Origin of the sequence: Arthrobacter halodurans (genome assembly GCF_041877255.1) — a bacterium.
GTDB classification, from domain to species: Bacteria; Actinomycetota; Actinomycetes; order Actinomycetales; family Micrococcaceae; genus Arthrobacter_N; species Arthrobacter_N halodurans.
Genome location: NZ_JBHDLJ010000006.1, coordinates 1 through 112,962, shown reverse-complemented (window position 1 = coordinate 112,962; position 112,962 = coordinate 1). Strand labels below are relative to the sequence as shown.

The following is a 112,962-nucleotide window of genomic DNA, read 5'->3' as shown; positions in this document are numbered from 1 at the left end:
GGATGCCGGAGTCCGTGGACACGCCCGCGCCGCTGAGCAGGAGGACCGGTCCGTCCGCCAACATCGCCGCGATGCCCCGCCGCGCGGCGGAGGGATCCTGTGCGGGGGCGGTCTCCCCCACCACGCGCTCGATCGAGCGCAGGGCCGCGCGGTGGGCGTTGGCGATGGGAAGGTTCGTGAGGTCCACGCTAGGGCTCCTTATCAGTGGTGCACGGCGCGGAGTCCCGGTCCCCGGCACGGGGTCCGCGAGGGTCGGCGCGGGTACCGCGGGCTCCGTGTGACGGCACGCTGGTTCCGCCACGCCACCCGGAGCGGCGGCCGACCGGCCGCCGCCGGGCGCTCCTCTGCGGGCGTCCCTTGCGCGGCGCGCCGGAGGCGGGGGATGCGGCGGCACGCCCGATGGGGCCCATGGCGTCCACTGTGGGGGAGGAGACGATCAGCCGATACGGCGTTGGTCGTCCTCGTCGTCGTCGGAGTACTTGCTCCCGTACTCCGCGTAGTCCGCCTCGGGCGGTTCTTCGACGTGCTTCGTCGGAGCACCGGCGTAACCGCGGGTGCTTCCGAGCTCGCGTTGGAGGGCAGACAAGTCGGTGGCCGGGGAATAGTACTTGATATCCCTGGCCTGCCGAGTCGCTTTTGCCTTCTGACGGCCGCGCCCCATGGCGTGACCCCCTTTTTCGGTAGATCCGGAAGTGGTCCCCCTCAGGAGGGGGAGGTCCCGGAATAAGTGACTGAATCTTTCGTACCCCTAGGTTAACATGATTCGGCACCAATCGCCGTCTCGGCGCATGGGCGGACGGCGGGCCGGCGACGGCTAAAGTATGGTGCGGAAACAGCAGGAGAAACCGCCAGCACAGGGAGCCATCGTGGAAGACCGGGAACAGCCCGATTCCTCCCCCCGCCAGCCCGCCCGCCCCGCGCGGAGCCGGCACCGGCGCGGGTTCGGTCCCGCCGGACTCTGGATGGTGCTGGGCGGCGCGGTGATCGTGCTCCTGCTGGTCTACGGGGCCGGCAGGCTCTTCGACGCGGCGAGTCCCGGGGCGGACCCGGAGCCGTCGGCGTCCCGCGACCCGTCCCCGGGCATCGACGGCGTCATCGCGCGCGACGTGCCGGCCGGGCAGCTGCTCGTCGGTGACTGCCTCAACGACTTCGGCGGCCCTTTGGGCACCGCGACGGTCGTCACCTGCCGGACGCCCCACACATCCCAGCTGATCGGCCTCGAAGCGCTGCCCGAGGGCGGATACCCCGGCGACGACCGGGCGACGGAGCTCGCCGAGCAGGCCTGCAAGGCCATCACCCTGTCGCCGGCCGCGGCGTTGTCGGGAAGCTGGAACTACGAGTTCAGCCGCCCCTCGCGGGCGACGTGGGAGGCGGGCGACCGGGGCGTCGCCTGCTTCCTCACGCTGACCGAGGGCCGGTCCTCCGATTCGTTGCTGCCCGCCGAGGGCCCGGCCGCCTAGCCCTTGGAGACGGTCAGCCCCTCGCCGTCGGCCAGGCCGACGGCGACGGTGTCCCCGTCGGCGATCTCGCCCGACAGGAGGGCCCGCGCCAGCCGGTCGCCGATTTCCCGCTGGACGAGCCGCCGCAGGGGCCGCGCGCCGTAGGCGGGGTCGAACCCGGTGAGGGCCAGCCAGTCGCGGGCGGCGTCGGTGACCTCCAGGCTGAGCCGCCGTCCGGCCAGCCGCGCGCCCAGGTCGGCGATCTGCAGGTCCACGATGCGGGTGAGCTGCTCGAGCGAGAGCGGATCGAACAGGATGGTGTCGTCGAGCCGGTTCAGGAACTCCGGCTTGAACGAGGCGTGGACGATGTTCATCACGGCGGCCCGCTTCTCCTCCCCGCTGAGGCCCGGGTCCACGAGGAACTGCGAACCGAGGTTGGACGTCAGCACCAGGATCGCGTTGCGGAAGTCCACCGTGCGGCCCTGCCCGTCCGTCAGGCGCCCGTCGTCGAGGACCTGCAGCAGGATGTCGAAGACCTCCGGGTGCGCCTTCTCCACCTCGTCGAGCAGCACCACGGAGTAGGGGCGGCGGCGGACGGCCTCCGTGAGCTGGCCGCCCTCCTCGTAGCCGACGTAGCCCGGGGGCGCCCCGACCAGCCGGGCGACGGAGTGCTTCTCCGAGTACTCGGACATGTCGACGCGGACCATCGCGCGCTCGTCGTCGAACAGGAAGTCGGCGAGGGCCTTGGCCAGCTCGGTCTTGCCCACGCCCGTGGGGCCGAGGAAGAGGAAGGACCCGGTGGGCCGGTCGGGGTCGGAGATCCCGGCGCGGGCCCTGCGGACGGCGTCGGAGACCGAGGCGACGGCCTGCTCCTGCCCGATGAGGCGCTGCCCCAGGAAGGACTCCATCTCCAGCAGCTTCTGGCTTTCGCCCTGCAGCATGCGGCCGGCCGGGATGCCGGTCCATGCGGAGATGACCTCGGCGATGTCGTCGGCGGTGACCTCCTCCGAGACCATCGACTCCACCCGGTCCCCGCCTTGCTCGGCGGCCTGCGCGGCGTCGAGCTCGCGCTGCAGCTCCGGGATCTCCCCGTAGAGCAGCCGCGAGGCCCGCTCCAGGTCGCCCTCGCGCTGGAGCTTGTCCGCCGTGGAACGCAGCTCGTCGAGGCGGACCATCAGGTCGCCGACGCGGTTCAGTCCGGCCTTCTCGGCCTCCCACCGCGCGTTGAGCGCGTCCAGCCGCTCCTTCTTGTCGGCCTTGTCGGCGCGTAGCGCGGCCAGCCGTTCCACGGACGCGGGGTCGGTCTCGTCCTCCAGCGCGAGTTCCTCCATGGTCAGGCGGTCCACCTGCCGGCGCAGCCGGTCGACCTCCTCCGGCGCCGAGTCGATCTCCATGCGCAGCCGCGACGCGGCCTCGTCGACGAGGTCGATCGCCTTGTCCGGCAACTGCCGCCCGGAGATGTACCGGTTGGACAGCGTCGCGGCGGCCACCAGCGCGGAGTCGCCGATCGAGACCTTGTGGTGCGCCTCGTAGCGTTCCTTGAGCCCGCGCAGGATGCCGATGGTGTCGTCGACGGACGGCTCGCCGACGAAGACCTGCTGGAAGCGCCGCTCCAGCGCCGGGTCCTTTTCGATGTTCTCGCGGAACTCGTCCAGCGTGGTGGCGCCGATCAGCCGCAGTTCGCCGCGGGCGAGCATCGGCTTGAGCATGTTCCCGGCGTCCATGGCGCCCTCCGACGCGCCGGCGCCGACCACGGTGTGGATCTCGTCGATGAAGGTGACGATCTGTCCGTTGGAGTTCTTGATCTCCTCGAGCACGGCCTTGAGCCGCTCCTCGAACTCCCCGCGGTACTTGGCGCCCGCAATCATCGACGCGAGATCCAGGGCGATGAGCGACTTGCCCCGGAGGGACTCGGGCACGTCGCCGGCGACCATGCGCTGCGCGAGCCCCTCGACGACGGCCGTCTTGCCGACGCCCGGCTCGCCGATGAGCACGGGGTTGTTCTTGGTGCGCCGCGACAGCACCTGGACGACGCGGCGGATCTCGGCGTCGCGGCCGATGACCGGGTCCAGCTTGCCCGAGCGCGCGACCTCGGTGAGGTCCGTGCCGTACTTCTCCAGCGCCTGGAACGTGCTCTCCGGGTCCTGGCTGTCCACCTTGCGGTCACCGCGGATCCCGGGCAGCGCCGCGCGCAGGGCCTCCGGCGTCGCTCCGGCCGACCGGAGGAGTTCGCCGGCCCGGCCCGCGTCCGCTGCCAGCCCCAACAGCAGGAATTCCGTGGAGACGTAGCTGTCGCCCTGGTCGGCGCTGGACTGCTGGGCGGCCGTCACGACCTGCAGGATGCCGCGCGAGTACTGCGCCTGCGCCACGGAGGTGCCCGACGAGCTCGGCAGCGCCTTGATCGCGGCACTGGCCTGGATCGACACGGCGTCCGGGTCGACCCCGGCGGCCCGGAGCAGGGCCACGGCGACGGACTCGCGCTTGTCCAGCAGCGCCTTGAGCAGGTGCACCGGCTCGACCTGCGGGTTGCCCGCGGTCGACGCGTTCATTCCGGCGGCGGAGAGCGCCTCCTGGCTCTGGGTGGTGAATTTCGTGTCCACGGCGGATCCTTCCTCTGCATGGTGCGGCCACTCAAACTTGAGTCTACTCCACTCAACTTCACCACAGCGGCGAATATTCCGCGGGCGTCCGACGTCGGACGGCCGCACCGGGGGCGCCGCCGCGCCGCCGGCGCGGGCCGGACGCCGTCGGACCCGGTCCCAGCCCCGGCGCCGTGCCCTCGGGGCCGGCTCGGGTCGCGCCGCGCCCCGGGGTCAGCGCCAGGCGGGCTGCGCGGGCGGGCCGCCGAAAAGACCACCGGAAGAGGGCACGATCTCCTTGCCGAGCGGCACGAGGGAGACGGGAATGAGCTTGAGGTTGGCGATCCCCAGGGGGATGCCGACGATGCTCACGAACATGGGAATGGCCGTGATGACATGGCCGAGGGCGATCCACCAGCCGGCCACGATGATCCAGATGACGTTGCCGATCATCGAGAGGACGCCGGGCCGCCCGCCGCGGTCCACGATCGTGCGCCCGAAGGGCCACAGTGCGTAGTTGGCGATCCGGAAGGACGCGATGCCGAAGGGGATGGTCACGATGAGGAGGCAGCACACGATGCCGGCCAGGAAATAGCCGATGGCGAGCCAGATGCCCCCGAAGACCAGCCAGATCACGTTGAGCACCACTGCGAGGGGTCCGTTCATGGTCCCATTCTGTTGCACAAAGCCACTCAAGGCTAGAGCGCTTGGCCCCGCGCGGGCCGCACGACCGGCCGCCGCACGAGTGACAAAATGTGTGGTCAGCCCACAATCGCGGTAGCGCGACGCCCCGGCCGCGGACATAATGGGGGGATGCCTGCACCGCACCAGCCGTCCGCGGGGCGCGCAGCCCCGACCCGCCCCGCGTTCAGGGGATGGTCCGCGCTCTGCGTCGCCGCGCTCGCGGCGTCGTCGCTCGCGGCCTGCACCCCGCAGGCACCGGATCCCGCGCCCACGGCGCGGGTCTTGGCCGACGCCTTGCGCGACGGCGACCTCACCGGCGTCCCGCTCGCGGACGGCGACGCCGCCGCCGCGACGGCCCTCGAAGAGGCCTTCGGAGACCTGGGAGACGCCACGCGCACCGTGACGGTCGAGGAGGTCACCGTCGACGAGAACACCGACGGCTCCGACGGGGCCCCGACCGCGTCCGCGCGGCTTCGCACGGTCTGGGACCTCGACGGCCCCGATGCCTCCGCGGCCCCCGCCGCGGCGGCCGACCGTCGCGCATGGAGCTACACCACCGAGGCGAGGATGGAGTACGACGACGACGCGGAGGCCTGGGAGGTCCGCTACGAGCCCGCGGTGGCCGTTCCCGGCCTGCGCGACGGCGAGTCGCTCCGCCTGCGAACCGTTTCCGCGGCGCGCGGGGACATCCTCGGCGCCGGGGACCGCGTCCTCGTCACCGACCGCGCCGTCGTCCGCCTCGGCATCGACAAGTCCCTCATCGACGCGGCGCAGGCCGGTCCGAGCGCCCGGCGCCTCGCCGCCCTGGTCGGGATCGACGCCGCCGACTTCGCGACTCGCGTCGAGGCGGCCGGCGCGAAGGCCTTCGTGGAGGCGATCGTCCTGCGCGACGACGGGTCGCTGGAGGTCACTGCGGCGGAGGTGGCGGAAATCCCCGGCGCGCGCTCCCTCGGGGACCGGATCCCGTTGGCGCCGACGCGGACCTTCGCCCGAGCCGTCCTCGGATCCGTCGGCGAGGCCACCGCGGAGCTCGTCGAGGAGTCCGGCGGTCGCCTGTCCGCGGGAGACACCGCGGGATTGTCCGGGCTCCAGGCCGCGTACGACGAGCGTCTGGCCGGCACGCCCGGGCTGGCCGTGTGGACCGTGCCGGCGCCCGGGGGGACGACGGAGCCCGCGTCGGGGGCTGCCGCGTCGGGGGATGCCTCCGCCGAGGGGCCGGAGGACGCCGCCGAGCCCCGGCTGTTGTTCGAACGTCCCGCGGTGGACGGCGAGCCGCTGGAGACCACGCTCGACGCTCCGGTGCAGACGCTCGCCGAGCGGGTTGTTGCCGGAGCGGACTCGCCCAGCGCGATCGTGGCCCTGCGGCCCTCCGACGGCGCCGTGCTGGCGGCCGCCAACGGCCCGGCCACGAACTCGTTCAACACGGCGATGCTGGGGCAGTACGCGCCGGGCTCCACCTTCAAGGTCGTGACCGCCCTGGCGATGCTCCGCTCCGGCTACACGCCCGCTTCCGCCGTCGACTGCCCGCAGACCACCGTCGTCGACGGCCGGTCGTTCAAGAACTACACCGGGTACCCCGAGGCCGGCCTCGGCGCCATCACGCTGGCCGAGGCGATCGCGCAGTCGTGCAACACCGTGTTCATCCAGGCCAGCGACGACGTGCCGATGTCCGCCGTCGCCGAGGCCGCCGGCTCGCTCGGCCTCGCGGAGGAGCCCTCGGTCGGGGCCGCCGCGTTCCTCGGGTCGGTCCCGGCCGAGGCCACCGGCACGGAACACGCCGCCAACATGATCGGCCAGGGAGTGGTGCAGGCCTCGGTGTTGGGCATGGCGACCGTCGCCGCCTCCGTGTCCGCGGGCTCGACCGTCCGGCCGCGGCTCGTGGCGGACCCGGAGCCCCCCGCCGGCCCCGCCCCCGAGGTCCCGCTCACGGCGGGCGAGGCCGACCAGCTGCTTTCCATGATGGGCGGCACCGTGGACCACGGCACCGTCACGGACCTGCAGGACGTCCCGGGTCCCCCGGTCGCGGCCAAGACGGGAACGGCGGAGTACGGGGACGGCAGCGAGGACCTGCGGCACACCTGGGTCATCGCCGTGCAGGGCGACCTGGCCGTCGCCGCCTTCGTGGAGACGGGCTTCTCCGGCGCCGAGACCGGCGGCCCGCTGATCAAGGAGTTCCTGACCGGGGCGCAAGAGCTGGGGTCCGCGGGCGGCTAAAATTGAGCCAATGAGCACCCCCGAGGACCACAAGGCACCCACGAGCGGCCTCGCTGCCAACGACCTGAGCTACTACCGGACGGAACCAGTGTCCTTCGTGCGGCGCGGTTCGCGCCTGCACGGGAAGCGGCAGGACGCCTGGGAGCGCCAGTCCGGACGCTACCTCCTCGAGGTGCCGCGGCACCACGCGGACACGTCGGTGCGCGAGGACTTCGGGTTCGATCCGGAGCGGGCCTTCGGCCGCGACGCCCCGCTGACGGTGGAGATCGGGTCGGGGCTGGGCGAGGCCGTGGCCGACGCCGCCGAGCGTCACCCCGAGCGGAACTTCCTGGCGGTCGAGGTCTACCGCCCGGGGCTCGCCCAGCTGATGGTGCGCATCGAGCAGCGGGGCCTCACCAACGTCCGCGCCGTGCAGGCCAACGCGCCCGAGGTCCTGGACGTGATGCTGGCGCCCGGTTCGGTCGACGAGTTGTGGGTCTTCTTCCCGGACCCGTGGCACAAGGCCCGGCACCACAAGCGGCGCCTGGTGAAGGAGTCGTTCGCGGACAAGGCGGCACGGGTCCTGGCGGACGGAGGCACCTGGCGCCTCGCCACCGATTGGTCCGACTACGCCGAGCAGATGCGCGCGGTGCTCGGCGGCTCGGCGGCGTTCGCCAACCTGCATCCGGGCGAGCGGGGCGGCGCGGACGGCCCGCTCGCGCTGGTGCGCCGCGGCGGCCTCGAGGGGCAGGACCGGGAGCCGGGGTTCGAGGACGCGACGGGCGGTTGGGCCCCGCGCTTCGAGGGCCGGATCCTCACGAGCTTCGAGGGCAAGGCCCTGCGTGCCGGGCGGCTGGTCTTCGATCTGGCCTACGCCCGGGTCTAGGCCGACGCCCCGCCCGGCGGAAGCTCGGTGGACGCCTCCGGGCCAAGCGCCGCCGCGTAGGCGCCGAAAAGCCGTCCGGTGTCCTTGTCCGCGTCCTCCACGTAGCCACCGACCGACTCGCGCAGCTCCGCCAGGCAGGCGTGCCATCCCGCGCCGTCCCGCGCGCCGCGGCCCCGCCCGTCGAGCGAGGCCGCGAACACCAGCCGCGTCCCGGCGTCGTACTCCTCCAGCGTGATCCTCAGCGAGTCCCCCTCCCACGTGAAGGCCAGCTCGCGGCCCGGCTCGACATCCGTGACCTCCCCGCGCATCAGGTCGGCGTCGGGTTCGTCGGGAAAGGTGAAGGCGAGTTCACGGCCGGGCGTCCACTCCCCCACGATGGTCGCGGGGAACCACGACCGCAGGCCGTCTCGGGTCGTGACCGCGATCCAGGCGTCCCACCGGTTCACCGGAAGGTCGACCCGGTAGGTCAGCACCCAGCGGCTGCCCGCCGGAGTGAACGTCGCCATTTCCATCGCATCAGCGCTCATGGCGTCATTCTACGGCCGCGGACCCGGCCCGCCGAGACCCGTGAGCGGCACACGACCGGTGGTCACCAACGCGAGGTTGCGCAGCGACTGCGTGCCCGGATCCCGGTAGCCGTAGGACGGGGACCGGGATCCGGGCACGAACCGGGAGGTGTTGTGCCCCGTGACGGGCAGCAGGCCGAGCCCGGGCAGCCCGTCGACGCCGAACCGCCGTCCCTCGAGCAGGGCGCGCCCGCTGAGCAGGCGCCCGGCGCGCGCCAGATGGTCGTCGGCGGCGACGCCCTCGAAGAGGCTCCCGCCGGGCACGCCGAGCAGCGCGGGTTCCCGGGCCAGCCGCCGCGGCATCCCCGCGGACCCGGTCGTCGCGAGCGCGTCGATGCGGACGGCGCGGTGGGCGGAGGCCAGCGAGGACAGGGCGTGCGCGGCCAGCGTGGCCCCGTAGGAGTGCGCCTCGACGGCGGTGTGCGGTGCGTCCGGGCGGAGCCGCGCGAACGTGAGCAGGTCGTGCGTGAGGCGTTCGACGGCGGCGCGGGCGGAGGTGTTGAAGACGGCGCGCAGCAGGCCCGGGGCGGGATAGCCGAGCCAGGCCACGACGGCCGGGTCCTCGGCGCCGACGGCGCGCTGTTCCAGGAGGAGCTGGCCGGCCTCGCGGACCGTGCCCCACATCGCCGTCGCCGCGCGGATGCCCGAGCCGGAGATCTGCCAGGTGACGTGGGTGGCCGCGTCGAGGTCCCCGACGGCCACCGCAGCGAGCGGCTCGGGCCCGTCGAGGTCGAGGTAGAGCAGGTGCCGCGGCGGGATCGCGGGGTCCATGGACCCGGCGCGCAGCGCGTGCGCGACGCCGTCCAGCGCGGCCCGGCGGCGCTGCGGCAGGGCGGCGCGCCGGTCTTTGGCCGCGGCGAACCTGAGCTCGGCCCACCGGGTCAGCTCGGAGTAGCTCTCGGCGCGGCCCATGCGGCTACTGCTGGGGACGCCAGAGCACCACGGCCTGGCTCCGGCCGCGCGGGCGCTGGCCCCGGGACAGGGTGACGACCTCCCCGGCGACACCGGCCGCGAACACGCGCGCCATCGGGGACCCGCGCCGGCCGGCGCGGGTGGCGTCCAGCTCGCGGGACAGCTCCGAGACGCGGGACTGCAGCGCGGCGACCTGGTTCTCCAGCTCCAGGATCCGGCGGATGCCCTCCAGCGAGACGCCGTCCTTGGACAGCCGCTGCACCTCGCGCAGGAGGTCGACGTCGCGCTGGCTGTAGCGGCGCTGCTTGCCGCGCTGCCGGGACGGCGAGACCAGGCCGAGCCGGTCGTACTGGCGCAGGGTCTGGGGGTGCATCTCGGCCAGCTCGGCGGCGACGGAGATGACGAAGACGGGCGCGAGTCGGTCCTCCGCCATGTCCTCCTCCTCCCCGGCCCCGGTCCTGCGGGGCCGCTCGATGCCGTGTCCTGGTGGGTTCCGCGCGGACGCGGGAGCCGTGCCGCCCGGCCGGGCGGCGCCGGCCTAGAGGGCGGCCTTCGCCGCCAGGCCGCGGCGCGGGTCCGCGTCGGCCGTCGCCGCGGCGAACGCGCGCACGGCCTCCTCGGCCTTGCCCCCGAGGTTCTGCGGAACGACGACGTCCAGGGTCACCAGGAGGTCGCCCGTGGCCTTGGCGGTCTTGACGCCGCGGCCCTTGAGGCGCAGGGTCCGGCCGGAGGACGATCCCGCGGGCACCTTCATCTTGACGGTCTCCCCGGTCAGCGTCGGAACGTCGATCTGGCCACCCAGAGCCGCCTCGGCGAACGTCACGGGCACGTGGATCCGGACGTTGTTGTCCTCGCGCGCGAAGAACGGGTGCGGCCGGACCGCGACCTTGACCAGCAGGTCGCCGTTGCCGGCGGGACCGCGCTGGCCCTTGCCCCGCACGCGGACGGTCTGGCCGTCCTTGATCCCGGCCGGGATCCGAACGTCGATGACCTCGCCGCTGGGCTCGCGCAGGCCGATGCTGGTCCCGTTGATGGAGCCGCCGAAGGAGATCGTGGTGCTCGCCGTGCGGTCCGCCCCCTTCTGCGGCGCCTGCTGGTAGCCACCCTGTCCGAAGCCCCCGCCGAACAGGTCCGCGAACTCGGGCGGCACCTGTCCGCCGCCGAAGCCGCGGGCCGACCCGCGCTGCTGGCCGCCCCCGCCGAACAGGTTGCCGAAGATGTCGTCGAAGCCGGCCCCGCCCGGCGAGCCCGCCGGCCCGCCCGCCGTGAAGCGGGCGCCCGAGCCCATGGCCCGGATGGCGTCGTACTGCTGGCGCTCGTCGGGGTCGGACAGCACCGAGTTGGCCTCGGTGATGTCCTTGAACCGGAGCTCCGCCGCGGGGTCGCCCGCGTTCGTGTCCGGGTGGTAGGTGCGCGCCAGCTTGCGGTACGCCTTCTTGATGTCGGCCTCGCTGGCGTCCTTGGAGACGCCCAATATGGCGTAGAAGTCCTTATCGACCCAATCCTGACTTGCCATCAGGCGCCTCCTTCCGAATCCGTGGGTGTGTTTGGCCGGGGATCCCGCCGGGACCCGGCCGCCGGGTCGCTCCAGGGGAACACCGCCCGGCCCGCGGCGCCTGGGCGCCGGAGGCCGGCCACCGGTCCGTGGACCGGAGGAAGGTGTTCCCCTGGGGTGTGCACGGGACTACTCGCCCGTGGAGACGATGACCTGGGCCGCGCGGATGACCCGCTCGCCCTTGCGGTAGCCGGGGCGGAGGACCTGGCCGACGTGGTCGGCCGGGATCTCCGCGTTCGGCTGCTGCATCAGCGCCTCGTGCACGGTGGGGTCGAAGGCGACGCCCGCGTCCGCGATCCGCTCGAGCCCGAAGTTCTCGAGGATGCCCTCGAGCTTCTTCGCGATGGAGGCGAACGGGCCCTCGTTCAGGTCCCCGTGCTGCTTCGCCGCGTCGAGGTCGTCCAGCACGGGCAGCAGCCCGCCGAGCACGGACTGCACCGCCAGCTCGCGCACGGCCTCCCGGTCGCGCTCGACGCGCTTGCGGTAGTTCACGTACTCGGCCTGCAGGCGCAACAGGTCGTTGCGCAGCTCGGCCTCGAGGTTGGGGGCCTCGCCCGGGGCGTCGAGCTCCTCGGCGGGCAGCTCGTTGAGGATGCGCTCCGCCTGCGCGAGCGCGTCGCCGGAGTCGTGGGCCTCGTCGAGCGGCGTGATGCCGTCGTGCTCGTCCCCCTGCGGGGCGCCGGAGCCGTCGGCCCCCGCGTCCCGCCGGACCTCGCCGGTCTCGGGGTCGATCTTGCGCTTGTCGGTGAAGCGCACGGGCTCTTCGGCGCCGTGCTCCTCTTCGTTGCCGTGGTGCGGCATGGTGGCGACCGCCTTACTTCTTCTCGTCTTCGTCGACGACTTCGGCGTCGACGATGTCCTCGTCGGATTCCTGGGCGGAGCCCGCATCGGCCGGTTCGCCGGCGGGAGCCGAGGACTGGGACTGGGCGTAGATGGCCTCGCCCAGCTTCGTCTGGGACGCCTGGAGCTTCTCGTACGCGGCCTTGACCTCGTCGTCGTTGTCCTGGGTCTCCAGCGCCTTCTTCAGTGCGTCGACGTCGGCCTGGACCTCGGTCTTGACGTCCTCGGGCAGCTTGTCCTCGTTGTCCTTGATGAGCTTGTCCACCGAGTACGCGGTCTGCTCCGCGTGGTTGCGGGTCTCGGCGGCCTCGCGGCGCTTCTTGTCCTCGGCCGCGTGCTCCTCGGCGTCGCGCACCATGCGGTCGATGTCGTCCTTGGACAGCGAGGAGCCGCCCGTGATCGTCATCGACTGCTCGGTCCCGGTGCCCTTGTCCTTGGCGGACACGTGCACGATGCCGTTGGCGTCGATGTCGAAGGTGACCTCGACCTGCGGGATGCCGCGCGGGGCCGGCGCGATGCCGGTCAGCTCGAAGGTGCCCAGCGGCTTGTTGTCGCGGGTGAACTCGCGCTCGCCCTGGAAGACCTGGATGGACACGGACGGCTGGTTGTCGTCCGCCGTGGTGAAGGTCTCGCTGCGCTTGGTCGGGATGGCCGTGTTGCGCTCGATGAGCTTGGTCATGACCCCGCCCTTGGTCTCGATGCCCAGGGACAGCGGCGTGACGTCGATCAGCAGCACGTCCTTGCGCTCGCCCTTGAGGACGCCCGCCTGCAGCGCGGCGCCGACGGCGACGACCTCGTCCGGGTTGACGCCCTTGTTGGGCTCCTGCCCGGCGAGCTCCTTGACCAGGTCGACGACGGCCGGCATGCGCGTGGACCCACCGACAAGCACCACGTGGTTGATGTCGGAGACGGTGATGCCGGCCTCGGCGATGACGTCCTTGAACGGCTTGCGCGTGCGCTCCAGCAGGTCCTTGGTGAGGTCCTGGAACTTGGCCCGGGACAGGTGCTCGTCCAGGTGGACGGGCCCGTCGGCGGTGACCGAGAGGTACTGGAGGGAGATGTTGGTGCTGGTCGCCGAGGACAGCTCCTTCTTCGCCTGCTCCGCGGCCTCCTTGAGGCGCTGCAGCGCGATCTTGTCCTTGGACAGGTCGGCGCCCTTGGACTTGGCCTGGGCCAGCAGCCAGTCGACGACGCGCTGGTCCCAGTCGTCGCCGCCGAGGCGGTTGTCGCCCGCGGTGGAGCGGACCTGGATCGTGGAGAAGTCGTCCTCGTCCTTGCCCACCTCGAGGAGGGAGACGTCGAAGGTTCCGCCGCCGAGGTCGAAGACCAGGATGAGCTCGTCTTCCTTGCCCTTGTCCAGGCCGTAGGCCAGCGCCGCGGCGGTGGGCTCGTTGACGATGCGCAGGACCTTCAGGCCCGCGATCTCGCCGGCCTCCTTGGTGGCCTGGCGCTCGGCGTCGTTGAAGTACGCCGGGACGGTGATGACCGCGTCGGTGACCTTCTCGCCCAGGTAGGACTCGGCGTCGTGCTTGAGCTTCATCAGGGTGCGCGCGGAGATCTCCTGCGCGGTGTACTTCTTGTCGTCGATCTCCACGGACCAGTCCGTGCCCATGTGGCGCTTCACGGAGGCGATGGTGCGCTCGATGTTGTTGACGGCCTGGCGCTTCGCGATCTCGCCGACCAGGACCTCGCCCGACTTGGAGAACGCGACGACGGACGGCGTGGTGCGCGCGCCCTCGGCGTTGGCGATGACGGTGGGCTCGCCGCCCTCCAGAACGGAGACGACGGAGTTGGTGGTTCCGAGGTCGATGCCTACGGCACGGGACATGATGCTGCCTTCTTTCCTGGGGAAACCGGTGGGTTCGCGCTGCCCGGAGACCGGGTTGAGCGTTCTGCACTCAACCCTACGCCGACGGATTTCAATGTCAAATCAAACTTGAGCACAGCAGGCTCAAGTTCGGCCCGGGGCCGCCTCGGGCCGGGGGGGGCTGCGGCGGAATGGCGCGCCGGCGCCCGGCCTCCGCGCGGGCGGCGCCGCGCGTTCGCCCTCGGCGATACGCCGAGTCGGGGCGTTTCCGCGGCCGTGGCGGCGCTCCCGGACAGGCCCGCAGGGGGGGCGGAGACGGCCGCCGCGGTGCCGAGCACGACATTTTTTGTCAATCTATTCCTAATCGTGCAATGGATGCTTTACAGGAAGTGTTTCAGGGAGTAGCTTTCACTGCAGACGGCCACGACGCACCGGGGCCGCTCGCCTGAGAGAAAGGTCCCCCATGGGAAAGCACCACCTCGGTTTCGGCCTCGTCGCCGTCGCCGCACTCGTCTCCGCGCTCGCCGCGTCGGCTCCCGCCCAGGCGGCCACGTCGGCGCAGCCCGCGGTCGCCAGCCACACGGTCGCCGCGACCGAAACCCCGGACGGCTACTGGACGTCCGAGCGCATGCGCTCCGCCGTCCCCGGTGACGTCCTGGCCGACCGCGCCGTCTGGCGCGCGTCCTCGACCGCCGTCGGACACGTCGCCCGTGGACTGGAACAGCGCGTGGCCGGGATCGAGGCGAAGGCCTCCGCGCAGACCAAGGCGGCCAAGCCCAAGCCGAACGCGCTGAGCACCGCGGAGTCCGTGGTGCCGCACATCGGCAAGGTCTTCTTCACGCTGGGCGGGCAGAACTACGTGTGCTCCGGCAACTCGGTGGCCGCCGCGAACAAGAACACGGTCTCCACGGCGGGCCACTGCCTGAACGAGGGGCCGGGGGCCTTCGCCACGAACTTCACGTTCGTGCCCGCGTACGACAACGGGGCCGCCCCCTACGGGCAGTGGAACGCGCGGTCCCTCCACGCCCCGACGCAGTGGAGCAACGCCGGGGACATGACGTACGACACCGGCTTCGCCGTCGTCTCCCCGCGGAACGGGCAAAACCTCGCCGACGTCGTCGGCGCCTCGGGGCTGTCCTTCAACGCGGCGCGCGGCCAGACGTACAAGGCGTTCGGCTACCCGGCGGCGTCCCCGTTCACCGGACAGAAGCTGATCTCCTGCACCGGACCGGCCTCCAACGACCCGTACAACCCGCAGTTCGCCGCGCAGGGCATCCCCTGCGACATGACCGGCGGGTCCTCCGGCGGGCCGTGGTTCCTCGGCACGAGCTCCTCCGGCTACCAGAACACGGTCAACAGCTACGGCTACGGATCCCGGTCCACGGTCATGTACGGCCCGTACTGGGGCTCGGTCGTGCAGTCGACGTACCAGACGGCGGCCTCGAGCTAGGGCGCGGCGGGGACCTCCGACACGCGAAAAAGCGGGGTGCGGCACCACATTGGTGGTGCCGCACCCCGCTTGTCCGTGCGGCGGCGGGGTCCCGGCGGACCCGGACCCCGGAGCCGCTCGTGCTTCTGGTCGGGCTGGTCCTGCCGGTCGGCCTCGTCCATCTGATCGGGACAGTCCGGCTGGTTGGACTAGTCCTTTTGGTTGGACTGCGGCGCGGTCGCGCGGCGGCTGCCGCGAGACCGGCCCGAGCGCACGGCGCCGGCCGCCGCGGCGGCCGCGTTCTGGCCCAGCGCGTCGGCGATCGTGTTGCCCTGGCCACGGCTCGGACCCGCGCCGGCGGGACGGTGGGCAGCGATGCCCTGCGAGGACGAGGTGTGGCGCGGCCCGCTCGGGCGGCCGCCGGTCGCTCCGCCGGACTTCTGGCCGGAACGGCCTCCCGCGGCGGCGGACTTCGGGGCGCCCTGGCGGCGTGCGACATCGCGGTCGGCGCGCCCGCCCTCGGTGCGCGCGGCGTCGGAGCGGCCGGAGCCGCGCGCGGCGCCGGCGCGCGGAGCACGCTCGGCGGAACGGCCGGAGCCCTGGCCCGCGGACGGCTGGCGCCCGCGGCCGCGGCCGCGGCCCGCTCCCGCATCGCCCGACGACGCCGTGCGGCGCTGCGGGGCCGGGGCCTGCGGAGCGACGTAGGCAACCTCGGCGGCGCGGTCCCCGATGACCGCGGTGACCGCGGCGGAATCCGGGGACACGGATTCGAACGGCACCTTCAGGCCGGCGGCCTTGAGGAGCGATCGGACGTCGCCCTGCTGGTCCGGCGTCACGACGGTGACGACCGTGCCGTCGCTCCCGGCGCGGGCGGTGCGGCCCGAGCGGTGGAGGTAGGCCTTGTGCTCGGACGGCGGATCGATGTGGACCACGAGCTCGACGCCGTCCACGTGCACGCCGCGGGCCGCGACGTCGGTCGCGACCAGGACGCGTGCCTTGCCGGAGGAGAAGGCCTCCAGGTTGCGGTCGCGGGCGTTCTGCGAGAGGTTGCCGTGCAGGTCCACGGCGGGGACGCCGGACTTGGACAGCCAGACGGCCATCTTCTTGGCGTGGTGCTTGGTGCGCATGAACATGATGCGGCGCCCCTCGCCGGAGGCGAGCTCGCGGACCAGGTCCTTCTTCGCGTCGGCGTCGACCACGAACACGTGGTGCTCCATGGTGTTCACGGCGGCCTGCGGCGCGTCGACGGAGTGCGTGACCGGGTGGTCGAGGTAGCGCTGCACGAGCTTGTCGACCCCGTTGTCCAGCGTCGCCGAGAACAGCATGTGCTGGATGCCCCGCGGCGCGCGGTCGAGGATGCGCTTGACGACCGGCAGGAAGCCGAGGTCCGCCATGTGGTCGGCCTCGTCCAGGACGGAGATCTCCACCTGGGACAGGTCGACGCAGCGCTGGTTCAGCAGGTCCTCGAGCCGGCCGGGGCAGGCAATGAGGATGTCGACGCCGGCGTTGAGGTCCTTCTCCTGGCGGACCTGGGAGACCCCGCCGAAGACGACGGCGGTGCGCAGGTTCGCGGACTGGGCCAGGGGGATGACGACCTTGCTGATCTGCGTGGCGAGCTCGCGTGTCGGCGCCATGATGAGGGCGCGGGGGAAGCGGGCACGCCGGGGCTTCGGGTTGGCCACGAGCCGGGCGACGAGCGGGAGCGAGAACGCCAAGGTCTTGCCGGAGCCGGTCTGGCCGCGGCCGAGGACGTCCTTGCCGGCCAGGGTCGACGGCAGGGTGGCCTCTTGGATGGGGAAGGCCGATTCGATCCCCTGTGCGGAGAGGACGTTGGCCAGTTCGGCGGGCACGCCGAGGGACAGGAAGGAAGCGGTCATGGCTGCTTTCGGTCGTTGCTGCGCGCAACCGGGTCCGGCGCGCGTTGTCGCCGAAGAAAAGGAATGCCTGGGCCCGTGTTCACAGGCTCCGCCGGCGCACCCCGGGGGCGGCCGGCCTTCCGCCGCGGCGCTGCTGCACCGTGGTGCGGCGCGCGGCGGGAAAAGGATCAAATCTGTCGACGCATGGTTCCCCCGGGCGGGTTTCACTCCCGCCGCGGCGAAGCCACAGTTGACGAGTCTAGCAGTGACGGGGGCGGAGCCCGTCATCGCGGCCGTGGCGGGGGTCCGGACCGGCCGGTCCGGACCCCCGCCGCACGTCCCCGCGCCTAGGCGCGGACGGCTTCGCGCTCCCGCGCGTCCTCGCTCGGCCCGGGAGCGGGAGCGGACGGGGCGCCGGCGTCCTCGCGCCCCAGCCGGCTCGGCCACCAGATGCGGCGCCCGATGTCGTGGGCGAGCGCGGGAACCAGCAGGGTCCGGACGACCAGCGTGTCCAACAGCACGCCGAAGGCCACGATGAAGCCCAGTTGCACCAGGAACATGATCGGGATCACGCCCAGCGCGGCGAACGTGGCGGCCAGCACGACCCCGGCGGAGGTGATGACGCCGCCGGTGACGGCGAGGCCGCGCCGGATGCCGTCGCGCGTCCCGTGCTTGAGAGCCTCCTCGCGGACGCGTGTCATGAGGAAGATGTTGTAGTCCACCCCCAGGGCCACGAGGAAGACGAAGCCGAACAGCGGGACCGACGGGTCGGCCCCGGGGAAGCCGAACACGCCGTCGAAGACCCAGGCGGACACCCCCATGGCCGTCCCGTAGGACAGGAGCGTCGTCGCGATGAGCAGCACGGGCGCGAGGACCGAGCGCAGCAGCAGCATGAGGATCAGCAGGATCGCCGTCAGCACGAGCGGGATGATCTTCACCAGGTCCGCCTTCGCCGTGGTGTTGGTGTCCAGCGCGGTCGCCGAGACGCCGCCGACGAGCCCGTCCGGGGTGCCCGCGTGCACCACGTCGCGCAGGGCGAGGACGGTGTCCGCCGCGGCCGCGGAGTCGGCGGCGTCCTCAAGCGTGATGGAGATCAGGACGCGGCCCTCGATCTCCTGCGCCGGCCGGTCCGCGGGGGCCGCCCCGGCATCGGGTCCCGTGCCGACGCCGGGCGGGGGCCCCGCCTGCGCGTCGGTGCCGGCGGACTGGTCCGCGGCGGTGAGGGCGGGTCCGCCGTCCTCCGCCTGGAGGTACGCGGAGCCCACGCCTTCGACGCCCCGCACCGTCTCGAGGAGCGCCTCGCCGTCCTCCGCCGCGACAACGGCGTAGGCGGGGCTGCCTGACCCGGCGTCGAAGTGCTCCGCGAGCACGTCCTGCCCCGTGGCGGACTGCGTCTCGCCCAGCACCAGCTCGCTCTGTGGCACGCCGGAGGCCTGCAGTTGGGTGAGTCCGAGGCACCCTGCCGCCAGGAGCAGGGTGGTGGCGATCCACACCGGCCGGGGGCGGCGGCCGACAAAGGACGCCACGCGCGCCCAGAGACCGGACGGCTCCTCCGAGACCGGCACGGTCTTGGGGATGAACGGCCAGAAGGCGGCGCGGCCGAAGAGTCCCAGCAGGGCCGGCAGCAGGGTCAGCGCCGCGAGCACGGAGAAGACGATCCCCGAGGCGGCGATCGGGCCGAGCGCCTTGTTGGAGTTCAGGTCGGAGAACACCAGGCAGAGCAGGCCCACGGTCACGGTTCCGGCGGAGGCCAGGATGGGCTCCGCCGACTTCCTCATGGCGGTGGCCACGGCAGTGAAGCGGTGCTCACCGTGGCTGAGCGCCTCCCGGAAGCGCGCCACGTACAGCAGCGCGTAGTCGGTGGCGGCGCCGATGACCAGGATGGAGAGGATCCCCTGGCTTTGCCCGTCCAGGCTGATCCACCCCGCCTTGGCCATGTAGAAGACCGCCAGGATCGCCGCGCAGAGTGCCGCCACCGAGGTGAACAGCACGGTGATGGGCAGCAGCAGCGACCGGTACACGAGCAGCAGGATCACCAGGACCGCCGCGAGCGCCACCCCCAGCAGGATGCCGTCGATCCCGCTGAACGCCTCGACGAGGTCCGCCGTGAAGCCGGCCGGGCCCGTGACGTACGGCATGGCCCCGGCGGGCACGGAGCCGGCCAGCAGCGCGCGCATCTCGGCGACGGCGGCCTCGACGTCGGCGCCCGAGTCCAGCGGCACGATGAGCTGGACGGCGTTGCCGTCCTCCGAGGGGATCGGCCCGACGATGTCGCCGTTCACGGCCGCCACCGCGCCGAGCCCGTCGACGGCGGGGGCGAGCGACGCCGGATCCAGGGCGGACTCGGACTCGACCACGACGACGGCGGGGATCGTCGAGGAGTCGCGGAACCTGTCCTGCCACTCCAGGGCCCGGGTGGCCTCCGCCGACGCGGGGAGGAAGGAGGCCTGGTCGTTGGACTGCACCTCGTCCAGCTTCCCGAAGGTCGGCCCGCCCACCCCCGCGACACCGAGCCAGAGCAGCACGATCGCCACGGCGGCCAGCGCGCGGCCGATTGCGGCCTTCGTTCCGCGCCCCGGACCGCGGCCGGTCCCCCCGCCGCGGCCGCCGCGCGCCCGACGGCCGGAACCGTTTCGGGCCCGAGGGACACCGAGGGCGCCGGGACCGCCCCCGGCGCGGTGCTTGGCGGTCCGGTCCGCCGCGCCCGCCGCGGCTTCGGTCGGCCCTGCCGCCTCGGGCGCCGCCGCCGATTCGCTCGCGTGGGGTGCCGCGGATGTCTGCCGGCCGTCGACGGCCGATCGCTTCTCGTTCATGGTGCCCAGTCCTCCGGGTGCGGATGATCAACTTCCACGCTAGAATAGTTCCATCATGGAGAAAGATCAAACGATCACTAGACTGGGCGCATGCGCAACCCGGCCACGGCTCGACTAGTCAAGCTCCTGCAGGAGTTTGTCCAGTCCTCCGACCGCTACGTCGACGCCACGGGCGGGCGCAACAGGATGCACCGCACCGACATGAACGCGCTGTCGGTGGTGATGCGCTACGAGCTGGCCGGCTCGCCCCCGACCCCCAGCGAGCTCGGGCGCGAACTGAACCTGAGCTCCCCGGCCACCACCGCCCTGCTGGACCGGCTCGAGCGGTCGGGGCACGTCGTGCGCGAGCGAGTGGACACCGATCGGCGGCGGGTCCGCGTCCGGATGACCCCGAAGGCCTACGAGGACGGCGGCCGCATGTTCGGCCCGCTGGGTAAGGAACTCGCCGCCGTCATCGCCGGGTACTCGCCCGAGCAGGTCGAGATGCTCTCGGGCTTCATGGAAGACGCCGTCGCGGCCGTCAACCGCGCGGCGAAACATCACGACACCTGAGCCGCGCCAACGCGTCCCGGCGGGGCTACGCTCGACGCATGGATTCCGAGGCCTACTCCCACGGTCATCACCCGAGCGTCGTGCGGACGCACGCGCTGCGCACCGCGGAGGACTCCGCGCCGCACCTCATCCCCCACCTCCGGCCGGGGATGTCCGTCCTGGACGTGGGCTGCGGCCCGGGGACGATCACGTCCGGCCTGGCCTCGCTCGTCGACTCCGGGGACGGCGCCGGACGGGCGACCGGAATCGACCGGTCCGCGGACGTGATCGCCGAGGCACGGCGGCTGGCCGCGGCGAACGGGGTCCGCAACGTCGCCTTCGAGGCCGGGAACGTCTACGGCCTGCCGTTCGAGGACGCGTCCTTCGACGTGGCGCACGCGCACCAGGTCCTGCACCACCTCGCCGACCCGGTGGCCGCGCTGCGCGAGATGCGGCGCGTGGTCCGGCCCGGCGGCATCGTCTCGGTGCGCGAGGCGGACTACGCGGCGATGACCTGGCACCCGGCGGCCCCCGAGCTCGCCCAGTGGCTGCGCGTGTACGACGCGATCTCCCGCTCCAACGGCGCGGAGCCCAACGCGGGCCGGCACCTGCTGGAATGGGTGCTCGCCGCGGGATTCGACGCCGGCGACCTCAGCCCGTCCGCGTCCGCCTGGGTCTACGCCACCGCGCAGCGGCGGCACCAGTTCGGCGAGGGCTGGGCCGAGCGGGTCCGCGAGTCGTACTACGCCGACCAGGCCCGGGACCTCGGACTCGCCACCAGGGCGGACCTGGAGGCGATCGCCCAGGGATGGCGGCGGTGGGCCGCTGACCGCCGCTCCATGTTCCTGCTCCCCAGCATGGAGATCATCGCCGTCGTGCCCGCCGGCTGACCGCGCCGCGGTTCACCGCGCCCGCTGCCACCCCGCCGCCGGAGGATGCCGCGGCGACCGCGCGGCCTCGGTAGGCTGGCGCCATGACAGAGCAGACGCAGTCCCCCGACGCCCGGCCGGCGGCCGGTTCGCCCGCACCGGACGACGCCGACGTCGTCGTGATCGGCGGCGGCCACAACGGGCTCGTCGCCGCCACCCTGCTCGCGCGCGCGGGACACTCGGTCACCGTGCTGGAGCGCGCCGACCACGTCGGCGGGGCCACGGTCTCCGAGGAGGTCTTCCCCGGGGCGCGGATCTCGCGCGACTCCTACCTGGTCAGCCTGTTCCCCCAGGAGCTCCTCGACGAGCTCGGGCTGGAGCTGGAACTGGTCCCCCGCCGCTACTCCTCCTACACGCCGGTGCCGGGAACGTCCGACGGCCTGCTGGTGGACAACCACGACGCCCGCGCCACCCGGGCGTCATTCGACACCATCGGGGACGCCGACGACGCGGCCCGCTTCGCCGACTTCCACGCGCGCACCTCCACGCTGGCCGAGGCCCTGTGGCCGACGATGATGGGCCCGCTCCCGCGCCGCGCGGAGGCCCGCGCCCTGGTCGCCGCGCTCCCCGGCGGCGCCGGGGTGTGGGAGGACTTCGTCGAACGCCCCCTCGGGGAGGTCGTGGAACGCAGCGTCGGCTCGGACCTGGCGCGCGGCGTGGTGCTGACGGACGCGCTGATCGGCACGTTCGCCGGCGCGCACGACCCCTCCCTCGAGCAGAACCGGTGCTTCCTCTACCACGTCATCGGGCGCGGGACCGGGGCGTGGGACGTGCCGCGCGGCGGCATGGGCCGGCTGGCCGACGGCCTGGCGGACGCGGCGCGGGAGGCCGGGGCGCGCATCGTGGTCTCCGCCGAGGTCACGGCGGTGTCCCCCGGGGGGCGCGTGGCCTACCGCGGCCCCGGCGGCACCGCGGAGTTGCGGGCCGGACGCATCCTGGCGAACGTGGCCCCCGCCGCGCTGGCACGGCTCGTCGCCGCGGACGGGGACTCCCCGGATGGGGACTCCGCAGCCGGGGGCTCCGCGGACGCGGACGCCGCCCCCTCGGCCCGGTCCGCGGCGGCCTTCGCCGCGGTGCCCGAGGGCGCCCAGGCGAAGGTGAACCTGCTGTTGACGCGGCTTCCCCGGTTGCGCGACTTCGCGGCTCCGCCCGAGATCGCGTTCAGCGGCACCTTCCACGTGAACGAGGGCTACGCGCACCTGGAGGCGGCGCGCGCGGCCGCCGCCGCGGGCCGCATCCCGGAACCGCTGCCGCTGGAGACCTACTGCCACTCCCTCTCCGACCCCAGCATCCTCGCGCCCGAGCTGCGCCGCGACGGGCACCACACAATGACCGTGTTCACGCTCCACACCCCGCACCGGCTGCTGGCCGGGCGGGACCCCGGGGAGTACCGCGCGCAGCTGCAGGCCGCCGTCCTGCGCTCGCTGAACTCCGTGCTCGCCGAGCCCATCGAGGGGTGCATCGCCACCGGGCCCGACGGCGCCCCGTGCATCGAGACACGCACCACCGCCGACCTCGAGGACTCCCTCGGCATGCCCGGCGGCAACATCTTCCACGGTCCGCTCTCCTGGCCGTTCGCGGAGGACGACGAGCCGCTGGAGACCTCCGCGGCCCGCTGGGGCGTGGAGACCCCGTGGGAGCGCGTCCTGCTGTGCGGGGCCGGCTCCCGCCGCGGAGGCGGCGTCAGCGGCCTCGGCGGGTGGGCCGCGGCCCGGGCGATCCTGGACGCCGAGCCGGGCCCGACCGGCCCCGGCGCCGAGCCGGGTGCCGGCCGACCCGGACGGTGAGCCGGCCGTCGTCGGGCCCCTAGAATTCTGGGGTGACCCTCTCCCTCTGGCTGTCCCTGCTGGGCGCCTCCGTCCTGATCAGCTTCACCCCCGGCGCGGGCGCGATCAACACCATGACGAACTCCCTCAACGCCGGATTCCGCCGGTCCTTCTGGGGCATCCTGGGCCAGCAGGCTGCGCTCCTGGTGCACGTGGCCGTGGTCGCCGCGGGCGTGGGGCTGCTCGTCGCCGGGTCGCCGACGGCCTTCGCCGCGATCCGCTACGCCGGCGCGGCCTACCTCGTGTACCTCGGGGCGCGGCTGATCGCCGCGAGGCCGACCGCGGACGACGCCGCCCTGGACGTGCGGCGCGGCGAATCCGCGGCCTCGATGTTCCGGCGCGGCGTCTGGGTGAACCTGCTCAACCCCAAGGCCATCGTGTTCTTCCTGGCGTTCACGCCGCAGTTCATTTCGCCGGACAAGCCGCTGGCCGAGCAGTACCTGGTCTTCATCGCCACCATCGTCGCCGTGGACATCCTGGTGATGTGGTTCTTCTTCGCGGCGGCCGCCAAGACCTTCCGCCGCTTCACGCGCACGGCCCGCGGCCAGCGCATCCTGAACCTGGTCTTCGGCACGCTGTTCATCTTCGTGGCCGTGCTGCTGGTCCTCGTGCACTGACCACCCGGCCCGGGCATCCGCCCGCCTAGACTACTTCCATGTACCGGATCACCGCCGTCAGCACGGGCAACGTCTGCCGCTCGCCCCTGGCCGAGTACCTGATCCGCCGCGCCCTGCACGCGGCCGGGATCGACGACGTCGACGTGGACTCGGCTGGCACGAGCGACGGCGAGGCCGGAAGCGGGGCCGACCCCCGCGCGGTGTCGCTGCTGGCCGCCGCCGGGCTGGACGCCAGCGGCCACACCGCCCGCCGGTTCGCGCCCGAGCGCTTCGCCGCCACGGACCTGGTCCTGGCGCTGGACATCGACCACTACACCGCGCTGCGGCGGCTGGCCCCGACGCCCGCGGAACAGGCGAAGGTCCGCATGCTGCGCTCCTTCGACCCGGCCTTCGCGGGGCGCGGCCCGGCCGACCAGGGCATCTATGACCCGTGGTTCGGCGACGAGGACGACTTCGAGGCCTGCCGCCAGATGATCTCCGCCGCCCTCCCCGGACTCGTCGAGCACGTCCGCGCCGAGACGGCCGACGCCCGTGGCGCGTAACGCCCCCGTCATCATCGCCGTCGACGGACGCTCCGGGGCCGGCAAGAGCACGCTGGCGCTCGAGCTCGCGACCGAGCTGCGCCGGCACCGGCCGGTCTCGCTGTTCCATCTCGAGGACCTCTATCCCGGGTGGGACGGCCTGACCGAGGGGATCGCGCGATACGTCCGCGACGTCCTGGAACCGCTGGGCTGGGGCGAGGACGCGCGCTGGACGGCCTGGGACTGGGCCGCGGGAACCGACGGCGAGCGCCGCACCACCGCCGCGGCGCCGGTCGTGGTGGTCGAGGGCGTCGGGGCGGCCTGCGCCGCCGCCCGCGGCGCGCTGGACGGCGTCGTCTGGGTGGAGGTCGGCGACGACGAGCGCCGGAACCGGGCGCTCGCCCGCGACGGCGCGACCTATGCGCCGCACTGGGAGCGCTGGGCCGCGCAGGAGGACGCCTGGCTGGCCACCGACCCGGTGCCGGCCGCGGCCGACGTCGTGGTCCGCAACGCCGCCGACGGCCGCGCCCCGGGCGACACGCTGCGGGCGCTGCTCGCCCTGCCGCGGCTGCAGGCCGCCCTGCGGCCGGAGATCGAGCAGGCCGCGGCCCCCGCTCTGCTGTCGCGGGCCGTCGACCTCCCCGCCACGGTGTCCGCCCCAAGCCTCTTCGCGGAGCTCTACGGCGGGAGCGAGCACGCGGCTCTCCTGGACTCCTCGAACGCGGGCGCCGCGGACCCGGGCGGGCGCAACCGGTTCAGCATCCTGGCCGACGCGTCGGGCGAGGCCGGGGCGCGCGCCGAGCACCGGGACGGCACCACCCTGCTCACCACGGGGTGCGCCGTCGCCCGGGTCCCCGGCCCCTTCTTCGACTGGCTCGACCGGGAGTGGGGCCGCCCGCGGCTGCGGGCCCCCGAGGCCCTTGAGGCGGGCTTCGCCCTGGGCTGGATCGGATGGCTCGGCTACGAGCTCAAGCGCGAGACCGGCGGGTCCGACATCTCGGCGGCCTCGCCGGCCGGGACGCCCGACGCCGCGCTCATCCACGCGGGCCGCGGCGTCGTGCTGGACCACGTGCGCGGCACCGCGTGGCTACTCGCCCTGGACGCGCCGGACGCCGGGGACTGGCTGGACGCCGCCCGGTCCGCCGTGCTCCGGCTCGCGCGCGGCGGAGCCGGCGGGCCCGGGGTCGCCCGCGCCGCAGGCCGGACCGCGGCGGAAGGCGTGGCGACGGGTGGCGTGGCGGCGGAAGGCGTGGCGGCGGGCGGCGTGGCGGCGGGCGGTCCCGCGGCGGACGACGGCGTCCCCGCCCCGGTCTTCGCGTGCGCGGACCGCCGCACGGCCTACCTGGACAAGGTCCGCGCGGCGCAGGCAGAGATCCACGAGGGCAACAGCTACGAGGTCTGCCTGACGACCGCGCTGCGCGCCAGCGTGCCCGGGCCGGCCCTCGACCCGTGGCGGGTCTACCTGCGGCTGCGGCTCCGGAACCCGGCGCCCTTCGCGAACTACCTGCGCTTCGGGGCGACCGCCGTGGCGGGGACGTCGCCCGAGCGCTTCCTGCGGATCGGCGCGGACGGCTGGATGCGGGCCGAGCCCATCAAGGGGACGCGGCGGCGCTCGGCGGACCCGGCGGAGGACCGCCGGCTGCGCGCCGACCTGGCGTCCTCGCCCAAGGACCGCGCGGAGAACGTCATGATCGTGGACCTGCTGCGCAACGACCTGGTCCGGTCCGCGGACCCGGACACGCTGTCCGTGCCGCGGCTGTGCCACGTGGAGTCGTACGCGACCGTGCACCAGCTGGTCTCCACCATCGACGCGCGGCTGCGCCCGGACGCCTCGCGCGCCGAGGCCGTGGCCTCGGCCTTCCCCGCGGGGTCGATGACGGGGGCGCCGAAGATCTCCACCATGCGCATCCTGGACGCGCTGGAGGACGGCCGGGCCCGGGGCCCGTACTCCGGGGCCGTGGGCTACTTCTCGCACACGGGGGCGTCGGACCTGTCCGTCGTCATCCGCACCCTGGTGATGGAGCGCTCGGAGACCGGGTGGCTGCTGACCCTCGGGGTCGGCGGCGCGGTCACCGCCGACTCGGTCCCCGAGGACGAGTGGGACGAGGTGGCGGCCAAGGCCCACGGCGTCCTGAGCGCGCTGGGGTCGCGGTTCCCCGACGCGTAGACTGCGCGCATGGTGGCGCCCACGGACCATGGACAACCGCCGCGGCGCCGGGCCGTGGTGGTCGGCGCCGGGATCTGCGGTCTCGCCGTGGCCGGGCTGCTCGACCGCGCCGGATGGCGCGTCCGCCTCCTCGAGCGGGCCGAGGGGCCGCGCGGCGCCGGATACATGATCGACTTCTTCGGTCCCGGGTTCGGCACCGCCGAGCGCATCGGGCTGCTCCCGGGGCTGCGCCGGCGCAGCGCACCGTACGACGCCGTGCGCTACGTCGACAGCCGGGGGCGCACCACCGCGACCCTGCGCATGGAGGCCCTGCTGGGCGCGGCCGGCGGCCGCTACCTCGGCATCCTGCGACCGGACATCGAGGCCGCGCTCCGCGAGTGGCTTCCCCCCGGGGTCGAGGTGGTGCAGGGCGCGCGGGTGGTCGGCGCCGAGCCGGGGCGCCTCCCGGCCCGGGCCGGCGACGCCGGCGTGCCGGCCGCGGCGGTCCTGACCGACGGGACCCGCATCGAGGCGGAACTCCTGGTGGGAGCCGACGGGATCCACTCGGCGGTGCGGCGGGCGGTCTTCGGGCCGGAGGACGGCTTCCTGCTGCGGCTCGGGTTCCACGCCGCCGGATTCGTGTTCAGCGATCCCCCGATCGCCGCGCGGCTGGGCCGCGACGTGGCGCTGACGGATTCGCTGCGCCGGCAGGTGGGCCTGTACGGGCTGCCCGGCGGACGCGTCGCCGCGTTCGCGGTGGAGGCCACCGGTGAGCCGGCGGCGCCGCGCGACCCGCGGGCCGCGCTCCGCGAACGCTACCGGGGCCTCGGCTGGATGGTTCCGGAGGTCATGGGGCACGTTCCCGACGACGTGTACTACGACGTCGTCGCGCAGGCGCTCGTCCCGCGCTGGCACCACGGCAGGACCGTCCTGGCGGGCGACGCGGCGCACGCGGTGTCCCTGCTGGCCGGGCAGGGGGCATCGCTGGCCCTCGCCGGCGCGGAGGTGCTCGCCGAGCGCCTGGGCGCGCACGGGCAGGACCTCGGCGCGGGACTGGCGGCCTACGAGCGCGACTGGCGGCCGGTCGTCGGGCGGCACCAGGCGGCCGGGCGGCGCAGCGCCGCGTTCTTCGTCCCCCCGGGCCCCCTCTCCCGGTGGGCGCGCCGCCACGCGGTGCGGGCGCTGCGCGGCGGCCCGCTGAGCCGCTTGGTCGCGCACGCCGCGTTCGCTACTGGAGGGTGGCGGTCAGGCGCGCCACGTTGTCCACCCACCTGGCCAGCGGCGGGCGCGCGCGCCACTGATCGAGCGTGAGCAGCGTCGAGGACGACCGGTACTCGTTCTGCACGCGCGTCACCTCGGCGACCGCCGTCGCGCCCAGCAGCATCACGGAGACCTCGAGGTTCAGCGAGAAGGAGCGCATGTCCATGTTGGAGGAGCCGAAGACCGCCACCTCCTTGTCCACCGTGAAGCACTTCGAGTGCAGCACCATGGGCGAGCGGTAGCGGTAGATCTTGACGCCGGCGGTCAGCAGCTGCGTGTAGTAGGACTGCTGCGCATGGTGCACCAGCAGCTGGTCCCCGGTCTCGGAGACGAACAGCTCCACCTCGACCCCGCGCTGCGCGGCGGTCGTCATGGCGTAGAGCAGCGAGTCGTCCGGCACGAAGTACGGGCTGGTGATGGTCAGGCGCTCCGTCGCCGCGTAGATGAGCGTCGTGAACAGCCGCAGGTTGTTCTCCGTCTCGAATCCCGGCCCGCTCGGCACCACCTGGCCGGTGATGTGGCCCTTGGGGCGCTCCGGGGTGACGGTGGCGAGGTCCTCCATGAGGTTCTCGTCCGTCTCCTGCGACCAGTCGGTGGCGAAGACGACGTCGAGCCCGGTCACCAGCGGCCCGCGCACGCGGGCCATCAGCTCCACCCACTCGCGTCCCGCGGCGTGCGCCGACGCGCGCTTGTAGCCGGGTTCGATCAGGTTCTGGCTCCCGGTGAAGGCGACCTCGCCGTCGACCACGAGGATCTTGCGGTGGTTGCGCAGGTCCGGGCGGCGCCACTGGCGCCGCCTCAGGGACAGCGGCAGCATGGCCCGCCATTCGATGCCGGCGGCGTCGAGCCGCTGCTTGAGCTTGGAGAAGCCCTTGATCCGCAGCGTGCCCAGATGGTCGAAGAGGAAGCGCACCTTGACCCCGCGGGCGGCGGCGGCGTCGAGGGCGTCCAGCAGCGGGCCCGCGTACTCCTCGTCGTCGCCCACGATGTAGAACTGCACGTTGATGTACTGCCGGGCGGAGTCGATGGCCTCCGTCATGGCGCGCAGCGAGCCGTGGTAGTCGGTGATGAACTCCACCGCGTTGCCCTCCTGCACGGGGAAGGCGCCGAGGTTGCGGTTCAGCGCGAGCGCGGACTTCACCCAGTCCGGGGCGTCGAAGTCGCTGTCGTCGATGTCCAGGTGCCTGGTCGCCTCGAGGACGCGGGCGTTGACGTCCTTCTGGCGCTGGATGCGCCGCTGGGACAGCCGGAAGTTGCCGAAGAGCAGGAACAGCGCCAGCCCGATGATCGGGAGGAAGAAGATCGCGAGCAGCCAGGCCATGGCGGTGGTGGGCCGGCGGTTGCCGGGCACGATCCCGAGCATCACCACGCGGATGGCCACGTCGATGATCCACGCTGCCGCCAGCAGCCACGGCGGGATCATCTCCCACAGCACGAGGGCGTCGAACATGGAACCTCCTGGTCGGGGCGCTCGATCGATCCCAGCCTAGCGGCAGGACCGGTGCGCCACGGCCCGGGATTCCGGAGGTCCGGCGGCGGGGGCCGGGGGTAGGGTTTATCCATGACTGCCTTGGTGTTCCTGGATCCCTCCCACCCGGCCGGCCGGGTGGCCGACGCCGCGTCCCCCCAGCTTTCTGTTCTGGACCAGGGCGTCACGCGCGGCGACGGCGTCTTCGAGTCCGCGCTGTACACCGGCGGCGTCGTCCGCAAGCTCGAGGCGCACCTCGCCCGCATGGCCGTCTCGGCCGCCAGCTGCGACCTGTCCATGCCGTCGGCCGAGGCGTGGCGCGCCGCCATCGCGACGGCGGTCGCGGCGTACGATGCCGCGCGCCCGTCCAGCGGGCCGGGCGCCGCCGCGGGGACCGCCGGTGACACCCACGAGGCCGTCGTGAAGCTGGTCGCGACGCGCGGGCTGGAGAGCGCCGGGCACGGGACCTCGTGGGTGGCCGTTTCGCCGGCGTCGGAGCTCGGGCGCCGCCAGCGCACGGCGGGCGTCGCGGTCGTGCTGCTGGACCGCGGCTACGACTCCACCGTCGCCGAGCGCGCGCCCTGGCTCCTCATGGGGGCGAAGACCCTCTCCTACGCGGTGAACATGGCGGCGCTGCGGCACGCGCGGCGCAACGGCGCCGACGACGTCATCTTCGTCTCCAGCGACGGGCGGGTGCTCGAGGGCCCCACCTCGACCGTCCTGCTGGCGGTGCGCGACGGCGACACGAAGCGACTCATCACCCCGATGCTGGAGACGGGCATCCTGCCGGGCACCACGCAGGGGGCGATCTTCGCCGCGGCCGAGGCGGCGGGCTGGGAGCTCGGCTACGGGCCGCTCGTGCCGCAGCACCTCATGGAGGCCGACGCCGTGTGGCTGGTCTCCAGCGTCCGCCTGCTCGCCCCCGTGAACTCGCTGGACGGGATCGACATCGCCCGCGACGCGCGGCTCCACGAGGAGCTCACCGCGATGGTCGACGCCATCCGCTAACGGTCCGGGCGGCCGGCCGGGCCACTTTCAGGGGTCGTCACGGCACCGCCGACTCCCGGGCCCTCCCATGGCCGCTCGTCGATCCGCGCGCCCCGGAACGGCGAGCCCAGCAACACCAGCGCGGAACCGAGCATCACGGCCGCCGCGGCGAGCAGGCCGGCCCACACCGGCAGGGGGCACGCGGCCGGGTGACCGTGGCCGGCGGCGCCGGGCGGCGCGAGCCCTCCGGCCAGCACCGGGGCGAGGGACATGAGGGCGACCGCCGCGGGCTGGGCCAGGCGGGCGGCGATGATCGTCCGACCCGCGCCCCACCGGTCGCCGAGGCGTTCGGAGACGCTCGTCCCGAGGGCCGCGCCCATCCCGGCGCAGGTGAGCACCATGCCGAGCCCGATCGCCCCCACTCCCAGCTCGGCCAGGATCAGGACCGGGACGACCGCCCCGAGCATCGACGAACCGACGAACCAGCCGTGGGTGCTCAGCGCCAACGGTGCCAGCCGCGGATGGCCGTAGACCCAGCGCAGACCCGCGCCGATCCGCGCCCGCATCCCCTGGCCGCCCGCCCCGGCGCGGTGGACCGGGGCCGCGGCCCCCTTCGGCGCGCGCACGGTCGTCAGCACGGCGGCCGAGAAGAGGTGGCTCAGGGAGTCGGCCGCGAGCGCCAGCGGGGCCCCGAGCGCCGACACGAGTCCGCCGGCCAGCGCCCCGCCGGCGGTTTGGGCGACCGATGTGCTCTGCTCCAGCCGGGCGTTCGCGCGGGTGAGCAGCGGCCGGGGCACCAGGTGCGGCAGGAACGACTGGTGGGCCGCGTCGCCGGCCAGGGCGAGGGTTCCAAACGCGAAGAGCAGCGCCATCAGCAGCGGCAGTTCCAGCCGGCCCAGCGCGGCCAGGAGTGCCACGGACGCCAGGATGAGTCCGCGGCCCAGGTCCCCGGCGATGAGCACCGGGCGCCTGCGGTACCGGTCCACCCAGAGCCCGGCGAACAGTCCGAACAGCAGGTACGGCGCCCAGCGTGCGGCGTTGACCCAGCCCTGGTCCAGCGCGCTGCCCCCGAGCGTCAGCAGGACGAGGACCGACAGGGCGACGGTCGTGACGTAGGTGCCGAAGTCGGAGACCGTCGATGCCAGCCAGAAGCGCACGAAGGCCGGGCTTCCACGCAGTCTCATGGGCACCAGTCCACCACAGGCCGGCGCGGGACGGCCGTGTGCCCGCCCGCGTCCGGGGCGGCGCCTACGCCCAGACCAGGTTCCACGTCCCGGCCGCGAGGGCGGCGGCCGTCGCGGCCGCGCCGACGGCGAGACCGCCGGCGAGGACCCCCGCATCGCGCCAGCCGAAGACGGACGGGCGCGCCCAGGTCCGCGGGCGGCCGCCGAAGCCCTTGGCCTCCATGGTCACCGCGAGGCGCGAGGCGCGGCGGATCGCCTGGACCAGCAGGCCGAACGCCTGGCCGAGGTTGGCGCGCGTCCGCTGGGCCAGGGAGCCGCGCGCGCCGACCCCGCGGGCACGGCGGGCCATCCCCAGCGTCTGCCACTCCTCCACCAGCAATCCCAGAAGGCGCATGCCCGCCAAGGCGCCGAGGACGAAGCGGTGCGGCAGCCGCGCCCTTTGCGCCAGGGCGTTGGCCAGATCCGTGGGGTCGGTGCTGGCGAGCACCAGCACGGCCGGCAGGGCCACCGCGAAGGCCCGCAACCCGGTCGCCAGCCCCGCCGCCAGGGAGCCCTCCGTGATGGTGAAGACGCCGAGGTCGAGCAGGGTCGCTCCGGAGTCGTTGCCGACCAGGGCCGTGCCCCAGGCGCCGAAGAGTCCGGCCACGAGCAGTGGCCACGCGCGCGCGAGGAACTGGAGGATCGAGATGCCGCTCAGCGGCAGCATCAGCGCGGTGGCGGCGACCACGACGCCGGCGCTGACGAAGTCCAGCGTGGCCACGAGCGGCAGGGTCGCCGCGGCGACGGCGACGAGCTTGGCGAGCGGGTTCGCGCGCCCGAGCACGCTGCCGCGGCCGCTCGCGCTGGCCTCCAGCAGGCCCGCCCGCGGTTCCGGGAGCACGGCGGGCCGCGGCGGCAGTCCGGGACCGGATCGCACGGGCTTCCCGGACGCCGGCACTACGGCCGATGTCGCCCCGGGGGCCGACATGCCGGACGCCGGCGCCCCGGCCTCCGCCCCGGGTGCCACGGTGGCAGCCGCCGCGACCTGCGCGGACGCGGCTGCCCAGGTGCGCGCGCCGAGCGCGGCGGCGAAGTTGCGGTCGTGGGTGACCGCGACGACGGCGACCCCGGCATCGAGCTGCTCGCGCAGCAGGAGGGCGAGCTCGGCCCAGGTGTTCGCGTCCTGCCCGAACGTGGGCTCGTCCAGGACCAGGACCGAGGGTCCCGCGGCCAGGACCGTGGCCACGGACAGGCGGCGCTTTTCGCCGCCGGAGAGTGTGAACGGGTTGGCGTCGGCCAGGTGCCGCAGCCGGAGCCGGTCCAGCAGCGCGTCGACCCGCCCGTCGATCTCGGCGGGCGTGAACAGCGGCGCGCGCGTCCCGGGGTCCCGCGCGAGCCGGGGCCCGAACGCCAGTTCGTCGCGAACCGTGGCGGCGACGAACTGGTGCTCGGGCTCCTGGAACACGGTGCCGATCCGGCCGACGAGGTCCGCGGCCCTCCAGAGGAAGGGGCAGTCGGCCGTCTCCCCGCGCCCCCGCAGGGCGGGCAGGGCCCGGACGGCACCGGCGCGCTCGGCGAGCAGGCCGCCCAGCGTGAGCGCCAGCGTCGACTTTCCCGAGCCGTTCGCGCCGGTGACGCACAGCGCCTCGCCGGCGGCGAGGTCCAGCGCGACGCCGGTCAGCGCGGCCGCCCCGTGCCGGGACCGGGCGACGTCGAGGTCGCGGGCGGCCAGCAGCGCGGCGCCTCCCCCGGCCGGCGCGCGCTCCGGGAGGACGGGGACGAAGCCGGGGACCCAGACCCCGGCCGCGATGAGCCGTTCGCGGACGGGGCCGGGCGCGAAGAGGTCCCCGGGCGTCCCGTCGTAGGCGACGCCGCCGCCCGGTTCCAGCACCACGACGCGGTCCACGTGCGGCGCCCAGGCATCCAGCCGGTGCTCGACGATGACCGCAGTCGCCCCGGTCCGGTCCAGGGCGCCGACCACCGCGTCCCGGACCTCGGTCACCCCGGACGGGTCGAGGTTCGCCGTCGGCTCGTCGAGCAGGACCAGTCCCGGGCGCATGGCCAGGATGCCGGCCAGCGCGAGCCGCTGCTTCTGCCCGCCCGAGAGCGAGGACGTCGGGTGGTCCAGGGGAACCCGCAGGCCGACGGCGTCCAGCGCCGCGCCGACGCGCGGCCAGATGCGCTCGCGCGGCACCGCGAGGTTCTCCGCGCCGAAGGCGACGTCGTCCCCGACACGCGCCTGGACGACCTGGGTCTCGGGGTCCTGCTGCATCAGCCCGGCCACCCCGGCGGCGGCCGGGACGCCGTCGACCAGGAGCTCGCCCTGCGCCTCGGCGTCGCCGTCCGCGTGCAGGACCCCGGCCAGCGCGTGCAGCAGCGTGGACTTGCCGGCGCCCGATGGCCCGGCCAGCAGCACGCGCTCCCCCGGCCGGATGGTGAGTTCGAGCCCGCTCAGCGCCGGGGCGTCACGCCCGGCGTGCCGCCAGCCCCAACCGCGCGCGGCGATTCCCGCCGGCGCGGGGCGCGCGTCGCCGCGGGGCGGCGGGGAGCCGGGACCGGTGGTGCCGGGACGCGCGGCGGGCGAGGGATTCACGGTCGGCCCCCGACTAGCCGAGGGGCCGTTCCTGGGCGGCCTTGCTGGACGCCAGGGCGGACAGCGCGCCGGTGCGGGACAGCGCGCGGGTGGCGAGCCAGGACAGCAGCCCGGCGATCACGGTGCCGGAGACCACCATGAACGCCACGTAGGCGAACTTCATGGCGTCCGTGTACTCGGGGAACCAGTTGAAGACGAAGGCGTCGTTGACGCCTCCGAACAGGCCGGCCGCCGCGCCGGCGAGCAGCGCCGTCGGCAGCCCCCAACGGCGGTAGAGGAACGCGGCGAAGACGAGCTCCGCGCCCAGGCCCTGCACCAGGCCGGACACCAGCACGGTCCAGCCGTACTCGGATCCGAGGAACGCGGACACGACGGCGGCCACGGTCTCGCAGAAAAGCGCGGCCCCGGGCTTGCGGATGATCAGGGCGCCGAGGACGGCCGGGAAGAGCCACATGCCGGCGACGAGCGCCGAGGACGGCGGAAACGCGAGGAAGAGGAAGTCCAGCGCGTGGTGGGCCGTGTTCCAGCCGAAGAAGATGACGCCGGAGGCGACGGCGATGACGGCGGCGACGACGATGTCGACGATGCGCCATGACGTCCTGGCGGCGGTGGCGTGGGTGGTGCTCATGGTTTTTCCTCCTTGTGGTCAAGGAGGGGAGGACGGGCCGGCGGATGCCGGTCGCCCTGAGATCTCGACTCCCTTCGCCGGTACTAGCCGGAGCAGGTTCGAGGGTCTGCGTCGATGCGCACTCTCAGCGTCCCTGGTCGCGGCCGTGACGGCCGCTTCCGACGCTCCCCTGTCGTAGGTGATTCAGTCTGCCAATTCTAGCCCCGGGATATGCTGGGCCGGTAATCATCCATTCGACGGGAGACTTTTTTCGTGAAGACATTGCTCAAGATCGTGGGCACGCTGGTGTCGCTGGGCGCCGGCTACGCCGGGGCCAAGATCGTCGATGCCACGTGGACGAAGTTCACCGGCCAGGTGCCGCCCAAGGTCAGCGACGCCGACGCGCAGGCTGAGGCGGGACTGCGGCATGCCCTCACCTTCGCCGTCATCTCCTCCGTCGTCGCGTCGGTCATCCAGGTGATGACGAACCGCGGCACCCAACGCGCCATCGCGCGCTTCAGCAAGGACATCGGCGAAATCTAGACGGGATCCGGCGGCTGGGATCCAGCCGCCGCGGCGCCCCGGGGCCCCGAAGGGAAACGATCCCTTCGGGGCCCCGCCGCGTCCGGGGTCGCCGCGGGGGCGTCGTTTGCCGTGTCCGCGCCGTCCGCCGCCCGGGCGACCACCTCGTCCAGGTCGTCCAACACCAGGATCTCCCGCTTGAGGTGCTTGGTGCGGTACCCGGCCCGGCCGACCATGTGCGCGCTGACCGGGGCCGTCAGCAGCTGGAACATCCAGGCCAACAGAAGCACGGGCAGGACCACCCACGAACGCAGCTGCAGTCCCACGGCCGCCAAGAGCAGCAGCAGTCCCAGCACCTGCGGCTTGGTCGCCGCGTGCATCCGCGAGAGCAGGTCCGGGAACCGGAGCATGCCGATGCCCGCGGCCAGGCTCATCAGGGAGCCGACAACGAGGCAGGCGGCGGTCAGCAGATCCAGCGCGGTGTCCAGAGTGGTGGCGTCCATCAGGAGTTCCTCCGGTCCGTGACGTAGCGCGAGACCGTCACGGAGCCCATGAAGCCCAGCACGGCGGCCGCGACGATGAACACCAGGTGGTTGAGGTGCCGGTTGACGGCCATGTCGACGCACAGCGCCGCGATGATGATGGCCAGGAGCACGTCCAACGCCAGCACGCGCTCGAGGATCGAGGGCCCGCGCGCGAGGCGGAACATGGCCAGGACGGCTGCCGCGGCCAGCAGCGCGCCGGAGATCCAGGCGGCAACGGTCATGATCACGTGCGGTTCCCCCGTCGGTGCGGCTTGTCGGACGCGGCGCCGTCGGGCCCTTCGGCCCGCAGCGCCGCGAGTTCCTCGTGCGTGCCCATCACCCGGATGAGCCGGGCCTCGGTGCGGCGCACGGTGGCGCGGAACGCCTCCGCCTCCTCGGCGGAATTCACGTTGAGCACGTGCAGGTACAGGGTCGCGTTGGGCCGGTCCACCTCGACGACGAACGATCCCGGGACGAGCGTGAGCACGTGGCCCAGGGCGGTGGCCATCAGGTCCTCGCGGCTGCGGAGCCTGATGCCCACGACGGCGCTGCGGACGCGCGGCCCGCGCGCGACCGCCGCCCAGAACACCTGGAAGCTGGCCCGGGCGACGTCCCAGAGGAACCGCAGCGCGAACAGCGCCGCGTGGGCGACGTTGAAGCGGCCGCTCAGCTCGACGGGCGGTAGGCGGAAGGCCGAGACGACGCCCAGCGAGATCGCGAAGCCGAACACCAGGTTCCCGGCGCTGAAGTCCTGCCACAGGGCGCCCCAGACCAGCGTCATCCAGACCAGCAGCGGCAGCTCGACCAGGAAGCGGGCCCGCTGGCGCCGCCGCGCGGCCGCCGCTCCCTTGGCCCGGGTGCTCAGGGCAGACGGTCGGGTGCGGTTCACGGGGCCACCCCTCCCCGCGCCGGCTCCGCGGACGTCCCCGCGCCGAGCACCGCCTCGATGTAGGCGCTGCGGTCGATCATGGCCCGGGCCGCCTGGTCGCTGAGCTCGAACAGCGGGCCCGCGAACACGGACAGCGCCACGCCCAGGAGCACCAGCGCGGCCGTCGAGCCGACCATGGTCCACGGGAGGAGCTGGGTGTCGCCGCGGTCGCTGAACTTGCTGTCCGGGAAGTTCTCCACGTGGCGGTAGGTGGTGACCCGGCCGCCGTCGGCGGCGCCGACCAGCAGCAGCGGATCGGGGTTTTCGGCGTCCTCCGCCTTGCGCCAGAACGCGCGGTTCCAGACGCGGGCGACGGCCAGCAGCGTCAGCAGGGACGTGGTCACGGCGCCGGCGAGGAGCACCCAGGCCAGCGGCGTGCCCAACTCGATCCCGCCCTGCAGCAGGCCCAGCTTGCCGAGGAACCCGGAGAACGGGGGGATCGACGCCAGGTTCATCGCGGGGAGGAAGAACAGCACGGCCAGGACCGGGGACAGCTTCGCGAGGGAGCCCAGCCGGTCGACGTTCGAGGTCCCGGCGCGGCGCTCGATCAGACCCGTGACCAGGAACAGCGACGTCTGGACGATGATGTGGTGCGCCACGTAGTAGACCGTCGCGGCGAGGGCCACGACGTTGCCCACGGCCAGGCCGAAGACCATGTACCCGATGTGGCTGGTCAGGGTGAACGAGAGCATGCGCTTGATGTCCGCCTGGGCGATCGCGCCGAGGATGCCGACGATCATGGTCAGTAGGGCAACGATCATGAGCAGCCCGTTGATCCGGTCGCCGGGGAACAGCAGGGTCTCCGTGCGGACCATGGCGTACACGCCGACCTTCGTCAGCAGGCCCGCGAACACGGCCGTCACGGGGGCCGGGGCGGTCGGATAGGAGTCCGGCAGCCAGAAGGACAGCGGGAAGATCGCGGCCTTGATCCCGAAGGCCACCAGCAGCATCAGGTGCAGCACCATCTGCATGCCCGTGTCCAGGTCGGCGAGCTTGAGCGCCAGGTCCGCCATGTTCACGGTTCCCGTGGCGGCGTAGATCATGCCGATGGCGATCAGGAAGAGCATCGAGGACACGACGGAGACGACGACGTACGTCACGCCCGCCCGGATGCGCGCGGTCGTGCCGCCGAGGGTGAGCAGGACGTAGGAGGCCGTGAGCAGGATCTCGAAGCCCACGTACAGGTTGAACAGGTCCCCGGCGAGGAAGGCGTTGGAGATGCCGGCGACCAGGATCAGGAAGGTCGGGTGGAACACGGAGACCGGGCCGTCCTCCTCGCCGTCGGCCATACCCTGGCCGGTGGCGTAGAGCAGCACCGCGAGGCTGACGGACGTGGACACGACGAGCATCAGGGCCGAGAACTCGTCGACCACCAGCGAGATCCCGAAGGGCGGCGCCCAGCCGCCGAGGAGGACGGCCTGGGCCCCGTGGTGCCAGGCCGAGGACAGCATCCAGATCTCCAGGCCCAGGGTGATCGTCAGGGTGGAAATGGTCACGGTCCGCTGGATGCCCGTGTGCCGGCGCATCACGAACGCCAGCGCGGCGCCCAGGATGGGAAGCAGGACAGCCAGCGGCGCGAAGTCGACGGCGTTCAGCTCTACGCTCATCGTGCCCCCCTGTTCCTGTCGTGGTTGTCGGTTCCGGCGCTCTCCTCCGAGGCAGCCTGCAGGCGGTCCGCGGTGTCCCGCTTCCGCAGCGCCGCGGCGGTCTGCCGCGACGCGCGTTCGTCGTCGTCCTCCGCGAACTCCGTGGTGTCCGCGACGACCTCCGAGTCCTCCTCGAAGTCGAAGGCGGACTGCTCGGCGACGCGGCGGTCCTCGATGTCGTCGACCACCTCGTCGCGCCGGGCGATGATCCACGACCTGTAGATGATCGCGAGCATGAAGGCGGTCACCGCGAAGGTGATCACGATCGCCGTCAGCATGAGCGCCTGGGGCAGCGGGTCCGAATAGCTGTCGGCCGTCGCGCCGTCGACGTAGAGCGGGGCGATCCCCGGCACGCCGCCCGCGGCCAGCAGGAGCAGGTTGGCGGCGTTGCCGATGAGCAGCAGCCCCAGAAGCACGCGGGTGAGGCTGCGTTCGAGCAGCAGGTAGATGCCGGTGGCGAAGAGCACGCCCATCACCAGCAGCAGCGTCGCGTTGACCGTCACCGCGCCACCCCCTCTTCCTGCCCCGCGGGCACCTCGTGTTCCTCGTCGGCGTGCCGGCCTTCGGACCGCTCGTCGATCTCGGACCCGAGGCTGCGCAGGACGTCGACCACCAGGCCGACGACCACCAGGTACACGCCGATGTCGAAGACCGTCGAGGTCACGAACTTGTGGTCGCCGAACAGCGGCCAGGAGAACTCGAAGACCGCCGACTGGAAGACCTGCCCGCCGAAGAACAGGGGGACGACGCCGGCCAGTGCCGCCGTCGCCAGTCCCAGCCCGAGCAGGGTCCCGGGGCTGATCGGCGTCGCCTCCGCGAGTTCGAAGCGCCCGCCCGCCAGATAGCGGATGGCCAGGGCGAGTCCCGCGAGGAGGCCGCCGGCAAATCCGCCTCCGGGCGAGTTGTGGCCGGCCAGGAGCAGGTAGACCGAGAACAGGATGAGCGAGTGGAAGAGCAGCCGGGTGACGACCTCGAAGATGATGGACCGCCGCTCGGGGGCCAGGGTGCGGCCGGCCACGAGCCACGCGTCCTTCGCCGACTCGGCGAAGTGCCGGGCGGTGGCGAGGGCGGCCGCGGCACGGCTGGGCTCGTGGATGGGTTCGGAGCCGCGGTCCACGGAGCCGGGCTCGACGTCCTCGGTGCGCCGCACGTCGTCGCCGCGCCCGCGGACGAAGATGAGGCTCGCGACGCCCGTGGCGGCCGCGGCCAGGACCGTGATCTCGCCGAAGGTGTCCCAGGCGCGGATGTCCACCAGCGTCACGTTGACGATGTTCTTGCCGGCGCCGCCCACGTAGGCCAGCTCCGGGAAGCGCAGCGAGATCGGGGTGGCGGTCCGCGCGGCCATCGACGTCGCCGCGATGCCCATCATCACCGCACCGAACGCGATGCCGATGGTCGCCCGCAGCACGCGGTGCCCCGCCGGGTTGTTGGTCCACAGCGGCGCCGGCAGGGTGCGCAGCGCCAGCACCATGGCCACGAGCACGATGGTCTCGACGAGGAGCTGCGTGAGCGCGAGGTCTGGCGCGCCCTGCAGGGCGAACATGATCGCCATGCCGTAGCCGGTGACGCCGACCATCAGCACGGCGAGGAAGCGCTTGTTGGCCCGCACCGCGGCGATGGCGCCGAAGACCATCACGAGGCCGATGACGAGCTGGGCGGGGGTGTCGAACCAGACGATCCGCTCCGGCACGGGCGTGTCGTACCGGATCGCCGCGACGGCGGGGGTCGCCAGCCCGACGGCGAGGATCACGGTGAGGTAGAACATCAGCGAGCCGCGCTGGGTGCGCCCGGTGATCCAGACGGCTACCTCGTCGGTCGCGCCGAGGGTGTTCTTGTACACGCGTTCGGCGTCGAACAGCGGGCGCGCCCGCTCCTGGAGGCGCCCCACCGGACCGCGCTGCAGGAACAAGATGGCCCCGACGGCGACAACGGCGGCGGAGAGGCCCAGCGCGGGGGAGAAGCCGTGCCAGAGGGCCAGATGGATCGGGTGCTCGGCCGGGGGGAACAGGCCGGCGTAGGGCTTGATGGCGGCCTCCAGCGGCCCCGGCACGATGGCGAAGGCGACCGTGGCGACGGACAGGACCAGCGGGGACGCCAGGAACAGCCACGGAACCGGGCGGAATTCCGTGGGGGCGACGTTCCGCTTGGTCGCGAAGCCGCCCCAAATGAACCGCGCGCTGTACGCGAACGTCAGCATGGAGCCCAGCACGACCCCGGCCAGCAGCACCGATCCCGCCCGGGGGCTCTCGGCCGCGGCCTCCACGAGGTTCTCGAAGACGGCTTCCTTGGCCACGAAGCCGAAGAACGGCGGGAGGCCGGCCATCGACGCGGTGCCCACGAGCGCGACGGCGAACAGCGTCGGAGAGCTCCGCCAGATCCCGGACAGCTCCCGCAGGTCGCGGGTGCCCGCCTTGTGGTCGATGATGCCGACCACCAGGAACAGGGCCGCCTTGAAGAACCCGTGGGCCAGCATCATCGCCAGGCCGGCCATGGCCGCGTTCGCGGTCCCGATCCCCACGACGAGGATCAGGAAGCCCAGCTGGGACACCGTGCCGTAGGCCAGGACCAGCTTGATGTCGTTCTGGCGCAGGGCGCGCCAGCCGCCGACGAGCATGGTGACGAGTCCGAGGCCGAGCAGGACGGGGTGCCAGAAGGCCGTTTCGGAGAAACCGGGCGCCAGGCGGGCGACGAGGTAGACACCGGCCTTGACCATGGCCGCCGCGTGGAGGTAGGCGGACACCGGCGTCGGGGCGGACATCGCGCCGGGAAGCCAGAAGTGGAAGGGGACCAGCGCGGACTTGGAGATCGCGCCAACCAGGATGAGCAGGATCGCCACGTCGACGTACGTGCCGCGGGCCGCGATCTCGCCGGCGTCGGCCATGATGCCCGAGATGCGGTACGTCCCGGCGTTCTCGCCGAGCATGATGAGGCCGAGCAGCATCACGAGGCCGCCGAACGTGGTGACGATCAGCGCCTGCAGCGCCGAGCGCCGGGCGAAGATGCGCGTCCGGGAATACCCGATCAGCAGGTAGGACAGGATCGTGGTCAGTTCCCAGAAGATGAAGAGCAGGATCAGGTCGTCCGCGATCACGAGGCCGAACATGGCGCCGGTGAACGCCAGCAGCTGCGCGCCGAACGTGCCGATGTTGGCGTCCTTGTTCTTGAAGTAGCGGGCGCAGTAGAACAGGACGAGCGCGCCGACCCCGAGCACCAGGATGCTCAGCACGGCCGCCAGCGCATCCATCCGCAGCGCGAACTCCAGCTGCATGGAATCGATCCACGGGACAACCACCGACGGCGGGGCGTTCGGTTCGCCGGAGGCGGCCGTCTGGTCGGTGCCCGTGAAGCTGCCGAACCGGGCCAGGAGCCAGATGAAGCCCGCCGCGGGAACGGCGCCGAGGACGTAGAAGGTGCCACGCCCGAGCCGGCGGAAGATTAAGGGCGCCACCGCGGCCACCGCGAACAGAGCGATAAGCACAGCGAGCACGATGATCTCCTGGTGGGCGCAAACTGCGATGACGCCCCGGGCGTCGAAGCAGGTGGTCAAGGGCTTCCTCAACTTTAACAGCAAGCCGGTCCGCGCGGCCCCGGATGGCGGTCCGGCGGCCGTTATTACGCGCAGAGCGTTACGCTTCAACCATGATTCCCCGCCAGGCCCCAGCCCCGGCCCCCGCCGCCGGCCGGCTCCTCAGCAAGCAGGTCCTGGCGTGGGCCTCGTGGGACTGGGGGTCCGCCGCGATCAACGCGGTCATGACGACCTTCGTCTTCACGGTCTACCTGGCGAGTCCGCTGTTCGGCGACACGGACTCGAACTCCGCGGCGCTCGGCTCCGCCCTGGCCGTCGCCGGCGTCGCGATCGCGCTCTTCGCCCCGGTGACGGGGCAGCGCTCCGACGCCGGGGGACGCCGGCGCTTCTGGCTGGGGGTCAACACCGTGCTGGTGGCCCTGGCGACCGCGGCCTGCTTCTTCGTGTACCCCGAGCCGCGCTTCCTGCTGCTCGGCGTCACCCTGATCGCCGCCGCGAGCGTCTTCGCCGAGTTCGCCACGGTGAACTACAACGCGATGCTGCCCCAGATCTCCACGCCGGCGACCATCGGCAAGGTCTCCGGCTTCGGCTGGGGCATGGGCTACCTCGGCGGCATCATCGCGCTGGCCGTGGTGCTGTTCGGCTTCGTCCAACCGCTGGCCGACTGGCCCGGCGCGTCCACCGAGGATTCGCTGAACCTGCGCCTCGTTGCCGTGTTCTCCGCGGTCTGGTTCCTGGCCTTCGGGCTTCCGGTCCTGTTCGCCGTGCCCGAGGTCCCGCGGAGGGTGGACACATCCAAACTCGGGTTCGCCGAGTCCTACCGGATCCTCTGGCGGCACGTCCGCTCCATCGCCAGGACCGCCCCACATACGCTGTACTTCCTCGTGGCGGCCGCGGTCTTCCGCGACGGCCTCGCCGCCGTCTTCACGTTCGGGGGAATCATCGCGGCCGGGACCTTCGGCTTCTCGACGTCGCAGGTCATCGTCTTCGCGATCGCCGGCAACGTGGTCGCCGCCCTCGGCTCGATCATCGGGGGCTTCCTCGACGACCGGATCGGACCGAAGGCCGTCATCGTCGGCGCGCTCAGCGGTCTGCTCGCCGCGGGCACCGGGGTGTTCCTCTCCCCCGACGCGCGGGGATTCTGGGTCTTCGGCCTGCTGCTGTGCCTGTTCGTCGGCCCCGCCCAGTCCTCGGCCCGGGCCTACGTGGCGCGGCTGGCCGAGCCGGGGCGCGAGGGGGAGATCTTCGGGCTGTACGCGACGACGGGCCGCGCGGTCAGCTTCCTGGCCCCGGCGCTCTTTTCGCTGGCGATCCTGCTGGCGGCGCCGCACGTGTCCGAGGGCGGGGCCCAGCGCTACGGCATCCTGGGCATCCTCGTGGTCCTGCTCGCCGGGCTGCTGCTCCTCCTGCCCGTACACCGCCCGTCCCACGGCCCGCGTAAACCGCACGGGCCCGGGCCGGCCTAAAGAACCGCCTACTTCTCGATGCGGGTGCGGTGGAAGTTCAGGTGGCTCCGCGACGCCGTCGGCCCGCGCTGCCCCTGGTAGCGGTTCCCGTACTCCCCCGAGCCGTAGGGGTGCTCGGCCGCCGAGGTGAGCCGGAAGAAGCAGAGCTGGCCGATCTTCGACCCCGGCCACAGCTTGATGGGCAGCGTCGCCATGTTGGACAGCTCCAGCGTGACGTGCCCCGAGAAGCCCGGGTCGATGAATCCGGCGGTCGAGTGCGTCAGCAGGCCGAGCCGGCCCAGCGAGGACTTGCCCTCCAGGCGCGCGGCGACGTCGTCCGGCAGCGTGACGGCCTCGTAGGTGGAACCCAGCACGAACTCGCCGGGGTGCAGGATGAACGGCTCGTCGGGCTCGACCTCGACAAGGCGGGTCAGTTCAGGCTGGTCCAGCTCCGGGTCGATGTGGGCGTACTTGTGGTTGTCGAACAGGCGGAAGAACCGGTCGATCCGCACGTCCACGCTGGAGGGCTGCACCATGGCGGGGTCGTAGGGGTCCAGCACAATTCGCCCGGCGTCGAGTTCGGTCCGGATGTCGCGGTCGGAGATCAGCACGCATCAAAAATAGCCCATGCGCGGACGGCCTCGCCTAACGGGACCGGATCGTGACTGACTGAGGCCCCTCGGCGCTGTCCGGCGGCCCGGCGGCAAGCTATTCTGGGCGGAACACCGCCCCGTCCCGCGGCCACGGCCGCCCGCCCGTTCGGACCACGCCATGAAGACGCCGCATCGCCGCACCGGGTCCCCGGCCGCCCAGAGCCCGGCCCCGGCACGCGTCCGCCCGGCCCCGGCACGCGTCCGCCCGGCCCCGGCACGCGTCCGCCCGGCCCCGGCCCTCGTCCGCGCAGGGCTGGCGCTGTCCGGGCTCGTGCTGGGCGGGCTCGCGCTGTCCGGACTCGCGCTGGGCGGGCTGGCCGTGGCCGGAGCGGCGCCGGCGTCGGCCGCGTCCTCGTCCGCGGACCGCTTCGGGGATCCGGCGTCGGTGCTCGTCCTGGTCAACCGGGACCATCCGCTGGATCCGGTCGACTACCGCCCGGAACGGCTGACGCCCGCCGGCGGCTCGGCCAACCTCCTGGTTCCCGAGGCCGCGGTCGCGCTGGCCGTCCTGCTCGAGGAAGCCGGGGCGGCGGGGCACGCGCTGGTCGTCGAGAGCGCCTACCGGTCCCATGAGCGGCAGGCCGTCCTGTACGAGGGCTACGTCCGGCAATACGGCGAGGCGTACGCCGCGCGGATCTCCGCGCCACCGGGGACCAGCGAGCACCAGCTGGGGCTCGCCGCCGACGTCGGGCTGGCCAGTGGGGAGTGCTCGCTGAGCCGGTGTTTCGGCTCGACGCCCGCGGGGGTCTGGGTGGCGGGGAACGCCGCGCGGCACGGGTTCATCGTGCGCTACGGCGAGGGCCAGGAGGAGGTCACGGGCTACCAGTACGAGCCGTGGCACCTGCGGTTCGTCGGGGTCGGGGCGGCCCGCGACATGGAGCGCGCCGGCGTGGCGACGCTGGAGGAGTACACGCGGCTGCTCGACGGGCCGGAGGGCGCCGGCCCCTGGCGGTCCGTTCCGGAGACCACCGGTTGGTCCCCGCGCTGGTCCGCGGGCTACCTGTACTACTGAGTCCCCGGACCACCGCCTCCCACCGGCGCCGGCCGGCGGTCCCGCGGCGGTGGCGGGACGGCGAGGGGCCGGGGCTCAGGCCCCGATCTCGGTGCGGACCGCCAACAGCTCGGGGAAGAACGTCAGTTCGAGCGCCTTCTTCAGGAACCCGACGCCGGAGGACCCCCCGGTGCCGCGCTTGAAGCCGATGGTGCGCTCGACCGTCTTGAGGTGCCGGAAGCGCCAGAGCTGGAAGTTCTCCTCGAGGTCCACGAGCTCCTCGCACGCCTCGTAGAGGTCCCAGTTCTCCGCCGCGTTCTCGTAGACCTGCTTGTACACGGCCACCAGGCCGTCGTTGAAGACGTGCGCCTGGCTGACGTCGCGCTCCAGGAGCTCCGCGGGGATGTCGAACCCCCGGCGGGCGAGCAGGCGGATGAACTCGTCGTACACCGAGGGGGTCTCGAGGAGCTCGGCGAGCACGGCGCGCGCCGCGGGGTCGGCGTCGAACACCCGCACCATGTCGGCGTTCTTGTTGCCCAGGAGGAACTCGACCGCGCGGTACTGGTGCGATTGGAACCCGCTGGAGGCGCCCAGGGCGCCCCGGAACTCCGCGTATTCCGACGGCGTCAGCGTGGCCAGGACGCTCCACTGCTCCGTGAGCGTGCGCTGGATGTGCTTCACGCGGGCGATGTGCTTGAGCGCGAACCGGAGGTCGTCGTTGCGCAGCCGGACCAGGATGGCCCGCAGCTCGTGGAGCATCAGCTTCAGCCACAGCTCGGAGGTCTGGTGCTGGATGATGAACAGCAACTCGTCGTGGTGCTCCGGCCGGCTCACGGGGTGCTGGGAGTCCAGCAGGGTCTCGAGCCCCAAATACGAGCCATAGCTCATCTTGTCCCGGAAGTCGGTCTCGATCCCCTCTTCGAGGGCCCGGGTGTTCTTGTCGAGTGTCATGCGCCCACTCCTTCCTTCGCCCGGACCGGGATGCCGGTGAACGTGGGCCTGAGCGTCTCCGCGAAGAAGTCGTTGCCCTTGTCGTCGACGACGATAAACGCCGGGAAGTCCTCGACGTCGATCTTCCAGATCGCCTCCATGCCCAGCTCCGCGTACTCGAGGACCTCGACGTTGCGGATGCAGTCCTGCGCCAGCCGCGCGGCCGGGCCGCCGATCGAGCCCAGGTAGAAGCCGCCGTGCGTGCCGCAGGCCTCCGTGACCTGGCGCGAGCGGTTGCCCTTGGCCAGCATCACCAGGGAGCCACCCGCCGCCTGGAACTGGTCGACGTAGGAGTCCATGCGGCCCGCCGTCGTGGGGCCGAAGGATCCCGACGCCATGCCCTCGGGCGTCTTGGCCGGTCCCGCGTAGTACACCGGATGGTCCCGCAGGTACTGCGGCATCTCCTCGCCGGCGTCGAGCCGCTCCTTGATCTTCGCGTGGGCGATGTCCCGGGCCACGACCAGCGGACCGCTCAGCGACAGCCGGGTCTTCACTGGGTGCCGGGTCAGTTCCGCGAGGATCGCGTCCATCGGCTGGTTCAGGTCGACCTTGACCACGGAGCCGCCCCCGGTGCCGGCCGCCCCGGACGCCTCGTCGCCGTGCTCGGCGACCGCGGCGTGCGTCTCGTCCGGCATGAAGCGGGCCGGGTCGGTCTCCAGCTTCTCGATGAACACGCCCTCGGGCGTGATCTTCGCCAGCAGCTGCCGGTCGGCCGAGCAGGACACGGCGATGGCCACGGGCAGCGAGGCCCCGTGGCGGGGCAGGCGCACCACCCGCACGTCGTGGCAGAAGTACTTGCCGCCGAACTGGGCGCCGATGCCGAAGTGGCGGGTCAGTTCGAGGACCTTCTCCTCCAGGTCGAGGTCGCGGAAACCGCGGCCGGTCATGGAGCCCGTGGTCGGCAGGTTGTCCAGGTACTTCGCCGACCCGTACTTCGCCGTCTTCAGCGCGAACTCGGCGCTGGTGCCGCCGATCACGATCGACAGGTGGTAGGGCGGGCACGCCGCCGTGCCCAGCGAGCGCAGCTTCTCGTCGAGGAACCGCAGCATCGAGTCCTCGTTGAGGATGGCCTTGGTCTCCTGGTAGAGGAACGACTTGTTGGCCGATCCACCCCCCTTGGCCATGAACAGGAACTTGTACTGGTTCTCGTGGCCCTCGTTGGTGTCCGCGTAGATCTCGATCTGCGCGGGGAGGTTGTTGCCCGTGCTCTTCTCGTCCCACGTGGTCAGCGGGGCAAGCTGCGAGTAGCGCAGGTTCAGCTGGGTGTAGGCGTCGTAGATGCCCTGCGACAGCGCCTTCTCGTCCGGCCCGCGCGTGATGACGTTCTGGCCGCGCTTGCCCATGACGATCGCCGTCCCGGTGTCCTGGCACATCGGCAGCACTCCGCCGGCGGCGATGTTGGCGTTCTTGAGCAGGTCCAGCGCCACGAACTTGTCGTTGGGGCTCGCCTCGCCGTCGTCAAGGATGTTCCGCAGCTGCTGCAAATGGGCGGGGCGCAGGTAGTGCGAGATGTCGTGCAGCGCGGCGCGGGACAACCGCGCCAGCGTCTCCGGATCCACCTCCAGGTACGTCCGGCCGCCCGGGCCCTCCACGGTGCGCACTCCCTCGGTGGTGAGCAGCCGGTAGGGGGTCTCGTCCCGGCCGATGGGCAGCAGGTCCTCGTACTGGAATTCGGTCATCGTGCTTCCTCGCAGTGTCTCCGTCTGGTGCGCTTCCACTGTAGTTTGTCGGCGCCGTCCGCACGGCAACGGGACGCCATGGTGACGGCGCGTGCCGCCGTCGTGCGGGTTGCGGATCCCGCGCGGACGTGTTCGGCTGGAAGGCATGAGCGACGAGCCAACCGCAACGACGGAATCCGCCCCCGACGACCAGCAGCCGCAGACGCACCTGGAGAAGCTCCTCCTGGCGGGCCAGGCGGACCAGGAGAAGGCCGGCGAGGTCATCGCCGCGTTCCTGACCGAGGAGGTTTACTTCCTCAGCCGCGAGCAGGTGGGCGAGGAGACCGAGAACGTCCAGCCGCTGCTGCTGCAGAACCGGGACGGGCTGCCGCTCATCGCCCTGTTCACCCACGTGTCCCGCATCCCCAACAACTACATCGACGAGGCGCCCTTCGCCGTGCGCGTCGTCGGGGCCGCCGTCATCGACAACCTCGAGGGCGCCGGCATGGTCGTCAACCCCGGCCACCCGATCGGCTTCGAGATCGGCCCGGACGGCGTGGACGCCATCCGGCGCGACTTCAACCCCGACGGCAGCGCGTCGCCCGCGGCCGGTGGGGAGGTCCCCGCCGAAGAGACCGGGACGCCCGCCGAGGACTCCGCGGAGCCCGCATCCACGGACGACGCCGGACGCGGCCAGGGGCCGGCCGCCTAGCGGCGCTCCGCCCCGCCCCCTCAAGGACCCGCGCGCCGACCGTCGCGCGGGTCTACAGTGGATCCATGAATCTCGAAGAGACTCCCCTGCCCGGGATTGGCGTGCGGCGGGAGATCACGCTCTCCACCGGGCGGCGCGTCGGCGTCGTGATCCTGCGCGACGGCGACGTTGAGCTCATCGTCTCCCAGCGGGACGACCCGGACGCGTGCCAGGCGGCCATCCGGCTGACCGTCGAGGAGGCGGGGGCGATCGGCGCCATGCTCGGCGCGCCGCAACTCGTGGCCCAGCTGACGGACCAGCACAGCGATCTTCCGGGCGTCAACACCCGGCAGTTCGTCCTCAGCGACGACAGCCCCCACACGGAAAGCACCCTGGGCGACACCCACCTGCGGACGCGGACCGGTGCCTCGATCGTCGCCATCTCCCGGGCCGGCCAGGTCATCCCGTCGCCCGGGCCGTCCTTCCAGCTCGCGACCGGCGACGTGCTGGTGGTGGTCGGCACGTCCGACGGGTTGGAGAAGGCCGCCCAGCTTCTCAGCCACGGATAGGCCGGAGCCACCGTGGAGAACACCACAATCGTCCTGATCGAGCTGGGCGCGGTGTTCCTCGGGTTGGGGATGCTGGGGAGGATCGCCGCGCGCTTCGGCATGTCGCCGGTCCCGCTGTACCTGCTCGGCGGCCTCATGTTCGGCCACGGCGGACTCATCCCGCTCTCCAGGATCGAGGAGTTCGGGCACATCGCCAGCGAACTGGGCGTCGTGCTCCTGCTGTTGATGCTGGGGCTCGAATACACGGCCCGCGAACTCGTCACGGGGCTGAAGCGCTCCTGGGTGGCCGGCGTCGTCGACCTGCTCCTGAACTTCACGCCCGGCGCGGCGCTGGCGCTGATGCTCGGCTGGGGCTACGCGGGCGCCATGGTGCTCGGCGGCGTCACCTACATCTCCTCGTCCGGGATCATCGCCAAGGTGCTGTCCGACCTCGGCCGGCTCGGCAACCGCGAAACGCCCGTGATCCTCTCCATCCTGGTCCTGGAGGACCTGGCGATGGCGGTCTACCTGCCCATCCTGACGGCGACCCTGGCGGGCGTCAGCTTCTGGGGCGGCCTGCGGGCCGTCGGGGTCGCGCTGCTGGCCGTCACGCTGGTCCTGCTGCTCGCCCTGCGCTTCGGGCCGGTCATCTCCCGGCTGGTGCATTCGCCGGACCGCGAGAACTTCCTCCTCAAGCTGATCGGCGCCGCCCTGCTGGTCTCCGGCCTCGCGGCGGCGCTGCAGGTCTCGGCGGCGGTGGGCGCGTTCCTGCTCGGCATTGCGATCTCGGGCTCCACGGCCCACTCCGCGGCCAAAGTGCTGGAGCCGCTGCGCGATCTCTTCGCCGCCATGTTCTTCGTGCTCTTCGGCATCAACACCGACCCGACGACGATTCCGCCCGTCTTCCTGTTGGCCCTGGGACTGGCCGTCCTGACGTCCGCCACAAAGATCGCCACGGGCGTGTGGGCCGCCAAGCAGGCCGGCATCGGCGTCCCCGGGCGCCTGCGTGCCGGGACGGCGCTGATCGCGCGCGGCGAGTTCTCGATCGTCATCGCAGGGCTCGCGGTCGCCTCCGGCGCCGTCGGCAGCGAGCTCGCGGCCCTGGCGACGACGTACGTGATGCTCCTGGCCGTGCTCGGGCCGGTGGCGACGCGCTACGCCGAGCCCCTCGCCCGGGCCCTGGTCCGCAAGCCCCCGGCGCCCAACCCCGCCGCGCCGCCGGCTCCCGCCTGAGCGATCCGCCGCCCCGGCGCGCCGACGCCGCCCGTGGTGCGATGCGCCCCCGACGTGGGATATGCTGAAAAGCGCCCGCGGTACGAATGGACCGGCGGGCGAAGTGCGGGCGTAGCTCAATGGTAGAGCGCCAGCTTCCCAAGCTGGACACGCGGGTTCGATTCCCGTCGCCCGCTCTCTTTGCGCCCGGACGCGTTCCGGGGCGCGACGCAGACGGGAGTCTCCATGAAGCGCACGATGTTCAAGTCCAAGATCCACCGCGCCACCGTCACCCACGCCGACCTGCACTACGTCGGATCCGTGACGGTCGACCTGGACCTGCTCGAGGCCGCGGACATCCTGCCCGGCGAACTGGTGAGCATCGTCGACGTCACCAACGGCGCCCGGCTCGAGACCTACACGATCCCCGGCGAGCGCGGCAGCGGCGTGATCGGGATCAACGGGGCGGCCGCGCACCTCGTGGGAGCCGGGGACATCGTGATCCTCATGAGCTTCGCCCAGATGGAGACCGACGAGGCTCGGGCCCACGTCCCCGCCGTCGTGCACGTCGACGCCGGCAACCGGATCGTCGCGCTGGGCACCGACCCGTCGGAGGCCGTCGCCGAGGGCACGGAACGCCCCCCGCACGCGCTCGCTCCCCAGCGAACCGGGCGCTAGGCCTTGGAGGGGGTCCTGTCGGGGTTCGCCGTCGTCTGGACCGTCATCGCGGTCGGCTACGCCGTCGGACGCACCGGGGTCCTGGGCCCCCACGCCCGCTACGTCCTGAACCGGCTGACGTTCTTCGTCGCGAGTCCCGCGCTGCTCTTCACCACCCTCGCCGGGTCGGACCCGGCGGCGGTCCTGGGGCCCATGCTCGGTGTCGCGGCGACCAGCGCGGTGACCATCGCCGTGCTCTACGTGCTGATCACGCGCTGGTGGCTGAGGCGCGGCCGCGGCGAGCTGCTGGTCGGCGCGATGAGCGCCTCCACCGTGAACTCGGCCAACCTCGGCCTGCCGATCGCCGCCTACGTCCTGGGGGACATCTCCCATGCCGCCCCCGTGATCCTCTTCCAACTGGCGCTGTTCAGCCCGGTCTTCCTGGCCCTCCTCGACGCCACGACCACGCGCCACCGCACCACCCCGGTGGCCATGGTGGTCCAGACCGCGCGCAACCCCATGATCGTCGGCTCGATGCTGGGCCTCGCGTTCGCCGTCTTCGGGTGGAGCCTGCCCCAACAGCTCGCGGATCCGGTCGAGCTGATCGCCGGGGCGTCGATCCCCGCGATGCTCATCGCCTTCGGCATCTCCCTGGTCGGCTCCAAGCCGCTGGACCGCGCGGCCGGGCGCCGCTCCGACGTGCTGGTCGGGTCGTCCCTCAAGCTCTTCGTGCAGCCGGTGCTCGCCTGGGCGATCGGCGTCTGGGTCTTCGGGCTCGGCGGGGCGGACCTGTTCGCCGTCGTCGTGATGGCCGCGCTGCCGACGGCGCAGAACGTCTTCGTCACCGCGTCCCGGTACGACGCCGGCGTCGTGGTCGCCAAGGACACGGTGCTGGTCACGACCATCGTCGCGGTCCCCGCCATGATGCTGGTGCCGCTGCTCCTGGCCTGAGTCCCGGAATAAAGCCCGCGGCCGGCGGCGTTGTGCGTGCAACGCACCCGTCACCCGGCACCGCCGGTCCCCTACCGAAGGGCCCCCTCCGATGAACCGTCGCCAGCCGAACCGCCGCAGGCTCTCCCTCGCCGCCGCGGCCGCCGCCGTCGCCCTCGCCGTTGCGGGGTGCGGTTCCGGGACCACCGACGCCGGAACCGACGCCGGATCCCAGCCCGCCTCCGGCCTGACGCTGCAGCAGGTCCAGGACGCGGGCATCCTCACGGTCGGCACCGAGGGGACGTACCGCCCGTTCTCGTTCCACGAGGGCGGCACCGGGGAGCTGACCGGATACGACGTCGATGTCGCCACCGCCGTGGCGGAGAAGCTCGGCGTCGAGGTCGAGTTCCAGGAGACCCAGTGGGACGCGATCTTCGCCGGCCTCGAGTCCGGCCGCTTCGACACCATCGCCAACCAGGTTTCCATCACCGACGACCGCGAGGAGTCGTACGACTTCTCCGCGCCCTACACCGTCAGCAACGGGGTGATCGTCACGTCGTCGGACAACAACGAGATCGCTTCGTTCGAGGACCTCGAGGGCAAGACCACGGCCCAGTCCCTGACGAGCAACTGGTACAAGCTGGCGGAGGCCAGCGGCGCGCGGATCGAGGCCGTCGAGGGCTGGGCGCAGTCCGTCACGCTGCTGGAGCAGGGCCGCGTCGACGCCACCATCAACGACAAGTTGACGTTCCTGGACTACCAGAACGACGCCCCCAATCCGAACATCAAGATCGCCGCCGAGACGGAGGAGACCTCGCTGTCCGCGCTGCCCTTCCGGAAGGGCAGCGAGGACCTCGTGGAGGCGGTCGACGCCGCGCTGGCGGAACTCGCCGCCGACGGGACGCTGACGGAGATCTCCGAGAAGTACTTCGGCACCGACGTGTCGAAGTAGCGGTGGACGCCGCCCGCGGGCCCGGCGGTACTCTGGGCGCATGAGTGTCGACTGGGAGCTGTTCCTGGACTCGCTGTGGCCGATCGTCCTCGGCGGCCTGACGGGAACCATCCCGCTGGCCGTATCGAGCTTCGCGATCGGCCTGGCGATCGCGCTGGTGGTCGCGCTGATGCGCATCGGGCGCAACCCCGTGCTGTCCTGGTTCGGCCGCGCCTACATCTCCGTCATCCGCGGGACCCCGCTGCTCGTACAGCTCTTCGTGATCTTCTACGGACTGCCGTCGATCGGCCTCACGCTCGATCCCTGGCCCAGCGCGATCATCGCCTTTTCGCTGAACGTCGGGGGATACGCCGCGGAGATCATTCGCGCGGCGATCCTGTCGGTGCCTCGCGGGCAGTGGGAGGCCGGCTACACGATCGGCATGTCGCGGGGCATGGCGCTGCGCCGGCTGATCATCCCGCAGGCGGCGCGGGTCTCGGTTCCCCCGCTGTCCAACACGTTCATCTCCCTGGTCAAGGACACGTCCCTGGCGTCGCTGATCCTGGTCACCGAGCTCTTCCGGCGGGCGCAGGAGGTCGCGGCGTTCAGCCAGGAGTTCATGCTGCTGTATCTCGAGGCCGCGCTGGTGTACTGGGTGTTCTGCCTGGCGCTGTCCGCCGGCCAGACCAAGATCGAGGAAAGGCTGGACCGGTATGTCGCACACTGAGCCGCTACTCGCCGTGGAGGGGCTGCGGAAGTCCTTCGGGGACAACCCCGTCCTCAAGTCGATCGACCTGACGGTCGGGCAGGGGCGGGTCCTGGCGCTGATCGGACCGTCCGGGTCCGGCAAGACCACCGTGCTGCGGTGTCTCAACGGCCTGGAGCGGCCCGACGCCGGCACCGTCGCCTTCTCCGGCGGGCCGCGGGTCGAGTTCGGCCCCAAGACCACGAGGCAACAGGCGCAGTCGCTGCGCGACCGCAGCGCCATGGTCTTCCAGGGATACAACCTGTTCCCGCACATGACGGTGCTGCAGAACGTCATCGAGGGTCCCGTCCAGGTCCAGCGCAGGCCCAAGGCCCAAGCCGTGGCCGAGGCCGAGGCGCTGCTGGAACGGGTCGGCCTCGCCGACAAGCGCGACGAGTACCCGCACGAGCTCTCCGGCGGACAGCAGCAGCGGGTGGGGATCGTGCGCGCGCTGGCGCTGCGGCCCGCGCTCCTGCTTTTCGACGAGCCAACGTCCGCGCTGGATCCGGAGCTCGTCGGGGACGTCCTGACGGTCATCAAGGAACTCGCTGAGGAGGGCTGGACGATGGTGATGGTCACCCACGAGCTGGCGTTCGCCCGCGAGGTCGCCGACGAGGTGGTGTTCATGGACGGCGGGGTGGTGGTCGAGCGCGGCCACCCGGACACCGTGCTGCGGAACCCGGCCCATGAGCGCACGCGGCAATTCGTCCACCGCCTGCTGAACCCCTTCTGACCGGCCCCGGGCGACCGGCGTCCCCGCCGGCCCGCTCCCGCGCAGGGCGCGGACGGGTGCCGGTGGCGCCGCCGCACCCGTAGGCTATGGCCATGTCGACGCGAACACCTGCGGAGCAGGCGGAACTGATCACGGCCGGTTACACCGTCGAGGGCGCCGCGGTGACGCTCGGCGCCGCGCTGGTCGGCGGGGAGGTCCACCCGGAGGCACAGGTCCGGCTGCCGCTGCGCATGATGAACCGCCACGGGCTCGTCGCCGGCGCGACCGGCACCGGCAAGACCATCACGTTGCAGGTCATGGCCGAACAGCTTTCCACGCACGGCGTGCCCGTGTTCCTGGCCGACATCAAGGGCGACCTGACCGGGCTGTCCACCCCCGGCGCGGCGAGCGAGAAGCTCCTCGCGCGGACGGCGAGCGTGGGCATGCCCTGGCGGCCGCGGAGCTTCCCGGTCGAGTACTACTCCCTCGGCGGGGACGGCCTCGGCGTGCCGCTGCGGGCCACGGTCTCCTCGTTCGGGCCGCTGCTGCTCGCGCGGATCATGGAGCTGAACGAGACGCAGGAGTCCAGCCTGCAGCTGGTCTTCCACTATGCGGACAAGAAGGGCCTGGAGCTCCACGACCTCAAGGACCTCCGCGCCGTCATCCAGCACCTGACGGGCGACCGGGGCAGGGCGGAACTCGAGGAGCTCGGCGGCCTCTCCAAGGCCACCGCCGGGGTCATCCTGCGCGAGCTCGTCGGGCTGGAGGCCCAGGGCCTGGAGAGGTTCTTCGGGGAGCCGGAGTTCGACACCGCCGAGCTGCTCCGGCTGGCGCCGGACGGGCGCGGCGTCATCTCCTGCCTCGAGCTGCCCACCATCCTGCAGAAGCCGCTGGTGTTCTCGACGTTCCTCATCTGGCTGCTGGCGGACCTGTTCGCCGAGCTGCCGGAGGTCGGGGACGCCGAGAAGCCGAAGCTCGTGTTCTTCCTCGACGAGGCGCACCTGCTCTTCCGCGACGCGTCCAAGGCGTTCCTGAACTCCATCATGACCACCGTGCGGCTCATCCGGTCCAAGGGGGTGGGGGTCTTCTTCGTGACCCAGACGCCCAAGGACGTCCCGGAGGAGGTCCTCGGGCAGCTCGCCAACCGCGTGCAGCACGCGCTGCGCGCCTTCACCCCGGACGACGCCAAGGCCCTCCGCGCCACCGTCTCCACGTTCCCCGTCAGCGACTACGACCTCGAGGAGGCGCTGACCCAGGCGGGCACCGGCGAGGCCATCGTGACGGTGATGAACGAGAAGGGCGCCCCGACGCCCGTCGCGTGGACCCGGATGTGGAGCCCCGAATCGACCATGGGGCCCTCGGACCCCGGGACGGTGGCGGCCGCCGTCGCGCAGTCCGCGCTGCTGGCCGTCTACGGCGACGCGGTGGACAGGGAGTCGGCGTTCGAGCGCCTCCGCGGCACCGGGGCGCCGGACGCCGCGGGTCCGGACGCCACGGGTACGGGCACGCCTGCGACCGGCGGGTCGGTCGGCGGGCACGTGCCGTCCCGGGGACAGAGCCAGGCCGAGATCGACGCCGAGGCGCGCCGGATCGAGGAGGAGATCCTGGGACGGCCCAGCGGCGCGCCCGGCGGGCGGCCGTGGCCGGATTCCCCCGGCGACGCGCCGGCGGAACCTCCCCGTGGCCCGGCCCGCGGCGGCCGCCGCCCCGTCGAGCCGCGCGAGCCCGAACCGGCGTCGAACCCGATGATGGACCTCGCCCTGCAGGCCGCGGGGGCGCTCGGCAAGGAGCTGATGCGCGGGATGTTCGGCACCCAACGCCGACGGCGCCGCTGACCGGCGCCCCGCACACGGCGTCCGGTGTACGCCGTGCGCCACGCGCCCCGCCGCCCTGCGCCACGCGCCCCGCCGCCCTGCGCCCCGCCGGTCGCCGGGATCGGGGCCCGCTCCCGGTAACGTGGGGTGCGTGCAGAACGGTTCCCCGCTGGTGAAGGTCGTGGCCCTGTGGGTGGCGGCCCTCATGGCCGTGGCCGTCGCCGGGATCCTCAGCGTGGCTTGGGTGAACCAGCGGGTGCTGGGTCCCGACCAACTGGTCGCCGAGTACTTCGACCTGCTGCGCGCCGGCGAGGGCGGGCTGGCGCTGGGCCTGGTCGGCGCCGAGGTCCCTGACGGCAACGCGATCCTGCTCGACGGCGCCGGGCTGCGCGCCTCCGTGGCGCCGATCCGCGACTTTCGCATCGCCGAGACCGACCTCCTGGGCGAGGGCCACGCCGCCGTCACGAGCACCTACAGCGTCGACGGCGAGGAGTACCGCACGGTCTTCCGGTTGCGGCAGTCCGGCCGCGACTGGCTGTTCTTAGACCGCTGGGCCTTCGAGACGCCCGAGCTGCCGGCGCTGCGGGTCAGCGCCGACACGACCAGCGAGGTCACGGTCAACGGCATCGAGTCGCCGCTGGCCAAGGGCGCGCAGCACCTCCCGCTGCTGCTGCCCGCCGTTGTGCAGGCCGGCTACGAGGACAAGTACTTCGAGGCCGAACCCAAGACCCGGGTCGTCGACGCCGCCGCGACCGCCCAGCGCGAGCCCCTGGACCTGGTCACGCAGCCCACCCGGCGGCTCGTCGAGGACATCGACCGCCAGATCCGGGCGTACGTCGACGGCTGCGCCGAGCAGCAGGTGCTCAAGCCGGCCGGCTGCCCGCTGACCTACGACACGAACGCGCGCGTCGCCGCGGACACCATCGACTGGGACATCACCGAGTACCCGTCCGCGCAGGTGGGGGCGTACGACGGCGGGTGGGTGCTGCGCCCGCTGGAGGTCGGCACCACGCTGACGCTCGAGGAGCAGGACCTGATGACCGGCTTCACCGAGGAGAAGACCATCACGGAGTCCTTCGGCTTCACCGCCACGCTCGACGTCGACGCCCGGACGGTGCGGGTCACCCCCGCCGCCGGCGACTAGGGAGCAACCGGGTACACCCCCATTAGGCGGCAGGTCGCCGGCCCGCGCCGTCGACGTCGTCCGCGTCGGTGCCTTGCGCGTCGGTGCCTTGCGCCTCCGCGTCCCGGTCGTCCCGGCCGCCGTCCTCGGCCGGCGCGTCGTCGCGCATCGCCAGCTTCCCGCGCCGGACTGCGGCGAGCGCCCACAGGCCGGCGACAAGCGCCACAAGTCCCCCGAGCCCGATCGACCAGCGCGCGCCGAACTCGGTGCCGATCCAGCCGATCAGCGGAGCGCCAATGGGGGTGCCGCCCTGGATGACGGCCATGTACAGCGCCAGCACCCGGCCGCGGTACTGCGGCTCGACTGTCAGCTGAATGCTGGTGTTGCAGCTGTTCAGGAACGTGAGCGCGGCCAGGCCCACCGGGACGAGCGCCAGCGCATAGAGCCAGAAGAACGGCATGAGGCTCGCGAGGATGGCGAAGACCCCGAACCCGACGGCGCCGCCGACCAGGTAGCGGAGCCGGAACCGGCCCCTGCGCGCGGCCAGCAGGGCGCCCGCGAGCGTGCCGATCGCCATGATCGACCCGAGCATCCCGTACTCGCTGGGCCCCTGCCCGAAGACCTGGGTGGCCATCATCGCGTTCGTGATCTGGAAGTTGAGGCCGAAGGTGCCGATGAGCCCGGCCAGGACCAGGATCATCACGAGATCGGGGCGACCGCGCACGTACCGCACCCCCTCGAGGACCTGCCGCTTGCCGCGCGGCGCGCGTGCGGACGGGTGCAGCTGGTCGGTCTTCATCCGCCAGATGGAGAGGAGAACGGCGGCGAAGCTCGCCGCGTTGATGAGGAACGCTGGGGCCGTGCCGACCCAGGCGATGATCAGGCCAGCGACGCCGGGGCCCGCGAGCCGGGCCAGGTTGAAGGAGGCGCTGTTCAGGGCGACGGCGTTGGGGATGTCGCCCTTGGCGACAACCTCCGACACGAAGGCCTGGCGGGCCGGCGCGTCGAAGGCGCTGGCCACGCCCAGCGCCAGCGCGATGGCGTAGACGTGCCACAGCTCCGCGGCGCCCGAGAGCACCAGCAGTCCGAGCACGAGCGCGCACAGGCCCATCGCGGTCTGCGTCACCAGCAGCAACCGGCGCTTGTCGTGGCGGTCGGCCACCAGACCGGCCCACGGCCCGAGGAAGAGGATCGGCAGGAACTGGAGGCCGGTGGTGATCCCGACCGCCGTTCCGGAGTTGTCCGTCAGGATCGTCAGGACGAGCCAGTCCTGGGCGACGCGCTGCATCCACGTTCCGATGTTGGACACCAGGGCCCCGGAGACCCAGAGGCGGTAGTTGGGGTTCCGCAGGGCCCGGAAGGTCTCGCTCACCGGGCGCTCATCCCCTGCAGCAGCTCGGCGGCGCGCTCCAGAACCGCGCGGTCCGCGGCCGGCAGTTCGTCGACGCGCCGCGACAGCCAGGCGGTGCGTTCCCGGCGGGCACGGTCCAGCGTGGCGGCGCCGGCGTCGGAGATGCTCAGCAGAACCAGGCGCGCGTCGTCGGGGTGGCCCGCCCGCGTGGCGAGGCCCTTGTCCTCGAGGGCCTTGACGATCCGCGTCATCGACGGGGCCTGGACCCCCTCCCGGGCGGCGAGCTGGCCGAGTGTGCGCGGACCGGAGGACAGGCCGACGAGGACGGAGTACTGTCCCGGCGAGAGGATGTCGCCGCTCGCCTCGATGCGGAGCCTGCGGGACGTGCGCATGATCGCGATCCGCAGCTCGCTGGCGAGGTCGCCGGGCGGGGAGGAGTCGGCGCCCGACCCCGGGGGTGGCGCGGCGCCGTCGCCGGTCTCCACATCGGGGCGGGGCGTGGCGCCGTGGCCGGTCTCCCCGTCGGGGCGGGTGTCGGTGGGCTGTTCGGGATCCGGTTCGACCACGGACTCTCCTCGTTTCGGCCTGGCGGGCGCGGTGGGTTCCGCGCGTCATCGTTAGTTGCTTAGCAATGCTAACGATACTCCCAAGGGCGGTCCGGCGCAGTGGCGCCTGACACCCGGCCGGCGCGCCCCGAGCCGTCTGGCCGCGCGACACCGGACCCGCCCGGCGGGCAGGTCCGGCGGGTGGGCGGGTCCGGGCGGGAAGGTCCGGCCGGGCAGCTCCGGCCGGGCAGCTCCGGCCGGCCCGGGGTCCGGCTAGTCGAGCCCGCGCAGGTCCAGCGTCAGCTCCGTCTCGCCGTCGGCGTCGATGGACACAGGAATGCCCCAGTCCTGCTGGTACAGGTGGCACGCGGCGTGGTCCGGGATCTCGCCCCCGGGTTCGCCGTCGCAGGCCGCGGCGCGCGCCGTGATGTGCAGCACGCCCCCGTCGATGTCGGGGTTCAGGGTCAGCGTGCGGCGCAGGCCCACCGAGGTCCCGGCGCCGCCGAGCAGCAACTCCTCCGGGGAGGATGAGATCTTCAACTGGGTGGGGTCTCCCCAGCGGTCGTCCAGCTTCTGGCCCTTCGGCGCGGAGAAGCGCACCACGAGCTCGTGCTCGCCGGGAGCGACCGGGGACTTGGGCCGGTGCGACTGCGCGGCGCCCTCGTCGACTGTCAGCGCCTCCTTCGGCAGCGGCAGACGGACCAGCTGGTGCTGGTTGGTCTCGACGACCAGCAGCACGGGCGGTCCCTCGACGGACGCGTCGAGGAGGACGTCGGACGGCTCGGCGAGTCCGCGGGCCAGCGTGGACGCGGTCCCGGTCGCCGGGTCGTAGCGGCGCACGGCGCCGTTGTAGGTGTCGGCGACGGCGACCGAGCCGTCCGGCAACACGGTCACGCCGAGCGGGTGCTGCAGGCGCGCCTCGGCGGCGGGCCCGTCGCGGAAACCGAAGTCGAACAGCCCGGTGCCGATGGCCGTCTCGACGGAGGCCACGCGGCCGTCCCCGCCGAGGCGCAGCACGCGCAGCGCGGACGTCTCGGAGTCGGCGACCCAGATGTCCCCGTTCGCGTCGTCCGCCAGGCCGGAGGACTGCGCGAACCAGGCCTGGCCGGGGACGCCGTCCTGCAGCCCCTCGAGCCCGGTGCCGGCGAACACGGCGAGTTCGCCCGACAGCGGATCCAGCGAGAAGATCTGGTGCGTCCCGGCCATCGCGATGACCAGCCGGCCCGCCTTGGCGGACCACAGGACGTCCCACGGCGAGGACAGCGACGTCTCCAGCGGCTCGGTCCCCAAGTCCCACACCCAGGCCTCGGCGTCGTTCGCGGCGTCGCCCGCGGCGCGGGCCTGATCGGCGTCGAGCAGGCGCTGGACGCCGTTGCCGGCGATGGTGCGGACCTCGCCGGTGTCCAGCGAGAGCCCGCGCAGGCGGTGGTTGACCGTGTCGGCGACGACGACGTCGTAGCCCACCCGCGCGGCGACGTCGGCCGGCAGCGCGGCGAGGCCCTGGGGCTCGTTGAACCGGGCCCGTTCCGCCGGCCCGTCCGCGAAGCCCTTGGTGCCGTCCCCGAAGGAGCGCACCACGGTTCCCAGGTCGTTGGCGAGCTCCACGAGGCGGTGGTGCCCGGAGTCGCCGACGAGGAAGTTGCCATTCGGCAGGGCCAGGACCTTGCCGGGGAACCGCAGGTCGCCCTCGCGCGCCGGCGGGGCAACGTACGGGCCGTCGCCGCGGTGCAGCGTGCCCTTGTCCTCGTGCTCGGCGACGAGCTCCTCGACGAGGACCTCCAGGCCGTTGGCGTGGCCCTCGCCGGAGAGGTGCGCCGCGATGTAGCCCTCGGGGTCCACGACGACGAGCGTCGGCCACGCGCGGGCCGAGTAGGCCTGCCACGTCTCCAGCTCGGGGTCGTCCAGGACGGGGTGGTGGATCTCATAGCGCTCGACGGCCGCCGCGAGCGCCGCGGGATCGGCCTCGTGCTCGAACTTCGGGGAGTGGACGCCCACGATCACGAGCAGGTCCCGGTACTTCTCCTCGAGGGGGCGCAGCTCGTCGAGCACGTGCAGGCAGTTGATGCAGCAGAAGGTCCAGAAGTCGAGGACCACGATCTTCCCCCGCAGGTCATCGAGCGTGATCTGCTGGCCGCCGGTGTTGAGCCAGTTGCGGCCCACCAGTTCGGAGGCGCGCACGCGGTACGAGGCGCGGACGGATTCGGTGGCGGTCGGCTCTGCGGTCATGCGGGCACTCCTCGGGACTTTGTCGGCTGACGTAGGGTCAACCACATTATCCCCGCCGATGTTCCCCCGCCCCTCCGAGCGTGACCGAGTGCGACGCCGCGGCCCGGCTCGCGGCCATGGCGGCCCGGTTCGCGGCGTCAGCGGCGCAGTGCGCGCACCACGCGTGCCGCAGCGAAGCCCGCCGCGGCCACCACCGGCGCGCTGCCGACCAGCAACGCGACCGGATTGGGGCGGAAGACTGCACCGGCGTCGGTGGAGACATAGGCGCCGACTGGCAGCGCGCAGCCGCCGCCGCCCCCGCCGCTCGAGCCCTCCTGGTCCGCCCCGCCCCCGGCCCCGCACCAGACGAAGGCCACGGGCACCACGGTGCGGCCGCCGACCTCGACCGGTTGCCCGTGCACGGTGCCGACGAGGGAGTTGCGCAGCGATTCGAGAATGTCCGAGACAAGGTGTGCCATGGCCCGAACCTACCCCCGCCGGGCGTCAGCGGCCACCCTTGGCGGCCATCCGGCCGCGGGTCTCGTTACCCGGGCAGCGCGGAGAGGGCCGCGTCGAGGATGGTGGCGGCCATGGTGGCGAACTTCTCCTCGTCCGGCAGGCTCCTGCCGATGAAGGACACCATGGCCACGTGCCCGCCGCGCTCCTTGATCAGGACCAGCGCCTGTTGGCGCAGGCCGCTTGTCTCGGCCGCGCGCGTCCACAGGAGCGCCGAGTCGGCCGCGTCGTCGGCAACCTCCGGGGCGGTGGACTTGAGCTGCACCGTCTCGGGGACGACACCGCCGGATTCCCCCTCGCTCTGGATGTTGAGCGTCATCCTCCGGCAGTCGCCGAGCATCGCCTCGACCGTCGCGTAGTGGGCGTCGAGGCCGCCGCGGTCGGAGTCGGAGACCGCGGCGACCTCCACGGACCCGGTGGCGTCGACGCCGTCGGCCGCGAAGTCGGTGCGGGCCGAGTCCGGACCCAGCAGCGCCGGGGACCAGTTGAGGGCCTCGACGGGCTCGGCGCAGGTGGAAGGGATGACCACGACCCCCTCCAGCGCGTCCGCCGGCGCCGAGCGCAGCGCCCCGAGGTCCGCCGCGGAGGCCGGGGCGGTGAGCGTGAAGCCGTACCGGCCCGCCTGCGCGATCCCACCGTCAACGGCGGCCTGGACGGCGGTCCCGGCCGCCTCCGGGGACGCCGGCGCCGCCGTCGTGCCCGTGTCGACGCCGGCGTGGGGATCCCCCGCGTCCGGCCCGTCGGGCGCCGAGCAGCCCGCGATGGCGAGCGCGGCCGCCACGGCGACGGCGACGGTCAGCGGCCGGCGCGCGCGGGCCCGTGGCCGGCGGGTCCGGTTCGGGTCAGCGCCCACGGCGGTCAACCTCCCGGTCGCGTTCCTTCAGCTGGGAAAACATCGCGTTGTAGGCCTCCAGTTCGGCGTCGTCGTCGCGGTCGGCCGCGCGGTCCGTGCGTTTTGTTTCGCGGGCGTCGTCCCGGCTCCACGACACCATGACGGCCAGGGCCAGCAGCAGCGTGGGCACCTCGCCGATCCCCCACATGGCCCCGGCGCCGGTCCGCTGGTCCTCGAGCGCGCTGGCGCCCCAGTCCCGGCCCATGTTGCCGAACCAATTGGCCTGCATCAGCGACTCGCTGCTCATGATCGACACGCCGTAGAAGGCGTGGAAGCTCATCGTCGCGAGCAGGATGACCAGGCGCAGCGGGTAGGGCGCCCGGCGCGGCAGCGGATCGGCGCCCACCATGGTCAGGGCGAAGATGTAGCCGGTCAGGAGGAAGTGCAGGTTCATCAGCTCGTGGCCGACGTGCTCGCGCAGCGCGAAGCCGAAGAGGTCCGTGTTGTAGAAGATGATGATCGAGCCGGCGAAGTTGGCGGCGGCGAACAGCGGGTGCGTGACGACCTTCGAGAACCCCGAGTGGATCAGCGTGAGGATCCACTCGCGCGGGCCGCGGGTCCCGTCGCGGCGCGCGGGGATGGCCTTGAGGGCGAGCGTCACGGGCGAGCCGAGCACCAGGAAGAACGGCGCCACCATGGTCAGGGCCATGTGCCCGACCATGTGCATCGAGAACAGCACCATCCCGTACACGGCCGGCGCGCCGGAGGTGATGTAGAACAGCGCGGCCAGGCCGACGAAGAAGGACACCATCCGCAGGACCGGCCAGGCGTCGCCGCGGCGCCGGACGGCGGCGAAGCCCTTGAGGTAGGCCGCGGCGAGGAACACGACGACGGCGAGCCACAGCCAGTCGATGCGCCACACCGTCAGCCAGCTCGACGGGAGCAGCTCCGGTGGGAGATCGTATCCGGTGAGGATGCGCGCCGGCGTGGCCTCCGGCGGAGTCTCCTCCGGCACCGGGGGCGCCGTGCGCGCGAGTGCCGTGGCCACGCCCATCACGGCGGCCATCACGGCCGCCTCGACGCCGACGATGCGCCAGGCGGCCGCGGCGGCGGCCATCCGGCCGGCCTCCAGCTGCGGGATGACCCGGTTCCGGTGGGCCAGGCCGAGCAGGCCGAGCAGCAGGGTCAGGGCCGCCTTGGCCAGCACCAGGCCGCCGTACGGCGTCGCCAGCTGCGCCACCGATTCCATGCGCACGGTGGCGCTGACGACGCCGGAGGCGAAGACCAGGAAGAAGGCGACCGTCGCCAGCGCGGAGAATCGCCGGAGGACGACGCCGGCGAGCACCGGCCGTTCGCCCGGGAACCTGCCGGGCGCGCGGGTCTGCAGCAAGTCGGCGAGACAGGCGAGCACGATGATCCCGCCGACCCACACGCTCACGCCGACCAGGTGCAACAGGATGGCGTTGGTGGCCCCCCAATGGTCGTCGCCGCCCGCGGCGTGGCCGATCAGCGAGACCGGCAGCACGCCAAGGAGGGAGAAGGCGGCCGCGAAGCCCACGCCGCCGGGCGAGCGGACGCCGAAGGCCAGCGACGAGGTGACGGCTGCGATCGCCACCATCCAGCCCCACGCCTGTCCCACGGAGATGTTCAGGACGTAGTCCATCATCGCCGCGGTGTAGGCGGCGTCGCTGCTCAGCGGCAGGCCGGAGATGTCGGAGAACGTGAACACCAGGACGGCCGCCGCCGCCAGCGTCCAGACGATCGCCGATCCGGCGGCGAGGTTCATCGCCCGCGCGAACGCGGGATGCTCGCCGCCGCCGTCGGTGGTGCCGGGCTTCCCGCCCTCGGTGCGGCGGGCCCGCTGCGGCTTGATGGACCGCGGCAGCACCACGGCCGCGAAGACCAGGGCGCCGATGGTGGCCGACATGGCGATGTGGTGGACCGCGACCGCGAACGGCAGGCCCCAGCGGGTCAGCGCGCCCAGGTCGGAGAGCTGCGCGGCGGCCGTGGATCCGGAGAACAAGAGGGCGGCCACGAGCGCGACGACGCCAGCCAGGACCGCGGGCAGCACCAGCAGCGGCCACAGCCCGTCCCGTCCCCCCGCGGGGTCAGGCCGGATCTCGTGGTTCCGAGCTGCCACCTTCTGGTTCACTGCGTCCCTTCCGTCGACACGCTGTCCATTCTCTCACCGCGCCGGGAGATCATCCGAACAGCGCGTCGCCCACGAAACCGCCCTCCGCGCAGCCCGGCGGCACCGCGTAGACGGCTGACCCCACCGGCGTCGTCCACTCGTTCAGCATGTCGGATTCCGCCAGCCGGCGCTGGATGGGGAGGAACTGCCGGTCGATGTCCGCCTGGTACGACGCGAACAGCAGGCCCGAATCCCCCGGCACCCCGCCGGTTCCCACCGACTGGTAGCTGTGCGCGCGCCGGAGGATCACCTCGTCCGGGTGGCGGGGCAGCGACCTCGCGACGTGGCTGTCGGCGGACATCAGCGGCAACCCGTCCGTGTCCGCCGCCGCGGGGTCGGGACGCTCGTGCTCGAGCGTTCCGCCCAGCGGGGCGCCGGTGTCCTGATGGCGGCCGAGCGCGAAGTCCCGCCCCGGTCGGTCCACCTCGTCCCACCGGTCCAGGTCCATGCTGATCCGTCGCAGGACCAGCGAGGTCCCGCCGTCGATCCACGGCGCGAGGCCTTCGCCGCCCCACACCGCCCGCTCGAGCCCGGCCCCGCCGGGGTTCCCGGTCCCGTCCAACTGGCCGAACAGGTTGCGCGCGGTGGCGCCCGGCGCGGCGCTGCCGTAGGCGGTGCGGAAGCCGTCCTGCACCCAGCGCGTTGCCGCGAGGGACCCGGCGTCCTTCAGGAGCGCCCGGCGCGCGTGGGCGAGGGCCAGCGGGTCGTCGGAGCCGACGGCGAGGACCAGGTCGGTCTGTCCGTGCCCGCCGTCGAGGCGGTCGATCGCGAAGGGTTCCAGCGGTCGCAGCCACGGGGGCGAGGATGCCGGGGCCACGGCGCCGAGCAGCCGCGGCCCGAAGCCGAACGTCACCGACAGCCGCGCCGGGGTGCCCGCGAGTTCGGGCTCCGTGTCCGCCAGCGTGCCGCGGCCCGCGGCCAGGCGGGACGCGTCGCCGGACAGCAGGACGAGCAGGCGGCGGGCCGCCTCCCGGGTCTGCGCCCGCGAGCCGGCCGGGCTCAGGTCCAGCCCCAGGTAGCTGATGTGCGCGGTCGGCGCCGTATCGACGCCCGCCTGCCGGCGGCCGTGGAACGGGAGCGTCCGGGCGCCGTTGGATCCTGCCGTATCCACCCCCGCCTCCCCCGGCGCGGAGGGGTTGTCCCCAGAGGACACGGCGGAGCCCGGCGCGCCGGTCCCGGCCGGCGCCGGGGCCGCGTGCGCCGCCGTCGCCCCGGCGTATCCGAGCGTGCCGAAGATGACCGCCCTCCGGTTGGGGCGCGGGCCGGGGCCCGTGTCCCCGCGTCCGCCGCGGTTTTTGCTGCCGATCACGGCTAGCTCCCGCTCCCGCCGGGGTGTGCGCCGGACTGCGTGCCGGAGTGGATGCCGGAGTGAGTGCCGGAGTGCCCCGCGTCCGAGGCCCCGTCGCTGCCGTCTTCCCCGCCGGCCGGTCTGTCCGCACCGGGCGCGTACGATTCGTTGGCCCCCGTGAAGTCCTTGACCAGGAAGTCGACCGCGGAGCTGCTCCCGTCGGCGTACTCCAGCGTGATCCGCAGGCTGTCGCCCGGGGCGAGGGGGTCCGTCAGCCCCATCAGCATGAGGTGCAGGCCTCCGGGCGCCAGCTGGGTCTGCCCGCCGGCCGGCACCGCGATGCCGTCCTCCTTCTCGCGCATCGTCGCGGATCCCGCGGATCCCGCCATCTCGTGCAACTCCACCCGCTCCGCCGCGTCGGCCGACGCCGCCACGAGCACCGCCGCCGTGTCCCCGCTGTTCCGCAGGACCGCGAAGGCGCCCGTCATGCCCCCGTCGACGCTCTTGACCCAGGCGTCGGAGAGCTGGACGGACGAGGCCTGCCGGCCGGAGGACGGCGCCCCGGAAGCCTCGGACGGGGCCGGCGACCCCGGGGCCGGGTTCCCCGCGGCGGAGCTCGCGGCGCCGGCCGGCGCGGAGGTCCCCGCGCAGCCGGACAGCGCCAGCGCACCGGCCACCATGGCGGCCGCCAGCGCGGCGCGCGGCGGGCCGGACCGCCGCGGGCGGAGTCCGGGGCGGTAGCGAATGGCCCGTTCCGACCCTGACGGCTTGCCGCCGGACGGTTCGAGGAGGGGGTTGGGGCTGTTGTTCGGGGTCGGAAGGGTGTGCGAAGGCATGAGGGTGGGTACTCCTGAAGACGAGCCCGGTGGTCCGGGCGGGCGGGACACCGTCGCGGCGGGCACGCCGGCGCATCGGTGGTGTCGCGAAGGGAATGGACCCGCGGGCGTCGGACGCCCGCGGGGGCTCTGGTTGCGGCCGGGCGGCCGGAACTGGCGGGACGGGGCCGGGCCGGCCCCGCGGTGAGGGCTAGCGGGCGATGTCGGCCACCGCGGGGTGGCCGACTACCGGACGGTGACGACTACCGGTCGGTGCCACAACTACCTGTCGGTGCCAACTACCGGTCGCGGCCGCGGACCTTGGCCAGCACGACGGCGGCGGCGGCCACGGTTGCGAGCGACAGCACGATCCACGCCACGGCCGGGGGCACGTCGCCGAACAGGCCGCCACCGGCGGCCGCCGGTGCCGCTTCCGGCGCGGCGGCGGCCGACGCCGGGGCTTCCGCCGAAGCGGGTGCAGAGGCCGTTGCCGAGGTGGCAACGGGAGGCGCGGCCGCACCCGTGCCGCCGTCGGCTGCCGGCGAGCCGCCGTCCGCCGCCGCGCCGGAGCTGGAAGCCGCTCCCGCGGGGCCGGCCGCGACCGTGAACCCGACCGCCGAGCCGTCAGCGGCCCGGCCCTCGATGGGGTGGCCGTCGCTGGAGACGACCCGCCAGACCAGCGTGTACTCGCCGTCCGGCAGCGGTGAGCCGAAGTCGACGTTCAGGACGTCCCGCGAGACGCTGGCCTCGGCGTCGTGCGCCGCACCCGTCTCGTCGGTCAGCACGACCTGGGTGCCGATGGGCTTGAGCTCCCCGCTGAAACGCAGCACCGCCGAATCCGGCGCCACCGTCAGCTCGGATCCCGACGCGGGCGTGGATTCGAGGAGCGCGTCGTGCGCCAGGGCGGACGGCGCCGCGGCGAGGGCCGCCCAGCCCAGAAATGCCGCCGCAAGCGCCGTTAGCAGCGTCCGGGTGGCGGCGGTGGGTCCGGCGTGAAGGATGGCGGCGCGGGGGGCCGCAGCGCGCGCGGTCCGGGCCGGGGCGGCGGTGTGGTGTGCCGGGCGGTGGCGGTTCCGGCCGCCGTGGGGTACGTGGTTTTGCATGAGGATCGTCCTGTCTCCCCGCGGTGCGGGGCCTGCTTCGGCTGTGGGCTAGAAAGCAGGGCGGGACGGCGGTCCGCGGCGGCGCAGCGCGCGCAACGGGATGCCGAGATCCGGCAGACCCGGAATCTGGGCGGCGGGGGGCAGCACGACACGTGCGTGGGCTGGCGCCTGTTTCCACCGCAGGATGGCCACGGGGGTCCCGAGGCCGATGACGTCCAGCAGGGCTCGGACGGCGAGTCCGCCCCGGCGCAGGACCGCGATCGTCAGCAGCGCCGCGGCCGCGTGCGACCACGGCATCCATGTGGCGTGTCCGGCGTCTGCGGCGGATCCCAGGATCGAGGCGGGGTCCACCGTCGACGGGATGCCGTGCGCGGTGTGCCCACCGGCCGTGCCGTCCGTCGCGAGAGCGGCGGACGAGCCCGGATGCGCCAGGAGCCCGAAGACGAGGTGATAGGCGCCCTGGCTGAGCAGGACGGCCGCGGTGGTGCGCGGCAAGGAAAGGTCCCTCCCGGCGAGGGCCGTGCAGACCGCCCCGGACAGGACCAGAACCAGGCCCAGCAGCAGCGGGCCCGGCAGCCCTCCACCGGCGACCGCGTGCGACGCGGCCGCGAGGCCCGTTGCGGCGAGGGCACCCAGCCAGCCGCGCAGGACGCGCAGGCTGCGGTTCTCCACGGACGGTGCTCCTCGGGACTCGGGCCCGACCAGGCGGCCGGCATCCGCCGACGGGGCGGACCGTCTCATTCTACCGCCCGTAGAAGCGTCCGCGGAAGCGGTGGCCGTGCGAGGGTCCGTGCAGGGCCAAGGCCCGGCCGGTCCCGGCACGACAGAAGGCCCCGGTACAGCCGAAGGGCCCGCCCTCCCGTCGGGGGTGGGCGGGCCCTTCGGCAATGCGTCGCGGACTACTTCTTGGCGACGGCGGCCTTCAGCTTGGAGCCGGCGGTCAGCTTGACGGAGTGGCCGGCCGGGATCTGAATGGTGTCGCCGGTCTGCGGGTTGCGGCCGGTACGGGCGGCACGGTCGGTGCGCTCGACGGCGAGCCAGCCCGGGATGGACACCTTCTCGCCCTGGGAAACCTGGGACACGAACACCTCGAACACGGCATCCAGAACGCCGTTCACGGCGACCTGGGAGTTGCCGGTCTTTTCGGCGACGGCTGCAACAAGCTCACTACGGTTCATAGCCAATGTATGTCCTCCTGGACTCATTTTCCCCGGCCGAAATCCGGCCGGGCGCCCCGCGGTTGCGGGGACTTCTCTGAAGGAAACTACCAGCCATGGCGCCCTGACACGCCCGGCTGGGCGGTGTTTGCGCCGATTATTTTGGTTTTTCCGCGGAATTTCGGGGTTTTTGGGCCGCTGCGGCCGTTTCGGGGCGTGCCCGGGTCCGGTCGCGCGGATTGCTAGGCTGGCCCGGTGTTCCACCACGATGCCGCCCCCAGCCGCCCCCGCGCCGTCGTGCTCGGCGGCACCGGACTCATCGGACGCGCCGTTGGCGCGCGCCTGCTCGACGGCGGGTGGAGCGTGGACCTCGTCGGCCGGGACGTTCGGCGTTTCCCGCCGGGACTCCGTGCGCGAGGCGCGCGCTTCGTCGCAGCCGACCGCGCGGACCCCGCCGCGTTGGGGCGCGCGCTCGGCACGGGGGCCGATCTGGTGGTGGATGCGCTGGCCTACACGGGACGGCACGCGCGCACGCTGCTGCCCTTCCTCGGCGACGTCGCCCACACGGTGATGATCTCGGCGAAGGCCGTGTACGTCGACGCGGCCGGCAACCACCTCAACTCGGCGACCCCGCCGCGCTTCGACGCGCCGATCCGCGAGGACCAGCCCACGGTGGCGCCCGGTGACATGGACCACGAGTCGCGCGAGGGCTACGGTCCGAACAAGGTGGCCGCCGAACGGGTCTTCCTGGACAGCGGGAGGCCCGTGACGGTGCTGCGGCCGTCCAAGGTCCACGGGGTCGGGTCGCCGAACCCCCGCGAATGGGTGTTCGTGCGGCGGGCCTTGGACGCGCGGCCGGCCGTGTTCCTGTCCGGCGGCGGACGCGGGCGGGACCAGGGAACGGCCGCGGCCAACCTCGCCGAGCTGGTCTTCGCCGTGGCGTCCCGGCCGGGCGCCCGGATCCTGAACATCGCGGACCCGGACGCCCCGACGGCGTTGGAGATCTCACGCATCGTGGCCACGCTCACGGGGCACCCCCGCGACGAGGTCCTGCTCGACGACACCCGCGTCAACGGAATTCGGCCCGACGGCCAAGCCGAGCCGACGCTGGGGCGGCACCCGTGGGAGGCGGGGCACGGGATCCTGCTGGACACGGCGGCGGCCCGGTCGTTCGGCTACCGGCCGGTCGGGGACTATGCGGCGACCGTGGCGGCCCCCGTCGCCTGGCTCGAGGGGCTGGCCCGCGCCCGGGGGACGACGGAGGGGCTGTTCGACGGCGGGTACTTCACCCCGTACTTCGACTACGCCGCCGAGGACGCGTACCTGCGGCGCGCACGCGGCGCCTAGCCGGACGAGATTCCGGGCGTGCGGGGGACCCTCCATGCCGGGGACCTTCCGTGCGTGCGGGGGACCCTCCATGCCGGGGACCTTCCATGCGTGCGGCCGGGACGGGCCCCCTTGCCGCCGCCCGGGCGGCGTCCCTAGGCTGGTGGCACCGCGACGGCAGCCGGCACCGGCGTCGCGCGGGCCACGAAACGACGGGAGGGCGGCGCCATGGAACCGCAACGAGGCGAGAACCCGCGGCTGCGCGCGGCGCGCTACCGGGAGGCGGCCGGGACCGATCCGGACTCCCCCGCCGCGGGTCCCGCCGATGCTGCAACCGGCGATGCGGCGGCCGGCGGCCCGCGGCCCCCGGCGGCGTCGGGGATCGGCCTGCCCGAGGCGGTGGCCCCCACCGGCAGCGTGGGCCGGCGCCTGCTCCCGACGGACGAGGTGTACGAGGTCTCGAACAAGGTGATCGACGCGGCCATGGCCCGCGGGGACTTCGACAACCTGGCCTACGCCGGCAAGCCGCTCCCGGACCTGGGCGGCACCGACGATCCCGACTGGTGGGTCAAGGGCCTCATCCAGCGCGAGAAGCTCACCGGGCTGGGCCCTCCGGCGCTGCTGTTGCGCCGTGAGGACGCCGAGCTCGACGCGCGGATGGACCGCCTGCACTCGGAGCGGGCCGTGCGCGCGGCGCTCGAGGACTTCAATGCCCGAATCGTCGAGGCCCGCCGCCAGCTCCTGGGCGGCCCTCCCGTGGTCACGCCCGTGCGGGACATCGACGCGGAGCTGCGGCGCTGGCGGGAACGCCGCTCGGTAGCCCCCGCCGCCGAGGATCCGCGGGATGGCGGGCCGACGTCGTCCTGGTGGAACCGGTGGCGGAACCGAAGACGCGCCCGGGACGGGGGCGCACGGACCGCCCGGGAACCTTGAAGTCCGAGAACCCTTAAAAAGGGGAAGGCCCCTCCCGAGGGAGGGGCCTTCTGCTCGCTGGTGGTTACCAGGAAGACTTCGTGATGCCCGGAAGCTCGCCACGGTGGGCCATGTCGCGGAAGCGAATGCGGGAGATCCCGAACTTCTGGAACGTGCCGCGCGGGCGGCCGTCGATGGCGTCGCGGTTGCGCAGGCGCACCGGCGAGGCGTTGCGGGGCAGCTTCTGCAGGCCCAGGCGGGCCTCTTCGCGTGCCTCGTCGGTCGCGTTCTCGTCGACCAGGGTCTTCTTCAGCTCGAGGCGCTTCGCGGCGTAGCGCTCCACGACGACCTTGCGCTGCTCGTTGCGAGCAATCTTGGACTTCTTTGCCATGTGTTTAGCGCTCCTCTCGGAATTCGACGTGCTTGCGGATGACCGGGTCGTACTTCTTCAGGACCATGCGGTCCGGATCGTTACGGCGGTTCTTCCGCGTCACGTAGGTGAATCCCGTGCCGGCGGTGGACTTGAGCTTGATGATGGGACGTACGTCCTGTGCCTTTGCCACTAGAGCTTCACACCCTTCGCGAGCAGGTCCGCGACGACGCTCTCGATGCCGCGCACGTCGATGGTCTTGATGCCACGGACGGACAGGGTCAGCGTGACGTTACGGCGCAGGGACGGAACCCAGTAGCGCTTCTTCTGGATGTTGGGGTCGAACCGACGCTTGTTGCGGCGGTGCGAGTGGGAGATGCTGTGTCCGAAGTTCGGAACTGCACCGGTCACCTGGCAAACAGCTGCCATGATCACTCCTCAGTAGTAGTAAAAATTGACGGTACTCGTGACAGATACAGCGCGGTCTTGCTGCCTCTGAATCTGCGTTAGAGTCCCGTCACCAGTTGTGACACCGTTTATTACTGCGAACCTTTGAAGGTAACCAGGTTGGGTGAGAACCAACCGAAGCGCCTCGCCGCGCGAAAGTACGGTGAACTCCGGCGCCGGTCGAGCATTTTTCCCTACTCGGTTGGCACCGACATTCTTGGAAATACGGGTAAACATGCGCTTCCTCGCCGTGCGCCCGGGGGCACATGGCGGAGGCCACGCATGACTTAACGCCTTACCATCTTAGGCCGGGCGTGGCCCGTACGCCAAACCGCGGCCCTGACGAGGGACGCGGGTCCCCGCGGCGGGGCGCCGCGCGGCGGCGGGCTGCTCCCGCGCGGGGCGGCGCTCGGAGACCCGCGGGGCGGCGGGTCCGCTACTCGCGGAAGATCCAGTGCTCCGGGTCGAGCCCGGAGATGACCTTGCGTCCGATCCGGGCGAGGTCCTCGACGTCCCCCTCGGAGAGCCCGTCGAAGATGATCCTCCGCACGGATTCGACGTGCTGCGGGGCCAGGTCCACCAGCATGGCGCGGCCGTCCCCGGTCAGGTGAGCCATGGTGACGCGCGCGTCGGCCGCGCTCTGCGTGCGCTCCACCCAGCCGCGGCCCTCCAGCTTCTTCACGACGTGGCTCAGGCGCGAGAGCGAGGCGTTGGTCCGCGCGGCGAGCTCGCTCATCGGCAGCATTCCGCCGTCGCTCTCGGAGAGCATCGCGAGGACGTTGTAGTCGAACAGCGTGATCCTGGCCTGCTTGTGCAACTCGCTGTCCAGCCGGCTCGGCAGCTGCACGGACACGGCCAGGAGGGCGAGCCACGCGTCGCGCTCCGCGCGCGAGAGCCAGCGGGTGTCGGTCATGATCTCTATCTTGGCACAGCGGTGGACGACGGCGGGGCGGCGGGACGCGGCACCCGCGGCCGCCACCTACCGGGCATCGAGTGCCTTCTGCCGCCGGTAGGACAGGACCTGTCCCACGATCACGACGAGCAGCGCCAGGATGAACATCGCGGACCCGATGACGTTGGCCTGGGCCGGGATGCCGCGCGTCGCGGCGACGTAGATGAACTTCGGGAACGTGTCGAAGTTCCCGGAGTTGAAGTTGGTGATGATGAAGTCGTCGAAGCTGATGGCGAAGGACAGCAGGGCCGCCGCGACGATCCCGGGCAGCAGCAGCGGGAACGTCACCTTCCAGAACGTGGCCATCGGCGAGGCGTACAGGTCCGCGGCGGCCTCCTCGAGACGCGGGTCCAGCGAGGACACCCGGGCCCGCACCGTCACCACCACGAAGGCCATGCAGAACACCGTGTGCGCGATGATGACGCTCCAGAAGCCGAGGTTCCAGCCGAGGTTGAGGAACTGCGCGAGCAGCGAGGCCCCGAGGACGACCTCCGGCGTGGCCAGCGGCAGGATGATCAGCAGGTCGGCGGTGTTGCGGAACCGGAACTTGTAGCGGACCAGGCCCAGCGCGATGCACGTGCCGAGGACCGTGGCGATCACGGTCGCCACGGCGCCGACCCGCAGCGAGTTGCCGAGCGACTCGCAGATCTGCGGCGCCCCGCAGGGGTCGGCCCAGTTGGCGAGGGTGAAGCCGCGCCAGGTGAGGTTGGTGCGTCCGGCGTCGTTGAAGGAGAAGGCGAAGATGTACGCGATCGGGACCAGGAGGTAGACGAAGGCGATGCCGCCGAGGACCGGGATGATCCAGCGGCCGAGTCTGCTTTTCATGCCACGCCCCTAGAAGAGTTCCTTGGTGCCGAAGCGCCGGATGTAGATCAGGACCAGGATGAGGATCGCGACCATGAGGATGAAGCTCAGCGCCGAGGCGCCCGGGTAGTCGACCACCCGGAAGAACCGCGAGTCGATGACTTGGCCGATCATCGTCGTGTCGCGGTTGTTCCCGAGCAGCGCGGCGTTGACGAAGTCGCCCGACGCCGGGATGAACGTCAGCAAGGTGCCCGCGAAGACGCCCGGGGCGGACAGCGGCAGCGTCACCTTGCGGAAGGTGGTCCACGGGCTGGCGTACAGGTCGCCCGAGGCCTCCAGCAGGCGGATGTCCAGGCGTTCCAGGCTGGCGTAGATGGGCAGCGTCATGAACGGAAGGAAGTTGTAGGTCAGACCGCAGACCACGGCGAAGGCGGTGGCCGTCAGCCGCCCGTCCGGGGGCAGGATCGACACCGCGCGCAGCACCTCGACGACCACGCCCTCGTCGGCCAGGATCTGCTTCCACGCCTGCGTGCGCAGGATGAAGCTCGAGAAGAACGGGGCGATCAGCAGCACCAGCAGGATCCCGGAGAGCAGGCGGCGGTTCCGCAGGCGGACGGCCACCAGGTACGCCATCGGATAGCCGATGAGCAGCGCGGCGACCGTGGCGATGCCCGCGAAGACGAAGGAGCGCAGCAGCGCCTCCCAGTACGCGGAGATCACCGTGACGTAGTTGCCGAACTCCAGGGCCGGGACGAATTCGCCGACCTCCGCCCCGGGCGGCCTCGCGTAGAGCGACATCGCGAGCAGCACCACCACGGGGGCCGCGAAGAACAGCAGCAGGAAGACGAACCCGGGCAGGATCAGGAACATCCCGACCCGTCCGCGCCGCTTGTCGCTGGCGACCTCCTCGGCGCTGCGCCCGTCGTCGGACGGCGGCTTGGCGCTCCGGCCGGTCGGCGGATCGGCGACGGCGGTCATACGGCGTCGGTCCCCTCGGCCGGCTCCTCGTCGCCGGGCAGGCCGAACGAGAACTCCGGCTCCCACAGCAGGCGCACCCGCTCCCCCGGGGCGGCGGGCCGCTGCCCGAGGTTCTGCGAGAACGTTCCGACCATCCCGACGCCGGGGACGTCGACGATGTACTCCGTGATGATGCCCGTGAAGGACGCGTCGACCACGCGCCCGACGAGCTGGTTGGCGGTCGGCGAATACGCCGCGTCGTCGATGTCGAGGATGCGCATCTTCTCCGGACGGACGCCGACGACCGCGGATCCCGCGTGCGCGGCCGACCGGGACTTCGGCAGCACCACGCGGACGCCGGAGACGTCCACCGCCACGGCGTCGCCCAGGTCCTCGGTGATGGGGCCCCGCATCAGGTTGGACTTGCCGAGGAAGTTCGCGACGAACGCCGTGCGCGGAAGCTCGTACAGTTCCCGGGGGTCGCCCATCTGCTCGACGCGGCCCTTGTTCATCACCGCGACCGTGTCGGCCATCGTCATGGCCTCCTCCTGGTCGTGCGTCACGTGGATGAACGTCAGTCCGACGTCGGTCTGGATCGCCTTGAGCTCGACTTGCATCTGCCGGCGCAGCTTCATGTCCAGGGCGCCCAGCGGTTCGTCCAGCAGGAGGACCGCCGGCCGGTTCACCAGGGCCCGCGCCAGCGCGACGCGCTGCTGCTGGCCGCCGGAGAGCTGGACGGGCTTGCGCGCGGCCAGGTGCCCGAGCTCCACCATCTCCAGGGCCTCCTTCGCCATGGCGTCGGGATTGCGGACGCGGCGGCGCTTGAGGCCGAAGGACACGTTGTCCAGGATCGACATGTGCGGGAACAGCGCGTACGACTGGAACACGGTGTTGACCTCGCGCTGGTGCGACGGCAGCGACGTCACGTCGCGTCCGCCGATCGAGATCGTGCCGGAGGACGGCTGTTCCAGGCCCGCGACCATGCGCAGGGTCGTCGTCTTGCCGCAGCCGGAGGGGCCGAGGAGCGCGAAGAACGACCCCGCGGGAATGGTCAGCGACAGGTCGTCGACGGCGACGAAGTCGGAGAACCGCTTCGTCACGTGCGACAGGACCAGATCCTGCCCGCTGTTGTCGCCGGTCTGCGCGACCTCCTGCACCTGTTGCACCATGGCTCAGACCCCGATGGCGGACTGGAAGCGGGACCCGTAGTCGGACTCCTCCTCCGCGGACAGGGAGCGGAAGACGTGGGCCTGGGCCAGGTCCTCCTCGGTCGGGAAGATCAGCGGGTTGTCCACGAGATCCGGGTCGATCTTCTCCATGGCCTCCTGGGCGCCGACGACCGGACAGATGAAGTTCACGTAGGCGGCGACGAGCGCGGCGATCTCCGGATCGTAGTAGTAGTCCATGAGCGTCTCGGCGTTCCGCTTGTGCGGCGAGGCGATGGGAACCATCATGTTGTCGCTCCACAGGGTGCCGCCGGCCTCGGGGATGACGAACTCCCACTTGTCGTCGTTTTCGAAGTTCAGCTGGGTGATGTCGCCGGACCAGCAGATCACGGCCAGCGCGTCGCCGGAGACGAGGTCCTCCTTGTAGGAGTTGCCCTTGACCTGGCGGATCTGGCCCGAGGCGATCTGCCGCTCCAGCACCTCGAGCGCGGCGTCGAACTCCTCCGACCCCCACTGGCCCGCGATGTCGACGCCGTTCTCCATCATCAGGAGCCCGATCGTGTCGCGCATTTCGTCGAGGACCTCGACGCGCCCCTTCAGCTCCGGCTTCCAGAGGTCCGACACGGACCGCAGCCCGCCGGGGACCTGCTCCTTGTTCCAGGCGATCCCGGCGAAGCCGGACTGCCAGGTGAGCGAGTTCTGCCGGCCTGGGTCGAAGTCCACCTCCTGGAGCGAAGGCAGGAGGTTCTTGATGTTGGGGATGTTCGCGTGGTCGAGCGGCTGCGTGAAGCCCTGCCGGATCACCCGGCCCGCCATCCAGTCCGTCAGGGTGATGATGTCCTGGCCGATGTCCTGACCGGCGGCGAGCTGGCCCTGGACCTTGCCGTAGTAGGTGTCGTTGCCGTCGATGTCCTCGGAGTAGTTCGCCTGGATGCCGGTCTTCTCCGTGAACGCCTCGAGGCTCGGGTACGTCTTCGTGGCGTCGTCGTAGTCCAGGTAGAGGGTCCAGTTGGCCCAGTTGACCACCTTGGAGGTGTCCGACAGGTCCTCGACGGCCGCCGGGGCGGTCGAGCCGCCGCCCCCGGTGCCCCCTCCGCCGGTGCCACACGCCGCCAGCAGGCCGGCCAGACCGAGCCCCCCGGCGCCGGCAATGAGCTTCCGGCGGCTGAGCTGCGCCTGGACCAGGGCCCTGAGGGCCGGATCGTTGAGCCGCTCACGGTGCTGACGCGGTGCCATGCGGGTCTCCCTCGTAGATGGTCCGTCCGGGTGCGGCGGCGGACCGTGCGATTGGTAAAGCCTTGTCAAGGATCATGGCAGGGCACGGAATCCGTGACAATAGGCGACGTTGTAAATTTTGGGTTTCGGAACGAATTCCGTCGCGACATTCACCCTTTCGCAACTGATTCTTTGGGGCTACGCTCGTGTCCACCAGCTTTTCCCCATCCATCCCACCGAGCCGCAGGGAGGGCGCGACCAGTGCCACAACCGACTCCGCACGCGGGCAACGGGTTCGCCATGGACGACACCTCAAAGGCGATCATCGAGCAGCTGCAGCAGGACGGCCGCCGCTCCTACGCCTCCATCGGCAAGGCCGTGGGCCTCAGCGAGGCCGCCGTGCGCCAGCGGGTGCAGAAGCTCGTCGACGCCCGCGTCATGCAGGTCGTGGCGGTGACGGACCCGCTGCAGCTGGGCTTCACCCGGCAGGCGATGATCGGCATCCGCTCCGACGGCGACATGGTCGCCACGGCGGACCTGGTCGCCGCCCTGGAGGCCGTGGACTATTGCCTGGTCGTCGCCGGCTCCTTCGACATCATGGCGGAGGTGGTCTGCGCCAGCGACGACGACCTCCTCCACATCATCAACGAGATCCGCAACATCGACGGGGTCAGGGAAACGGAAACGTTCCTCTACCTCTCCCTCCGCAAGCAGGAATACAACTGGGGTACACGATGACCGAAACCAGCACCACGTCCAGCAGCACCACGCCGCGCGGCTCGGACCGTCAGCAGGCGGCCCGCGACCACCTGTGGATGCACATGGCCCGGCACGCGCCGCTCGTCGGCGGCGGCACGGTTCCCGTGATCACGCACGGCCAGGGGCACATGATCTACGACGACCGGGGCAAGGGCTACATCGACGGCCTGTCCGGACTCTTCGTGGTCCAGGCCGGCCACGGCCGCGCGGAGCTGGCCGAGGCCGCCGCGAAGCAGGCGGAGAAGCTCGCGTTCATGCCGCTGTGGTCCTACGCCCACGAACCCGCGATCGACCTCGCCGAACGGTTGGCGCACTACGCCCCGGGCGACCTGAACCGGGTTTTCTTCACCACCGGCGGCGGCGAGGCCGTCGAGTCGGCCTGGAAGCTCGCCAAGCAGTACTTCAAGCTCATGGGCAAACCGGGCAAGACGAAGGCGATCTCCCGAGCCGTCGCCTACCACGGGACGCCGCAGGGAGCCCTGTCCATCACGTCCATCCCCGACATGAAGACCCCCTTCGAGCCGCTGGTGCCCGGCACGTTCCGCGTCCCGAACACCAACTTCTACCGGGCGCCGGAGCAGTTCGCCGACAACGAGAAGGACTTCGGCCTGTGGGCGGCCGAGCGCATCCGCGAGGCGATCGAGTTCGAGGGCCCGGACACGGTCGCGGCGGTCTTCCTCGAACCGGTGCAGAACTCTGGCGGCTGCTTCCCGCCGCCCCCCGGCTACTTCCAGCGGGTGCGCGAGATCTGCGACGAGTACGACGTCCTGCTCGTCAGCGACGAGGTGATCTGCGCCTTCGGCCGGATTGGCTCGATGTTCGCCTGCGAGGACCTCGGCTACGTCCCGGACATCATCACCTGCGCGAAGGGCCTGACCTCGGGCTACTCCCCCATCGGCGCGATGGTCGCCTCCGACCGGCTTTTCGAGCCGTTCCGCCACGGCGACACGACGTTCTACCACGGCTACACCTTCGGCGGCCATCCCGTCTCGGCCGCCGTCGCGATGGCGAACCTGGACATCATGGAGCGCGAGGGCCTGAACCAGAACGTCAAGGACAACTCGCCGGCGTTCCGCGCCACGCTGGAGAAGCTGCTGGACCTGCCGATTGTCGGCGACGTCCGCGGCGAGGGGTACTTCTTCGGCATCGAGCTCGTGAAGGACAAGGCGACGAAGGAGACGTTCAACGACGACGAGTCCGAACGCCTGCTGCGCGGCTTCCTCTCCACGGCGCTGTTCGAGGCAGGCCTGTACTGCCGCGCGGACGACCGCGGGGACCCGGTGGTGCAGCTGGCGCCACCGCTGACCACCGGGCAGAAGGAGTTCGACGAGATCGAGTCCATCCTGCGCTCCGTCCTGATCGAGGGCCTGGACCACCTGTAGGGCGACGGGCGCGCAAGGCGGTGCCCGGGCCCGGAGGCGGCTCCGCGGTGGGCACGCCCGGCGCCGCGGTGTCCGGCATGTTGCCGCGGCGACCCCGCGGCCTGCGGGCGCCCGTCGCCCGCGCGAACCCCGCGGCGCCAACGCCCTTGGTGTCGCGGGAGGCAGGGTCTAGGCTGAACCGCAACTCGGGGCTCCGGCCCACGGACGTCCCGCCGCGAGGGGGTACGCCATGAGCACAGACCAGCGCCCAGCCGATCCGGGATCGGATGCACCAGCGCCGGACGCACCGCCGCCGAACACACGAGCTGCGAACACAGCGCCGAGGGACTCGGCCACGGCGGACTCCAGCGGCGCCCGCGCTGCCCGCGAGCTGGCGGAGGCCGCGCGCGAGGCCGACTGGTCGCGGCCGAGCTTCGCGAAGGGCCTCTATCTGGGCCGGTTCGACTGGCGGCTCGTCCACCCGCACCCCGTTCCGGACGCTGCGCTGGCCGCGCGCGGCGCCGACTTCATGGAGCGGCTGGCCGCGGCGGCCCGCGGATTCGACGGCGGCCTGATCGAGCGCGAGGCCCGCATCCCCGACGAGTACATCCGGACGCTCGCCCGCATCGGGGCCTTCGGGATGAAGATCCCGCGCGAGTACGGGGGGCTCGGCCTCACCCTAGCCGACTACGGCCGGGCCCTGATGCTGCTCGGATCCGTCAGCCCCAGCCTGGGTGCCCTGCTCTCGGCCCACCAGTCCATCGGCGTGCCCGAGCCGGTACGGATGTTCGGGACCGAGGAACAGAGGCGCGAGTTCCTGCCGCGCTGCGCGGCGGGCGCCATCTCCGCTTTCCTGCTCACCGAGAACGACGTCGGCTCGGACCCCGCCCGCATGGGCACCACCGCGGTGCCCACCGAGGACGGCGAGTCGTACGTCATCGACGGGGCGAAGCTGTGGACGACCAACGGGGTGGTCGCCGAGCTCCTCGTGGTCCTGGCGGCCGTCCCGGCGCGCCGCCTGCCCGACGGGACGGAGTCGCGGGGCGGGATCACCGCGTTCGTGGTGGAGGCCTCCTCGGCCGGCCTGGTGGTGGAGAACCGCAACGCGTTCATGGGGCTGCGCGGGATCGAGAACGGCGTGACGCGTTTCCGCGGCGTCCGGGTCCCGGCCGCGAACCGCCTGGGACGGGAGGGCCAGGGCATGCGGATCGCGCTGAGTACGCTGAACACCGGCAGGCTCTCGCTCCCCGCCATCTGCGCCGGGGGCGGGAAGTGGGCGCTGAAGATCGCCCGCGAGTGGTCCGGGGAGCGCGTGCAGTGGGGACGGCCGATCGGCGGGCACGAGGCGGTGTCCCAGAAAATCGCGTTCATCGCGGCCACGACGTTCGCGCTCGAGTCCGTCTTCGAGCTGACGGCCGCCCTGGCGGACGCCGGAATGAAGGACGTGCGCATCGAGGCGGCCCTCGCGAAGCTCTTCTGCTCGGAGATGGCGTGCCGGGTGGCCGACGAGCTGGTGCAGATCCGCGGCGGCCGCGGCTACGAGACCGCCGACTCGCTGCGGGACCGCGGGGAGCGGGCGGTGCCCGCGGAGCAGCTCCTGCGGGACCTGCGGATCAACAGGATCTTCGAGGGGTCCTCGGAGATCATGCGCCTGCTCATCGCCCGCGAGGCCGTGGACGCTCACCTCAAGGCCGCCGGAGACCTGGCCAGCCCCGAGGCGGACCTCCCCGCGAAGCTGCGGGCCGCCGCCGGCGCGTCGGGCTTCTACGCCCGCTGGCTCCCCCGGCTGGCCGCCGGACCCGGCGCCGTCCCGACGTCGTACCGGGAGCTCGGCGCCCTCGCGCGGCACGTGCGGTACGTGGAGCGCACCTCCCGGCGGCTGGCGCGGCACACGTTCGCCGGGATGGCGCGCTGGCAGTCCACCCTGGAAGGCCGGCAGGTGTTCTTGGGCCGCGTGGTGGACATCGGCGCGGAACTGTTCGCGATGTCCGCGTGCGTGTCCCGCGCCGAGCTGATCGGCGGCTCCGATCCGGAGCGCGCGCGGGCCGCCCGGGAGTTGGCCGACGCGTTCTGCCGGCAGTCCCGGCTCCGGGTCGAGGAGCTCTTCGATCTCCTCTGGAAGAACACGGACGACGGCGACCGCCGCCTTTCCCGCCGCGTCCTGGAGGGCCGCTACGCCTGGCTGGAGGAGGGCGTCCTGGACCCGTCCGAGGGCACCGGCCCCTGGATTGCCGGCTGGTCGCGCGAGGATTCCGGCCTCCCCGACCGGCGCCGTCCCTACGCCTGACCCGGTGCCGGTCGGCTAGAGGCCGGTGATGCCCTTGACGACCATGACGGCGCCGATCACGGCGAGCACGATGGCGATGACGAGGTCGTAGCGGCGCACGAGCCAGGCCCGGACCGGCTCCAGCACGGCCTGCACGCGCGCGCCGACGAAGAGGTAGGCCACCACGGGCACCACCACGGTGACCGTGGCAAGCGCCGCGTAGACGAGCACGGCGGCGGCGAGCGACGCGGGCGGCAGCGTGGCGCTGCCGATCACGACACCTGCCGCGATGCCGAAGAACAGTTCCTTCGGATTGGCGACGGTCACCCCGAACCCCGTTCCGAGGGCCTTCGCCGGGGACATGCCGTCCAGGGCAAGCATCCAGTTCGGGGTTTTGGGCTCGGCGGTTCCCGTCGGCCGCGCGCGGAACTTGGAGAACGCCAGCAGGACGAACGCGGCGCCGAGAACGAGGCGGATGACCGAGCCCGTGCGGGTCCCCTCGTCGCCCCGGGTGACCAGTTCGGACAGGGCCGCCACCGCAGCGACCGTGGCCAGGACCCCGAGGATGCGACCCGCGGCGAAGCCGATGCTCCGGCCCCGGCCGTTCGGGGACAGGACCATGAGGAGCACCGCGATCAGCGGGAGCGGACTGGCCGCCAGTCCCAGGGCCTGCGGAACCAGCTCCGCGACGAGTTCAAGCACTCGGCGCCATCCCACCGTCGGGCCCGCCGTGGTTGCCCGGCCTCCGGTCTCTCATGGCACGACGATACCTTCAGGCGGGGACTGTCGACAGGGGGCGGCGGCGGCGCACCGACCACCCCGCGGGTGTGGAAACCGACGGCGGTCCCCGCGGGCGCTCCCGCGGTGGGGACGGAACCGGACAGGAACCGGGACTACCGCGGGCTACATGTACTCGGCCCGCGTCGTCTGGGAGAGGGCTTCCAGGGCAGCGGCGACGGTATTGAAGACGCCTTCCGGCGCACCACCGGTCGCGCGGGCGGTGAACCGCCCGTCGTCCCGGCCCAGGATTTCGCCGACCACGCGCAGACCTCGCGAGTCCAACACCGTGTAGGTCGACACCGTGTAGGTCGACGCCTCGCCCGGGCTACCGCGTAGTCCGTTCAGCCGCACCGGCCGCAGATCCAACATCGGCCACCGCGCAGCCAGCTCGGCCGGCTCCGCGGTCAGCGACGGCTGAAGGGTTGGGGCGGCGGGATCCGGCACCGTATGCGGGGGTTCGTGGAGATCGGCGCCCAACGGGAAGTCCTTGTCGATCGGCGGGCCGTGCTGTCCATGCACGACTCGGCTGGGACCCCGGCCGTTGGCTGAACCGAAGTCACGCCAGCCTAGGAACGGTTGACCGCCTCGTCAAGGCCGGCCTGCGGCTCCCCGTCCGGTCCGGCCACGCGCCGCGTTCCCGCCGAAGGGTCCGCACGCGCCGTCCGCGACCGGGCCTGTTCCTGAGATCTTCGCACCAGTAATCTGAGCCTGCCCGCTTCCCCGCGGAAGCGGGAGCCGCCGTGTCGTGGTGCGAGGCATGCGCGCGGGCGGCGCTCCGCTGAAGAAGCCCGGCGGGGCGCCTCTCCCGCGCATCCGGTAGCGCGAGGAGCGTTCACCGCTGTCGCGGACCAGATGGTCGTCAAGGTGCCCGACGTCGACGCCGAACGCCGGCGGCGTCACCCTCCGTCGATACCGGCGAGGACGATGATCATGGCCCGTCCCCGTCCAGTTTGGCGACGCTTCGGTGCTGAACAGCCATCGTCCGTACCAGGGCCCTGCGCTGTTGCGGAGCTGTCGTCGAGAGCGAACCCTGCGTGAGATGGGTAGCTTCTGGACTGCAGCTGATGCGCCCCTGCATGTTGTTCGTCGCCCACCAGGTCGACCGGCCCCGCCGACGGAGGTCGTACGGCTTTTCTGCCACGTTTTCTATTCCTTTCGTTCGTCGCGAATCATCGAAGCCACGGTCGCTGCCCCTAGTTGTCCTCCTGCTCGTCGGTCCCTTCGTCGACTTCCTGCTCGTCGTCGTCCTGCCCGTCCTCCTGCTCTTCTTCCTGACCTCCATCAGGGTCGTCGTCATGGTTTTCGGTGTTTTCCCGTTCTTCCACTCCCGGTACGTGTGGCAGCTGTGTGTCGTCGCATCCGGTGATCGACAGGGCCCCGATGACGAGGAATCCGGAACTAAGGAGCAGTGCTGTACGAGATGTGATGGTGTATTCCTTTCGTCGTGCTGACGGTGGTGCTGGTTGTGCTGCTAGCGCTGTCCGCTGCCTGGGGAGTGGGCGAAGATTGCCAGGAGCTCGCCGATCTCTTTCTGGGACGTTGTCGGGTGGCGGAAGTGCTGGTGAGGGTCGATGGTGTAGCGGGTACGCCGGCCTTCACGGAAACGGTGGAGGTACCCCGAGTCCTCGAGGTCCTTGAGGATCTGCAGTGTCGCCCGGGGGGTGATACCCACCGTCGCGGCAATGTCCTCAACCAGCGGGTTCGGGGTGGTCGCTATCACCAGCAGCACATGACCGTGATTGGTGAGGAACGTCCACTGATGCGGAGCTATCCGCGGGGGTGCGGTATCCGAGTCGGACGTTCTGGAACTGCGGTTGCTGGGTCCTGCCTGCATCGGCGGTCCTTTCCATAAGTGGGCATCGTTTCTGGTCCGAGACAGTCGCCTGCAAGCGCCCGATATGGGATCAGTGGCTCGGTGCATCCCGACGGTCGCCATCAGAGGAACGATCGTCTCCTGCGCGGTCACCTGTCACTATCGGACCCGCCGCAGGATCTTCCGCTGGACGTCCTGCGGATGAGGTGTCGGCTGTCCCACCGTCCGTGGTAGCTCCCTTGCGGGTCCACTTCCACACAGGCTGCAGGGCTGCCATTTCGACCTCGTCGACCGTGCGGAAGGGCGGTTCCACGGGTGCCGGCGGTTCGTGACGTTCCTGACCGCGGGTCTTGATGAGGCTGGCAGCGATCGAGATGGTGAGGATGGTGGTGATGACGGCGAGGGAGATCGGCGTAGGGATGTAGACGACGTCGATCTTCAGGGCCATCTTGATGCCCACCCAGATCAGGACCAGGGCGAGCCCGACCTTCAGGTACACGAAGCGGTGAATGAGGTCCGCGAGGAGGAAGTACATGGCGCGCAGGCCCAGGATCGCGAAGGCGTTGGCGGTGAAGACGAGGAACACCTCGTCGGTGACGGCAAAGATCGCGGGAATGGAATCGACGGCGAAGACGATGTCGGTGACTTCCACGAGGACGAGGACGGCCAGCAGGGGTGTGGCGAGGAGGACCCCGTTTTTCCGGATGAGGAACCGCTGGCCGTGAAATGCGTCGGTCATGGGTACATGGCGGCGGAACAGCTTGAGGGCCCGGGACTTCGATGGGTCGATGTGCTCGTTGCGCTGAACGAGCATCCGGTACCCGGTGAAGAGCAGGAACGCAGCGAACAGGTACAGTACCCAGCCGGCGCTGGCGATGATCGCTGAGCCCGCGGCAATGAAGATGGCCCGAAAGACCAAGGCGCCCAGGACGCCGAAAAACAGGACCCGGTGCTGGTACTCCCGTGGAACCGCGAAGAACGTGAAGATGATGGCCCACACGAAAACGTTGTCGACGGCCAGGGATTTCTCGATGAGGTACCCGGCGAAGTACTGCTGCCCGAATTCGACGCCCCAGAACCGCCAGACGATCGCGCCGAAGGCGACGCCGAAGAACACCCAGACTGCCGACCACGCTGCAGCTTCGCGGACGCTGATGACATGGGCTTTGCGGTGAGCAACGAGATCGACGATGAGCATCACGAGGATGAAGCCGACGACGGCGAACCACACCCAGAGGGGGACGTTCAAGGGGTACCTACTTCCAGTCAGTATCGAACCAACTGGAGGTCTCTCCCGGCCAAAAAGAGGCCCTGCCCGCCGGAGAGTACAGGGACTCTCGTAATGACGACAGACTGGTTTGGGGATACTCCCCTCCACATGGCAACCAGTGAACCACAGTTCACCTGTTGAAGGAAGAGGTTCATGTGCCTCCGCGCCGAGAGCGCCACCAATGGGTGCCATCCAGGTGACCGAGCGGTCAACCACGAGCACTCCTCTTCCGGTTACCGCGGCTGTGCTTGAGTTGCAAGCTCGCGAGTTCGAGGCGCAGCCTGACGCGGACGGCACTTCTGGGCAGTCGCCCGATCGCCTGCGCGCCCTTGCGGCTGGGGCAGCGTTGTGCGTGGGATCAGGTTGCACCTGCCGCAGCGTCATGTGGTCTGCTCGAAGCACGTCCCGTCCCGCTCCGAGAGGTCCGGCATGCACCCGTTCCCCACCCCGCCCCGTCAGGTCCCGATCGGCGACGCCGCGGCGTTCGTCGGCATCACTCCCCGGGCGATCCGCCACTACCACCAGGTCGGCCTGCTCCCCGAGCGCGAGCGGGGCAGCGACGGCCGCCGCCGGTACGGCCACGCGGAGATCATTCGGTTGCTCTGGATCCGCCGCATGGCCGACGCCGGGATCGCCCTCGACGACATCCGCGACGCCTTCGACGGCGCCGCACCAGGCGGCGCCGACGGCGAGGACGAGGTCGCAGGCGTCCTCGCGCGGCTGGACGACACCCTCGCCGCGCAGGAGGCCGAGCTGCGATGGAAGCGGGCCTCGGTGCAGCGCATGCGGAACCTCGGCAGTCGGCTGGGACTCCTCGACGATCTTGTCTCCGGCCGCCTCGAGGGCGCGCCCGAGGGCTCGCTGCGCCAAGACGACCTGGACGTCCTGCTGGTCACCGAGCGGATCCTTGGTCCGCTCGGCGCCGCCGTCCAGGCCGGCCGCTTCCTCGCCCTGGCCGCCGATCCGACACTGCGAGCGGAGTCCGACCGCGTCGACGCCGCCGAGGAGGCCCTGGACCACACGGTCGCCGTCGACGACCCCCGGGTGGCGCAGGTGGCGGCCGAGCGACACGCCTTCGAGACCGCGCTGATGCGCGTCATCGAGGAGTCCGGTCAGCTGCAGGAGGACGATGCTCTCTTCGACGCCTGGGACGAGCTGCACCCACCCGAGGACGCCGACGCGGCGCCCAGCCCCAACCCGGCAGAGGACTCCCACGCCAAGAGCGCGGCGGCGACCATCCGGAGGATGCCCTACGACTTCTCCCCGGCCCGCCTGCGCTGCATGGAGCTCGCAGTGCAACTCGGCGCGTCGGCGGCACCGGCGCCCTAAGTACGGCCTGCCGCCTCGACGAGGTCCGCGCCAGACTCACCGCGGGCTCGGCGGAGTCAGTCGCATCACTTCATGACGTACTCCTCCAGGAAGTTCACGACCTCGGCTCGGGCCGCTTGCCCGGCGAGGGTGCCCCAGATCATGTCGAAGCGGTGTTGAGCCCCGTCGATCAGTACCAGATGGTGGTCGACGCCGGCATCGTTCAGTGCGGCGGCCAGCTGTTCGCTCTGACGGGACCATGCCGTCGTGTGTGCCGTGAAGGAGAAGGATCTGCGGTGACGATGCCGACACTTGGGCGATCGGCGACAGGTCTGCATACAGCTCTGGTTCCTGAGCTCAGCCGTCGACCGCCGCCTAGAACATTCCCCGGTGGCCGATCCGATACGGACGTTGGCCGGCCATCAAGTGCTGCGGAAACCACGCCATCTACCGCTGCGATTCACAAGCACGCGGAGCTGCGCGAACGGATTAAGTCGGCGCTTGTCGCCCTCGTGTGTTCGCATCAGCTACCAGGTTCCGCTAAAGACCACGCCAAGAACTTTTTCAAGTCGAGGACGACAGTTGTCCGGTTGACGATCGTCTTGCGGGACAACTGAAGCGGCCACAAATCGCTGCGGAACCCACGCCATTAAGCGCTACAGCTCACAGGCATGACCGAGGAACGCAGTCTTGCAACCGGCGGGTTGCAAGACAACCCGTCGAGACACTTCGGACTCCTTGGGAAACCAATGGACCGACTGTCTTGCTGCCATGTACCGCAAGCCAGTACCCGGATTCGGGTACGCAACCACTGTTGCGAGACAGTATTAAGGCAGGACATGGGCAAGCTCATCGGATACGCCCGGGTCTCCACCCGGACCCAGGACACCGACCGCCAAACCGTGGACCTGCTTGCCGCCGGCGTCCGCCGCGACGACCTCTACGTCGACCACGGCATCAGCGGATCCCGCGCCAGCCGCCCCGCCTTCGACCGGGCCCTCGACGCACTCCACGGGGGCGACACCCTCATCGTCACCACCCTGGACCGGCTCGGCCGCTCCACCGCGAACATGCTCACCCTCGCCGAGCAACTCCGGCACCGCGGCATCAACCTCCGGGTCCTGAACCTCGGCGGCGGGGACGTGGACACCGGCACCCCCATGGGCGGCATGCTCTTCACCATCACCGCCGCCCTGGCCCAGATGGAGCTGGAGATCAAACGCGAACGCATCACCGACTCCGTCGCCAAGCGCCGCGCCGCCGGCCACGACCTCGGCGGCCGCCGCCCCGCCTACACCGACAGCCAGATCGCCAACGCCCGCCGCCTCATCGACACCGGCCAACCCGCCACCCACGTCGCCCGCGACCTCGGCATGTCCAGGGCGACCCTGTACCGCAGGATCGCGGACCTCGACGCCAAGGACTGGATCAGAACCCAATAGGCCGGCAGTAGCTGCATCGCCGACACTAGCCAATGACAGGCATCACCTGCGCCTGGAGGGAACGACCGGCATGTCGGTCTGGTGGCTCCAGCACGCGGACCCCCAAATGCGCGTCCTCATGGACCCCGACGGACCCTTTGCGCTGTCCGAGGACGAGAACAAGCGCGGAGGTCCGCTGCCCTACGCAGAACCACCACGCGGCCTGTTTTCGGATGGCCGCGTCGGCGGACCCTGATCCCGCAAGGCGCCCGGGACACCGGCGGGGTCCTGACAAGGGGTTGGGTCCGCGCGGGCCTCAAAGCGCCGGCGGAAGCGGGTTCCGGAAAAGGCCTTGTCAACGGCTTCGGTCTAGACCACAATCTGGACTAGTCCACGTGGTGGGCTTTCATGCCGACACCGGGGGACCCATCGTGGGAGTTAGTCGCGCCCTATCCGTTTGCCTTGCCACTTCCAGCCTCGTCCTGGCCGCCACCGGGGTCACCGTGCCGGCGACGCGTCGCCCGTCGCGGAACCGGCGGCCGTCCAGTCCGCCGCGGAACCGTCCGCGGGAGCGGCGCAGGTCCAACCCGCGCCCGCGCAGAGCCTGGCTTGGGACGATGACCTGCCGGCCGCGTCCGGCCCGGACGGGCACCTCGCCGGGAACCGGAAGGCCGCGGCCATGGTCGGCCGGGACCTCACCGACACCGTGCGCCTGGCCTGGAACCCCACGACGGGAAACGTCGTGCTGACCGGCCGTCTGCTGCACCTCGAGGGCGCGGACCGGGACGTGGACCTGTCCTGGCGCTACAACAGCGTCAACGACCACCGCCCGACCCTTTCGGCCGGGGCCGCGGAGTCCGCGCTGGGCGTCGCGGCGGACGACACCGTCACCTACACCGCCGAGGACGGCGGAACCCACCGGTTCGTGCCCAAGACCGGGGGCGGGTGGACGATGCCGGCCGGGCTGAACGCCTCGATCACCGCGTTCGGGCCCACCGCGGTCACGCTGCGCTTCAACGGCACCGGGCACACGAACTACTACCAGCTGGTCGACGGGGTGTTCCGCCTGGCCTACGCCGGGGACCACTACAGCGCGGCGGCGGACCGCACCGCGTACGCCTACGACGCCGACGGGCGGCTCGCGGGGATCACCACCGCCACCGGACGCGAGATCGCGTTCGAGTACACGGACCCGGACAACACCGGCCAGCCCTCGCGGGCCCACGACCTGACCCTGGACCGGTCGGTCTGGTTCGACTACGGCCTGGACGGCAGGATGGCCAGCTACACCGACGCGGCAGGGTCGCTCGTCTGGTTCTCCTACGCGTACGGGCAGATGGAGTCCGTCACCGACGGCCGGGACACGACCACGGAGCTGTTCTACGACGCCAACGGCCGGGCCGAGGAGATCGTCTACGCCGCGTTCACGGACGCGTGGAGCATCAACACGACCACCAGTTCGGGCACCACGACCGCCGAGCTCACCGACAGCGAGGACCGGCAGACCTCCTACACCTTCAACGCCGCCCGGCAGGTCACCTCGATCACCGACCCGCTCGGGCACGTGTCCGCCAAGACCTACAACGCGCACGACGACGTCCTGACCAGCCTCGACGCGCTGGGGAACCTGTCCACCTCGACGTACAACCCGAACAACACGCTCGCGAACACCACCGCCCCTGCCGGGGCCGCGGGCGGGACCGGCACGAGGCTCTCCTACACCTACCCCGCGCCCACCGCGGGGGAGGCCTGGCTGGAGTTCCAGCCGGTGTCCTCCACCGACAGCGAGGGCAACACCACCACCTACACCTACGACACCGCCACGCAGCGCCCCTACCAGACCCTCACCCCGTCCGGGCAGGGCGGGACGCTGTCCAACCGGTACCAGGGCGACGCGGGCGGGGCGACCTGCGGGTCCCTGCGCGGGCAGCTGTGTCGCACGGTCGACGGGAAGGGCAACACCACCTCGATCACCCGCGACGCGTCCCGCAACCCCGTCAGGATCACCCCTCCAGCGCCGCTGGGCGTCACCACGCACACCTACGACGCGGCCGGCCGGGTCGCGACGACCACCGACGGGAAGAACCAGACGAGCACGTACACCTACGACGGGGCCGACCGGCTCACCGAGCTGCGCCACGGGGCGAGCTGCGTGCCGGCGACGTGCGTCGCGTACTCCCACGACGAGAACGGGAACCTGACCGGCCGCACGGACGCCTCCGGGACCAGCAGCTACACCTACGACGAGCAGAACCGGCCCACGTCCAAGACGGTCGCCGGGGCCACCACCTCCCTGACCTACGACCAGGCCTCCAACGTCACCAGCCACACCGACCCCGGCGGGACCACGACGTACCGCTACGACGACGCGGACCGGCTCGTCGCCCTCGCCGCGCACGGCGGGTCCTGCCCGGCCACCCCGGTGTTCCCGAACACCACGAAGTGCACCGGCTTCGGCTACGACGACAACGACCGCCGCACCACCACCCGGTTTCCGAACGGGGTGAGGAACACGACCGTCTACGACAAGGCCGGGCGCACCGCCAGCATCACCGCGACCAGCACCTCCGGAACCGTGCTCTCCAAGCGCGCCTACACCTACACCGCCGGCGCGACCGGCCGCGACGGCGCGCTCAGGAAGACCCAGACCACCGAGACCGGGGCCACCACCACGTACGGGTACGGCAAGATGAACCGCCTGACCTCCGCGGTATTGGGCACGGTCACGGACGCGTGGACGTACGACGCGAACGGGAACCGGCTCACCGCCACCAAGACCGGGGCCGCGACCACCCACTCCGCGTACAACGCCGCGGACCAGCTCTGCTGGACCGCCAGCGCCGCCGGGACCTGCACGGCCCCGCCCACCGGGGCCGCGACCTACGCCTACGACGCGAACGGGAACAACACGAAGTCCGGTTCCTCGACCAGCGCGTGGAACATGAACTTTGCTGGGTTTCGTAGAGGCTCGGGCTTCACGCACTCAGGGGCTCCCGGGTGCGGTTTCGGTGGTAGTTGTGTTCGTACTCTACCGGCGCCCGGTGGCCGATGGACGAGTGCAGCCGCCGGTGGTTGAACCAGTGGACCCACTCCGCCGTCGCGCTCTCCACGCACTGCCGCGAGGTCCACGACCGGCGCGGGTCCGCGTCGATCAGCTCGGTCTTGTACAGGCCGATGGTGGACTCCATCAGGGCGTTGTCCAGCGCGTCGCCCACGGTGCCGATGGAGCCCGCGATGCCGGCCTCGACCAGCTTCTCCGTCAGCGCGATGGACGTGTACTGCGAGCCCGCGTCCGAGTGGTGGACCAGGCCGCGGGTCGTGAACCGGGCTCCGCCCCGGCGGCGCAGGGCCAGGGCCTGGGCCAGCGCGTCCGTGACCAGCGCGGCCTCCTTGGACATCGAGGCCTTCCAGCCCAGGATCATGCGGGAGGCCACGTCGGTGATGAAGGAGACGTAGCAGAACCCCGCGTGCGTCCACACGTAGGTGAAGTCCGCGACCCACACGGTGTTCGGCGCCTGGACCTCCCACCCCCGGTTGACCCGGTCCGGGTGCCGCGGCGCGGCGCCGTCGCGCACCGTGGTCACCGTGCGCCGCCGGCCGCGGACCGCGCCGCCCAGTCCGGCGCCGCGCATCAGCCGGCCCACCCGGTCCCGGCCGATCCGGTGACCGCGCCGGTTCAGCTCGTGCCACATCTTCAGCACCCCGTAGCAGCCGTAGTTCTCCCGGTGGACGTCCGCGATCACCCGAGCCATCGCCGCGTCGGACACGGCCCGGGCCGAGGGCGGGCGGGACTTGAACGCGTAATAGGTGCACGGGGCGATCTTCATCCCGGCCTTCTCGGTCAGGACGCGGCAGATCGGCTCGACCCCGAACCGATGCCTGAAGGCATCGATGTATGCGACGATCACTGCCGTGGGCGGTCGAGCTCCGCCGCGAAAAAAGCCGACGCCGTGCGCAGGATCTCGTTCGCGCGGCGCAGCTCCGCGTTCTCCCTGCGCAACCGGCGCAGGTCCGCGGCCATGTCGCTGGTCACCCCCGGCCGCTCCCCGGCGTCGACCTCGGCCCGGCGCGTCCACGTGCGCAAAGTGTCATCGGGCATCCCGACGATCTTGGCCACGTGGCGCAGCGCCGCCGCCTTGGACTCCTCCTGGTGCTCGGCCCGCCGCTCCGCGTACAGGCGCACGGCCCGGTCCTTGAACTCCCGCTCGTACTTGATTCCACTGGTCACGATTCATTCTCCGTTGAGGAAAGAGTCTCTACCAGACCCAGTGCGGTTCAACACCTTCGACCAAATGACCTCCCACGTCCGCTCCGGCACCACCTACCCCTACACCTACGCGGGACCGTCGAACACGGAACGCCTCAGCGTCGGGGGAACCACCTTCGTGGACGGGCTGCTGGGCATCACCCGCCAGAGCACCGGAGGCGCGGTGACCTCGTTCGTCCGCGAGCCCGACGGGACGCTGGTGAGCATGAGCAACGGGTCCGGGACCTACTACTACACCGCCGACGCGCTGGGCTCCACGATCGCCCTGACCGACGCGTCCCAGGGGATCGCCGCGGCGTACACCTACGACGCCTGGGGCAGGACGACCCCGTCGGGGCCGCAGTCGAACAACAACAGGTTCCAGTACATCGGCCAGCACAAGGACCTGACCACCGGACTGTATAAGTTCGGGGCCCGCTACTACGACGCCGTCACCGGCCGCTTCACCCAGCCGGACCCCTCCGGACAGGAAGCCAACACCTACGCCTACGCCGAATGCAACCCCATCAACCTGAAAGATCCTTCAGGCTTGGCCCCGTCAACATGCCAAGTTTCAGGCGCGACGACGGCTGGCCTTACCGCCGCCACGGGAGCTCTTGCGGTGTGGTCGGTTGTAGCCACCGGAACCATTGTGGGCGCCCCGGCCGGTGTCGTGCTCACCGCCGCGACAGCGGCAGCCGGGGCAGGAGCCGCACTGTCCGGAATATTCACCTTCTTGTCCTGCACATAGAAAGGCATATTGGCATGATCTATCTGATGTTTGTTGGGCTTGCATTCATACTTATTGGCCCCATCTATGCCATGAGACACCCTCGGACACAGGGGGAACCTTGGACAGCAGCTCGGAAGTGGTCCCTCGGCGCGATTCTTTTGGGGGTCGCTTTGATGCTGGCCTCCGTGGGGGCCATGGTCGCAGGATCTAAGTAGGTACTAGGCAGCACTGTTCAAATGAAGCATTTGTCTTGGTCCGGCCTAATGATTCTCTCGGTAGTCCTCATCGCTGTTGCTTCCTTGATCGGATGACTCCCGAGTCACGAAGTGGAGCCGGAGATAGCTGCCTGGCCGGTTGGCGTTGCCGTAGGCGGCATATGTGCGCTCTACTCAATCCTTTCGAACTAACCAGGCTCAGGAGCAACGATGAGACTCAGAAGCCGCGAAAAAAGCCGACGCCGTGCGCAGGATCTCGTTCGCGCGGCGCAGGTCCGCGGCCATGTCGCTGGTCACCCCCGGCCGCTCCCCGGCGTCGACCTCGGCCCGGCGCGTCCACGTGCGCAAAGTGTCCTCGGGCATCCCGACGATCTTGGCCACGTGGCGCAGCGCCGCCGCCTTGGACTCCTCCTGGTGCTCGGCCCGCCGCTCCGCGTACAGGCGCACGGCCCGGTCCTTGAACTCCCGCTCGTACTTGATTCCACTGGTCACGATTCATTCTCCGTTGAGGAAAGAGTCTCAACCAGACCCAGTGCGGTTCAAAACCGACGGGCCCTCCCCCTCCCCGAGCGAAACCGACGGGCCCTCCCCCTCCCCGAGCGAAACCGACGAACCCTCCCCCTCCCCGAGCGAGACGCCTTCGGCGTCGCCCACCGCGGACGTGACCGGCGTTCCGGCGGGCATGTCGAGGCTTCCCGAAACCGGGGCCGGCACCCTGCTGGGCGTGATGGCCGGGTTCAGCGTCCTGCTGATCGCCCTGGGCAGCGTGCTTCTGGTCTCCCGGCGCTCCCGGTCCGGCTCCGCCAACTAGTCGCCGGGCCCGTCGGGCCCGCGGGGTGCGCGCGGGCCTTCGCGCGGACCGGACCACGCCCTGGGACGGGCTGCGCCGTAGCCGGTCGGGTCATGGAGCCGGGGTTCGGCGCTTCGCCGGCTTCGGCCACCCGGAGCCGCCGTGGTGGCCGGTCCCCGCCGGCGTCAGTTCCCGGCCACCTGCGCCGGGGCGAGGGGTTGGGCCCAGGCGGTGGTGAGCTCGGGACCGGTTTGCGGTCGCCCCAGGTGGTAGCCCTGGGCGAGGTCGCAGCCCAGTGCGCGCAGCAGGTCCATCTGGCCGGCGGTCTCGACGCCTTCGGCGACGCAGCTCATCCCGAGTCCGCGGGCGAGGCCGATGACGGTCTCCACCAGGGTGGAGTCGGCCCGGTTTTTGCCCAGGCCCGCGACAAAGGACTTGTCGATCTTCAGTTGGTGCGCCGGCAGGTGGCGCAGGTTGGCCAGCGAGGAGTACCGGGTGCCGAAATCGTCGATCGAGAGCGCCACGCCGTAGTCCGCGAGGGCGCGCAGCGCGTTGGAGATGGACGCCAGGTCCGACATCATCGTGGACTCGGTGATCTCGATGGTCAGGTCGGCCGGTTTCAGGCCGTGGCCGGCCAGGAGGCGCCTGATGACGCCGACGAGGGAGGGCGTCACGAGCTGTAGCGGGGAGACGTTGACGGCCATGTGGAAATCGGACCCCACGAGCCCCCCGTCCCGCCAGCGCCTGAGTTGCCTGATCGCCTCCGTCATCACCCATTCACCGAGTTGGCCGATGATGCCGGTGTCCTCGGCCAGGGGAATGAACACATCCGGTGGAACCATCCCGTGGCCGGGTCGGTTCCACCGCACCAGGGCCTCCACGCCCTTGACGTGCCCCTCGGCGACATCGCGGATGGGCTGGTAGAAGAGGACGAGCTCGCCGCGTTCGATGCCCTGGCGCAGGGCCGGTTCGGTGTGCACGCGCTCCCGGGCCAGGTCCCGCAGCCGGTCCGTGAACCGCGAGCTGCGGTTCCGGCCCTCGTTCTTGGACAGGTACATGGCGGTGTCGGCTTCACGGAGCAGGTCGGCGGGGCGGTGGTGTTCCTGCGCCGTCGTGGTTCCCACGGACACCGTGATGCGCAGCTCGAGCCCGTCGATGCGCAGCGGTTCCCGGAACGCCTCCACGATGCGCTCCGCGATGCTTTCGGCGGTGCGGGCGTCCGTGTTTTCGCAGAGCACCAGGAATTCGTCCCCGCCGAGGCGGCAGATGGTGTCGGTGCCCCGGGTCGAGCGGGAGATGCGCCGCGCGGATTCCACGATCAGCGCGTCGCCGACGTCGTGTCCGAACGAGTCGTTGACCAGCTTGAAGCGGTCCAGGTCGATGAAGACGACGGACGCGGGAGCGCCGTGGTCCCGGCGTTCCAGCGCCTGGCCCAGGCGCTCCATCATCAGGCGCCGGTTGGGCAGCCCGGTCAACGCGTCGTGCAGCCCCTGGTGGGCGAGCCGGGCCTGGGCCCGGCGCAGCAGGACCGTGTCGATGTCGCGGCCGAGCTCGCCGGCCTCGGCGACCGCGACCGGGTCCCACGGTTCGGCGCGCCCGGCCACGGACTGGGACCACATCCGGAACGAGTTCCGCGGCGAGAGCGGCGTGTCGCGGTTCGCGGGCGACTGGTCGCCCAACCAGTCCACCGAGGCCGACACCTCGCTGCGGAACCAGGCGAGGTAGTCTCCCCCGGCGCCGAGGTCCAGCAGGACGAGTCCCGCCGTCCCGGGCACGAGTTCGGCGAGGTCGGGCCGGTCGGTGCCCAGGGATTCGCTGACCAGCAGGTGGCCCCCGGCGGTGCCGCGCCAACGGGCGACCAGCGCCTCGACGTTCCCGTCCGACGGCGTCTGTCCCGCGGACGCGCGTATGCCCTCGATGCGCGCGGTGGCCCCCTCCGCTCCCAGGAGGTCAAGGACGTTGGTGTCCCCGCCGACGAGTGCCTCCGCCACGTGGTCCGCGGCGACCATCCGCTGGACGAGGCTCTCGCGCAGGCGCTGTTTCCGCAACTGCTCCGACAGCCGGCGGCTTTCGGCCAGGGCGCCGAGCTGGAGCGTGAGCCGCTGTGCCAGGATCTCGCACCCTTTCCGCCAGATGTAGGGAAGATGGCGGGGTTCCCGGTGCGCGCAGGTGATCATGCCGATGAGCTGTCCGTCGTGGACCAGGGAGAGGGACATCGACGAGGCCTGGCCCATGTTCCGCATGAACCGCAGGTGGTGCGGGGAGACGCTGCGCAGTTCGGCCCGGGACAGGTCCGTGGGTCCGCCTGTCCGGGGGTTCAGTGCCGGGACCAGCGCGGCGCTCCGGTCCTCGCTGGTCGCGATCACGCTGGAGCGTTTGAGCGCGTAGAGCCGGCGCGCCTGGGCCGGGATGTCCGACGCGGGGAAGTGCAGCCCGAGGTAGTCGGTGGTGCCCTCGGCGTGTTCCTCCGCGACGACCTCGCCGTGCCCGTCCGGGTGGAAGTGGTAGACCATGACATGCTCGAAGCCCGTGAGCCGGCGCACCTCCCGCGCGGCCGCGGCCCGCAGGTCACCCACCGACTTGGCGGCGCAGAGCCTGTTCTCCGCGCCGTGCAGGAGCGCCACCAGCTCCACGTCGCCCCACGGGCGGGCGGGTTCGAACTCCACGATGGCCACTGCGTCGGCCCGGTGCACGATGACGTCGAAGGGCCGCCCGCCAACGCTCAGGACCGTCGGGTTCGGGGCGGCCTCGACCCCGGCGGCGATCACCGCGCGCAGCGTCGCGGCCGCCGCGGAACCTATCGCGTCCTCCAGGCGCCGGCCCGGGAGCAGGCCCGCGTCCCGGCCGAGCAGCGCGCCGGTGTTCGCGCTCGCCTGCAGGATCTCCATGGACGAGGGATCGATGACGAGCAGCGCGCCGTGTGGTTGGATCGCCCCGGGCGTGTGGATGGGTTCGCGCGCGCACTCCTCGAGCCGCTGCTGCTCGTCCGCGGCCAGCAGTTCCTGGGCGCGGGTCATAGGGCGCCGGTCCCGGCCCGTGCCGCGTGGGCGAGGTGCCTGCCGAAGGCCAGGAACGTCTCCCGCGCCCCGAGCACCACGTCCCCGGCGCTGCCGGCGGTCGCTTCGAACGTGCGGAGCCCGGCGACGACGGAACGCCAGGGGTGCGGATGCATTCGTTCGTCGCTGTCGAAGAAGGCGGTGGGGACGTCCCCGAGCACGGCACGGAAGGCCGGGGCCAGGACGCGTCCCCCCAGGGATGAGCCCTCGACGACGTACAGACATCCCATGGCCTGCCCGAGGTTGTCCAGTGCGGGGAGCCGCACCATGGCCTTTGAGGGCACCGCCCCGAGGCGATCCAGGTCCCCGGACAGCAGGTGCGACCGCCGATGCGCCGGCAGGTCGATCCCGAGGCCGGGCCACCCCTGCGCCCAGGCGGGGTTCGCCAGCCGCGCCTCGACCGCGGTGTGGAAACCATGGAGCCGGCGCAACAGGCGCACGTAGTCCCCACGGGTGGAAACGGATCCGGGAAGGTCCGTCATGTCCTCGACGTCCCGGTGCAGCCCGGAGGTTTCCCTGCGGAGCCGCTCCAGCAGCTCCTCGGTCGGTGCCGGATCTGGCGACGGAGAGGCGGTCGAATGCTTCAGGGAGTCTCCTGACTCGTGGAATTTGCGTTGCCACGAGCGCACCGAAATACCAGCTGCCTGTGCAATACCATAATCATTCAACCACTTCAACCTCCCAGGCCCCGCCATTCGCAGGGGCAACGCGTCCGTGGCGGGATCGGTCCCCCACGAACGGCCCACGACCGGAGGGCGTCCGTGCTGGGGGCGCACGGTCCGGCCGGCCCAGGTTCCGAAAGGGAGAAGACGCCTTGCCGCTTGGAATGGAGAGCCCCTTCGGTCGGGCTGCGGACGCATGGGCGGGTCTGGGGCGCACGCCGTGCGTCGGGCTGCGACGATAGGCAACCCTGCGGGGCAGCGATGACGAATGCTTGCCCGACAATTGCCCTCCGACCAGCGCAAACACGCATTCCGTCCGGCACGGGGGTAGCCGCATCTGATGCAACTCCCGCGGTCAACGCCCATAACGGCACATACGGCGTAGTTCCAACATGCCCAAACCCATGCGCGAATCACGAACCACATGGTCAGGCCGATCGGCTCTCGTTAACATGGGCGAACAGTGTAGAAGTGGTTGGTCAGGTCTCGAGACAATAGTGCAGCCGGGAGACGCCAACTGTTCGACGTGTGTGGCGATGCTGCCGACCCGGCTGATTACCATCGGGCTGGAGAGTCCAGGGATTTCGGACAGTGAACCCGGCCATCCGGTTCGATCTCAGAGAAGGCAGCATGGTCCCTCACCAAAACCCCGTCGCAGACTCGACTTCATCCGGGTCCCCCGATCAGGGCGGTTCGGCGGACCGGGCCCGGACATCCGCGTCACGGCCTGTCCTGGAACTCCCGGCGGACGTCCGTGCCACCGCCGAGCTGGGCGATGTCGTTTCGTCGGTCCTGATCGGCGCGGCAGGCGTCGAGGACGTGCTTCGCCAGCTTCAACGCATCGTCCCCTACGACGCGGCCATGCTCTCCGCCTATGACCCCGTCAAGGGAAAACATCGCTGTCTGGCCCGTGTGGGCTACGACGACCGGGTGGCGTCCTTCGCCAACACGGACTACCTGTCCTGTCCCAGCTATCGGGTGTCCGTTGATTCCTCCCTGCCGATGCGTTGGCGGGACTTCCCCTTCGACTTCCACGGCCTGGCGACCTACGCCGACGTCCTCCAACCCGCCGGCTTCGCCGAGGGCGCCACCACGGCGCTTCGCCGGAGTGGAACGATCGACCAGGTCGGCATGCTCGTCATGAGCCAGCGTGATCTCGGCGGTATCGATGATGAGCGGCGAGGCATCCTCTCCGCGGTCGCCCCGATGCTGGCCAGGATCGTTGATGACCGGGGCCGGCTGCGCCTGCTGCGGGCGAAGTTCGAGCCTTCCGCACGCGCTGCCGTCGTCACCGCCGACGGGGATCACCGTCCCTTGGACGCGGACGCGGCACGCCTGTGCCAAGAAGCGCCCGGCCTCATCCAATCCGCGGTAGACATGTTCGGCACCGACGCCGTGGCTCGCTCCGGCTACGTCTTCCACGACGGGGGTTGGTGGCGTGTTGTCATGACCCGTGGCGACGACGCCTCCCTCCCCCGACCCGAGGTCGTGGTCGTGGTGGCGGAGCCGGGCGCCCCTCCGGCCGGTCTGACCCGACGTGAACTTCAGGTACTCACGCTGATGGCGGACGGACTGGCCAACGCCGAGATAGCCTCGCGCCTGGTGCTCAGCGTGCGGACCGTGACGACCCACGTCGAGCACATTCTGGGCAAATTGCGCCGTCCGAGCCGCGCAGGTTGCGCGGCCCGGACGGAATCGGAGGGGCTGAGGCTACTGGGCTGAGGGCCGGCCAGCGAAGGCCGGCCGGCCCAGCGCACCAGTCCCGCTCCCGATGAAGCGAGGTGGCGGAATGATCAAGCGCCGGAGGCGAGGCGCTCGTAGGCCAGCGCGATTTCCACCAGCCGCGCTTCACTCCAAGGCGCACCGACGAACTGCAGACCGACCGGGAGACCGTTCTCGCCGATGCCGCCGGGGACCGAGACCGCCGGGAGCCCAGCGACCGAGATGCAGAACGTGTATCGGATGAAGGTCTCGAAAGTATCGAGGCCTCGGCCGTTGTGCTGCATCCGGACATCCTCGGCGATGGGAACCGCGGTCGCGGGAGTCGTTGCCGTGAGCAGCACGTCAACGCCCGCCAAAGCCTCGTCGAAGCCGCGCCGGATCGCAGGCACCGTGCGAGACATCGCCGCGGCGTAGGCGAACGCCGGAACGGGCTGCGCCTCTGGACCGACCTGGCTGCCCAACGCAGCACGCACGTCCGCTCCGAAGGCCTGCAGGTTGCCCGCGATCCCGCCCTCGACGCCCGCCGTCCGCAGCGCCTCCTCGGTGAGCACGACCTCCTCCGGGACTACCGTCAGGAACCCGGTGTGGGTTGCCTGCTCCACGCCTTTGACCGTTACCGGCACGAGGATCGCACCGGCGCCCTCGAGCAGCCTGTAGTTCTCAGCAAGCACCCGGTCCACGTCGGGAGTGTTGTCTTCGGCGAAATATCCGTCCGGGATGCCGATCCGCACACCCTTCAGGCTCACACCGGCTTCCGCGACGGACTCGGGCAGTCTCGCGCCGGAAGGATCATCGGACGCGAATGGGTCCAGTGGGTCCGGGCCCGAGGCGACCACCCGCAGAAGTGCCGCCGCATCCGCGACCGTGCGGGTGATCGGGCCCAGGACGTCGTAGCTCCAGGACAGGCCCAGCATTCCGCCGCGACTCGCGCGGCCCAAGGTCGGCTTGAGGCCGACCACGCCACACAGGGCAGCCGGGATGCGCACGGAACCGCCGGTGTCCGTGCCGATGGCGGCGGAACACAGCCGAGCGGACACCGCGGCGCCCGAACCGCCACTCGAGCCGCCGGGAATCCGCAGCGGATCGTAGGGATTGCGGACGGGCCCGAAATGGGGATTGTTGCTGGTGATCCCAAAGCCGCTCTCGTGCAGGTTCGTCTTGCCCAGCACCAGGGCGCCGGCGCCCTTGAGGAGCCGCACGGCGGTGGCGTCCTTGGTGGGGACGAAATCCCTGAGGACAGCGGTGCCGCCGGTGGTCCGAGTGCCCGCCGTGAACAAGGCGTCCTTGATCCCCAGCGGAATACCGTGCAGCGGGCCAACAATCTCGCCGGACGCCTGCAGCTCGTCCATCCTGGCGGCCTCGGCCAGCACCTCGTCCCCGCGGGTGAGCAGGAAGGAATTGAGCGTCTGCGGCTTGTCGAGTTCCTCGATCCGTTCCAGGTACATCCGGGTCAGCTCGCGGCTGCTCAACTCGCCCTCACGGATGGCGCGTGCCTGTTCGAGCAAGGGCGCCGACACGTCGGTCGCGTGGGGTCCCGACTCCGCCACCGACGGTGGCGGGACGATGGACCGGGTTTCTGATGTCTTGGTCATGGGTGGCTCGCTTCCTGCCGGCCCGCGTCTCGGTGCCGACGAATAACTGGAAGCCTAAACACACGTGGCGCAGGCCACATCGGTAGAAATGCGTATCTCCTGAGCACCTGGTCAGGAATAGCGCGTGCCTATCCCCGCCGGTCAACACGTCCCACTCCAGCTCCAACCCGTCCTCCCAATGGCAAATCCCAGATGCCGATAACGGCGCATATGAAGGATGTTTCCCGGCGAATCGCCTCCGGTGCGAATACGCCGGGGTTGATACGGCTTTCGGTGCCAATCGCCGTTCGGTCCGGTTTCGGCCGGTTTGGGCCCCTGAGAGCGATTTTTCACTGCCGGTTTCCCGGGTGCGGGTGCCGGCTGGGAGCATCGGGGGTGTCCATGCGATGCCCGCCGTTGCAGGGAACCATTGCCCCGCTTCGCAGTTGGTGCGAAAGTGTCGCACAAGATGCGAGGAGACGATATTCCTGACCAACGGGCCCCTGCCGGCGCCACCCGGCTGCAGATTGCCGCCAGCGTGGCCCTGCTCAATCCCGCGGAACAGATGTTCCAGGCGATGCTGGACGGCGAGACCGGGCACGCCGGCCCCGCCGTTCTCGGTCTTGGCCACCGGTAACGTAGCCGTAACACCCCCACGACTTCACTGGGCTCGGCGGGACGCGACCGGGGCACGGGGGCCCGTTTCGCCGCGGCCCGTTCCATCCGGTCCGGGCACAACGGAGAAAGGCAACCGCCGTGTCCCCTCGTCCCGAAACCTCGCCGCCCCCGGACAACGACCCGGTGTCGGCGCGGACCCGCCCCAGCCCGACGGGTCCAGGTGGTTCGCATAGGGTCGTCGGGGTCGATGTCGCGCGGGGTGTGGCGCTGATCGGGATCGTGGTCCTGAACATCCTGCCGATGGAAGGCGAGGGCGACCCCCAGTTCGTCTATGTGCTGTTCGGGGGCCGGGCGGCGGCCCTCTTCGCGCTCATCGCCGGGATCTCCATCGCCCTGCAGTCCGGGGGCCGGCGACCCCCGTCGGGCCGGGCGATGACCGCCACCCGGGCCGCCCTGGCCCTGCGCGCCCTGATGATCATCGGGATAGGCCTGCTCCTGGGCCCCACCGATACCACGGTAGGGATCATCCTGCCCTACTACGGGGTCCTCTTCCTGCTCGCCGTCCCACTGCTGAGCCTGGGCAGGCGGACCCTGTTCGCCCTGGCCGTCGCCTTCGCGGTGCTCGGCCCGATGGCCATGCAACTGGTCCGCGCCCGGTGGACGAACATGACCCACATCGACGACAACTACACCTTCGCCCTCGCCGCCGCCCATCCTGGTATCTTCCTCACCGACATGCTGCTCACGGGGATCTACCCCGCTCTGCCCTGGCTCGCCTACATCTGCGTAGGGCTCGCGATCGGCCGACTGGACCTGGCGTCCCGGAAGCTCGGCGCCACCCTCCTCGCCGCGGGCACCGCCCTGGCCGCATCCATGTGGCTCCTGTCGGAATTCCTGCTGGGTCCGGCCGGGGGTTATGAGCGGCTCATCGCCGCAACACCGCTGCTGAACGAGGAGGAGATCAACGAGATCCTGACCTTCGGTGGCACCTTGCCGGCCACAAGCGGGTGGTGGCTGGCCATCCTTGCGCGCGAGACCTCCACCCCCCTGACCATCCTCAGCACCCTCGGAACCTCACTTGCCGTCCTCGGGGCCATACTGCTCCTCGTCCCGCACCTGGGCCGGACCATCGTTCCCCTCGCCGCGGCGGGCTCGATGACACTGACCCTCTACTCCGCCCACGTGATCATCCAAGCCACCGAGATCCTCGACACGGAACGCCCGATCATGTCCCTCACCATCCAATGCATCGTCTTCCTCCTCGCCGCCGTCCTCTGGCGCAACGCCGTCGGCAAGGGCCCCCTCGAGGCGGTCCTCGCCGCCGCCACCGGCTGGCTGCGCACCCTGGTCCTCACCGGCCGACGCCCCACACCACCCAACCAGACGTAGCAACGCCAATAACGGCGCACATGTACGCATGCCTGTCCTACGGTCGGCAGGAGCATGGCGCATGGGTGGGGGCGGCACGCCCGCCTCCCCCGCCCAGCGGTTCCCCCTGTCGGCCTTCCAAGTCCCCTCGCAGGTCTTCCGGTTCTGCCTCGGTTCCGACCTCGCGGACATTCTGCGCGACGCCGAGGTCATCTTCATCAGCGGGGACCACTTGGAGATCGCCGACACGGGCGTGGACCTCGCGGTCGCCTCCCGGCTGGGAACTCTGTTGGCCGGCCGCGTCCGTTTCCACGGCTAAAGCATTCCGCGGCCTCCGTTGCAGCACCGTCCATGGTGCCGGCAGGCGGGTGGGAGGGGTTGTGTGTGGGGAGCACGGCGTTGTGGGCGGGCGGAGACAGTGCAGTGGCTCGGCCGTCCACAATCACGTGTCCGGGCGCATGACCGGATCAATCGCCCATAACGGCGCATATGGATGGTTGAAACGACTCTATTGCTGTTTCTGCGGAATGGGACCCGGTATTGCACACTCTCCCGCTTTCGCCGTCTTGACGCTCAATACCGTGCCCCTGCGGGATCCAGGCCCACGCCACGGCCCACCGAACCGTCGGTCTGGTGGACGTTGGACACGCGGCGTTCCGCGACAGCCGCGACGCAGCCACAACCGAACAACCCCGCGCCCACCCACCATCGGAAGTGGCTGTCGCCGCATACACGACGGAGTCCGCGGCATTCAGGGCGCTCTGCGTCAGCGGCCCTCCCTGCCTGCCTGTTGGCGCAGTCGATGACCACCAGATCGGCGTCCAGCCCCTCCAACGCGACGCGCAACCGGACCTCAAGGTGGTCCGAGTTGTCGGCCTCCCTCTTGGACAAAGAACGCGCCGACGGCACGACACGGAGTCCCTCCGCTTTCGGCTCCACGTTGAACCAGCGCGTCGCCGCCGCCCGAGGATCCAGATCGATCAGCACGACCTTGCGGCCCGAGGCTGCAGCAACGGCAGCGATTGAGACGGCAGTAGTCGTCTTCGTAGCGCCACCTGCTTCGCATCCTCGGGTCGATCACCGACGAACGCGTCGAGACGCAGTTCGACCACCGACACCACTGCCGGCCACTATGCGTCGACGGCCGCCCGCACGGAGCGCCGGGCGGCGCACGCGTCGACGAAGGGCTTCATGAGGGCGGCGAACTGTCCGGGGGCGGTCCCCTCGTGCTCGGGGTGCCACTGCACGGCGACCAGCCACTCGTCCTCCTCGCCGTCGGCGGGCAGCTCGATCGCCTCGATGACGCCGTCGTCGGCGCGGGCGGAGACCACGAGACCCTCGCCCGGCGAGCGCACCGCCTGGTGGTGCCCGGACATCACCGCGGCCCCGTCCGCGCCGAGCATGGACGCGAGCCGCGTGCCCGGAACCACGGCGACGGCGTGCCCCACCATGGCGTCGGCCGGCGAGTGGTCCTTGTGCTGGGAATCCGGGCCGAGGTCCTCGACCAGCGTGCCCCCCAACGCCACGTTGATCAGCTGCATGCCGCGGCAGATGCCGAACACCGGGCGCCCCAGGGCCAGGGCGCCACGGACGACGGCGATCTCGAGGTCGTCGGCGGCCCGGTCGGTGTCGCCGATGCTCGGGTGCCCCTCGCTGCCGTACAGGGCCGGGTCGACGTCGCCGCCGCCGAGGATCAGCGCGCCGTCGACCGCCGCCACGTCCACGAGGCTCTGCGTGGGTCCGTCCGGATCCTCCGCGCTCGAGTCCAGCAGGAGTGCCGTCGCGCCGGCCGCCTCGACCGCGGCCGCCGCCAGGTCCGCGAGCCGCAGGACATCCTCGCGGTAGGCGTCGGCGTAGGCGGGCGCCGAACCCGGGAAGGTCACCGCAATGACAGGTCTGGTCACGTCCACGGGTAGCGAAGTCATGCAGCTAGGCTATCGGGTGCCCGCATCCCCCGACGACTTCCGTGTCGCACCGTGCCGGCCATGGGTAGTGTGGTTCGGAGCACTCCCCCGACGGTCAGGAAAGCCATGGATACGGAAGCCGGCCACGCCATCACCGACGCCGACATCGCGGCCGGGCGCCGCGCCTATGAACTGGACCGCGCCCACGTCTTCCACTCCTGGCAGGCCCAGGGGCCGTTCACACCGATGACCGTGCTGAAGGCGGAGGGATCGCTGGTCTGGGACGGCGAGGGGCGCAGGCTCATCGACCTGTCCTGCCAGCTGGTGAACACCAACATCGGCCACCAGCACCCCAAGGTCGTCGCGGCGATCCAGGAGCAGGCCGGTAAGCTGTGCACCATCGCGCCGCAGCACGTCAACGACGCCCGCTCCGAGGCGGCGCGGCTGATCGCGGGGCTGGTCCCGGGGGACCTCAACCACGTCTTCTTCACCAACGGGGGCGCCGATGCCGTCGAGCACGCGATCCGCATGGCGCGCCTGCACACCGGCCGGAAGAAGGTCTTCTCCGCGTACCGCAGCTACCACGGCGGCACGCACCTCGCCGTGAACGTCACCGGCGACCCCCGCCGCTTCGCCAACGACGACGGCGATTCCGGCGTCGTGCACTTCCTCCCCGCCTACACCTACCGCTCATACTTCGGCGCGACGACGCAGGACGAGGAGTCCGAGCGCGCCCTGCGGCACCTGACGGACATGATTGAGCTGGAGGGGGCGGGAAACGTCGCGGCGGTGGTCCTGGAGTCCATCCCGGGCACCGCCGGGATCTACCTTCCGCCCGACGGCTATATGGAGGGGGTGCGCGAATTGACCCGCCGGCACGGCATCATGCTGATCGCCGACGAGGTGATGGCCGGCTTCGGGCGCACGGGCAAGTGGTTCGCCGTCGACCACTGGGACGTGATCCCGGACCTGCTGGCCTTCGCGAAGGGCGTGAACTCGGGCTACGTGCCGCTCGGCGGCGTCGCGCTCTCCGACGCGGTCTTCGAGACGTTCCGCGACCGCCCGTACCCCGGCGGCCTCACCTACTCCGGCCACCCGCTCGCGTGCGCCGCCGCGGTGGCCACCATCAATGCCATGCGCGACGAGTCCATGGTGGAGAACGCCGAGCGCCTGGGCCGCGAGGTCATCGGGCCGGCGCTGCGCGCGATGGCCGGGCGCCACCCGTCGGTCGGCGAGGTCCGCGGCACCGGGTGCTTCTGGGCCGTGGAGCTGGTGCGGAACCGGGAGACGCGCGAGCCGCTGGCCGCGTACGGCGGTTCCTCCCCGGAGATGAACCAGGTGGTCGCCGCGCTGAAGTCCGGCGGGGTCCTGCCGTTCGCCAATTTCAACCGGATCCACGTGGTGCCCGCCCTCAACATCGACGACGCCCTCCTCCGCGAGGGTCTCGCCGTCCTGGACTCGGCGCTGGATGTCGCGGACGGGTTCGTCGAGGCCTGAGGATCGACGGCGGGCGCGGCCGCCGACGTGGAAAGCCGAACGGAGCCCGGGCGTGCCTCCCGGCGTCGGCGGACCGCCGCTGGCGGCGCCCCGTCCGGCCGGGGCGGGACCGCGGATCAGGCCGAGACGTAGCGTTCGCGCCCGACCAGGAGCCCGGTCAGGACCTGCCCGACGCTCGCCGCCACGACGACGCCGACCGGCAGGACCCACTCCCCCGTCAGCGCGTACAGCGCGCCGAAGAGCGGCGGGCCCGCCGCCGCGAACAGATACCCGAGCGACTGCGCCATCCCCGAGAGGGCGCTGGCCTCCCGGTGGGTCCGGGCGCGCAGGCCGAACAGCGAAAGGGCCACCACCAGCGAGCTGCCGCAGCCGAACCCCGCGAGCATGACCCAGAGGAACATCGCCCCGGGCGCCACGAGCAGCCCGGCCATCGCGGCGATGACGACGGCGCCGGGCAGCGACGGGGCGATCCGGCGCAGCCGTCCCCGCATCACCAGCGGCGTCAGCAGGCTCGCCGCGACGCCGATGATCTGGAACGCCATCAGGTCCCAACCCGATCCCGCGTCCGACCGGCCGTAGGACCGCTCGAGCGTGGGCAGCCAGCTGATGAAGATGTAGAAGACCATCGACTGCAGCCCCATGTACACCGTCACCTGCCAGGCGACGGTCGACCGCCAGATCTCCCCGCGCGCCATGGGCCGCGCGGCGGGCTCCCCGGCCCCGGGGTCCGGGACGCGGGCCGGGCCTGGCGCCCCGGCCGCCGGGGCCGGGACGCGGTCCGCTCCTCCCGGCCCGGCCCGGGCGGCCCGCAGGCGAGGCACCCACGCGATGGTCGCCGGGATGCCCAGGACCACGAAGGCCGCCAGCGCGAAGCGCCAGCCCGCGGGTGCACCGTCCGCGCCGAGCGGCAACGCCGACAGGGGCACCGACAGCCCGGCCCCGAGCGAGGCGATGCCCCCGAGCACCGCGGAGTACGCCGCCGTCAGCTGCGCCATGCGGTCGGGGAAGTCCCGCTTGATGATGGCCGGCAGCAGCACGTTGCACACCGCGATGGATCCGCCGATGACGAACGAACCGATCCACAGGGCGGCCAGCGGCCCGGGAACCGACCTCAGCAGCGTCCCCGCGGCCAGGACCAGCAGCGCCCCGAACACGGTCCGCTCCACGCCGAAGCGCTCGCTCAGGCCGTGGGTCAGCGGCGACACGGCCGCGAAGGCCAGCAGCGGGACGGACGCGAGCAGCCCCAGGGCGGCCGCGCCGAGCCCCGTCTCCGCGCCGATCTGGTCCAGGACCGGGCCCACGGCCGTGATGACCGGACGCAGGTTGGCCGCGATGAGGAGGACGCCGGCGACGAGCAGCAGCAGCGGGGCCCGGGGCGGGGCGGCCGCGGACGTCCCGACGGGACCGTGGTTCACGTGCGCCTCCTCTGCCGTCCGGCTCTTCCCATCCAACAGCAGGCGGGCGCGATTGCGAAGCCGCGGGGCGCGGCGTGGCGCGGGGGCGTTGACTTCCCAGCTCGGCATGGGATTCGATGAGTCCGAACCGCCACCGCCGGGCCACCGCCGGCGAGCCGCCACCCGCACCACGACCGGAGCCGCCATGTTCCCCCCGGGCACCCCCACCAGTTTCGACCTGGCCGAACGGAGGGTGCCCGCCGCCCTCGTCGACGCCGGCCTCGGCGGCGCGGCCCCCGTGCCCTACTGGCTGGACCGCGCCGACCGCCCGGAGGCGGGGCCGCGCCTGGCCGGAAGCGTCCGGGCGGACCTCGCCGTCGTCGGCGCCGGCTACACCGGCCTGTGGACGGCGCTCATGGCCAAGGAGCGCGACCCGGACCGCCGCGTCGTCGTCTTGGAAGGGGGCCGGGTCGGATGGGCCGCGTCCGGCCGCAACGGGGGCTTCTGCGAGTTCAGCCTGACCCACGGCGACGCCAACGGCGCACGCCACCTCCCGCGGGAGACCGGGCGCCTGGCGGAGCTCGGTCGGCGCAACCTCGCGGAGATCGGCGAGTCCGTGGCCCGCCACGGGATCGACTGCGACTACTCGCCGGTCGGGACCCTCACCGTGGCCACCGAGGAGCACCAGGTGGCGTGGCTGGCCGAGGACTCCGCCGGCGACCCGGCATCCGAGTTCCTCGACGGACCCGCCGTCCGCGCGGAGGTCGCGTCGGAACTTTTCCTCGCGGGCGTGCGCGACCGGACCGGAACCGTGCTGGTCCACCCGTCGAAGCTCGCGTGGGGGCTCGCGGAGGCGTGTCGCGACGCCGGGGTCGAGATCTTCGAGAACACCCCCGTGCGTGCGCTCGCGGACCACGGCGCCGACATGGTCCTGCGCGCCGACGGCGGCGTCGTGAGGGCCCCGCGCGTGGCGCTGGCGACCAACGCCTTCCCCTCGCTCCTGCGCCGGCACCGCCTCCGCACGGTCCCCGTGTACGACTACGCGCTGATGACGGAGCCCCTGACCGACGCCCAGCTGGCGGCGATCGGGTGGGCCGGCGGCGAGGGCATCGCGGACCTGAACAACCGCTTCCACTACCTCCGGCCCACCGTCGACGCCGCGGGCGGGCGCCGGATCCTCATCGGCGGGTACGACGCCGTGTACCACTACGGCCGCTCCCTCCACGGCGGGCACGACCAGAATCCCGCCACGTTCCGGCGCCTCGCGGCGCACTTCTACGCGCTCTTCCCGCAGCTCGAGGAGGTGCGCTTCAGCCACCGCTGGGGAGGCGCGATCGACACGTGTAGCCGCTTCTTCTCCTTCTTCGACGCGTCACACGCCGGGAAGGTCGCCTACTGCGCGGGCTTCACCGGCCTCGGTGTCGGCGCCAGCCGCTTCGGGGCCAACGTCATGCTTGACCTGCTCTCCGGGGAGCGGACCGAGCTGACGGACCTGGAACTGGTGCGCCGCAAGCCCCTCCCGTTCCCCCCGGAGCCCGCGGCGTGGCTGGGTGTCCGGGCGACGACGGCGGCCCTGGTGCGGGCCGACCGCAACGGCGGGCGGCGCGGGCCGCTGCTCAAGGCGCTGGACGCCGTCGGCATGGGCTTCGACTCGTGAGCCCGCTGAGCGGGTCCGGCGACGTGGGCCTCAAACCCGGCCAGGCGCTGCGCGTGAACCGCCTCCCGCTGCCGCGCGCGGCGGTGCCGGAGGACCAGGCCGGGGGCGGCTCGCCGACCGTCGGCCACGTCCGCCTCTCGGTGCTGGAAGGCGTCGAGATCGGCGTCTGGGAGATGAGCGAGGGAACCATGTACGACGTCGAGTCGGACGAGGTCTTCGTGGTCACGGCCGGGCACGCCGTCGTGGTGATCGGCGAGCAGGACGGACATCCCGTCCGCACCGCGGAGCTGGCGCCGGGGACCGTCATGCGACTGTCGGCGGGGATGCGGACGACCTGGACCGTCACCGAGCCGCTGCGGAAGGTCTATCTGTCGCGGCCCGACTAGCCGTGGACGCCGGGCGCAGAGACAAGGCGCCGCGGGGCAAGGCAGGGCGCCGGGTCCGAAGGCGACGCGCTGGCGAGGACGCGGGCGCGTCCACCGCAGCCCGGGCACCGCGGGTCGGGCCGAACTCGGACACGGCCCGCCGGAAGCCGGAGCCCACCGGATGCCCAGGCCGGAGGCCCGGCATCCTGCGGACTCCGCGGTCGCCGCGCCGGTCCGGGCCCTAGTCCTGTCCGCCGCTGGTGGGCCAGCGCAGCAGCGCCGCGATGGTCTCCCCGCTCGGCAGGACCCCGGAGGGGACGTAGCGGATCGAGCAGTCGGTCAGCGCCGCGGCGCGCAACAGCACCTCCGGCGCCGGCCAAGACCCCAGGATCTCGGCACCAGGGGTGCCGGAGTCCTCCGTGGCCAGCCATGGCTCGGCCGCCAGGGCCAGCAGCGAGTGCTCGCCCTGGAATCCCGCCACGATCACGGTCTCCGCCTGCGCCTGCTGCAGGGCGCCGACAACGGCCTCGAAGCCGAGCACGGCGGCCGGCCGGTCCCCGCCGGCGCGGTTTCCAATCTTCTCCGTCAGCTCGTTGATGTCGGCGGCGAGGACCTCGGCGACCCGGGCCTGCACGGCCTTCTCCACCGACGCCGGGTCGGCGCCACCCGTGCGCGAGTGCACGTCCAGCTCTCCGGCAAGGGCGCGCGTGGCGTCGGACAGCTGGGACACCACGAGTTCGCGGGCCTTCACGTCGCCGGAGACCACGACCAGCCGGGCCCCGCTGTCCCGGACGACCTCGTCGATGTGCCGGGCCAGTTCGTCGGCGTTGCGGCGCCAGATCTCCTCGGTGGCAGCCCTGTTCTGCGGCTCGTTGTACCGTCCGGGCACGCGGCGCGCGTGGTGCGCCTCGTCGGGGTCGCCGGTGACGCTGCGCTCCTCGGAGATGCCCGGGACCGCGGAGTGCCGCAGCACGATCTCGCCGCCGTCGCGCCCGACCTCGGCCACGACGTACGGGAACTGCCCGCCGCGGGCCCGGGCCAGCGGCACCAGGTTGGGGAACGGTCCGCATTCGACGCGTGGTTCGCCGGCCCGCAGGCCCTGGACCAGCTCGTCGAGCACCACCTCGCCGTTGTTCACCGCCACGAAGCGCGCGACCGGGGCGGGGCTGCCCTCCGCGGGCCGGACGGCGGTGCGGATGGCCTCGATGTCCGCCGGGGCGGCCCGCTGGCTCTCCAGCAGCCGGGCAACCGTGTCCGGCAGTCCATCCGCCGCCTCTTGGGCCGCCGATGTCCCCAGCGAGGCATCCACGAAGGCCGTGCACCACGGACCTTCTTTCCGATACAGCGTGGCATCGATTCCGTTGGAACCTGCCCGATTTGCCATGGGGAAACTCCTTCCCACGCGGCGTCGACGTCGCGTGCGTACTCGGTCCGTCAGCCCACCGTAGCACCGGCACAGATTCCCCGAAAGGCCCCTCCCCGGAGCCGGAAGGCCCTTGCATCGCAGGTCAGATGGGGGTAGGAATCCAATAGCGGAGGGTGCGGAATCCGGGCGCGAGTTCGACGGAATCCTCGAGGACGCCCCCGGCGCCCTCGATGGTGCGGACCGATCCGGCGTTGCCCTCGTCGCAGGTCACGAGGGCCTCGGCGATCCCGAAACCGGCGGCGGCTTCTAGCGCGCCGCGCAGGATCGCGCGAGCGTGTCCGCGCCGCCGGTCCGCGGGCCGGACGGCGTAGCCGATGTGGCCGCCGATCGCGGCCAGCGCGGCGTTGAGTTCGTGCCGCACGGAGACGCGTCCCACCACTCGGCCAGCGGACTCCGCGAGGAGGAAGGTGTGCGGCACCAGGCGCCGCGGCAGCCGCGCGCCGCGCTCCTGGGCGGCGAGCAGCTCCAGGTACTCGCCCCACGCCATGCCGTCGTCGTACCCGAGCAGGAAATCGAAGCCCTCCGCCGCGAGCTCCGCGTGCGCGGCGAGTGCCTCGTCCCGGTCCCCCGGACGCGGCGGCCGCAGGACCAGGCGGTCCGCGCTGGGGCCGATCAGCACTCGACGACGTTCACGGCCAGGCCGCCGAGCGCCGTCTCCTTGTACTTGTGGCTCATGTCCTTGCCGGTCTCGCGCATGGTGATGATGACCTCGTCCAGGGAGACGCGGTGCTCGCCGTCGCCCATCAGCGCCATCTTCGCGGCGTTGATGGCCTTCGAGGCGGCGATCGCGTTCCGCTCGATGCACGGGATCTGGACCAGCCCGCCGATCGGATCGCAGGTCAGCCCGAGGTTGTGCTCCATGGCGATCTCGGCCGCGTTCTCCACCTGGGCCGGGGACCCGCCGAGGATCTCGGCCAGGCCGGCGGCGGCCATCGACGACGCCGACCCCACCTCGCCCTGGCAGCCGACCTCCGCGCCGGAGATCGAGGCCTGCTCCTTGTACAGCACCCCGACGGCAGCGGACGCGAGCAGGAACCTGACGATCACGTCCTCCCTGTCGCGCTGCGTGGCCCAGCCGATGCCCGGCGAGTAGTGCGTGGCGTAGAACATGACCGCGGGGATGATGCCCGCCGCGCCGTTGGTGGGGGCGGTGACCACGCGCCCGCCGGAGGCGTTCTCCTCGTTGACGGCCAGCGCCACGAGGTTGACCCACTCCTGCCAATACTTGGGGTCGCGGTCCTTGTCCTCCTTCGCGAGCCGCTCGTGCCAGTCGGGCGCGCGCCGGCGGACCTTGAGCCCGCCCGGCAGCAGGCCCTCGCGGGCCAGGGCGGAGTTCTTGGAGTCCTCCATGACGGACCAGATGTGCAGCAGGCCCTCGCGGACATCCTCCTTGGAGCGCGTGACGGTCTCGTTGGCCAGCATGATCTCGCTGATCGGCAGGCCGGTGTCGCGGCAGTGCCCGAGCAGCTCGGCCGCGGTGCGGAACGGGTACGGGACCGCCCGCAATTCCTGCTCGATCTCCTCCACGACGGCGTCCTCCTCGCCCTCGCGGACGATGAACCCGCCGCCGACGGAGAAGTAGGTCTCGTCGAGCAGGACGGAACCGGCGTCGTCGAGCGCCTGGAACCGCATGCCGTTCGTGTGGCGGGGCAGCACGGTGAGCGGGTGCTGGACCATGTCCGGCACGCTGAAAGCCAGGTCCCGGCGCGCCCCGAGTTCCGCGCAGAGCCGCAGGGTCCCGCTGGCCTCCTGCTCGGCGATACGCTCGTCCACCTGCTCGGGCAGAATGAGTTCCGGCTGGAAGCCCTCCAGCCCCAGCATCACGGCGGTGAAGGTGCCGTGGCCCCGGCCCGTGGCGGCGAGCGAGCCGTAGAGGTCGACCCGCAACCCGGCGGTGCGGCCGGCCAGCTCCCGCTCCACGAGGCCCGCGGCGAACCGGTGGGCGGCGCGCATCGGACCCACCGTGTGGGAGGACGACGGGCCGATGCCGACGCTGAACAGATCGAAGACGCTGATTGCCATGGTGGGTTCCTCTGTTGGTGGTGGCCCGCTTTGGGGGTGGCCCGCTTTGGGGGTGGCGCAACGGTCCCGGGGCCGGTGCCCCGGGCCCGCCGCTTCGCTGCTGGCCCCTCCCGGTCAGGAGACCGGGGCGAGC

102 protein-coding genes, 1 tRNA gene, 1 pseudogene, 1 riboswitch and 1 other annotated feature (1 of these 106 only partly in view) are annotated in these 112,962 nt (G+C 71.8%); of the genes and pseudogenes, 43 read left to right on the top strand and 61 right to left on the bottom strand.

The window, feature by feature from the left end; genetic code table 11:
* Together ACETWP_RS09315 and ACETWP_RS09310 are read right to left on the bottom strand one after the other, a co-directional pair.
* Positions 1-187 carry the beginning of a Sir2 family NAD-dependent protein deacetylase gene (locus ACETWP_RS09315; RefSeq protein ID WP_373971958.1) on the bottom strand. It extends 740 nt beyond the left edge of the window, so the window shows 187 of its 927 coding nt (coding positions 1-187); its start codon is at positions 185-187; its stop codon lies beyond the left edge, outside the window.
* Positions 188-436: 249 nt separating this feature from the next.
* A complete protein-coding gene (locus ACETWP_RS09310) occupies positions 437-661 on the bottom strand; it encodes a DUF3073 domain-containing protein (RefSeq protein ID WP_373971957.1) in 225 nt (74 codons plus the stop codon).
* A gap of 205 nt (positions 662-866) precedes the next feature.
* Here ACETWP_RS09310 and ACETWP_RS09305 point away from each other — a divergent pair, with 205 nt between their 5' ends.
* Positions 867-1,460: a septum formation family protein gene (locus ACETWP_RS09305; RefSeq protein ID WP_373971956.1), complete on the top strand. Its 594-nt coding sequence runs from the start codon at positions 867-869 to the stop codon at positions 1,458-1,460.
* On the opposite strand, the gene clpB is transcribed toward ACETWP_RS09305, so the two are convergent.
* Positions 1,457-4,039: an ATP-dependent chaperone ClpB gene (gene clpB / locus ACETWP_RS09300; protein WP_373971955.1), complete on the bottom strand. Its 2,583-nt coding sequence runs from the start codon at positions 4,037-4,039 to the stop codon at positions 1,457-1,459. The genes ACETWP_RS09305 and clpB overlap by 4 nt on opposite strands.
* Positions 4,040-4,252: 213 nt before the next feature.
* The gene (locus ACETWP_RS09295; RefSeq protein ID WP_373971954.1) at positions 4,253-4,684 is read right to left on the bottom strand and encodes a YccF domain-containing protein; all 432 of its coding nucleotides are present in this window, start codon (positions 4,682-4,684) and stop codon (positions 4,253-4,255) included.
* Between the two features lie 147 nt (positions 4,685-4,831).
* Here ACETWP_RS09295 and ACETWP_RS09290 point away from each other — a divergent pair, with 147 nt between their 5' ends.
* Entirely contained in the window at positions 4,832-6,916 is a 2,085-nt protein-coding gene (locus tag ACETWP_RS09290; protein WP_373971953.1) for a penicillin-binding transpeptidase domain-containing protein, read from the top strand.
* Positions 6,917-6,926: 10 nt separating this feature from the next.
* Positions 6,927-7,781 (top strand): tRNA (guanosine(46)-N7)-methyltransferase TrmB, encoded by an 855-nt coding sequence (gene trmB, locus ACETWP_RS09285; protein ID WP_373971951.1) that lies wholly within the window; start codon positions 6,927-6,929, stop codon positions 7,779-7,781.
* Here the strand turns inward: trmB and ACETWP_RS09280 are convergent.
* The 6 genes from ACETWP_RS09280 to dnaK all read right to left on the bottom strand — a co-directional run bounded on the left by ACETWP_RS09280 (position 7,778) and on the right by dnaK (position 13,482).
* Positions 7,778-8,308 (bottom strand): SRPBCC domain-containing protein, encoded by a 531-nt coding sequence (locus tag ACETWP_RS09280; RefSeq protein WP_373971950.1) that lies wholly within the window; start codon positions 8,306-8,308, stop codon positions 7,778-7,780. The two genes, trmB and ACETWP_RS09280, sit on opposite strands and share 4 nt — an antisense overlap.
* Positions 8,309-8,317: 9 nt before the next feature.
* Positions 8,318-9,259: an alpha/beta hydrolase gene (locus ACETWP_RS09275; RefSeq protein ID WP_373971949.1), complete on the bottom strand. Its 942-nt coding sequence runs from the start codon at positions 9,257-9,259 to the stop codon at positions 8,318-8,320.
* A 4-nt stretch (positions 9,260-9,263) separates the two neighbouring features.
* Complete coding sequence (locus ACETWP_RS09270; RefSeq protein WP_373971948.1) at positions 9,264-9,692, bottom strand: heat shock protein transcriptional repressor HspR; 429 nt, start codon at positions 9,690-9,692, stop codon at positions 9,264-9,266.
* 105 nt (positions 9,693-9,797) lie between these two features.
* Entirely contained in the window at positions 9,798-10,775 is a 978-nt protein-coding gene (locus ACETWP_RS09265) for a DnaJ C-terminal domain-containing protein (protein WP_373971947.1), read from the bottom strand.
* 168 nt (positions 10,776-10,943) lie between these two features.
* Positions 10,944-11,615 carry a nucleotide exchange factor GrpE gene (locus ACETWP_RS09260; RefSeq protein ID WP_373971946.1) on the bottom strand — a complete coding sequence of 224 codons (672 nt, stop codon included), beginning with the start codon at positions 11,613-11,615 and terminating at the stop codon, positions 10,944-10,946.
* A gap of 13 nt (positions 11,616-11,628) precedes the next feature.
* A complete protein-coding gene (dnaK, locus tag ACETWP_RS09255) occupies positions 11,629-13,482 on the bottom strand; it encodes a molecular chaperone DnaK (protein ID WP_373971945.1) in 1,854 nt (617 codons plus the stop codon).
* 442 nt (positions 13,483-13,924) lie between these two features.
* Between dnaK and ACETWP_RS09250 the strand changes: the two genes are divergently transcribed.
* Positions 13,925-14,911: a trypsin-like serine peptidase gene (locus ACETWP_RS09250; protein ID WP_373971944.1), complete on the top strand. Its 987-nt coding sequence runs from the start codon at positions 13,925-13,927 to the stop codon at positions 14,909-14,911.
* A 188-nt stretch (positions 14,912-15,099) separates the two neighbouring features.
* Here the strand turns inward: ACETWP_RS09250 and ACETWP_RS09245 are convergent, their stop codons facing one another.
* Together ACETWP_RS09245 and ACETWP_RS09240 are read right to left on the bottom strand one after the other, a co-directional pair.
* Positions 15,100-16,767, bottom strand: coding sequence for a DEAD/DEAH box helicase (locus tag ACETWP_RS09245; protein ID WP_373971943.1), 1,668 nt, complete (start codon positions 16,765-16,767; stop codon positions 15,100-15,102).
* A 326-nt stretch (positions 16,768-17,093) separates the two neighbouring features.
* Positions 17,094-19,559, bottom strand: a complete 2,466-nt coding sequence (locus ACETWP_RS09240; RefSeq protein WP_373971942.1) for an MMPL family transporter — start codon at positions 19,557-19,559, stop codon at positions 17,094-17,096.
* A gap of 90 nt (positions 19,560-19,649) precedes the next feature.
* Here ACETWP_RS09240 and ACETWP_RS09235 point away from each other — a divergent pair, with 90 nt between their 5' ends.
* The 7 genes from ACETWP_RS09235 (at position 19,650) to ACETWP_RS09205 (ending at position 27,440) form a co-directional block, all read left to right on the top strand.
* Positions 19,650-20,111, top strand: coding sequence for a MarR family winged helix-turn-helix transcriptional regulator (locus ACETWP_RS09235; protein WP_373971941.1), 462 nt, complete (start codon positions 19,650-19,652; stop codon positions 20,109-20,111).
* A gap of 38 nt (positions 20,112-20,149) precedes the next feature.
* Complete coding sequence (locus ACETWP_RS09230) at positions 20,150-20,980, top strand: methyltransferase domain-containing protein (protein ID WP_373971940.1); 831 nt, start codon at positions 20,150-20,152, stop codon at positions 20,978-20,980.
* Positions 20,981-21,063: 83 nt separating this feature from the next.
* On the top strand, positions 21,064-22,806 hold the full coding sequence (locus tag ACETWP_RS09225) for a phytoene desaturase family protein (protein WP_373971939.1): 1,743 nt from the start codon (positions 21,064-21,066) through the stop codon (positions 22,804-22,806).
* Positions 22,807-22,838: 32 nt separating this feature from the next.
* Positions 22,839-23,462 carry a LysE family transporter gene (locus ACETWP_RS09220; RefSeq protein WP_373971938.1) on the top strand — a complete coding sequence of 208 codons (624 nt, stop codon included), beginning with the start codon at positions 22,839-22,841 and terminating at the stop codon, positions 23,460-23,462.
* A 38-nt stretch (positions 23,463-23,500) separates the two neighbouring features.
* Positions 23,501-24,004 carry a low molecular weight protein-tyrosine-phosphatase gene (locus ACETWP_RS09215; protein ID WP_373971937.1) on the top strand — a complete coding sequence of 168 codons (504 nt, stop codon included), beginning with the start codon at positions 23,501-23,503 and terminating at the stop codon, positions 24,002-24,004.
* A complete protein-coding gene (locus ACETWP_RS09210) occupies positions 23,994-26,150 on the top strand; it encodes a chorismate-binding protein (RefSeq protein WP_373971936.1) in 2,157 nt (718 codons plus the stop codon). Before ACETWP_RS09215 ends, ACETWP_RS09210 begins: the two co-directional genes overlap by 11 nt.
* Positions 26,151-26,159: 9 nt before the next feature.
* Complete coding sequence (locus tag ACETWP_RS09205; protein WP_373971935.1) at positions 26,160-27,440, top strand: FAD-dependent monooxygenase; 1,281 nt, start codon at positions 26,160-26,162, stop codon at positions 27,438-27,440.
* Here ACETWP_RS09205 and cls read toward each other — a convergent pair.
* Positions 27,358-28,839 carry a cardiolipin synthase gene (gene cls / locus ACETWP_RS09200; RefSeq protein WP_373971934.1) on the bottom strand — a complete coding sequence of 494 codons (1,482 nt, stop codon included), beginning with the start codon at positions 28,837-28,839 and terminating at the stop codon, positions 27,358-27,360. The two genes, ACETWP_RS09205 and cls, sit on opposite strands and share 83 nt — an antisense overlap.
* 111 nt (positions 28,840-28,950) lie before the next feature.
* On the opposite strand from cls, the gene ACETWP_RS09195 reads away from it, so the two are divergent.
* Positions 28,951-29,865, top strand: coding sequence for an aminodeoxychorismate lyase (locus ACETWP_RS09195; RefSeq protein WP_373971933.1), 915 nt, complete (start codon positions 28,951-28,953; stop codon positions 29,863-29,865).
* Here the strand turns inward: ACETWP_RS09195 and ACETWP_RS09190 are convergent.
* The 3 genes from ACETWP_RS09190 to ACETWP_RS09180 all read right to left on the bottom strand — a co-directional run bounded on the left by ACETWP_RS09190 (position 29,862) and on the right by ACETWP_RS09180 (position 34,228).
* Entirely contained in the window at positions 29,862-31,028 is a 1,167-nt protein-coding gene (locus tag ACETWP_RS09190) for an MFS transporter (RefSeq protein WP_373971932.1), read from the bottom strand. The two genes, ACETWP_RS09195 and ACETWP_RS09190, sit on opposite strands and share 4 nt — an antisense overlap.
* A 64-nt stretch (positions 31,029-31,092) precedes the next feature.
* Entirely contained in the window at positions 31,093-33,600 is a 2,508-nt protein-coding gene (locus ACETWP_RS09185; RefSeq protein WP_373971931.1) for an ATP-binding cassette domain-containing protein, read from the bottom strand.
* Positions 33,601-33,613: 13 nt separating this feature from the next.
* On the bottom strand, positions 33,614-34,228 hold the full coding sequence (locus tag ACETWP_RS09180; protein ID WP_373971930.1) for an ECF transporter S component: 615 nt from the start codon (positions 34,226-34,228) through the stop codon (positions 33,614-33,616).
* A gap of 52 nt (positions 34,229-34,280) precedes the next feature.
* Positions 34,281-34,409, bottom strand: a riboswitch (TPP riboswitch).
* 71 nt (positions 34,410-34,480) lie between these two features.
* Between ACETWP_RS09180 and ACETWP_RS09175 the strand changes: the two genes are divergently transcribed.
* Positions 34,481-34,750 carry a DUF4235 domain-containing protein gene (locus tag ACETWP_RS09175; RefSeq protein WP_373971929.1) on the top strand — a complete coding sequence of 90 codons (270 nt, stop codon included), beginning with the start codon at positions 34,481-34,483 and terminating at the stop codon, positions 34,748-34,750.
* A 101-nt stretch (positions 34,751-34,851) separates the two neighbouring features.
* Here ACETWP_RS09175 and mnhG read toward each other — a convergent pair.
* The 6 genes and pseudogenes from mnhG to ACETWP_RS09145 all read right to left on the bottom strand — a co-directional run.
* Positions 34,852-35,232: pseudogene (gene mnhG / locus ACETWP_RS09170) on the bottom strand (monovalent cation/H(+) antiporter subunit G); the annotation flags it as partial.
* Positions 35,232-35,495: an MrpF/PhaF family protein gene (locus ACETWP_RS09165; protein ID WP_373972063.1), complete on the bottom strand. Its 264-nt coding sequence runs from the start codon at positions 35,493-35,495 to the stop codon at positions 35,232-35,234. The pseudogene mnhG and the gene ACETWP_RS09165, both read right to left, overlap by 1 nt.
* 2 nt (positions 35,496-35,497) lie before the next feature.
* Entirely contained in the window at positions 35,498-36,142 is a 645-nt protein-coding gene (locus tag ACETWP_RS09160; RefSeq protein ID WP_373971928.1) for a Na+/H+ antiporter subunit E, read from the bottom strand.
* Positions 36,139-37,788 (bottom strand): Na+/H+ antiporter subunit D, encoded by a 1,650-nt coding sequence (locus ACETWP_RS09155; RefSeq protein ID WP_373971927.1) that lies wholly within the window; start codon positions 37,786-37,788, stop codon positions 36,139-36,141. Before ACETWP_RS09155 ends, ACETWP_RS09160 begins: the two co-directional genes overlap by 4 nt.
* A complete protein-coding gene (locus tag ACETWP_RS09150) occupies positions 37,785-38,330 on the bottom strand; it encodes a Na(+)/H(+) antiporter subunit C (RefSeq protein WP_373971926.1) in 546 nt (181 codons plus the stop codon). The genes ACETWP_RS09155 and ACETWP_RS09150 overlap by 4 nt, the downstream gene beginning before the upstream one ends.
* Positions 38,327-41,314 (bottom strand): Na+/H+ antiporter subunit A, encoded by a 2,988-nt coding sequence (locus ACETWP_RS09145; RefSeq protein WP_373972062.1) that lies wholly within the window; start codon positions 41,312-41,314, stop codon positions 38,327-38,329. Before ACETWP_RS09145 ends, ACETWP_RS09150 begins: the two co-directional genes overlap by 4 nt.
* Before the next feature lie 152 nt (positions 41,315-41,466).
* Between ACETWP_RS09145 and ACETWP_RS09140 the strand changes: the two genes are divergently transcribed.
* On the top strand, positions 41,467-42,819 hold the full coding sequence (locus ACETWP_RS09140; RefSeq protein ID WP_373971925.1) for an MFS transporter: 1,353 nt from the start codon (positions 41,467-41,469) through the stop codon (positions 42,817-42,819).
* Between the two features lie 8 nt (positions 42,820-42,827).
* Here ACETWP_RS09140 and dcd read toward each other — a convergent pair whose 3' ends face one another.
* Entirely contained in the window at positions 42,828-43,409 is a 582-nt protein-coding gene (gene dcd, locus ACETWP_RS09135) for a dCTP deaminase (RefSeq protein WP_373971924.1), read from the bottom strand.
* Between the two features lie 160 nt (positions 43,410-43,569).
* Here dcd and ACETWP_RS09130 point away from each other — a divergent pair, with 160 nt between their 5' ends.
* A complete protein-coding gene (locus ACETWP_RS09130) occupies positions 43,570-44,463 on the top strand; it encodes a M15 family metallopeptidase (RefSeq protein ID WP_373971923.1) in 894 nt (297 codons plus the stop codon).
* Positions 44,464-44,538: 75 nt separating this feature from the next.
* Here the strand turns inward: ACETWP_RS09130 and kynA are convergent, their stop codons facing one another.
* Both kynA and ACETWP_RS09120 read right to left on the bottom strand, forming a co-directional pair.
* The gene (kynA, locus tag ACETWP_RS09125; protein ID WP_373971922.1) at positions 44,539-45,393 is read right to left on the bottom strand and encodes a tryptophan 2,3-dioxygenase; all 855 of its coding nucleotides are present in this window, start codon (positions 45,391-45,393) and stop codon (positions 44,539-44,541) included.
* Positions 45,390-47,111: a fumarate hydratase gene (locus ACETWP_RS09120; protein WP_373971921.1), complete on the bottom strand. Its 1,722-nt coding sequence runs from the start codon at positions 47,109-47,111 to the stop codon at positions 45,390-45,392. The genes kynA and ACETWP_RS09120 overlap by 4 nt, the downstream gene beginning before the upstream one ends.
* Before the next feature lie 145 nt (positions 47,112-47,256).
* Here ACETWP_RS09120 and ACETWP_RS09115 point away from each other — a divergent pair, with 145 nt between their 5' ends.
* From ACETWP_RS09115 to ACETWP_RS09065, 11 genes are all read left to right on the top strand, one after another.
* Positions 47,257-47,802: an SseB family protein gene (locus tag ACETWP_RS09115; protein ID WP_373971920.1), complete on the top strand. Its 546-nt coding sequence runs from the start codon at positions 47,257-47,259 to the stop codon at positions 47,800-47,802.
* A 65-nt stretch (positions 47,803-47,867) separates the two neighbouring features.
* A complete protein-coding gene (locus tag ACETWP_RS09110) occupies positions 47,868-48,350 on the top strand; it encodes a cation:proton antiporter regulatory subunit (RefSeq protein WP_373971919.1) in 483 nt (160 codons plus the stop codon).
* Positions 48,351-48,362: 12 nt separating this feature from the next.
* Complete coding sequence (locus ACETWP_RS09105) at positions 48,363-49,562, top strand: cation:proton antiporter (RefSeq protein WP_373971918.1); 1,200 nt, start codon at positions 48,363-48,365, stop codon at positions 49,560-49,562.
* A gap of 105 nt (positions 49,563-49,667) precedes the next feature.
* Positions 49,668-49,738: transfer RNA gene (locus tag ACETWP_RS09100), tRNA-Gly, on the top strand.
* Positions 49,739-49,787: 49 nt separating this feature from the next.
* On the top strand, positions 49,788-50,219 hold the full coding sequence (gene panD / locus ACETWP_RS09095; protein ID WP_373971917.1) for an aspartate 1-decarboxylase: 432 nt from the start codon (positions 49,788-49,790) through the stop codon (positions 50,217-50,219).
* Positions 50,220-50,222: 3 nt separating this feature from the next.
* Positions 50,223-51,149, top strand: coding sequence for an AEC family transporter (locus tag ACETWP_RS09090; RefSeq protein WP_373971916.1), 927 nt, complete (start codon positions 50,223-50,225; stop codon positions 51,147-51,149).
* Between the two features lie 91 nt (positions 51,150-51,240).
* Positions 51,241-52,080, top strand: coding sequence for an amino acid ABC transporter substrate-binding protein (locus tag ACETWP_RS09085; RefSeq protein WP_373971915.1), 840 nt, complete (start codon positions 51,241-51,243; stop codon positions 52,078-52,080).
* 40 nt (positions 52,081-52,120) lie between these two features.
* Complete coding sequence (locus tag ACETWP_RS09080; protein WP_373971914.1) at positions 52,121-52,786, top strand: amino acid ABC transporter permease; 666 nt, start codon at positions 52,121-52,123, stop codon at positions 52,784-52,786.
* Positions 52,773-53,537, top strand: a complete 765-nt coding sequence (locus tag ACETWP_RS09075; protein ID WP_373971913.1) for an amino acid ABC transporter ATP-binding protein — start codon at positions 52,773-52,775, stop codon at positions 53,535-53,537. Before ACETWP_RS09080 ends, ACETWP_RS09075 begins: the two co-directional genes overlap by 14 nt.
* Before the next feature lie 92 nt (positions 53,538-53,629).
* The gene (locus tag ACETWP_RS09070; protein ID WP_373971912.1) at positions 53,630-55,351 is read left to right on the top strand and encodes a helicase HerA-like domain-containing protein; all 1,722 of its coding nucleotides are present in this window, start codon (positions 53,630-53,632) and stop codon (positions 55,349-55,351) included.
* Between the two features lie 130 nt (positions 55,352-55,481).
* Positions 55,482-56,474: a hypothetical protein gene (locus ACETWP_RS09065; RefSeq protein ID WP_373971911.1), complete on the top strand. Its 993-nt coding sequence runs from the start codon at positions 55,482-55,484 to the stop codon at positions 56,472-56,474.
* Between the two features lie 22 nt (positions 56,475-56,496).
* Here ACETWP_RS09065 and ACETWP_RS09060 read toward each other — a convergent pair whose 3' ends face one another.
* From ACETWP_RS09060 to ACETWP_RS09010, 11 genes are all read right to left on the bottom strand, one after another.
* Entirely contained in the window at positions 56,497-57,825 is a 1,329-nt protein-coding gene (locus ACETWP_RS09060) for an MFS transporter (protein WP_373971910.1), read from the bottom strand.
* Positions 57,822-58,370: a MarR family winged helix-turn-helix transcriptional regulator gene (locus tag ACETWP_RS09055; RefSeq protein ID WP_373971909.1), complete on the bottom strand. Its 549-nt coding sequence runs from the start codon at positions 58,368-58,370 to the stop codon at positions 57,822-57,824. The genes ACETWP_RS09060 and ACETWP_RS09055 overlap by 4 nt, the downstream gene beginning before the upstream one ends.
* 252 nt (positions 58,371-58,622) lie before the next feature.
* On the bottom strand, positions 58,623-60,575 hold the full coding sequence (locus tag ACETWP_RS09050) for an NHL domain-containing thioredoxin family protein (protein WP_373971908.1): 1,953 nt from the start codon (positions 60,573-60,575) through the stop codon (positions 58,623-58,625).
* 137 nt (positions 60,576-60,712) lie between these two features.
* Positions 60,713-61,033, bottom strand: coding sequence for a hypothetical protein (locus ACETWP_RS09045; protein ID WP_373971907.1), 321 nt, complete (start codon positions 61,031-61,033; stop codon positions 60,713-60,715).
* A 65-nt stretch (positions 61,034-61,098) separates the two neighbouring features.
* The gene (locus ACETWP_RS09040; protein ID WP_373971906.1) at positions 61,099-61,923 is read right to left on the bottom strand and encodes a hypothetical protein; all 825 of its coding nucleotides are present in this window, start codon (positions 61,921-61,923) and stop codon (positions 61,099-61,101) included.
* Entirely contained in the window at positions 61,913-64,054 is a 2,142-nt protein-coding gene (locus ACETWP_RS09035) for a bifunctional copper resistance protein CopD/cytochrome c oxidase assembly protein (protein ID WP_373971905.1), read from the bottom strand. The genes ACETWP_RS09040 and ACETWP_RS09035 overlap by 11 nt, the downstream gene beginning before the upstream one ends.
* 49 nt (positions 64,055-64,103) lie before the next feature.
* A complete protein-coding gene (locus ACETWP_RS09030) occupies positions 64,104-65,402 on the bottom strand; it encodes a Dyp-type peroxidase (protein WP_373971904.1) in 1,299 nt (432 codons plus the stop codon).
* Positions 65,403-65,404: 2 nt separating this feature from the next.
* Positions 65,405-66,217, bottom strand: a complete 813-nt coding sequence (locus ACETWP_RS09025; protein ID WP_373971903.1) for a copper chaperone PCu(A)C — start codon at positions 66,215-66,217, stop codon at positions 65,405-65,407.
* 278 nt (positions 66,218-66,495) lie between these two features.
* Complete coding sequence (locus tag ACETWP_RS09020; RefSeq protein ID WP_373971902.1) at positions 66,496-67,299, bottom strand: copper resistance CopC family protein; 804 nt, start codon at positions 67,297-67,299, stop codon at positions 66,496-66,498.
* A gap of 48 nt (positions 67,300-67,347) precedes the next feature.
* On the bottom strand, positions 67,348-67,971 hold the full coding sequence (locus ACETWP_RS09015; protein WP_373971901.1) for a hypothetical protein: 624 nt from the start codon (positions 67,969-67,971) through the stop codon (positions 67,348-67,350).
* 227 nt (positions 67,972-68,198) lie between these two features.
* Positions 68,199-68,483: an HU family DNA-binding protein gene (locus ACETWP_RS09010; protein ID WP_373971900.1), complete on the bottom strand. Its 285-nt coding sequence runs from the start codon at positions 68,481-68,483 to the stop codon at positions 68,199-68,201.
* 228 nt (positions 68,484-68,711) lie between these two features.
* Between ACETWP_RS09010 and ACETWP_RS09005 the strand changes: the two genes are divergently transcribed.
* On the top strand, positions 68,712-69,803 hold the full coding sequence (locus tag ACETWP_RS09005; protein WP_373971899.1) for an NAD-dependent epimerase/dehydratase family protein: 1,092 nt from the start codon (positions 68,712-68,714) through the stop codon (positions 69,801-69,803).
* Positions 69,804-70,010: 207 nt separating this feature from the next.
* Positions 70,011-70,715: a DnaJ family domain-containing protein gene (locus ACETWP_RS09000; RefSeq protein ID WP_373971898.1), complete on the top strand. Its 705-nt coding sequence runs from the start codon at positions 70,011-70,013 to the stop codon at positions 70,713-70,715.
* Between the two features lie 64 nt (positions 70,716-70,779).
* Here ACETWP_RS09000 and rpsN read toward each other — a convergent pair whose 3' ends face one another.
* The 8 genes from rpsN to ACETWP_RS08960 all read right to left on the bottom strand — a co-directional run bounded on the left by rpsN (position 70,780) and on the right by ACETWP_RS08960 (position 76,626).
* The gene (rpsN, locus tag ACETWP_RS08995) at positions 70,780-71,085 is read right to left on the bottom strand and encodes a 30S ribosomal protein S14 (protein ID WP_373971897.1); all 306 of its coding nucleotides are present in this window, start codon (positions 71,083-71,085) and stop codon (positions 70,780-70,782) included.
* Positions 71,086-71,089: 4 nt separating this feature from the next.
* On the bottom strand, positions 71,090-71,257 hold the full coding sequence (rpmG, locus tag ACETWP_RS08990) for a 50S ribosomal protein L33 (protein ID WP_373971896.1): 168 nt from the start codon (positions 71,255-71,257) through the stop codon (positions 71,090-71,092).
* Complete coding sequence (gene rpmB, locus ACETWP_RS08985; RefSeq protein ID WP_373971895.1) at positions 71,257-71,493, bottom strand: 50S ribosomal protein L28; 237 nt, start codon at positions 71,491-71,493, stop codon at positions 71,257-71,259. The genes rpmG and rpmB overlap by 1 nt, the downstream gene beginning before the upstream one ends.
* A gap of 454 nt (positions 71,494-71,947) precedes the next feature.
* Positions 71,948-72,424 (bottom strand): MarR family winged helix-turn-helix transcriptional regulator, encoded by a 477-nt coding sequence (locus ACETWP_RS08980; protein ID WP_373971894.1) that lies wholly within the window; start codon positions 72,422-72,424, stop codon positions 71,948-71,950.
* A 66-nt stretch (positions 72,425-72,490) separates the two neighbouring features.
* A complete protein-coding gene (locus ACETWP_RS08975; RefSeq protein WP_373971893.1) occupies positions 72,491-73,288 on the bottom strand; it encodes an ABC transporter permease in 798 nt (265 codons plus the stop codon).
* 9 nt (positions 73,289-73,297) lie between these two features.
* A complete protein-coding gene (locus tag ACETWP_RS08970) occupies positions 73,298-74,245 on the bottom strand; it encodes an ABC transporter permease (RefSeq protein WP_373971892.1) in 948 nt (315 codons plus the stop codon).
* Positions 74,242-75,393: an ABC transporter ATP-binding protein gene (locus ACETWP_RS08965; RefSeq protein ID WP_373971891.1), complete on the bottom strand. Its 1,152-nt coding sequence runs from the start codon at positions 75,391-75,393 to the stop codon at positions 74,242-74,244. Before ACETWP_RS08965 ends, ACETWP_RS08970 begins: the two co-directional genes overlap by 4 nt.
* Positions 75,394-75,396: 3 nt before the next feature.
* A complete protein-coding gene (locus tag ACETWP_RS08960) occupies positions 75,397-76,626 on the bottom strand; it encodes a polyamine ABC transporter substrate-binding protein (RefSeq protein ID WP_373971890.1) in 1,230 nt (409 codons plus the stop codon).
* Positions 76,627-76,905: 279 nt separating this feature from the next.
* Between ACETWP_RS08960 and ACETWP_RS08955 the strand changes: the two genes are divergently transcribed.
* The 3 genes from ACETWP_RS08955 (at position 76,906) to ACETWP_RS08945 (ending at position 81,012) form a co-directional block, all read left to right on the top strand.
* Entirely contained in the window at positions 76,906-77,343 is a 438-nt protein-coding gene (locus ACETWP_RS08955; protein ID WP_373971889.1) for an Lrp/AsnC family transcriptional regulator, read from the top strand.
* Positions 77,340-78,746, top strand: a complete 1,407-nt coding sequence (locus ACETWP_RS08950) for an aspartate aminotransferase family protein (RefSeq protein WP_373971888.1) — start codon at positions 77,340-77,342, stop codon at positions 78,744-78,746. The genes ACETWP_RS08955 and ACETWP_RS08950 overlap by 4 nt, the downstream gene beginning before the upstream one ends.
* Before the next feature lie 229 nt (positions 78,747-78,975).
* The gene (locus ACETWP_RS08945) at positions 78,976-81,012 is read left to right on the top strand and encodes an acyl-CoA dehydrogenase family protein (protein ID WP_373971887.1); all 2,037 of its coding nucleotides are present in this window, start codon (positions 78,976-78,978) and stop codon (positions 81,010-81,012) included.
* Between the two features lie 15 nt (positions 81,013-81,027).
* Here the strand turns inward: ACETWP_RS08945 and ACETWP_RS08940 are convergent, their stop codons facing one another.
* The 5 genes from ACETWP_RS08940 to ACETWP_RS08920 form a co-directional block, all read right to left on the bottom strand.
* Positions 81,028-81,693 carry a GAP family protein gene (locus ACETWP_RS08940; protein ID WP_373971886.1) on the bottom strand — a complete coding sequence of 222 codons (666 nt, stop codon included), beginning with the start codon at positions 81,691-81,693 and terminating at the stop codon, positions 81,028-81,030.
* A 201-nt stretch (positions 81,694-81,894) separates the two neighbouring features.
* Complete coding sequence (locus ACETWP_RS08935; RefSeq protein ID WP_373971885.1) at positions 81,895-82,248, bottom strand: hypothetical protein; 354 nt, start codon at positions 82,246-82,248, stop codon at positions 81,895-81,897.
* Positions 82,249-82,964: 716 nt separating this feature from the next.
* Positions 82,965-83,096, bottom strand: coding sequence for a hypothetical protein (locus ACETWP_RS08930; RefSeq protein WP_373971884.1), 132 nt, complete (start codon positions 83,094-83,096; stop codon positions 82,965-82,967).
* A 146-nt stretch (positions 83,097-83,242) separates the two neighbouring features.
* Positions 83,243-83,500: a winged helix-turn-helix domain-containing protein gene (locus ACETWP_RS08925; RefSeq protein WP_373971883.1), complete on the bottom strand. Its 258-nt coding sequence runs from the start codon at positions 83,498-83,500 to the stop codon at positions 83,243-83,245.
* A gap of 175 nt (positions 83,501-83,675) precedes the next feature.
* Entirely contained in the window at positions 83,676-84,833 is a 1,158-nt protein-coding gene (locus ACETWP_RS08920) for a TerC family protein (RefSeq protein ID WP_373971882.1), read from the bottom strand.
* A 450-nt stretch (positions 84,834-85,283) separates the two neighbouring features.
* On the opposite strand from ACETWP_RS08920, the gene ACETWP_RS08915 reads away from it, so the two are divergent.
* A complete protein-coding gene (locus ACETWP_RS08915) occupies positions 85,284-86,183 on the top strand; it encodes a helix-turn-helix domain-containing protein (protein WP_373971881.1) in 900 nt (299 codons plus the stop codon).
* Positions 86,184-86,248: 65 nt separating this feature from the next.
* Here ACETWP_RS08915 and ACETWP_RS08910 read toward each other — a convergent pair whose 3' ends face one another.
* Complete coding sequence (locus ACETWP_RS08910; RefSeq protein ID WP_373971880.1) at positions 86,249-86,500, bottom strand: alpha/beta hydrolase; 252 nt, start codon at positions 86,498-86,500, stop codon at positions 86,249-86,251.
* Positions 86,501-87,001: 501 nt separating this feature from the next.
* Between ACETWP_RS08910 and ACETWP_RS08905 the strand changes: the two genes are divergently transcribed.
* The 3 genes from ACETWP_RS08905 (at position 87,002) to ACETWP_RS08895 (ending at position 90,659) form a co-directional block, all read left to right on the top strand.
* Positions 87,002-87,604 (top strand): recombinase family protein, encoded by a 603-nt coding sequence (locus ACETWP_RS08905; RefSeq protein ID WP_373971879.1) that lies wholly within the window; start codon positions 87,002-87,004, stop codon positions 87,602-87,604.
* 46 nt (positions 87,605-87,650) lie between these two features.
* Positions 87,651-87,839, top strand: a complete 189-nt coding sequence (locus ACETWP_RS08900; RefSeq protein ID WP_373972061.1) for a DUF4913 domain-containing protein — start codon at positions 87,651-87,653, stop codon at positions 87,837-87,839.
* 423 nt (positions 87,840-88,262) lie between these two features.
* Positions 88,263-90,659 carry a sugar-binding protein gene (locus ACETWP_RS08895; protein WP_373971878.1) on the top strand — a complete coding sequence of 799 codons (2,397 nt, stop codon included), beginning with the start codon at positions 88,263-88,265 and terminating at the stop codon, positions 90,657-90,659.
* Here ACETWP_RS08895 and ACETWP_RS08890 read toward each other — a convergent pair.
* Positions 90,559-91,811 (bottom strand): IS3 family transposase gene (locus ACETWP_RS08890; protein ID WP_373971877.1). Its coding sequence is split into 2 segments (ribosomal slippage): positions 90,559-91,520 and positions 91,520-91,811, totalling 1,254 coding nucleotides; the frame shifts between segments, so codons are not numbered across the junction. The two genes, ACETWP_RS08895 and ACETWP_RS08890, sit on opposite strands and share 101 nt — an antisense overlap.
* Positions 91,396-91,527, bottom strand: a sequence feature (AL1L pseudoknot). Its footprint overlaps the gene before it by 132 nt.
* Positions 91,812-91,851: 40 nt before the next feature.
* On the opposite strand from ACETWP_RS08890, the gene ACETWP_RS08885 reads away from it, so the two are divergent.
* The gene (locus ACETWP_RS08885; RefSeq protein ID WP_373971876.1) at positions 91,852-92,580 is read left to right on the top strand and encodes an RHS repeat-associated core domain-containing protein; all 729 of its coding nucleotides are present in this window, start codon (positions 91,852-91,854) and stop codon (positions 92,578-92,580) included.
* A gap of 395 nt (positions 92,581-92,975) precedes the next feature.
* On the opposite strand, the gene ACETWP_RS08880 is transcribed toward ACETWP_RS08885, so the two are convergent.
* Positions 92,976-93,269, bottom strand: a complete 294-nt coding sequence (locus ACETWP_RS08880) for a hypothetical protein (protein ID WP_373971875.1) — start codon at positions 93,267-93,269, stop codon at positions 92,976-92,978.
* 40 nt (positions 93,270-93,309) lie between these two features.
* Here ACETWP_RS08880 and ACETWP_RS08875 point away from each other — a divergent pair, with 40 nt between their 5' ends.
* On the top strand, positions 93,310-93,588 hold the full coding sequence (locus tag ACETWP_RS08875; protein ID WP_373971874.1) for an LPXTG cell wall anchor domain-containing protein: 279 nt from the start codon (positions 93,310-93,312) through the stop codon (positions 93,586-93,588).
* Between the two features lie 164 nt (positions 93,589-93,752).
* Here the strand turns inward: ACETWP_RS08875 and ACETWP_RS08870 are convergent, their stop codons facing one another.
* Complete coding sequence (locus ACETWP_RS08870; RefSeq protein ID WP_373971873.1) at positions 93,753-96,584, bottom strand: bifunctional diguanylate cyclase/phosphodiesterase; 2,832 nt, start codon at positions 96,582-96,584, stop codon at positions 93,753-93,755.
* Positions 96,581-97,252 carry a biliverdin-producing heme oxygenase gene (locus tag ACETWP_RS08865; RefSeq protein WP_373971872.1) on the bottom strand — a complete coding sequence of 224 codons (672 nt, stop codon included), beginning with the start codon at positions 97,250-97,252 and terminating at the stop codon, positions 96,581-96,583. Before ACETWP_RS08865 ends, ACETWP_RS08870 begins: the two co-directional genes overlap by 4 nt.
* Before the next feature lie 624 nt (positions 97,253-97,876).
* Between ACETWP_RS08865 and ACETWP_RS08860 the strand changes: the two genes are divergently transcribed.
* Positions 97,877-99,007 (top strand): helix-turn-helix transcriptional regulator, encoded by a 1,131-nt coding sequence (locus tag ACETWP_RS08860; protein ID WP_373971871.1) that lies wholly within the window; start codon positions 97,877-97,879, stop codon positions 99,005-99,007.
* Between the two features lie 71 nt (positions 99,008-99,078).
* Here the strand turns inward: ACETWP_RS08860 and ACETWP_RS08855 are convergent, their stop codons facing one another.
* Positions 99,079-100,599: an amidase gene (locus tag ACETWP_RS08855; protein WP_373971870.1), complete on the bottom strand. Its 1,521-nt coding sequence runs from the start codon at positions 100,597-100,599 to the stop codon at positions 99,079-99,081.
* A 735-nt stretch (positions 100,600-101,334) separates the two neighbouring features.
* Here ACETWP_RS08855 and ACETWP_RS08850 point away from each other — a divergent pair.
* Both ACETWP_RS08850 and ACETWP_RS08845 read left to right on the top strand, forming a co-directional pair.
* Positions 101,335-102,585: a heparan-alpha-glucosaminide N-acetyltransferase domain-containing protein gene (locus ACETWP_RS08850; protein WP_373971869.1), complete on the top strand. Its 1,251-nt coding sequence runs from the start codon at positions 101,335-101,337 to the stop codon at positions 102,583-102,585.
* A 61-nt stretch (positions 102,586-102,646) separates the two neighbouring features.
* On the top strand, positions 102,647-102,883 hold the full coding sequence (locus tag ACETWP_RS08845) for a hypothetical protein (protein ID WP_373971868.1): 237 nt from the start codon (positions 102,647-102,649) through the stop codon (positions 102,881-102,883).
* Between the two features lie 254 nt (positions 102,884-103,137).
* Here ACETWP_RS08845 and ACETWP_RS08840 read toward each other — a convergent pair whose 3' ends face one another.
* Positions 103,138-103,587, bottom strand: a complete 450-nt coding sequence (locus ACETWP_RS08840; protein WP_373972060.1) for a ParA family protein — start codon at positions 103,585-103,587, stop codon at positions 103,138-103,140.
* Positions 103,588-103,694: 107 nt separating this feature from the next.
* Positions 103,695-104,489 carry a gamma-glutamyl-gamma-aminobutyrate hydrolase family protein gene (locus ACETWP_RS08835; protein ID WP_373971867.1) on the bottom strand — a complete coding sequence of 265 codons (795 nt, stop codon included), beginning with the start codon at positions 104,487-104,489 and terminating at the stop codon, positions 103,695-103,697.
* A gap of 105 nt (positions 104,490-104,594) precedes the next feature.
* Between ACETWP_RS08835 and ACETWP_RS08830 the strand changes: the two genes are divergently transcribed.
* Entirely contained in the window at positions 104,595-105,965 is a 1,371-nt protein-coding gene (locus ACETWP_RS08830; protein ID WP_373971866.1) for an aspartate aminotransferase family protein, read from the top strand.
* Positions 105,966-106,081: 116 nt separating this feature from the next.
* On the opposite strand, the gene ACETWP_RS08825 is transcribed toward ACETWP_RS08830, so the two are convergent.
* On the bottom strand, positions 106,082-107,380 hold the full coding sequence (locus tag ACETWP_RS08825) for an MFS transporter (protein ID WP_373971865.1): 1,299 nt from the start codon (positions 107,378-107,380) through the stop codon (positions 106,082-106,084).
* A 184-nt stretch (positions 107,381-107,564) separates the two neighbouring features.
* On the opposite strand from ACETWP_RS08825, the gene ACETWP_RS08820 reads away from it, so the two are divergent.
* Together ACETWP_RS08820 and ACETWP_RS08815 are read left to right on the top strand one after the other, a co-directional pair.
* Positions 107,565-109,016 carry an NAD(P)/FAD-dependent oxidoreductase gene (locus ACETWP_RS08820; RefSeq protein WP_373971864.1) on the top strand — a complete coding sequence of 484 codons (1,452 nt, stop codon included), beginning with the start codon at positions 107,565-107,567 and terminating at the stop codon, positions 109,014-109,016.
* Positions 109,013-109,402 carry a cupin domain-containing protein gene (locus ACETWP_RS08815; RefSeq protein WP_373971863.1) on the top strand — a complete coding sequence of 130 codons (390 nt, stop codon included), beginning with the start codon at positions 109,013-109,015 and terminating at the stop codon, positions 109,400-109,402. The genes ACETWP_RS08820 and ACETWP_RS08815 overlap by 4 nt, the downstream gene beginning before the upstream one ends.
* Before the next feature lie 220 nt (positions 109,403-109,622).
* Here ACETWP_RS08815 and ACETWP_RS08810 read toward each other — a convergent pair whose 3' ends face one another.
* The 3 genes from ACETWP_RS08810 to ACETWP_RS08800 form a co-directional block, all read right to left on the bottom strand.
* Entirely contained in the window at positions 109,623-110,765 is a 1,143-nt protein-coding gene (locus ACETWP_RS08810) for a baeRF2 domain-containing protein (protein ID WP_373971862.1), read from the bottom strand.
* 124 nt (positions 110,766-110,889) lie between these two features.
* Positions 110,890-111,426: a GNAT family N-acetyltransferase gene (locus tag ACETWP_RS08805; protein ID WP_373971861.1), complete on the bottom strand. Its 537-nt coding sequence runs from the start codon at positions 111,424-111,426 to the stop codon at positions 110,890-110,892.
* A complete protein-coding gene (locus tag ACETWP_RS08800) occupies positions 111,420-112,829 on the bottom strand; it encodes an L-serine ammonia-lyase (RefSeq protein ID WP_373971860.1) in 1,410 nt (469 codons plus the stop codon). Before ACETWP_RS08800 ends, ACETWP_RS08805 begins: the two co-directional genes overlap by 7 nt.
* Positions 112,830-112,962: the final 133 nt, after the last annotated feature.

What these genes read in the sequence shown, in the direction of transcription:
- ACETWP_RS08960 (WP_373971890.1), bottom strand. Translation starts at nt 76,626, where the DNA reads ATGGCACCGCGTCAGCACCGTGAGCGGCTCAACGATCCGGCCCTCAGG.
- ACETWP_RS09225 (WP_373971939.1), top strand. Translation starts at nt 21,064, where the DNA reads ATGACAGAGCAGACGCAGTCCCCCGACGCCCGGCCGGCGGCCGGTTCG.
- ACETWP_RS09075 (WP_373971913.1), top strand. Translation starts at nt 52,773, where the DNA reads ATGTCGCACACTGAGCCGCTACTCGCCGTGGAGGGGCTGCGGAAGTCC.
- ACETWP_RS08980 (WP_373971894.1), bottom strand. Translation starts at nt 72,424, where the DNA reads ATGACCGACACCCGCTGGCTCTCGCGCGCGGAGCGCGACGCGTGGCTC.
- rpmB (WP_373971895.1), bottom strand. Translation starts at nt 71,493, where the DNA reads ATGGCAGCTGTTTGCCAGGTGACCGGTGCAGTTCCGAACTTCGGACAC.
- ACETWP_RS09250 (WP_373971944.1), top strand. Translation starts at nt 13,925, where the DNA reads ATGGGAAAGCACCACCTCGGTTTCGGCCTCGTCGCCGTCGCCGCACTC.
- ACETWP_RS09295 (WP_373971954.1), bottom strand. Translation starts at nt 4,684, where the DNA reads ATGAACGGACCCCTCGCAGTGGTGCTCAACGTGATCTGGCTGGTCTTC.
- ACETWP_RS09265 (WP_373971947.1), bottom strand. Translation starts at nt 10,775, where the DNA reads ATGGCAAGTCAGGATTGGGTCGATAAGGACTTCTACGCCATATTGGGC.
- ACETWP_RS09270 (WP_373971948.1), bottom strand. Translation starts at nt 9,692, where the DNA reads ATGGCGGAGGACCGACTCGCGCCCGTCTTCGTCATCTCCGTCGCCGCC.
- ACETWP_RS09190 (WP_373971932.1), bottom strand. Translation starts at nt 31,028, where the DNA reads ATGAGACTGCGTGGAAGCCCGGCCTTCGTGCGCTTCTGGCTGGCATCG.
- ACETWP_RS08970 (WP_373971892.1), bottom strand. Translation starts at nt 74,245, where the DNA reads ATGACCGCCGTCGCCGATCCGCCGACCGGCCGGAGCGCCAAGCCGCCG.
- ACETWP_RS08820 (WP_373971864.1), top strand. Translation starts at nt 107,565, where the DNA reads ATGTTCCCCCCGGGCACCCCCACCAGTTTCGACCTGGCCGAACGGAGG.
- ACETWP_RS09310 (WP_373971957.1), bottom strand. Translation starts at nt 661, where the DNA reads ATGGGGCGCGGCCGTCAGAAGGCAAAAGCGACTCGGCAGGCCAGGGAT.
- ACETWP_RS09050 (WP_373971908.1), bottom strand. Translation starts at nt 60,575, where the DNA reads ATGACCGCAGAGCCGACCGCCACCGAATCCGTCCGCGCCTCGTACCGC.
- ACETWP_RS08955 (WP_373971889.1), top strand. Translation starts at nt 76,906, where the DNA reads ATGGACGACACCTCAAAGGCGATCATCGAGCAGCTGCAGCAGGACGGC.
- ACETWP_RS08810 (WP_373971862.1), bottom strand. Translation starts at nt 110,765, where the DNA reads ATGGCAAATCGGGCAGGTTCCAACGGAATCGATGCCACGCTGTATCGG.
- ACETWP_RS09140 (WP_373971925.1), top strand. Translation starts at nt 41,467, where the DNA reads ATGATTCCCCGCCAGGCCCCAGCCCCGGCCCCCGCCGCCGGCCGGCTC.
- ACETWP_RS09080 (WP_373971914.1), top strand. Translation starts at nt 52,121, where the DNA reads ATGAGTGTCGACTGGGAGCTGTTCCTGGACTCGCTGTGGCCGATCGTC.
- ACETWP_RS09275 (WP_373971949.1), bottom strand. Translation starts at nt 9,259, where the DNA reads ATGGGCCGCGCCGAGAGCTACTCCGAGCTGACCCGGTGGGCCGAGCTC.
- rpsN (WP_373971897.1), bottom strand. Translation starts at nt 71,085, where the DNA reads ATGGCAAAGAAGTCCAAGATTGCTCGCAACGAGCAGCGCAAGGTCGTC.
- cls (WP_373971934.1), bottom strand. Translation starts at nt 28,839, where the DNA reads ATGTTCGACGCCCTCGTGCTGTGGGAGATGATCCCGCCGTGGCTGCTG.
- ACETWP_RS09045 (WP_373971907.1), bottom strand. Translation starts at nt 61,033, where the DNA reads ATGGCACACCTTGTCTCGGACATTCTCGAATCGCTGCGCAACTCCCTC.
- ACETWP_RS08870 (WP_373971873.1), bottom strand. Translation starts at nt 96,584, where the DNA reads ATGACCCGCGCCCAGGAACTGCTGGCCGCGGACGAGCAGCAGCGGCTC.
- ACETWP_RS08895 (WP_373971878.1), top strand. Translation starts at nt 88,263, where the DNA reads ATGGTCGGCCGGGACCTCACCGACACCGTGCGCCTGGCCTGGAACCCC.
- ACETWP_RS09085 (WP_373971915.1), top strand. Translation starts at nt 51,241, where the DNA reads ATGAACCGTCGCCAGCCGAACCGCCGCAGGCTCTCCCTCGCCGCCGCG.
- ACETWP_RS08965 (WP_373971891.1), bottom strand. Translation starts at nt 75,393, where the DNA reads ATGGTGCAACAGGTGCAGGAGGTCGCGCAGACCGGCGACAACAGCGGG.
- ACETWP_RS08915 (WP_373971881.1), top strand. Translation starts at nt 85,284, where the DNA reads ATGCACCCGTTCCCCACCCCGCCCCGTCAGGTCCCGATCGGCGACGCC.
- ACETWP_RS08945 (WP_373971887.1), top strand. Translation starts at nt 78,976, where the DNA reads ATGAGCACAGACCAGCGCCCAGCCGATCCGGGATCGGATGCACCAGCG.
- ACETWP_RS08855 (WP_373971870.1), bottom strand. Translation starts at nt 100,599, where the DNA reads ATGACCAAGACATCAGAAACCCGGTCCATCGTCCCGCCACCGTCGGTG.
- ACETWP_RS09180 (WP_373971930.1), bottom strand. Translation starts at nt 34,228, where the DNA reads ATGAGCACCACCCACGCCACCGCCGCCAGGACGTCATGGCGCATCGTC.
- ACETWP_RS09205 (WP_373971935.1), top strand. Translation starts at nt 26,160, where the DNA reads ATGGTGGCGCCCACGGACCATGGACAACCGCCGCGGCGCCGGGCCGTG.
- ACETWP_RS08975 (WP_373971893.1), bottom strand. Translation starts at nt 73,288, where the DNA reads ATGAAAAGCAGACTCGGCCGCTGGATCATCCCGGTCCTCGGCGGCATC.
- ACETWP_RS09195 (WP_373971933.1), top strand. Translation starts at nt 28,951, where the DNA reads ATGACTGCCTTGGTGTTCCTGGATCCCTCCCACCCGGCCGGCCGGGTG.
- ACETWP_RS09130 (WP_373971923.1), top strand. Translation starts at nt 43,570, where the DNA reads ATGAAGACGCCGCATCGCCGCACCGGGTCCCCGGCCGCCCAGAGCCCG.
- ACETWP_RS08910 (WP_373971880.1), bottom strand. Translation starts at nt 86,500, where the DNA reads ATGCAGACCTGTCGCCGATCGCCCAAGTGTCGGCATCGTCACCGCAGA.
- ACETWP_RS08835 (WP_373971867.1), bottom strand. Translation starts at nt 104,489, where the DNA reads ATGACTTCGCTACCCGTGGACGTGACCAGACCTGTCATTGCGGTGACC.
- ACETWP_RS09245 (WP_373971943.1), bottom strand. Translation starts at nt 16,767, where the DNA reads ATGACCGCTTCCTTCCTGTCCCTCGGCGTGCCCGCCGAACTGGCCAAC.
- ACETWP_RS09120 (WP_373971921.1), bottom strand. Translation starts at nt 47,111, where the DNA reads ATGACCGAATTCCAGTACGAGGACCTGCTGCCCATCGGCCGGGACGAG.
- ACETWP_RS09165 (WP_373972063.1), bottom strand. Translation starts at nt 35,495, where the DNA reads ATGACCGTTGCCGCCTGGATCTCCGGCGCGCTGCTGGCCGCGGCAGCC.
- panD (WP_373971917.1), top strand. Translation starts at nt 49,788, where the DNA reads ATGAAGCGCACGATGTTCAAGTCCAAGATCCACCGCGCCACCGTCACC.
- ACETWP_RS08830 (WP_373971866.1), top strand. Translation starts at nt 104,595, where the DNA reads ATGGATACGGAAGCCGGCCACGCCATCACCGACGCCGACATCGCGGCC.
- ACETWP_RS09290 (WP_373971953.1), top strand. Translation starts at nt 4,832, where the DNA reads ATGCCTGCACCGCACCAGCCGTCCGCGGGGCGCGCAGCCCCGACCCGC.
- ACETWP_RS08800 (WP_373971860.1), bottom strand. Translation starts at nt 112,829, where the DNA reads ATGGCAATCAGCGTCTTCGATCTGTTCAGCGTCGGCATCGGCCCGTCG.
- ACETWP_RS09240 (WP_373971942.1), bottom strand. Translation starts at nt 19,559, where the DNA reads ATGAACGAGAAGCGATCGGCCGTCGACGGCCGGCAGACATCCGCGGCA.
- ACETWP_RS09155 (WP_373971927.1), bottom strand. Translation starts at nt 37,788, where the DNA reads ATGAGCGTAGAGCTGAACGCCGTCGACTTCGCGCCGCTGGCTGTCCTG.
- ACETWP_RS09235 (WP_373971941.1), top strand. Translation starts at nt 19,650, where the DNA reads ATGCGCAACCCGGCCACGGCTCGACTAGTCAAGCTCCTGCAGGAGTTT.
- ACETWP_RS09230 (WP_373971940.1), top strand. Translation starts at nt 20,150, where the DNA reads ATGGATTCCGAGGCCTACTCCCACGGTCATCACCCGAGCGTCGTGCGG.
- ACETWP_RS09115 (WP_373971920.1), top strand. Translation starts at nt 47,257, where the DNA reads ATGAGCGACGAGCCAACCGCAACGACGGAATCCGCCCCCGACGACCAG.
- kynA (WP_373971922.1), bottom strand. Translation starts at nt 45,393, where the DNA reads ATGACACTCGACAAGAACACCCGGGCCCTCGAAGAGGGGATCGAGACC.
- ACETWP_RS09260 (WP_373971946.1), bottom strand. Translation starts at nt 11,615, where the DNA reads ATGCCGCACCACGGCAACGAAGAGGAGCACGGCGCCGAAGAGCCCGTG.
- ACETWP_RS09000 (WP_373971898.1), top strand. Translation starts at nt 70,011, where the DNA reads ATGGAACCGCAACGAGGCGAGAACCCGCGGCTGCGCGCGGCGCGCTAC.
- ACETWP_RS09070 (WP_373971912.1), top strand. Translation starts at nt 53,630, where the DNA reads ATGTCGACGCGAACACCTGCGGAGCAGGCGGAACTGATCACGGCCGGT.
- ACETWP_RS09215 (WP_373971937.1), top strand. Translation starts at nt 23,501, where the DNA reads ATGTACCGGATCACCGCCGTCAGCACGGGCAACGTCTGCCGCTCGCCC.
- ACETWP_RS08845 (WP_373971868.1), top strand. Translation starts at nt 102,647, where the DNA reads ATGGGTGGGGGCGGCACGCCCGCCTCCCCCGCCCAGCGGTTCCCCCTG.
- ACETWP_RS08950 (WP_373971888.1), top strand. Translation starts at nt 77,340, where the DNA reads ATGACCGAAACCAGCACCACGTCCAGCAGCACCACGCCGCGCGGCTCG.
- ACETWP_RS09110 (WP_373971919.1), top strand. Translation starts at nt 47,868, where the DNA reads ATGAATCTCGAAGAGACTCCCCTGCCCGGGATTGGCGTGCGGCGGGAG.
- dnaK (WP_373971945.1), bottom strand. Translation starts at nt 13,482, where the DNA reads ATGTCCCGTGCCGTAGGCATCGACCTCGGAACCACCAACTCCGTCGTC.
- ACETWP_RS08905 (WP_373971879.1), top strand. Translation starts at nt 87,002, where the DNA reads ATGGGCAAGCTCATCGGATACGCCCGGGTCTCCACCCGGACCCAGGAC.
- ACETWP_RS09025 (WP_373971903.1), bottom strand. Translation starts at nt 66,217, where the DNA reads ATGCCTTCGCACACCCTTCCGACCCCGAACAACAGCCCCAACCCCCTC.
- trmB (WP_373971951.1), top strand. Translation starts at nt 6,927, where the DNA reads ATGAGCACCCCCGAGGACCACAAGGCACCCACGAGCGGCCTCGCTGCC.
- ACETWP_RS09020 (WP_373971902.1), bottom strand. Translation starts at nt 67,299, where the DNA reads ATGCAAAACCACGTACCCCACGGCGGCCGGAACCGCCACCGCCCGGCA.
- ACETWP_RS09280 (WP_373971950.1), bottom strand. Translation starts at nt 8,308, where the DNA reads ATGAGCGCTGATGCGATGGAAATGGCGACGTTCACTCCGGCGGGCAGC.